General features: G+C 33.4%; 94 protein-coding genes and 1 pseudogene (2 of these 95 cut by a window edge). 33 read left to right on the forward strand and 62 right to left on the reverse strand.

Annotated features, from left to right (window positions below; translation table 11 throughout):
* From CELAL_RS18545 to CELAL_RS21670, 24 genes and pseudogenes are all read right to left on the reverse strand, one after another.
* A protein-coding gene (locus CELAL_RS18545; protein WP_013552428.1) for a hypothetical protein crosses the window boundary here: on the reverse strand, window positions 1-47 show its 5' end (the start). Its footprint begins 583 nt before the window's first position; the window shows 47 of its 630 coding nt (coding positions 1-47); the start codon lies at window positions 45-47; its stop codon lies off the left edge, out of view.
* Window positions 48-139: 92 nt separating this feature from the next.
* Entirely contained in the window at window positions 140-919 is a 780-nt protein-coding gene (locus CELAL_RS18550) for a hypothetical protein (RefSeq protein WP_013552429.1), read from the reverse strand.
* A complete protein-coding gene (locus CELAL_RS18555) occupies window positions 919-1,461 on the reverse strand; it encodes an RHS repeat-associated core domain-containing protein (RefSeq protein ID WP_041557812.1) in 543 nt (180 codons plus the stop codon). Before CELAL_RS18555 ends, CELAL_RS18550 begins: the two co-directional genes overlap by 1 nt.
* Before the next feature lie 330 nt (window positions 1,462-1,791).
* Window positions 1,792-2,223, reverse strand: a complete 432-nt coding sequence (locus CELAL_RS18560) for a hypothetical protein (protein WP_013552430.1) — start codon at window positions 2,221-2,223, stop codon at window positions 1,792-1,794.
* Window positions 2,224-2,233: 10 nt separating this feature from the next.
* Window positions 2,234-2,653 (reverse strand): RHS repeat-associated core domain-containing protein, encoded by a 420-nt coding sequence (locus CELAL_RS18565; RefSeq protein ID WP_148229710.1) that lies wholly within the window; start codon window positions 2,651-2,653, stop codon window positions 2,234-2,236.
* A 264-nt stretch (window positions 2,654-2,917) separates the two neighbouring features.
* Entirely contained in the window at window positions 2,918-3,517 is a 600-nt protein-coding gene (locus tag CELAL_RS18570; protein ID WP_013552431.1) for a hypothetical protein, read from the reverse strand.
* Window positions 3,508-4,359, reverse strand: coding sequence for an RHS repeat domain-containing protein (locus CELAL_RS21665; RefSeq protein ID WP_013552432.1), 852 nt, complete (start codon window positions 4,357-4,359; stop codon window positions 3,508-3,510). The genes CELAL_RS18570 and CELAL_RS21665 overlap by 10 nt, the downstream gene beginning before the upstream one ends.
* Before the next feature lie 341 nt (window positions 4,360-4,700).
* Window positions 4,701-5,087: a hypothetical protein gene (locus CELAL_RS18580; RefSeq protein WP_013552433.1), complete on the reverse strand. Its 387-nt coding sequence runs from the start codon at window positions 5,085-5,087 to the stop codon at window positions 4,701-4,703.
* Window positions 5,059-5,484, reverse strand: a pseudogene (locus CELAL_RS21995) (RHS repeat-associated core domain-containing protein); the annotation flags it as partial. The pseudogene CELAL_RS21995 and the gene CELAL_RS18580, both read right to left, overlap by 29 nt.
* 385 nt (window positions 5,485-5,869) lie before the next feature.
* Window positions 5,870-6,418 carry a DUF4303 domain-containing protein gene (locus CELAL_RS18585; protein WP_169311413.1) on the reverse strand — a complete coding sequence of 183 codons (549 nt, stop codon included), beginning with the start codon at window positions 6,416-6,418 and terminating at the stop codon, window positions 5,870-5,872.
* A 25-nt stretch (window positions 6,419-6,443) separates the two neighbouring features.
* A complete protein-coding gene (locus CELAL_RS18590; protein ID WP_041557814.1) occupies window positions 6,444-6,773 on the reverse strand; it encodes a hypothetical protein in 330 nt (109 codons plus the stop codon).
* A gap of 211 nt (window positions 6,774-6,984) precedes the next feature.
* Entirely contained in the window at window positions 6,985-7,113 is a 129-nt protein-coding gene (locus CELAL_RS22750; protein WP_262481816.1) for a hypothetical protein, read from the reverse strand.
* Window positions 7,114-7,188: 75 nt separating this feature from the next.
* Complete coding sequence (locus CELAL_RS18595) at window positions 7,189-7,449, reverse strand: hypothetical protein (RefSeq protein WP_013552435.1); 261 nt, start codon at window positions 7,447-7,449, stop codon at window positions 7,189-7,191.
* Window positions 7,440-11,528, reverse strand: coding sequence for a DUF6531 domain-containing protein (locus CELAL_RS18600; RefSeq protein WP_013552436.1), 4,089 nt, complete (start codon window positions 11,526-11,528; stop codon window positions 7,440-7,442). Before CELAL_RS18600 ends, CELAL_RS18595 begins: the two co-directional genes overlap by 10 nt.
* Window positions 11,529-11,572: 44 nt before the next feature.
* A complete protein-coding gene (locus tag CELAL_RS18605; protein WP_013552437.1) occupies window positions 11,573-12,907 on the reverse strand; it encodes a hypothetical protein in 1,335 nt (444 codons plus the stop codon).
* A 6-nt stretch (window positions 12,908-12,913) separates the two neighbouring features.
* The gene (locus tag CELAL_RS18610; RefSeq protein ID WP_013552438.1) at window positions 12,914-14,695 is read right to left on the reverse strand and encodes a type VI secretion system Vgr family protein; all 1,782 of its coding nucleotides are present in this window, start codon (window positions 14,693-14,695) and stop codon (window positions 12,914-12,916) included.
* A gap of 97 nt (window positions 14,696-14,792) precedes the next feature.
* Complete coding sequence (locus CELAL_RS18615; RefSeq protein ID WP_013552439.1) at window positions 14,793-16,655, reverse strand: type VI secretion system baseplate subunit TssF; 1,863 nt, start codon at window positions 16,653-16,655, stop codon at window positions 14,793-14,795.
* A gap of 14 nt (window positions 16,656-16,669) precedes the next feature.
* Window positions 16,670-17,101 carry a GPW/gp25 family protein gene (locus CELAL_RS18620; protein ID WP_013552440.1) on the reverse strand — a complete coding sequence of 144 codons (432 nt, stop codon included), beginning with the start codon at window positions 17,099-17,101 and terminating at the stop codon, window positions 16,670-16,672.
* Between the two features lie 11 nt (window positions 17,102-17,112).
* Window positions 17,113-19,578 (reverse strand): AAA family ATPase, encoded by a 2,466-nt coding sequence (locus CELAL_RS18625; RefSeq protein ID WP_013552441.1) that lies wholly within the window; start codon window positions 19,576-19,578, stop codon window positions 17,113-17,115.
* Between the two features lie 2 nt (window positions 19,579-19,580).
* Entirely contained in the window at window positions 19,581-20,093 is a 513-nt protein-coding gene (gene tssO / locus CELAL_RS18630; RefSeq protein WP_013552442.1) for a type VI secretion system TssO, read from the reverse strand.
* Between the two features lie 11 nt (window positions 20,094-20,104).
* Window positions 20,105-21,247: a hypothetical protein gene (locus CELAL_RS18635; RefSeq protein ID WP_013552443.1), complete on the reverse strand. Its 1,143-nt coding sequence runs from the start codon at window positions 21,245-21,247 to the stop codon at window positions 20,105-20,107.
* Window positions 21,248-21,255: 8 nt separating this feature from the next.
* The gene (locus tag CELAL_RS18640; RefSeq protein ID WP_041557815.1) at window positions 21,256-22,122 is read right to left on the reverse strand and encodes a TssN family type VI secretion system protein; all 867 of its coding nucleotides are present in this window, start codon (window positions 22,120-22,122) and stop codon (window positions 21,256-21,258) included.
* A gap of 5 nt (window positions 22,123-22,127) precedes the next feature.
* Window positions 22,128-23,036, reverse strand: coding sequence for a hypothetical protein (locus CELAL_RS18645; RefSeq protein WP_013552445.1), 909 nt, complete (start codon window positions 23,034-23,036; stop codon window positions 22,128-22,130).
* Between the two features lie 4 nt (window positions 23,037-23,040).
* Entirely contained in the window at window positions 23,041-23,664 is a 624-nt protein-coding gene (locus CELAL_RS21670) for a C40 family peptidase (RefSeq protein ID WP_013552446.1), read from the reverse strand.
* 64 nt (window positions 23,665-23,728) lie between these two features.
* On the opposite strand from CELAL_RS21670, the gene CELAL_RS18655 reads away from it, so the two are divergent.
* The 14 genes from CELAL_RS18655 to CELAL_RS18740 all read left to right on the forward strand — a co-directional run bounded on the left by CELAL_RS18655 (window position 23,729) and on the right by CELAL_RS18740 (window position 47,263).
* Entirely contained in the window at window positions 23,729-24,754 is a 1,026-nt protein-coding gene (locus tag CELAL_RS18655) for a PKD domain-containing protein (RefSeq protein ID WP_013552447.1), read from the forward strand.
* A 156-nt stretch (window positions 24,755-24,910) separates the two neighbouring features.
* Window positions 24,911-25,297, forward strand: coding sequence for a type VI secretion system tube protein TssD (gene tssD / locus CELAL_RS18660; RefSeq protein ID WP_013552448.1), 387 nt, complete (start codon window positions 24,911-24,913; stop codon window positions 25,295-25,297).
* 128 nt (window positions 25,298-25,425) lie between these two features.
* Window positions 25,426-25,875 carry a hypothetical protein gene (locus tag CELAL_RS18665; RefSeq protein WP_013552449.1) on the forward strand — a complete coding sequence of 150 codons (450 nt, stop codon included), beginning with the start codon at window positions 25,426-25,428 and terminating at the stop codon, window positions 25,873-25,875.
* A 15-nt stretch (window positions 25,876-25,890) separates the two neighbouring features.
* Window positions 25,891-27,249, forward strand: a complete 1,359-nt coding sequence (locus CELAL_RS18670) for a DUF5458 family protein (protein WP_013552450.1) — start codon at window positions 25,891-25,893, stop codon at window positions 27,247-27,249.
* 158 nt (window positions 27,250-27,407) lie between these two features.
* Entirely contained in the window at window positions 27,408-27,797 is a 390-nt protein-coding gene (tssD, locus tag CELAL_RS18675; RefSeq protein ID WP_013552451.1) for a type VI secretion system tube protein TssD, read from the forward strand.
* 50 nt (window positions 27,798-27,847) lie between these two features.
* Entirely contained in the window at window positions 27,848-28,726 is an 879-nt protein-coding gene (locus tag CELAL_RS18680) for a hypothetical protein (RefSeq protein ID WP_013552452.1), read from the forward strand.
* The gene (locus tag CELAL_RS18685) at window positions 28,726-29,109 is read left to right on the forward strand and encodes a hypothetical protein (RefSeq protein ID WP_013552453.1); all 384 of its coding nucleotides are present in this window, start codon (window positions 28,726-28,728) and stop codon (window positions 29,107-29,109) included. The genes CELAL_RS18680 and CELAL_RS18685 overlap by 1 nt, the downstream gene beginning before the upstream one ends.
* Window positions 29,110-30,270: 1,161 nt before the next feature.
* Entirely contained in the window at window positions 30,271-31,263 is a 993-nt protein-coding gene (locus CELAL_RS18690; RefSeq protein WP_013552455.1) for a DUF4138 domain-containing protein, read from the forward strand.
* Window positions 31,260-31,796, forward strand: a complete 537-nt coding sequence (locus tag CELAL_RS18695; protein ID WP_013552456.1) for a conjugal transfer protein TraO — start codon at window positions 31,260-31,262, stop codon at window positions 31,794-31,796. Before CELAL_RS18690 ends, CELAL_RS18695 begins: the two co-directional genes overlap by 4 nt.
* A gap of 9 nt (window positions 31,797-31,805) precedes the next feature.
* Window positions 31,806-34,148, forward strand: coding sequence for a DUF5011 domain-containing protein (locus CELAL_RS21675; protein WP_013552457.1), 2,343 nt, complete (start codon window positions 31,806-31,808; stop codon window positions 34,146-34,148).
* A gap of 8 nt (window positions 34,149-34,156) precedes the next feature.
* A complete protein-coding gene (locus tag CELAL_RS18705; RefSeq protein WP_013552458.1) occupies window positions 34,157-36,820 on the forward strand; it encodes a DUF5018 domain-containing protein in 2,664 nt (887 codons plus the stop codon).
* A gap of 75 nt (window positions 36,821-36,895) precedes the next feature.
* Complete coding sequence (locus CELAL_RS21680) at window positions 36,896-39,832, forward strand: Ig-like domain-containing protein (RefSeq protein ID WP_013552459.1); 2,937 nt, start codon at window positions 36,896-36,898, stop codon at window positions 39,830-39,832.
* Between the two features lie 35 nt (window positions 39,833-39,867).
* Complete coding sequence (locus CELAL_RS21685) at window positions 39,868-44,355, forward strand: beta strand repeat-containing protein (protein WP_013552460.1); 4,488 nt, start codon at window positions 39,868-39,870, stop codon at window positions 44,353-44,355.
* A 229-nt stretch (window positions 44,356-44,584) separates the two neighbouring features.
* The gene (locus CELAL_RS18740) at window positions 44,585-47,263 is read left to right on the forward strand and encodes a PKD domain-containing protein (protein WP_013552461.1); all 2,679 of its coding nucleotides are present in this window, start codon (window positions 44,585-44,587) and stop codon (window positions 47,261-47,263) included.
* Here the strand turns inward: CELAL_RS18740 and recG are convergent.
* Window positions 47,256-49,361 (reverse strand): ATP-dependent DNA helicase RecG, encoded by a 2,106-nt coding sequence (gene recG / locus CELAL_RS18745; RefSeq protein WP_013552462.1) that lies wholly within the window; start codon window positions 49,359-49,361, stop codon window positions 47,256-47,258. The two genes, CELAL_RS18740 and recG, sit on opposite strands and share 8 nt — an antisense overlap.
* 80 nt (window positions 49,362-49,441) lie before the next feature.
* Between recG and CELAL_RS18750 the strand changes: the two genes are divergently transcribed.
* Genes CELAL_RS18750 through CELAL_RS18760 form a run of 3 tightly spaced genes read left to right on the forward strand, consistent with a single transcriptional unit; the run spans window position 49,442 to window position 53,350 of the window.
* Complete coding sequence (locus CELAL_RS18750) at window positions 49,442-51,532, forward strand: M1 family metallopeptidase (RefSeq protein ID WP_013552463.1); 2,091 nt, start codon at window positions 49,442-49,444, stop codon at window positions 51,530-51,532.
* 1 nt (window position 51,533) lies between these two features.
* Entirely contained in the window at window positions 51,534-52,448 is a 915-nt protein-coding gene (locus tag CELAL_RS18755; protein ID WP_013552464.1) for a patatin-like phospholipase family protein, read from the forward strand.
* Window positions 52,449-52,462: 14 nt separating this feature from the next.
* Complete coding sequence (locus tag CELAL_RS18760; RefSeq protein WP_013552465.1) at window positions 52,463-53,350, forward strand: patatin-like phospholipase family protein; 888 nt, start codon at window positions 52,463-52,465, stop codon at window positions 53,348-53,350.
* A 15-nt stretch (window positions 53,351-53,365) separates the two neighbouring features.
* Here the strand turns inward: CELAL_RS18760 and CELAL_RS18765 are convergent, their stop codons facing one another.
* From CELAL_RS18765 to CELAL_RS18795, 7 genes are all read right to left on the reverse strand, one after another.
* Window positions 53,366-53,881 carry a DUF7935 family protein gene (locus CELAL_RS18765; protein ID WP_013552466.1) on the reverse strand — a complete coding sequence of 172 codons (516 nt, stop codon included), beginning with the start codon at window positions 53,879-53,881 and terminating at the stop codon, window positions 53,366-53,368.
* A 70-nt stretch (window positions 53,882-53,951) separates the two neighbouring features.
* Window positions 53,952-54,278 (reverse strand): hypothetical protein, encoded by a 327-nt coding sequence (locus CELAL_RS18770; protein ID WP_013552467.1) that lies wholly within the window; start codon window positions 54,276-54,278, stop codon window positions 53,952-53,954.
* A gap of 100 nt (window positions 54,279-54,378) precedes the next feature.
* Window positions 54,379-55,158 (reverse strand): hypothetical protein, encoded by a 780-nt coding sequence (locus CELAL_RS18775; protein WP_013552468.1) that lies wholly within the window; start codon window positions 55,156-55,158, stop codon window positions 54,379-54,381.
* Between the two features lie 30 nt (window positions 55,159-55,188).
* On the reverse strand, window positions 55,189-56,907 hold the full coding sequence (locus tag CELAL_RS18780; RefSeq protein WP_013552469.1) for a hypothetical protein: 1,719 nt from the start codon (window positions 56,905-56,907) through the stop codon (window positions 55,189-55,191).
* A 10-nt stretch (window positions 56,908-56,917) separates the two neighbouring features.
* Entirely contained in the window at window positions 56,918-58,471 is a 1,554-nt protein-coding gene (locus CELAL_RS18785; RefSeq protein ID WP_013552470.1) for an FMN-binding glutamate synthase family protein, read from the reverse strand.
* Window positions 58,472-58,580: 109 nt separating this feature from the next.
* Entirely contained in the window at window positions 58,581-59,858 is a 1,278-nt protein-coding gene (locus tag CELAL_RS18790; protein WP_013552471.1) for an amidohydrolase, read from the reverse strand.
* Window positions 59,859-59,861: 3 nt separating this feature from the next.
* Window positions 59,862-60,401: a DsrE family protein gene (locus tag CELAL_RS18795; RefSeq protein ID WP_013552472.1), complete on the reverse strand. Its 540-nt coding sequence runs from the start codon at window positions 60,399-60,401 to the stop codon at window positions 59,862-59,864.
* Between the two features lie 131 nt (window positions 60,402-60,532).
* Here CELAL_RS18795 and CELAL_RS18800 point away from each other — a divergent pair, with 131 nt between their 5' ends.
* The 5 genes from CELAL_RS18800 to CELAL_RS18820 all read left to right on the forward strand — a co-directional run bounded on the left by CELAL_RS18800 (window position 60,533) and on the right by CELAL_RS18820 (window position 66,167).
* Window positions 60,533-62,905 carry an ATP-dependent helicase gene (locus tag CELAL_RS18800; protein ID WP_052304045.1) on the forward strand — a complete coding sequence of 791 codons (2,373 nt, stop codon included), beginning with the start codon at window positions 60,533-60,535 and terminating at the stop codon, window positions 62,903-62,905.
* Between the two features lie 20 nt (window positions 62,906-62,925).
* Window positions 62,926-63,213, forward strand: coding sequence for a putative quinol monooxygenase (locus CELAL_RS18805; RefSeq protein ID WP_013552474.1), 288 nt, complete (start codon window positions 62,926-62,928; stop codon window positions 63,211-63,213).
* A gap of 5 nt (window positions 63,214-63,218) precedes the next feature.
* On the forward strand, window positions 63,219-63,602 hold the full coding sequence (gloA2, locus tag CELAL_RS18810; protein WP_013552475.1) for an SMU1112c/YaeR family gloxylase I-like metalloprotein: 384 nt from the start codon (window positions 63,219-63,221) through the stop codon (window positions 63,600-63,602).
* Window positions 63,603-63,719: 117 nt separating this feature from the next.
* On the forward strand, window positions 63,720-65,417 hold the full coding sequence (locus CELAL_RS18815; protein ID WP_013552476.1) for an alkaline phosphatase D family protein: 1,698 nt from the start codon (window positions 63,720-63,722) through the stop codon (window positions 65,415-65,417).
* Between the two features lie 129 nt (window positions 65,418-65,546).
* Entirely contained in the window at window positions 65,547-66,167 is a 621-nt protein-coding gene (locus tag CELAL_RS18820) for an L-threonylcarbamoyladenylate synthase (protein ID WP_013552477.1), read from the forward strand.
* Between the two features lie 72 nt (window positions 66,168-66,239).
* On the opposite strand, the gene CELAL_RS18825 is transcribed toward CELAL_RS18820, so the two are convergent.
* The 3 genes from CELAL_RS18825 to CELAL_RS18835 all read right to left on the reverse strand — a co-directional run bounded on the left by CELAL_RS18825 (window position 66,240) and on the right by CELAL_RS18835 (window position 68,720).
* Complete coding sequence (locus CELAL_RS18825) at window positions 66,240-67,091, reverse strand: OmpA/MotB family protein (protein WP_013552478.1); 852 nt, start codon at window positions 67,089-67,091, stop codon at window positions 66,240-66,242.
* A gap of 77 nt (window positions 67,092-67,168) precedes the next feature.
* Window positions 67,169-68,173, reverse strand: a complete 1,005-nt coding sequence (locus CELAL_RS18830; RefSeq protein WP_013552479.1) for a glycosyltransferase family 2 protein — start codon at window positions 68,171-68,173, stop codon at window positions 67,169-67,171.
* A 100-nt stretch (window positions 68,174-68,273) separates the two neighbouring features.
* Entirely contained in the window at window positions 68,274-68,720 is a 447-nt protein-coding gene (locus CELAL_RS18835; RefSeq protein WP_013552480.1) for a type I restriction enzyme HsdR N-terminal domain-containing protein, read from the reverse strand.
* 26 nt (window positions 68,721-68,746) lie between these two features.
* Here CELAL_RS18835 and holA point away from each other — a divergent pair, with 26 nt between their 5' ends.
* On the forward strand, window positions 68,747-69,745 hold the full coding sequence (holA, locus tag CELAL_RS18840; protein WP_013552481.1) for a DNA polymerase III subunit delta: 999 nt from the start codon (window positions 68,747-68,749) through the stop codon (window positions 69,743-69,745).
* On the opposite strand, the gene CELAL_RS18845 is transcribed toward holA, so the two are convergent.
* The 5 genes from CELAL_RS18845 to uvrA all read right to left on the reverse strand — a co-directional run bounded on the left by CELAL_RS18845 (window position 69,746) and on the right by uvrA (window position 79,293).
* Window positions 69,746-70,123: a DoxX family protein gene (locus CELAL_RS18845; protein WP_013552482.1), complete on the reverse strand. Its 378-nt coding sequence runs from the start codon at window positions 70,121-70,123 to the stop codon at window positions 69,746-69,748.
* A gap of 164 nt (window positions 70,124-70,287) precedes the next feature.
* Window positions 70,288-72,699: an alpha-ketoacid dehydrogenase subunit alpha/beta gene (locus CELAL_RS18850; protein WP_013552483.1), complete on the reverse strand. Its 2,412-nt coding sequence runs from the start codon at window positions 72,697-72,699 to the stop codon at window positions 70,288-70,290.
* Between the two features lie 160 nt (window positions 72,700-72,859).
* Window positions 72,860-75,700, reverse strand: coding sequence for a gluzincin family metallopeptidase (locus CELAL_RS18855; protein ID WP_013552484.1), 2,841 nt, complete (start codon window positions 75,698-75,700; stop codon window positions 72,860-72,862).
* An 8-nt stretch (window positions 75,701-75,708) separates the two neighbouring features.
* Complete coding sequence (locus tag CELAL_RS18860; protein WP_013552485.1) at window positions 75,709-76,395, reverse strand: LOG family protein; 687 nt, start codon at window positions 76,393-76,395, stop codon at window positions 75,709-75,711.
* Between the two features lie 63 nt (window positions 76,396-76,458).
* The gene (uvrA, locus tag CELAL_RS18865) at window positions 76,459-79,293 is read right to left on the reverse strand and encodes an excinuclease ABC subunit UvrA (protein WP_013552486.1); all 2,835 of its coding nucleotides are present in this window, start codon (window positions 79,291-79,293) and stop codon (window positions 76,459-76,461) included.
* A 125-nt stretch (window positions 79,294-79,418) separates the two neighbouring features.
* Between uvrA and CELAL_RS18870 the strand changes: the two genes are divergently transcribed.
* A complete protein-coding gene (locus CELAL_RS18870) occupies window positions 79,419-79,946 on the forward strand; it encodes a hypothetical protein (RefSeq protein WP_013552488.1) in 528 nt (175 codons plus the stop codon).
* Window positions 79,947-80,128: 182 nt separating this feature from the next.
* Here the strand turns inward: CELAL_RS18870 and CELAL_RS18875 are convergent, their stop codons facing one another.
* Together CELAL_RS18875 and CELAL_RS18885 are read right to left on the reverse strand one after the other, a co-directional pair.
* Window positions 80,129-80,902, reverse strand: a complete 774-nt coding sequence (locus CELAL_RS18875; protein WP_013552489.1) for a TIGR03915 family putative DNA repair protein — start codon at window positions 80,900-80,902, stop codon at window positions 80,129-80,131.
* Between the two features lie 277 nt (window positions 80,903-81,179).
* Window positions 81,180-82,442 carry a putative DNA modification/repair radical SAM protein gene (locus CELAL_RS18885; protein ID WP_013552491.1) on the reverse strand — a complete coding sequence of 421 codons (1,263 nt, stop codon included), beginning with the start codon at window positions 82,440-82,442 and terminating at the stop codon, window positions 81,180-81,182.
* Between the two features lie 117 nt (window positions 82,443-82,559).
* Between CELAL_RS18885 and CELAL_RS18890 the strand changes: the two genes are divergently transcribed.
* Window positions 82,560-83,315 carry an XRE family transcriptional regulator gene (locus CELAL_RS18890; protein WP_013552492.1) on the forward strand — a complete coding sequence of 252 codons (756 nt, stop codon included), beginning with the start codon at window positions 82,560-82,562 and terminating at the stop codon, window positions 83,313-83,315.
* A 382-nt stretch (window positions 83,316-83,697) separates the two neighbouring features.
* Here the strand turns inward: CELAL_RS18890 and CELAL_RS18895 are convergent, their stop codons facing one another.
* The 6 genes from CELAL_RS18895 to CELAL_RS18915 all read right to left on the reverse strand — a co-directional run bounded on the left by CELAL_RS18895 (window position 83,698) and on the right by CELAL_RS18915 (window position 87,890).
* On the reverse strand, window positions 83,698-84,240 hold the full coding sequence (locus CELAL_RS18895; RefSeq protein WP_013552493.1) for an HD domain-containing protein: 543 nt from the start codon (window positions 84,238-84,240) through the stop codon (window positions 83,698-83,700).
* A gap of 28 nt (window positions 84,241-84,268) precedes the next feature.
* Window positions 84,269-84,550 carry a pyrimidine/purine nucleoside phosphorylase gene (gene ppnP / locus CELAL_RS18900; RefSeq protein ID WP_013552494.1) on the reverse strand — a complete coding sequence of 94 codons (282 nt, stop codon included), beginning with the start codon at window positions 84,548-84,550 and terminating at the stop codon, window positions 84,269-84,271.
* A 152-nt stretch (window positions 84,551-84,702) separates the two neighbouring features.
* Window positions 84,703-84,855 (reverse strand): hypothetical protein, encoded by a 153-nt coding sequence (locus tag CELAL_RS22425; RefSeq protein WP_013552495.1) that lies wholly within the window; start codon window positions 84,853-84,855, stop codon window positions 84,703-84,705.
* A gap of 6 nt (window positions 84,856-84,861) precedes the next feature.
* Window positions 84,862-85,575, reverse strand: a complete 714-nt coding sequence (locus CELAL_RS18905; RefSeq protein ID WP_013552496.1) for a hypothetical protein — start codon at window positions 85,573-85,575, stop codon at window positions 84,862-84,864.
* An 8-nt stretch (window positions 85,576-85,583) separates the two neighbouring features.
* Window positions 85,584-87,269 (reverse strand): gamma-glutamyltransferase, encoded by a 1,686-nt coding sequence (gene ggt, locus CELAL_RS18910; protein WP_013552497.1) that lies wholly within the window; start codon window positions 87,267-87,269, stop codon window positions 85,584-85,586.
* A 36-nt stretch (window positions 87,270-87,305) separates the two neighbouring features.
* Entirely contained in the window at window positions 87,306-87,890 is a 585-nt protein-coding gene (locus CELAL_RS18915; protein WP_041557817.1) for an acyl carrier protein phosphodiesterase, read from the reverse strand.
* Window positions 87,891-87,984: 94 nt separating this feature from the next.
* Here CELAL_RS18915 and glmM point away from each other — a divergent pair, with 94 nt between their 5' ends.
* Entirely contained in the window at window positions 87,985-89,373 is a 1,389-nt protein-coding gene (glmM, locus tag CELAL_RS18920; RefSeq protein ID WP_013552499.1) for a phosphoglucosamine mutase, read from the forward strand.
* Between the two features lie 57 nt (window positions 89,374-89,430).
* On the opposite strand, the gene CELAL_RS18925 is transcribed toward glmM, so the two are convergent.
* Complete coding sequence (locus tag CELAL_RS18925; protein ID WP_013552500.1) at window positions 89,431-90,312, reverse strand: lysophospholipid acyltransferase family protein; 882 nt, start codon at window positions 90,310-90,312, stop codon at window positions 89,431-89,433.
* Window positions 90,313-90,370: 58 nt separating this feature from the next.
* On the opposite strand from CELAL_RS18925, the gene CELAL_RS18930 reads away from it, so the two are divergent.
* A complete protein-coding gene (locus tag CELAL_RS18930; RefSeq protein WP_013552501.1) occupies window positions 90,371-91,021 on the forward strand; it encodes a rhomboid family intramembrane serine protease in 651 nt (216 codons plus the stop codon).
* A gap of 131 nt (window positions 91,022-91,152) precedes the next feature.
* On the forward strand, window positions 91,153-92,790 hold the full coding sequence (locus tag CELAL_RS18935; RefSeq protein ID WP_013552502.1) for an LVIVD repeat-containing protein: 1,638 nt from the start codon (window positions 91,153-91,155) through the stop codon (window positions 92,788-92,790).
* A 67-nt stretch (window positions 92,791-92,857) separates the two neighbouring features.
* Here CELAL_RS18935 and CELAL_RS18940 read toward each other — a convergent pair whose 3' ends face one another.
* The gene (locus CELAL_RS18940; protein ID WP_013552503.1) at window positions 92,858-93,970 is read right to left on the reverse strand and encodes a TlpA disulfide reductase family protein; all 1,113 of its coding nucleotides are present in this window, start codon (window positions 93,968-93,970) and stop codon (window positions 92,858-92,860) included.
* Between the two features lie 100 nt (window positions 93,971-94,070).
* Entirely contained in the window at window positions 94,071-94,583 is a 513-nt protein-coding gene (locus CELAL_RS18945) for a hypothetical protein (RefSeq protein WP_013552504.1), read from the reverse strand.
* A 93-nt stretch (window positions 94,584-94,676) separates the two neighbouring features.
* Here CELAL_RS18945 and CELAL_RS18950 point away from each other — a divergent pair, with 93 nt between their 5' ends.
* Window positions 94,677-97,586 (forward strand): FAD-binding and (Fe-S)-binding domain-containing protein, encoded by a 2,910-nt coding sequence (locus CELAL_RS18950; protein WP_013552505.1) that lies wholly within the window; start codon window positions 94,677-94,679, stop codon window positions 97,584-97,586.
* On the opposite strand, the gene CELAL_RS18955 is transcribed toward CELAL_RS18950, so the two are convergent.
* Complete coding sequence (locus tag CELAL_RS18955) at window positions 97,578-98,447, reverse strand: UDP-2,3-diacylglucosamine diphosphatase (RefSeq protein WP_013552506.1); 870 nt, start codon at window positions 98,445-98,447, stop codon at window positions 97,578-97,580. The genes CELAL_RS18950 and CELAL_RS18955 overlap by 9 nt on opposite strands.
* Window positions 98,448-98,639: 192 nt before the next feature.
* Between CELAL_RS18955 and aroC the strand changes: the two genes are divergently transcribed.
* Window positions 98,640-99,704: a chorismate synthase gene (gene aroC / locus CELAL_RS18960; protein ID WP_013552507.1), complete on the forward strand. Its 1,065-nt coding sequence runs from the start codon at window positions 98,640-98,642 to the stop codon at window positions 99,702-99,704.
* Window positions 99,705-99,765: 61 nt separating this feature from the next.
* Entirely contained in the window at window positions 99,766-101,067 is a 1,302-nt protein-coding gene (locus tag CELAL_RS18965; RefSeq protein ID WP_013552508.1) for a dicarboxylate/amino acid:cation symporter, read from the forward strand.
* A 113-nt stretch (window positions 101,068-101,180) separates the two neighbouring features.
* Here the strand turns inward: CELAL_RS18965 and CELAL_RS18970 are convergent, their stop codons facing one another.
* Genes CELAL_RS18970 through CELAL_RS19000 form a run of 7 tightly spaced genes read right to left on the reverse strand, consistent with a single transcriptional unit; the run spans window position 101,181 to window position 107,952 of the window.
* Window positions 101,181-101,645, reverse strand: a complete 465-nt coding sequence (locus CELAL_RS18970) for a hypothetical protein (protein ID WP_013552509.1) — start codon at window positions 101,643-101,645, stop codon at window positions 101,181-101,183.
* Window positions 101,646-101,692: 47 nt separating this feature from the next.
* Window positions 101,693-103,396, reverse strand: coding sequence for a bifunctional alpha/beta hydrolase/class I SAM-dependent methyltransferase (locus CELAL_RS18975; protein WP_013552510.1), 1,704 nt, complete (start codon window positions 103,394-103,396; stop codon window positions 101,693-101,695).
* Window positions 103,393-104,703, reverse strand: coding sequence for a phosphatase PAP2 family protein (locus CELAL_RS18980; protein WP_013552511.1), 1,311 nt, complete (start codon window positions 104,701-104,703; stop codon window positions 103,393-103,395). The genes CELAL_RS18975 and CELAL_RS18980 overlap by 4 nt, the downstream gene beginning before the upstream one ends.
* Window positions 104,685-105,440 carry an SDR family NAD(P)-dependent oxidoreductase gene (locus CELAL_RS18985; protein ID WP_013552512.1) on the reverse strand — a complete coding sequence of 252 codons (756 nt, stop codon included), beginning with the start codon at window positions 105,438-105,440 and terminating at the stop codon, window positions 104,685-104,687. Before CELAL_RS18985 ends, CELAL_RS18980 begins: the two co-directional genes overlap by 19 nt.
* A gap of 49 nt (window positions 105,441-105,489) precedes the next feature.
* Window positions 105,490-106,542 (reverse strand): patatin-like phospholipase family protein, encoded by a 1,053-nt coding sequence (locus CELAL_RS18990; protein ID WP_013552513.1) that lies wholly within the window; start codon window positions 106,540-106,542, stop codon window positions 105,490-105,492.
* A complete protein-coding gene (locus CELAL_RS18995) occupies window positions 106,539-107,360 on the reverse strand; it encodes a phosphatidate cytidylyltransferase (RefSeq protein WP_013552514.1) in 822 nt (273 codons plus the stop codon). Before CELAL_RS18995 ends, CELAL_RS18990 begins: the two co-directional genes overlap by 4 nt.
* Window positions 107,350-107,952, reverse strand: a complete 603-nt coding sequence (locus tag CELAL_RS19000) for a CDP-alcohol phosphatidyltransferase family protein (protein ID WP_013552515.1) — start codon at window positions 107,950-107,952, stop codon at window positions 107,350-107,352. Before CELAL_RS19000 ends, CELAL_RS18995 begins: the two co-directional genes overlap by 11 nt.
* 452 nt (window positions 107,953-108,404) lie before the next feature.
* Here CELAL_RS19000 and CELAL_RS19005 point away from each other — a divergent pair, with 452 nt between their 5' ends.
* Entirely contained in the window at window positions 108,405-109,574 is a 1,170-nt protein-coding gene (locus tag CELAL_RS19005) for a flavohemoglobin expression-modulating QEGLA motif protein (protein WP_041557818.1), read from the forward strand.
* Window positions 109,575-109,584: 10 nt separating this feature from the next.
* Here the strand turns inward: CELAL_RS19005 and CELAL_RS19010 are convergent, their stop codons facing one another.
* The 3 genes from CELAL_RS19010 to CELAL_RS19020 form a co-directional block, all read right to left on the reverse strand.
* Entirely contained in the window at window positions 109,585-111,621 is a 2,037-nt protein-coding gene (locus CELAL_RS19010; protein ID WP_013552517.1) for a DUF4139 domain-containing protein, read from the reverse strand.
* A gap of 117 nt (window positions 111,622-111,738) precedes the next feature.
* Window positions 111,739-112,152, reverse strand: coding sequence for a thiol-disulfide oxidoreductase DCC family protein (locus CELAL_RS19015; protein WP_013552518.1), 414 nt, complete (start codon window positions 112,150-112,152; stop codon window positions 111,739-111,741).
* Window positions 112,153-112,304: 152 nt separating this feature from the next.
* Window positions 112,305-114,179 (reverse strand): tetratricopeptide repeat protein, encoded by a 1,875-nt coding sequence (locus tag CELAL_RS19020; RefSeq protein ID WP_013552519.1) that lies wholly within the window; start codon window positions 114,177-114,179, stop codon window positions 112,305-112,307.
* A 361-nt stretch (window positions 114,180-114,540) separates the two neighbouring features.
* Here CELAL_RS19020 and CELAL_RS19025 point away from each other — a divergent pair, with 361 nt between their 5' ends.
* A protein-coding gene (locus tag CELAL_RS19025) for a thiol-activated cytolysin family protein (RefSeq protein ID WP_013552520.1) crosses the window boundary here: on the forward strand, window positions 114,541-115,343 show its start. 1,174 nt of this gene lie beyond the right edge of the window; 803 of the gene's 1,977 nt are visible here — the first part of the coding sequence; its start codon is at window positions 114,541-114,543; the stop codon falls past the right edge of the window.

Consider the following 115,343-nt stretch of genomic DNA (forward strand, 5'->3'; position numbering starts at 1 on the left):
CATAGATCATCATTTATTGCGTCTTTGTAACCATAATGCTTTATCAATTAATTTCTGCATGATTTATTTACACTTTAATTTAATGGAGCTTTTATCCATATTGATTTGAAGGAGTCTATTATTAAGTTTCCCTTTTGCTTTATTTCCAAAACTTTTCTAATTGAGAATATTCCCCAAACCAAAATTTAAAAGCTTCTTTGTTTATTCCGTCTTTTCCTAGCCAAAAATCTACTGGATAATTCCAATCGGAACTGTGTGTTTTTTTAGGAGCAGATGCAAAATTGGTATAATACTCAAGAAAGCCTTTATGCTCGTCCGTTTCTAAAATACTTGAATAACCTAAAGTTTCTAATAAAGCTTGTCTTTGCTCTGCATTTGACTTAAAACCTTTGATTTTGTCTATTTTTGATTGAAGCGTTTTTTTTACTGTATCTTTTTCATCTGCTTCTAAGAGAATAGTAAGAATTTCAGAAAAAATTCTAAAATCAGATTCAGTCGGTTGAGTTACTTTTAATTTATTTGCTTCTGATAAATAACAATAATAGTTTTGAATATCAGTGCCTATTAACCCTCCTATTTCCAAAAAACAACCTAGAATAAAATCTTTTCTGTAGTTTACTTGTTTAAGTGAAGCACAATATTTACAAGGCATTCGACTTATTACAAATTCCTTATCTTCATCGCTCATTTTATCAAATAATTGCTTATTTGGAGTTGAGTCTTCGCTTATAGTAAAAGAATGTTTGGGAAAACTTTGCATTATCGAAAATACTGCTAAACCACTTCTATGACTTAATTTATTATTACTAAAGCTGGATAGAAATAGTGAAGTATATTTTGCTTTATCACTTTCTCTATATTCTATAAAAATTCGCTCAATTAGTTCATTGTGCGTTAGATTTTCTTTTTCCAAATTCATCATCCTTTACAACCTCCTTTAAATTTTAATTCATCTAAAGTTGGTAACTCACTAACTTTTTTGCCATTTAAAATATCATCTGCTGAGTTTAATCGAAGTTGACCTTTTGCTTTTCCTTGTTTAGCTTCAGATATACCATTAATTTTATTGCCTCTTGCTTTATCACTTCCTCTGCCTAGTAAATCATTTTCAGCAATACCTCTTTGCTCAATACCTCTTACTGCATTTGGGTCAGTTCCAACGCCTGTCTTTCTTTGCATAGTATCTCCTTCTCCAAATCTTGCACCATCCGTTCCTGTTGTTTTAGAATGTCTATTAGCAACATCTTGCATAGAAGCATTGTCAGAAGCTCTACCGTGATAATAAGGAGTTCCATTATTTGATAAAACATAATTCCAATCTAAACCAAATGGGTCAATGATTGAATTAGTATCAGAGACGTAGGCGTATAAGTTATATTCTCTACTATTTAGCCCGATTGGGTCTTTTGATAGGTAGGTTCCCGTATCAGGCGAATAATACCTAAACCTATTATAATACAACCCCGTCTTTCCAGCGCTCCATCTCGCTCCTCACTAAAATTGTCTACTAGACAAGTTTTTAATGTTGGCCGCATATTGTCCTTGATATCTAAATGGGCAATCTGCCAAAGAACCTGTTACAAGTTTACGAACTTTTCCGTAAATATGTTATTTTGCTTAGCAAGTTTTTTACCTCTTTAGCTCGCGCCAGTTGGTGTATAAAAATACAAAAGCTATCTAAGTTTAGATAGCTTTCATTGTTGTTCTTAAAAGATACTAACGCTAGCGTGTGCTATTACCTTTCATTTCTAACCATTACAAATTTTCAAAACTCAAATAATTATAACTTTTTTATTCAGGATAATCTAAATCTTTTGAATAATCGACTTCTTCTTCTAACCAACCAATTTCATTACACCAATTTTTTATATCTGATAATAATTCCTTGGTGTTAATTTCTTTGAACTTGTATTTTTTTAAAGATTCTTCTAAATAATTATAAAAAGTATAACCTAAATCGTGACGTATTTCTGTCTTATACATCTTTTTATATTTTTCATAACTTGTGGCTATGTCTAAAGTCAAATAGGCATCATCTTTATCAAATCTTCTAAATGTTTTACGCCCAATTTCATCGGGTAAACATCTAAAAGCAAAACCGATTGTATTTGGTTCTTTAATATTTTTATATTTCTCATTTATTTTATCCCAAACAACTTCAAGTTCATCTCTTAATTCAATAATATAATCAAGGTATGTATCGCAAACTATGGATATTCTCATAATAATTCTTTTAATGACAAGCTTTATTTCCTGGTGGTAAAAATCCTTTCCAAGCGAGGTAGCCCTTTAACTTCATTCTTTCAAGAGCTTGTAATGCTTTTTTAGCACCTTTATCTAGGCCCATTTTATCTAGCCATTTTCCTGAATATCTTGTTAATGAATTTTTTGTTTCTCCTATTTTCCATAAATCCCCTTTTTTCAAAAACATTTCTCCAATTGGCTGTTTCTTACCCCATTCCATAACTGGATACCAACCATCTTTTTTTGCCAATAAAGCGTATAGTTCTTTTAATTCAAAAGGGTCAATAAATGAGTTAGAATCGTGTACGTATGCGTATATATTTGGATTGGTACTTTCTAGACCTAAAGGGTCTTGGGAAATATACATCCCACTATCAGGTGAATAATACCTAAATCTATTGTAGTACAACCCCGTCTTTCCAGCGCTCCATCTCGCTCCTCACTAAAATTGTCTATTAGACAATTTTTTAACGTTTGGCCGCATACTGCCCATGATAACGGAAAGGGCAATCTGCCAAAGAACTCGTTACAAGTTTACGTACTTTTCCGTAAATATTTTATTTTGTTTGGCTAGTTTTTGACCTCTTTACCTTGTGCTAGTTGGTGTTTGAACAGAAAAAGCAACCAAAATGGTTGCTTTTAAGAATATTATTAAAACCCATTTCATACCGCATTACATTTGAGCAATATTAAAACTATATTTTTCATCTTCTCTTGGATCTTTAAAACCATCAAAATTTTCAACTTCATTTAATTCAAATAAAAAACCAAAATTAGCTTCAGGATATTCCAGTTTTTCTTTACGCTTATATCCTTTTATATTTACTAAGTATTTTCCTTTGGGAATGTTAAATCTAAATGAAGAATAAAGTGTCTCATCATCTAACGTCTCATAAGAATTAAAATCTTTAGAACTATCATAATCTTCCATACACCAAGTATGTAAGTTACTTAAAGAGCCTATCCATAAATTATTATCATCTTCTATTTCAATATTAAAATTATTAATTTCAAATAATTCAATCCAATCATCATTAAACTTTTCATTCAGTTTAATAAGATACTCTATTGAGTCAATTGGCAATATGGGTAACCAAACGCCCTCTTTAAGAGATTCTATATAATTTTTTTGATTCTTTTGAAAATAATTGAGAAATTTTTTACTTTTATTTTTATTCTTTTTAAAAAAAGAAACTACTTTTTGGGGTGATAATAGATAAATCCCATAATCACTTACTTCCAGTTTTCTCTCTTTTATATCATCTATTTGCATGGTATTTTTCCTTTTTTATGTAAATCCTGTAACTTTTCTATTCCTTCAAGTGGAGTTACGTTTTTAAGTAACTTGTTGTCAGTCCCTGGTATTTTCATAAACCCTTTAGTATCTATATCTTTATATGCTTTTTTAGCTGCTTCAAAAAACTCATCAGATGTTCCTTTAAATTTTGAACCATGAAAAGGGATTCCTTCATTTATTAAATTCCTATGCATTTGTTTATGTAAATCTGCTGTTCCAGCTCCATTATTTGGATACCAAGCTAAAGCATTATTAGGAGAAAGTTCACCAATCCCAAGGCTTTTCGCGATACTTCTTGGCATTAAATGATGCCCCATTCCAGAACCTAATAAATCTGAATATAATCCAAATTTATCTATATAAGCGTTAGAATCACTAACATAGCTATACATATTCGGCATTCCACCTGCCAATCCAATTGGGTCTTGACTTATATAAGTACCGCTATCAGGAGAATAGTATCTAAAACGGTTATAGCACAACCCAGTTTCTATATCCTCGTACTGTCCTTGATACCTAAAAGGGCAATCAGCCAATGAACCTGTTACAAGTTTACGTACTTTTCCGTAAATATCATATTCAACTTGCCAAGTTTTTTCACCTTTACTATCATACATTTCTACAGGTGTCCCTAAGTAATCTGTAATAATAGAGTAGGTGTTTTCTTGTGTAATTTTAGCTAAAGGTTTAAAGGTGTTTTCTTCAAAAAACCATGTAATTAAATTTTCAATGGGTTCTGGCTTGCTTGTGCTCAGTAACCCAAATTCATCAACAACTAATTCAGGTCTGTTTTTTAGTTGGTAGTTCCATTCATGCAAGGGTACATTGCCATCCCAAATAAAACGGGTAATTGTACCTTGACTGCCAAATTTAGGTTGATCAATTTTTGCGGTTCGCCTGCCTAGTTTTTTAGGACTTACTACATAAGGTACTAGTTACAAACGAGCGCTAGAAGGAGAAAATATCGATCAAGAATAAAAACTAGAATAACTAAAAATCAGAAAGATACAATTTGAAAACTCCTTAACTTAATGACATTGAATGAGCGTTAGCGGGGCTCTAAAAACGAAGTTATTGAGCAGAAAAAAAAGTATTTTTTAAAACCGTGCCTCATTATTTTTAAATGTAATTATAAAGTTACAAATTTCGTAGAGCTGGATTACCATATGATTTCACTTGATATTTGTCTTATTTTCTGATAAATATTTGTTAAATCCTCTATGTCAGATATGTTGGATATTTTATAATTATCACTGTCATTGTAGTGACAATAAAATAAAAAGAGAATATGCTGAAAAAAGAGAGTTACTTTTTTCAATAACTCTATATAGAACTCGGTTTTTCCATTTTCTTTATATTTAAGATTTAGTAAATATAAATCATTTATAATTTTGTCAAAATCAACCGTATCAAAAGTGTTCAACTTATCTAACTTGAAGATAAATGATTCTTTTCCTCTTGTAGAAACTTTCTTATTAATATCAATTTCTAATTGTTCGAAATTTGTTTTCATTATTTTATTTACAAGTTCTTCCTTTAATTGCATCTCCAATTTTATTTCCATCTAAATCAAAAACTCCTTTGTGTTTTTTAGATTTATTGTAGACTTCTATCTCATCTAAATGTAATGTGTCTAAATGGAATAAATCACCTTTCTTTAGCCAATCAAGTTTAGGCTTTCCTTTAATTTCAAAAACATCAGCTCCTTTAACTCGAAGTTTAGTTTTGCTAGATATTTCTCCAACAGATTTCCAAAATTCGCTACCAAAAAGGATTGGATTTCCTGCTAATCCAAATGGATCAGTAAATACATTATTATCATGTGTATACCCATAAAAATTAGGATTGTTACCATTTAAACCAATCGGGTCTTGACTTATATAAGTTCCACTATCAGGTGAATAATACCTAAACCTATTATAATAGAGCCCAATTTCTACATCCTCGTATTGTCCTTAAAACCTTTGTACAGCAAAACTTTTGGAATAGGACCTATTTTTATACTTACGCCTTGTTTTATAATTTTATCCTCTTTAGGGTTTACTTTATCTATTTTAAATGGTGACAAAATTAATATAGCAATAGCTAAAGTTTTAATACTTTGTTTATGTGCTGCGGGGTTTTTGTATTGTAACTATAAATTATATTATCCTACTAAAACTAAATAGGAATTTATCCAATAAAAAAACCACAACGTTTTAATTGTGGCTCTTTACTTTTTATCTTGTTTGCTTACTCGAAATCGGTACTAGTTACAAACTAGCACTAGCGGCGATTTTTCTTATCTGCTCATATAAGTTTTTAGCATTTGGAACTTATAATGAAAAATCATAAAGTATTCATCCAATTTAAATACTCTTCTGCATATTTATTATCATTTAGAGTTTTGACAATCTCTCTTTGTTTTGAACTTTCAAATTCATACTCAGTAACACCGAACGTAATAAAAATTTCTTTTCCAAGCTTTTCTTTGAAAAAACCTTCACTCTTCAATTTACTCAATACTTCAACACAAACATCATAAAAAGAAGTTTGAAATTTCAAGAATATTTTTTCCTCTTTTTTATTTTCAAATGAAATTAAATTAAAATGTTCTTTTAGTAACTTATTAATATCAGAAAATGTGTTTATATCTTTAGTAATAGAATAATCCCATTCTTCTAGAGAATATTTTGAATAATGATCTGAATCTTCTTCTTCATTATCTATTTTAGCTTTTTTCAAATACTCTAAAGTATTAGATTCAACAGATAAGGTTTCACAATTTTCATCACTATAAAGAGCGAAAGAATAAATATCTTTTTCTTTTTCAATAATTATTAAAAATGCATTTTTCACTGCAACTTCAATTTGTTCTCTAAGCTTTTCTAAATCCAATTTCATATTTTTTTTTATAGTTTTATCAAAAGAATATACCTTTATTCATTTTTTCTGCAAGTTCTCCCATAGTCTTTACAACATCTTTACTATTTGAAAGTTGATCATAAACATACTTTGCTGCTTTTTTTGTATGAGCTCCATCTCCATTAGCCGCTCTAGTAAAGTTTCGTATATCAGTATTTAAATCGACACCTGCTTTCTTAATAATATCTTGAGAATCAAGAATATATTTCCTGAATTTAGGAGCCCATGTAGAAGGAGCCATTTCTCTAACAATATGATGAAAATGGGGGTTTTTTATACCAACATCACTGAACATATCCATTAGTTTGTCTTTATCACCTTTTGACAATTTACATTCTGTTAGTCCAAAAGGATCAACCCAACTATTAGAATCATGTGTATATGCGTAAAAATTCGGGTTACTTCCAGCCAGACCAATCGGGTCTTGACTTATATAAGTTCCAGTATCAGGTGAATAATACCTAAACCTGTTATAATAGAGTCCCGTCTTTCCAGCGCTCCATCTCGCTCCTCACTAAAATTGTCTACTAGAAAATTTTTTAACGTTTGGCCGCATACTGCCCATGATAACGGAAAGGGCAATCTGCCAAAGAACCCGTTACAAGTTTACGAACTTTTCCGTAAATATCATATTCTACCTGCCACGTTTTTTCGCCTTTATTTGCCATGCGCCAGCTGGCAAAAAAAGCCACAATATTTACATTATGGCTTTTTTATGCTTTGTATTTTTAATATCAACTATTCTAATCGATTACACTTGAAATATTTATATTTAATTTCTCTTTTACCAAAGTGATTAGTTCTTTTTCGGTTAATATAAATTCGGGTCCTGAATCAATTATCATAATATCTTCAACCACTTCATATAATATTTTATCTGTTATTTTATTTTTTAAATAAAAATCAAAAGCATATTTGGTAGCTATTTCTGGATTATACCCTTGTTTAACTATTAATTTCAATCCTTTTATAAACTCTTCTTTAATTTCTTTTTCTAATGACATCCTTTTATTGCTTTTCCTGAAGGTGTTGCTTTTCCTGCATCTATATCAGCTTTCGTTGGTGGATAATGTGGTAAGTCGACTTGAACTCCATTAACCATTTTTGGGTGAACTCTATTGACTTTTCCTGAATGGTCATAACTTTCCATCCAAGAACGAACATTTCCTGTTTTTGGATCATATTCAGTAACATAAGACGCTCCTCTTGTAGGTCCAGGAGTACGAGATGCTCTTTCTGCTCCATAATAACGTGTTCTTCCGTCAGGTAATACTCGCGTATTAGCTGCGTTTGATGAAGCTTTTTCTAACGCACTTAATTTGCTGTTAAGTTTGCCTAAATCTCCATAACTTAATCCAAAAACATCAATCATTGAATTTACATCGGGTACATAAGCGTAGAAGTTAGGTTCTCCCGAAGCCAACCCAATCGGGTCTTGAGAGATATAAGTTCCCGTATCTGGTGAGTAGTATCTAAACCTATTATAATACAACTCAGTCTCTACATCTTCATACTGCCCCTGATACCTAAAAGGGCAATCGGCCAATGAACCCGTTACAAGTTTACGAACTTTTCCGTAAATATCATATTCTACCTGCCACGTTTTTTCACCTTTACTATCATACATTTCTACAGGTGTACCTAAGTAATCTGTAATAATAGAGTAGGTATCTTCTGCTGTAATTTTAGCAGAGGGTTTAAAGGTGTTTTCATCAAAGACCCATGTAATTAAATTATCAATGGGTTCAGGGGTACTTTGGGTTAACAACCCAAATTCATCAACAACTAATTCAGGTCTGTTTTTTAGCTCATAGTTCCATTCATGCAAGGGTACACTGCCATCCCAAATAAAACGGGTAATTGTCCCTTGACTGCCAAATTTAGGTTGGTCAATTTTTGCGGTTCGCCTGCCTAAGGCATCATACTCAAAACTAATGGTTCTTTGGTCTGGGCGTTCTACTGCTTTTAGCATTCCGTTGCCATACCACTCGTAATTCCAATCTCCTTTTGCAGTAATTTTACGGGTTAAATTCCCTTCTTCATCATAGGTATATTTTACACCATTGGCTTCTGCTAATTGCCCTCCTGCATTGTATTTACGGTCATTCTGCCCTTTGATACGGTACAAATTACCTACTTCATCAGGTAATTTGTAATCAATATCATGATTTTCATATTTGCAAGCAGCTAAACTTCCAAAATTATCATAACTATAGGTAACAATTCCTTCCGTAAGTTCATTCACCATTTTGGTTAGCCTATCATTAGCATTCCATTTATAGGTTCGGTAGCGCATTTCATTACGCCCACGGGTCACCGTATGTTGTATAGGTCTGCCGGCTTCATCATACTTTTTTGAAGCAACGATTCCACCAGGTAATACCCGTTCTACCTCCATACCAATAGAGTTGTAAGCAAAATTAGCAGTCCAAGGATTAGCTTTTATAGCCTTCTGCTCTACAGCACTAGTTTCATCTGATTGCACTTGTGCATTCATTGTTTCTATCTGCCCCGTTCTATCTCTTAATAAGTCTATTTCTGCACCAAGGCTACTGGTTATTTTAGTACGGTTTCCTAATTTATCATAGCTGCTTTTTAACAAATGCCCATCTTGGTATTCAGCAATGACTGCGCCGCTGGCATTGCGTATAAATTGTACTTTTGTGTGCAGGTTTACCGCTTCAATTAATTGACCGTTTTGGTTGTAGCTATAGGTTTCCCAGGTACCATCACTATGTTCGGCACGGGTAATTCGTCCGTTATTGTCATATTCATAATCGGTAAACCTGCCTTGAGGCCTGTTTACACGTTGCACTTTACCTGCACGGTCTCGTTGATAATACCTAGTTAAGCCATCAAAACCAATTTCTTGTACAATAGCACCATTGCTATTACGCTTAAAACGGTAACGTTCACCATGTTCATTATCTATATACCGTAATTGCTCTTCGGTATCATAATTAAAAAATACTTTTCTGCCCCGTTCTTCCCGCATTTTTAAACTCCCCATAGGAGTGTACTCAAACTTTATCTTGCCATTGCGTTGGTGCATTTCTGTAACTTCATCATAGGCATTGTATTTGAATAAAATCTGATTTTGATCTGGCTCTACCACTTGCCGTACGCGGTCTAACTCATCATAAATAAAACTTTCTTCATGGCCTGCGGCATTTTTTGTTTTTATACAGCGTCCCCATACATCATATTCCCACTCGGCAACTGCTTCATTGGGCAGATACATTTGTGCTAAATTATAATCATCGTCATAGACTAACTCTGAAATATTTCCGGCATTATCTCGCACTTCTTTAATTAATCCTTTGTCATTATAATCAAATGAGGTGACCCCACCATCAGTACCAATTACAGCATGTAATTTATCTTTTTTATAGGAGCGGACTACGGCGCCGCCTACAGGATATTTGGTAAGTACTAATCTATCTTTTTCATCATAAACAAAAGTAACTACAGCCCCATCTGGCTGATGAATACTGGTAAGATTTCCTTGAGCATCGTAACTATAGCCGGTACTATTCCCTTCTTCATCAATATCGCGATAAGGCTCCATAAATGCAGTATATTCATGAAAAATATTGCCTCCCAAAGGGTCTGTAACTTGGGTACATAAATTTAGCTCATTAAAATAGTAGAGGGTTTTATGACCTAAAGAATTGGTTATAATATTATGCCCTTTTTTATATTCCAAAGTCCCAGAAAGAATAGCACCATCTCCCCAAGTTTCGATACATTTTGCACCTGTTTTGTTACCATCGTATTTCCAATAAAATGCTTGTCCATTTCTATCGGTTTTTTTGAGCATTAGATGGTTTTCATACTCCATAAGCGTATGTTGGTCCAAAGCATCAGTAATTCTAATTAAATCACCTTCTTTATTGTAACCATAGGAGATTAATTGTCTTACTTTTTGGTTATGGGTAACTTGTATATTGGTTACACGGTTGTATTGGTCTAATTTTAAGGCTACAACTCTGCCTATACCATCAATTATAGTAGTAAGTGCGTTGGCACTATTATACTCTAATTGCAACTTAAAACCATCTGTATTACTAATTTCCGTTGGCTTAAATAGGGCAGGAGTATGCTTTTTATAAGTGTAGGTTAAACCGCTGTTCTTATCTACTATCTCATAAGTGTATGTATCAATATAACGCAGTGTAAGTTTTTCTTCCCGGTGGTAATATTCTTCTTCAGGAATATGCAACATTGGTAAGGCGGTAATGCGCCCATCTGGAAGTCTTAAAACCAAAGTTTGTTCTTCTTGAACTACATGCAGAGAAAGATCATAATTGCTATGAAAACCATGTCCCATAAGTCCTTTATAATCAGAGTCTGAATACCAATTACGTTCCCATTGTATAGGTATTGGGCCAGGAATAATAAAATCTTCCCCATCATATACCATACGCCCTGTTACCAAATCTACAGGCTCAAAGCCCATTTTACAGAATTTTTTGCTTAAGCCTTCTGTGGCATCAAACTTTTTTAAAACGGAATGATTGAATTTTTTTAAGGCTTTACCGCCTAATTTCATAATTGAACCAAAGCCATAACTCATAACTAGTCCCATTAATAACCCCATAAGATCTGGTGCATAGGGACCGCCAAGCATTACCGTTTTCCCCATAGGTAAGGGTATGGTCATTGAGGTAGGTAAATACATGCTAGGTATTGGTCTCATCTTTTTTCCAGGTGTTAGCGATAGTGGCATACCAATATCACTACAGGTCATCAACATATGACCAGAAGGAGAGAAATAATTATCTTCAGCATTCACCGTTGTACTCCCAAAAAAGTTCATAGAATCATGCCCAATCATTGGTGCCATTAAAAAAGGACCTCCCATAGGAATATGAAAATAAGTACCCAGCATTCCTGCTGTTTGGCTATTTCCTTTGGGTACGCTATTTACATTTACTGTAGAACCAATGAAAGGAATATAATCCATAGGATCCATCACCATACCTATAAATGGGTGTGGTAGCGGTGTAGGTATCCCTAAAAGAATTACTATATGTATGTCTATTCCTAATACAGGTGTAAAATGCTTGTTGGCTAATAACATACGATTCTAGTTTATTATATTTCTGGTCTTCTTAATGTTTACGATTAGGCTATACTACCTGTTTTAAAAGCTTCCTGTTCTGCTTCTAATTTTTCTTTCCAATGATTATCTTCTAAGCGACTCATAAATTCATCTATTTTAAATCGATTTTTTTTATCTGAAAAATTATAATATTCCAATGCGATAACATTTATGGAACTTGTTTTTAAATCTTCTGCAGTTAGGGTGATACCAAACTCATAGGCTATTTGAACAATTTCTTTATACCGTTTTTTTAGTTTCTTCTTAGCAAGCGTATAAGCTGTTATATATGCAGCCAATGCCTGTTGTGGCATTTGAAATGTTATGGCTACTTCTGCCTGTTTGCAGAACAAATCTGCAGCTTCCTCTAATTTTTTTTGTAATTGCTGGCTAGAAGCCATAAAACCATAAGTTTGCAATACAATTGCTTTTGCAGTTTGATCCCCAGAAGCAAGTGCTTGTTTGCCTATGGTTAGCGCTTGTACTAATAGCTTATCTATGGTGTCAAATTCTTTAAAATTAAAAAGCATACCCGCATAAACTGTATGTGCGGTAGCAAACGATGTTTTATTTCCTGTTTTTTGAGTAACTTCTATTCCTTTTTGCCCCCATTGATGCAGCCTGCTTCTATTGTTTTTAGAAACACTGCTTCCCATTTCAAGCATGCACTGTCTAAATTGAATTTCAGGATCATTAGGATCTCCAGTCATCGCAATTTTTTTCATAGCCCCTTCTAAGTCTAATGATACCAACAATGATTTACAAACATCGTTATACTTTAGTTGAAGTGCTTCAAGATAGTTTTCAGGAGTATAATCAAAAACCATTAATCTGGTTTTGACAGGGAATCCAATTTTTAATAAAGTATCCATCCAGACCTTATAATCTACCGGCGATTGTACCGTATAAGGAAAAAGTGCTAATACTAAATGATTTTCTGGGTTAGGTAATGCTTCTTGGAACGATTTTAAAAGAGCCATAAGCAAGACATCATAATTAACATCTTCTTGCGCTAGTTCTTTCTTAAAATATTGAGCATCCCAAGTAAATTGCAACTGACCTTTTGTAATTTTGTCTTGTGTATTTTTATCTTTTTCAAAGTTTTCAATCCAATCCTTTAGTAGACTTTTACTATGGATTTTACTATTCTCAAAAGGGGTCAATAAAACTACTGGAATATCAGGAATTGCACCATGTGGTGTTGATTCTAATTTTAAGAAACCTTCATACAAACGGGCTTGGTCAGATTTTATAATCCACCGTACCCATTGTAAGTGCGGATAAGGACCAACTTCTTTAAGCCACTTTTGTTGTAGATCTGTAACTAATTGTGCAACAGGGTTGTGTTCGTTATTCATGGTTTACTAGCTACAGTTAAGGTTAAGCAGACCGCCTTTTACATTGGTCATCGCTGCTCCATCAACATCAAGAATACCGCCACTGGTTAATTTTAATTCTGCAGCACCTTCAATATTGGTACTAGGTGCAGTAGCTTCTATTTTTGCATCACTAATCATAGTAATTTTTGCACTGCCTTCCGTATACACTTCCTTAGAAGTTGTGTTTACATTATTTATGCCTTCTATATTAACTGTTTTAGAAGCCATTATATTAATTTCTTCTGAATTTAAAGTCAGTTTTTTATTAGCACTGATTGTAATTTCTCCTTTCCCATTCATTACTACGGTATTTCCGTCTGCATCAGAAATGGTAACACTACCATCCTTATCATTCATCAATACTTTATTACCACTTTTAGTCTGTATCACCTTCATATTATTATCCGGATCTGCAAAACCACTTTTAGCATTGCTATTAAAGCCAGCACTTAAAACATACGGTTTCTCTGGGTTGTTATTTTCAAAACCTACGAGTACTTCTTCGTCTAATTCAGGAATAAAATAGAAGCCTTTACCGCTACCACCATACGGCGTATTCATTTTTATCCATGGGGTAGAGGTACCCATTCTGCGCTGCCAACCAAACTGTACTTTTATACGTCCTAATCCATTAGGATCATTATTATCTAGAACAATACCACGCTGTTCTTCTGCAGTTGGTGTTGCAAATATGGCACTGTAATGTGGGTGTTCTGTGCCTTCGGGTACGCCCTCAAAATGATTTTCATAATTACCACTATGATCAAAACGATGCGCTACTTTGGTAACCATATAGGAACCAAAAGCATCTTTTCGGGTTTTATCAGAAAAACTAGTACCTTCAATAGTTAAATTATCTCCTACGCGCAGACCCACAATTTCTGAAGATCCGTTGGCAATAATCATATTCGCCGCTTTAGACAGGGTATCTACTTTTGCTACATGATCTAAACCTTGTTGTCCGCTATATTCGTTTTGGTTATGATTCCAGGTATAGCTCTCTTTTTTAGCAAAAAGTCCGTCTGATTCTTTCTTAATTTTTGCAGCATACATATGTCCACTTTGTGAATTAAAAGAAGAAGAAACAGATTCTAAGTCACTATCATTGACCCAATCTTTAGAGGTAAAACCACTATTTTGTGATTGTAATGTAGTCGCTATGCCAAAAGTTTGAATGTCCTTACCGTATATGCCATTTAATTGCTTGTCTCCTGTGCGACCTACACAAAAGGTTCTCCCATTATCATACATCCACAACCCATAGCGGGCACACATGCGTTGCAAGAATGAAAAATCTGACTCGTTGTATTGTACGGTGTACGGTAGTTTTAAATTGGTACCCATTCCTAGTTCCAATTTTAATAAATCTGTTGCATGGCCCTTAACAGTATCACTTACCACTTGGCTAAAAGAAGAACCCTCCTCATAGCTAAAACACTGTATAGAACGAGACAATAATATGCTAGTTCCCTGTCCAGAAATAACAATAGCACCCGAAGCGCCAATCCCTTTTTGTAAGGTCACCGAAGTAATGATCCCCACATATTCTAATTCGCCATCATTAACGCCTATAGAAATCTTTTTTCCGGAATAGTTAATGGAATTATTCATTAGGGTTCCGCTATAACCCTCCGTAGCATTGGTTTGAAAAACCACACTAAAAGAACTATGCGTACCCATAGCTTGTTCTATAGAAACCTTATAACCAGATTTAGGAAGAAAACGTTCTCCATCGATAATAAGCACTGGGGTAATCATTTTAGGCATGGCAGTAGAATTTTAAAACGTTAATGTAAACACAATCGACGAGCTTAACAAAAAATAGCCTCGCATTTCGATGAAATACCATATATATTATAGATTATTAGCTATAAAAAATACGAAATGGAAGCACATTTGCAGATCGCGATTGGAGTCCGATAAGTACTTCTTTTTTTAGGTGTTCCCAGCTTTCTTCATCGTAAACAGCATCTTCATGTTTTGTAATGTAAACATCTGTAGTAGGAGTATAGCCAATGCCTTCTTCAAGCGCAACGACAACACCTTTTTCTATAGTTACTTTTTTAATGCTATCTTTAAAAATACCAAAGCAATGCTGAATGATATCCTGTCTTGTAATAATTTTACCTTTAGAAAGAATGTGCTCTCTATAGGCATAAATTTTTTCACTAGCACTAGGTTCATCTTTACCACCGATAGTACCGGTAATAAAAGTTAGTGAATTTGGTAAAAATGCAGTACCCGAATATTGAACCAATTGTACATATGGGTTTATTTTATTAGCTTTATCTCCTGCTGTGCTCCAATAATTGGTAAAAACAAATTGATCTTTATTTTTGTTAATGCTATTCTTATTGATAACTAGATATGGAATTTTATTTTTGGTAAAATCTCTCAATTCTATTTGCTGATCAATTCTAGAAATTATCTGTTTTAGATCTTTTAAGTTGGTATTGATAAAATCATCATTCATTGCATTAAATGCAATGCTATCTTCTTTAAGTAAATCTATCGTGTAATTTAATAGCTCGGAAGCATCGCGCTCATCAAAACGAGAAACACCGCCAAAACGTAAATAAGCTTGTGTACTTGTAGATGTATCTTCTTTCTTTCTGTCTTGAATAAAATATGTATTACCACTGTCTCCTATAATATCTTGCACATCAAAGAAGTAATCCCCGTCTATCTCTAAAGGTAAAATATTAAAATAAGATTTTAAACGTCTGTTGGTTTCATGTCGCTTTTTATTAAGTACAGGAAAACAGTTAATATGGCAATGAAGGTTGTCTAGCATTTTGCTAGAAACAATAGAAGAAAAAGAAATTTTGATCCATAGCAATGGCGTATTAAATTCTTTTAAATCTTTCTCACTAAGAAAATTTTCAAAATCTTCGGGATAATCTTTTAAATTATCTTTTACTGAAATGGTATCTGTGATTGTATAGAAGTGCTCTTGGTAAAACTCCTTCACATAGTTTTCGTAAAATTTAATCTTACTCTGTATAGATTCGTTTATATAGGTATTTAAATCTTGACCAGCAAATTCTAACTCGTTATAGCCATTAACAACCTCTAGGGGTGTACCGTTTAATGACCATTTAGAAAGTCCTAATTGGTGGGTTAATACATTTTTTTGCGAAAAATTAAGCAAATCAAAATAACAAAGAAGGTCTTGAATAGAACTGGTTTCTTCATCTGGTTTAATTCCTAAGTAGATGCTAGAACCGTCTGGAGTACCTACAAAATTATCTTTCGAGATAAAAGGTATATTCCGGTGTGCCTTATGTGACGCTATTTTTTCTGGATAAGCAATGTAATCTAAAGAGCAATTACTCAGTTTAAAAGCTCCTGCAGGAGCGAAGAAAAAATCTTCAAAATCGTTTTTACCATTCTCCCTAAAAATTGGCATTCTTTTACGGTGGTAAAACTCTGAACGTTCATTAATATTTAAATTACTATCTATAGGTAAGGCATGCATCACAGCATGTGCTGGTCTTGCAGTTACCGATACTTGCGGTGTTAGCAAATCTACTAAACGCTCCGTAATTCTGGTTCTACTAGATTTTATAGTATCAGAAATACGTTCAAACTCATGTGAGCAAGCGTCAAAAAGAATACTAATAATAGGGTCTAAGGAATATTCAATTTCCATTTCATCCATTCCCCAGGTATCCGCAGCCCTTCTAATTAACCGTTCTTTTATTTCTTCTTTACTTAATGATTTCATTCTGGAGTATGTGTTTACTTATAAGATAATGGTGCTAGATAATAATCACCACTAAAATAATACGGTTCGTTAGTTTTTAAAAGGGTACCTGTAACTGTAATATTTAGATATTTTTTCAATCTAACTTTATTCGAATTTTCAGATACACTTTCTTGCAAATTAATAGTCAAAGTGGTATTCCCTAAGCGCTTTTCATAGGTTTCTATTTGATTGGTAAGCGATCTTTTAATTTGCTCTTTTAATACATTGGCATTCACCAACAGATCAAAATCTGTTTCCCATATTTCACTACCAAAACCTTCATCAAAAACATATTCTTCAAAATATGTTGTGATGATGATGCTTATAAATTGTGATATAGATTCTTGTAGCGATATTTTCCGAAGTTCTTTCTTCTCAAAAAACCGCTTAAAATCAAAAGGAGCTTCGTAGTATGGTTTTGCCATTTAGCCTAGTTTTAATCTGTTACCTCAAAAACAACAATAGTGTCTTTTAGTCGAATTCTTACCGTTTGTGGCGCTGTTATTTTACCTGAAATAATCATGCGAGACAAAGGTCTTTTTAATTTATTACGGATGACCGCTTTTAAAGGGCGTACACCATAGGTTGATGAAAAGCCATCTAGCGATAAAAAGTCTTTAGTTTCTTTATCTATATCTAAGGTAATTCCTAATTTGTTTGCTAAAACAAGCAGCTCTTTTTTAAGATGTAAATCGAAAATAAGGGGTGCATTTTCTTTCGAGATTGGTGCAAATGGAATAATTTCTGTGATTCTACCTAAGAATTCAGGCCTAAAATAAGGAGACATAATTTCTAGAATCTGATCTGATGATGGTGTGGTGCCATCAGAGATTTTTTCTGCAATAAACTCTGATCCAATATTTGAGGTAAAAAGAATTACAGCATTGGAAAAATCACCCATTTTACCCAAACGATCGCTAAGTTTACCTTCATCTAAAATTTGAAGAAAAACATCAAAAACCGACTGGTGTGCTTTTTCAATTTCATCAAAAAGTACAATAGAATAGGGTTTTTGTCTAATTTTATTTACTAACATTCCGCCTTCTTCATATCCTATGTATCCCGGAGGTGCTCCGTATAAAAGTGCTGCTGAATGTTCCTCTTTAAACTCAGACATATCAAAACGAATAATAGCACTTTCATCATTAAATAAAAACTCTGCTAATGATTTTGCTAATTCTGTTTTACCTGTTCCTGTTGGTCCAGAGAAAAAGAAAGACCCAATAGGTTGCCCTGCTTTAGAAAGTCCAGATCTAGATTCAATAATTGCCTCCGTAATAGTTTTTACAGCATGGTCTTGCCCAATAACACGTTTCTTAAGCGTAGCTTCCATCTCCATAAGACGTTCGCGCTCTTGTGTCTGTACTTTTCCCGCAGGAATTCCTGTAATACTAGAGACCACTGCCGCTAAATCTTCATCAAAAATTTCTGTCAATTCTTTTGTAGAATGTTCTTCTATAGCCGTAAGAATAGCCGTTAAATAAGCTAATTTCTCTTTATAAGATGGAAAAGATAAGAGATCTTCGGTATCATATTTTCCAATAACAATAGGGCCTAGTTTATTTTTTAGTTCGATATAAATCCAATCTATCTCTTCTTTACGTTGTTCTTCTGATAAAGAGGCCGATTTTTTCTCTAAAAAGTCTAATTTGGTCGTTAACTCTTCAACATCCGCAGGTAAAGATTGTTGTGATACTTTTGCAGCAGCCATGGTTCTGTCCACTAAATCTAAAGCCGAATCTGGTAAATTTTTTTCTTTTAAATACCGTTTAGAAAATAAAATAGATTCTTTTAACGTAGCATCAGATATTTCTAATTGGTGGTGTTCTTTAAAAGTTTCCCCAACATTTTTTAATATTCTAAATGCGGTTTCTGTATCTGGTTCCTCTAAACTAACCGATTCAAAACGTCTATTTAAGGCATCATCCGAAGCAATATGCTTGCGGAAATATTCCGGAGACGTTACTCCAATTAAAACAATTTCGCCCTTATTTAATTCAGACTTAATCACATTTAAAATCCCTTGACTCATAGCACTATCTTGTAATAGCGCATGAAAATCATCCATCACCAAAATAGGTAAGCTATACGATTTTGCTTGTTCAAAAATTTGTTGCAATCTATCTTCTACTTCCCCTTTATAGGAAGCTCCAGATAGTAGGAGGGTAGTGTGTATTTCTAACAATGTAGCTTGTTGTAACACATCTACAATTTTTTTCTCTGCAATAAGTACAGCTAAATTTTTAATTAAAATAGATTTTCCAACACCAGATTCTCCTTGGATAATTACATTAGGTTTAGATTTTCTACTTAAAATTTCAGTAATACTTTTTAGCTCCTTATCTCTGTTTATGATATGTGAGAATTCTCCAGTACTAGCTAATTTTACTAGGTCTGAAGTATATTTAGTTAGTATACTCGTATCTTTTGTTTCTGTAGTTGCTGCAGCATAACTAATCTTAGGATTAATTTTACCTTCAGCATTTCCAGAACCTTTCTGAGTTTCTAAAAGTTGGTTATGATTTACTGGCAGCGATTTTAATTGATCAAAACTAAAGCCAACACCAGGTGTTATTGCAGCAATAAACAAAACCAATAGATCTACTTCATCTTTGCCTAATTTGTTTTTGATGTCTTCTGCTTCAATAAAAACTAATTGTACACCGGGATTTGCTTCAATTTCTGTATTTCTAGAAGATCTTTTAGGAGTTTGTTCCATATTTACTTCTGCCCATTCTTCTACAAAATAGACATCTACGCCTAAATTGTGAAGTTTGCGTAAAAGTGATAAATCTCTATTTAATGCTGCTTTGATAATGTGTGCAGGAGTATAGTTTTGATGCTGATTTTCTTCTGCAATTTGAGATGCTATATAAACAGCCTTTTCAACTTCGTTATTCATATTTAATGGGAGTTGTTTATGCGCCTTGCTAATTCTAATGCCGTTTCTAAATTTCGTATTTGATCCTCGTAATCATCTAACTGACTATCTAGTTCTTCTATTTCGGCTTTAGCATTAGAAACTTGTTTTAAATCTCTCTTGGCATCTAACAATTTTTTATAGGTAAGAATTAAATTCTCATACATATTTCTATTCTCCAGAGAATCTTTAGGAATATCATCCTTAATATGCACTAAGTCTGAATTTATAGATTGTTCTAAAAATATATTTCCTTGTTTTGTCTTATCTAAAGAATCTATCAAAACATCAACACGTTTTAATTCCTTGATAAACTGTTTCTGATACATAAATTCATATTGAATTTTCTTGTTCTCAGCTCTAAGCACTTCATTCTCTTTCCAAGGTAACTTGTAGCTAAAGAATACTGCCACAAAAAGCAATATAATTGTAACTAAAAACATGAGCAAAAAGAGTAGAAAAGCAGATATCCTTTCTTTTTTATTTAATATTTCCATAGTCTATTTTTTTATTCAGCTAAAAATGAAGGTCCTCCAGATTTTCCAAATTTATCTTGTACGATATTTTCATTAACAAATATGCCCATATCTCTACGTTTACCAATATAATCTACCTGAGTAAGTATCGTAAACAAACGTTCGATAACATTCATGAAAGAATTTATGATAAATAAGTTTTGATTGACATCATTATGGTTGTAATCAATATTGATAATATTTGTAAATATTTTTTCATAATCACCACCTTTTAAATCAGTCCACTCCCCAAAATAGTTGAATAACTGTTCTTTATTTTCAGGAGATGATACATCTACAGCGCTTTTGAAAAGTCTTGAAAAGCTAACAATAATTTCAATTAGTTTTTTAGGGTGCATTTCATATTCTTCCCATTTTACATAGGTAATCTGTTGTGATAAATAGGCATATAATTTATCTACCACAGTATGCATAGAATCTGCAATAGGATTATCGCTCTGTTTTGTATTTATTTTTTGCACAATTAAGATAGAACTACGTTCTGCCATCTTTAAGAAAGCTTCTGCTACATTATAAAAATCTATTAAAGCCTCACTAGTACCTAAAGTAATAGAAGGAGCAATATAATCTGTAGCTGCTGCTAAAGCATTATTTTCTCTAATAATTTTAGCAATAGGAAGTTGGTTTCCTGCAAGACCCGACTTTTCTAAATCATTTGCGGTTACAAAAGTGAAAAAATACCTATTGGTAGTATATGGATATCTTGGCGGCATTTCTTTTGGGTTTTGTTCTCCAAAAGCAACCGTATCTTCTTGATCTACATTTAATAAAACAAAACCTTCCTCTAACTTATTATCTGCAAATTGTTCTACAACAACATCTTCTTTAACGGCAGGCGTAAGGTTGGTAATTTCTACGCGAGTACCATTTGGGGTAATAGCGCGTAATTTTTTAATTGATATTTTTAAACTTTTATGTACATCAATGGTAACGGTATATTCATTATGATCACTCAAATGTGATGCTAATAAACCAAAACCATCTTTTCCTACCCTAATGCTAGTAAGATCTTTTACAGTGTTTTCTGCATAGTCTTGGAGGTTTTGAAAATGCTCTTTTGAGATTTTCATACCATCGATCCAATTTGTTTTAAAATGTTTTATGTCCTCTATCATAATAAATATTATATACGTTGGCACACTACGGTGTCGCCATCATTTAGATTGTTTTGTTCTACGGTTAGTGATGAATTTATATGTTTTGATGCTCCAAACCATTTAGGTTTTGTCTGAAAATACCATCCAAATGGATCACCAGAATCTTCTAAAAGTTCTATTTTAGTAGTTGTTTTTTTACTGTTGTAATCATTAATAAAGAAGAAAAATAACCTCCCAAAATCCATATCTTTTGGAGCTTTAGCTTTAAAACTTGTTAAGTGTGTTTCCTTGGTATTTTTATAAAACATAAAGTTTAAAACAATCATATTGTTTAACTCGTAATGTTTAGGCGATTCATATTTATTTCCTAATGGATAATACCATTTAGAGTACAGTTTTACAGGAACGCTAATGGAGTAGTTAAACAACGCATAAAAAGCAGAAGGAACTACAAAAGTTGTTATGATTAAAAAATAATACCCTAAATATTTTAGATCCTGAAAATAAGAAGCAATCATAATAATAGGTACGACCATGACCAAGCCTGTAACAACTGCAACGAGTAATTCTTTAAATTTGTTTTCAATTTCAAATTTATCAAAGAAATAACGAATAAAATAGACATGTAAGCCTCCTAGAAAGAAAGAGAAACTAAGCATGGAGAAAAATCGCAATAATACCCCTGTTTGTTTTAAGTTATAAACAATACAGGTGAAAATACCCATAACGACAATCCCTGATAACAAATAGAGGTAAAACTTCTTCCGTTGTTTTTTAAATCCAGGTGTTTTTGAAGCAAATAAGGTAAGTATGAGTACTGTGATGACCACAATAATCATAAAAGGCATCAATGCCTCAAAGCTTATTAATGTTTTTAAATAACGTTTTATCATGAAAATTATATTGTAGAAGATATTCCGAGACGTCCCGCAAAGATGGAATCACTCAGTGTAAAATTTTGTTTTTTCTGAGGCAAAGTAAAATCAATTTCAAAATCACTTTCAAAAGGCATGGTGTGATCTAAAAAATAATTCATTACTAAAATAATTTTTCCTTGTGGTAAATAGTCATATATATTTTCGGGTTTTTTAATATTATTAATCGTAAAAGTATACTTAGGTAAATAAGACGCACCACTAGTTGCAGTGGCCAAATTTACACCTAATTGTAGGGTGTCATTATGTTCATGAGTGTTCGGGATGGTGGTATATGTTTTAGTTATGGTTAAATTCTCTTGTGTAATGGTTTCTAGTACTTGCTGTATTAACGTTAAATTTCCTGCAATCTTATGCATGAAAGGAATTGATTTTAAAATTTTTCCTGCCATCTCATGCGGAATATTAGCATTTATTTCCCATAAGTCTGACAAGAAATAAACTAACTCAGAATTTCCTAACGATTCAAAAATACGATCTTCTTCTCGTTCTACTTCTACTCTGTGTAGAAAAAATTCTTCCTCTAGCGGACTAAAAAAGGATTGTGCCTTTTCTTGTTCTACTTTTCTGTTTTTATAGGCATTCACCATTTCATTCACAAACCCAGTACTACCAACGGTTTTATGGAAAAAACGCTCCGGAAAAATATTATAAAAGCCACGACGACTTAGGTGAACAACTACATTCTCCTTATAAACATCGTCTTCTCTGATGCCAGAAACATCTGGACTATATCTCCTTTGAAAATAGTCGGAATAGCTATAGGTAACTTCTGAAAATTCTGTAATGCCTGCCGCAAAAGTTTCCGCTTTAATGTCAAAGTTTAAATCATTAAAATGATCTTGAACTTCTTTTAGTATATTTTTTTCCATCAAATTATTTTAATAAAGCTCTAGCTGAAGAAACATACTTATCTTGCCAATACGCATCTTTTAAATTAGCAATTTCTACTCCTCGAGGGGAGTTAGAACCTAAAAACATTCCGTTTTGCAAATAAATACCTACATGAGATATTACTTTTTCTTTATGACGAAGTCTAAAAAAGATTAGATCTCCATTTTTTAAAATCCCCTGACTTTTAAAGGCAACATCTAAATTAGCATCAAATTGTTGTTGAGAAGTTCTAGGCAATTCTTTATCATAAACAACTTCATACACATGTTGTACAAAAGCAGAACAATCTACACCTCTTTTTGTAGTACCACCCCATAAATAAGGAACTCCAAACCAATCTTTTATTTTTCCATATAATTTTTCATTTTCTAGTTCTTCTACAGGAATCTTTAAAGCTTTAGCAAATTCTTCTTTTTCTTCATAAGTAAGGTATTGTGTAGTAGCAACTTTTTCAGGAACTTTAACAACAAGAGCTTCTTTTTCTTTTAACCTTCGTGCTTCATCTATTTGATTTTTATAGTACATTTGATCAACACCTTTGTAGGTGTTTTTGCAACCATTTGTATATTGCACAATAAGAATTAAAAACATCAGTTTTAGTTTCATAGTAAAAAAATGTTATTTTAAAGGATAAATATAAGCGTTTAATAATTTCTATACCCTATTCAAAATGAAAAGTAATAATATAAAAACCCACTTTGACCGAAACGTATTTCTAACTTTTTTAGTATTATTTCTTGTAGGATTAATAATGGTATCTTTTAAAATCAACAGTAAAGTAGACTGTGGGAATCCAGATTTTAAGATTATATCTAACTCATTTACTACAGAAGATTTGATTGAATTTAATAGCATTGACGATTCTGGTGTTGAATGGGAGTGGGATTTTGGCGACAAAACTAGTACTAAATATCAATCTAATGTTGCACATCAATTTAAAATTCCAGGTACTTATAAAATTGCACTTAAAGTAAATGGCCAATGTAATGTGGTTAAGGAAATTAAAATCTCCAAGAAAAAAGAATTAATTTCTCCGGAATTAATTCCGAATATAAATTTACCTATCAATGTAAAAGTAGGTGAGGAGGTTGTTTTTTCAAGTGATGCAACATTTGCAGAATCATGGCAATGGAGTTTTGGAGAATCGTTATATATTGATGGAACAGATAAAGAAGTTAAATATACTTTTAAATCTCCGGGAGAAAAAACAATTTTATTGGTCGTAAATGGAGATAGGTTACATGAATCTAGAAGAAAAATAACGGTTTTAGATAAAAGAGGGCAGCGTACTGTTATAAAGTCGCATATAAAGGAAGATCCTATACAAAAAACTATAGATGCTCTTATTCCAGATTCATTAAAAACAAATTCAAAAATTACAGTACCAGCCGTAGAAGCTCCTCCTGCAGTTAAAAAAATAAATGTTTCTTCAGATGAAATTCTACAAATGTTAGTTGGGTATTCTGAACGAAGAATTGATGATAGAGCAATTCGTGAATATTTTACGTACAACAGTATTCCGGTTTTTAACGAATCAGGAAAAAGACGCGAAGTTAGTGAGCTATTTAAATTTATTAGAGATCAGAAAATGGATGTTAAATCTTTGAAACTTAAAAAAGATCAGAAAACTGGAAAAATAAACAGTATGACTATTGAAATGAAAATTAAAAAAGGACTGTTTTCTAAGAATTTTTAAGATGTATCTATATAATAAGGTAAGAAGTTATTTTTTAAGCCATTGCAGTGCAGTTCATCGAGTTTATTTTCTACTTTGAGAAATAGTTTTTATATTTACGATGTCCTTATGTGACGTTATATAAACTAGGCAGTATTTGCCACAAAACAAATTATTATGGCTTTCAAAGCAAGATTAAAAGTAGCAGGAAAAGAATTTAACATCTTACATTGTTCTTACGATTTAAATCAAGAAGTAGATCCAACAGGAAGACCTTCTTCTGTAACAAGAGGTGGTCGTATCAACTTAACAGTTGAGTCTAACGGAGAAACAGGTTTTTTCGAATGGATGACAAATAATTTCGAGAGAAAAGATGGAACTATTGTTTTCGTAAAAAGAGACAATGATGCTACCTTAAAAGAAGTAAACTTCAAAGAAGGTTACTTAATCAAGTACAGAGAGAACTTCGAGTCTTCTGGTCAAAATCCTTTAACAGAAACTTTTACTATTTCTGCAAAAGAATTATCAGCTGGTGGCGGTGAGCACATCAACGAGTGGGTATAATCTCATAAAAATTACATAATTTCTAAAAGGAGGCATACTTAAATGCCTCCTTTTTACGTTTATCTTCTATATAACTATTGTAAATAACTTTTTTTGATTAAATTTAACCAACTTAAAAAATATATAATATGGCTAGTAATTTTGGAATAGGTGCTAATGATGTTAAAGGCGATGCAAGTGAAGCTCTAAATGAAATTCCACAAAACAGAACTTTAATTGCAGGTAAATTAACTCCGAACACACCAATTAAGCCAGAAGTAATAGAAGGTTTGAGAACTGTAGAAGATATTTTTGAACATTTTAGACCAGAATTAAAAGTTCCTTTTGAAGATAAAAATGGTGGAACGATTAACGAGACTATAAAATTCAAAAATTTAGGCGATTTCGGAAAAAAAGGAATTACCAATAATAGTGTTTTCTTAAAAGAATTAGAAATTGAAAGTGATCAATATAAAAAAATCATTAAGCAATTAAAGACTAATAAAATTCTAAAATCTGCATTACAAGATCCTGAAGCTAAAGGAGCGTTAATAGATACTATTGATGCATTGATTAATGAAATTAAAAACACTAAATAATTACGAAAAGCAATTATGGCGAATACTTCACAAAACAATCAAGAGTCACACTTAAGTGATAAACCTTTTATAGATCAAATTAAAGAAAAATCAGACGGGTTAGCCAAGTTTGGTGGATTTGATTTATTAGAATCAGCTATAGATGATGTACAGAATCTAAACCCTGAACGTAAGGCTAGAAGAAAAATGTTCTTAACAGAAAATGGGAAGAAAACAGAGCGATTAGCATTACAAAAAATTCTTGAGCTTTGGTCTGAAACATTAAAATCTGGTGATGATATCTTAGATCAAGTACAATCTGCAGATGATAAGTCTAAACAATCTTTAGAACTTTTAAATAAAAATATTAAACAAGCACTTCATGAGTCTGAAGAATTAGAATCTTCTTACCGTTCAGTAGCGCTTTTCTATAAAAATACAGACTTACCTTCGTTAAAAAATGTCTCTATAGTTAATGCAGAATTAGATCAGTTAACAGATTTAGACAACACGCGTTTCTTTGATCATATTAGAGAAGAATTAGTTTCTAAATACGATAGATTAGATTTAAGAGAAAATTATTCTTTAATGGTGCTTCCAGGGTATTTAGGGTCAAAATCTGTAGTTGATAAATGGGCAAAATTAGCACATGAAAACAAAGTTACCTTGGTAACAGATTTTGCACATTTAGATGAGCCAGATGATGTTATGGAAATGTTTGAAAGTGCCAACCTAGCTAGTGGTGATATGTATTTGTCTAATACAATAATGACTTGTAATTGGTTAGTAGGTAGAGGTAAACATGCTGAAGTAGGAGAGGAAGAAGATCTACACGTAGCCCCTTCAGGAGCATTAGCCGGTAAAATATACAGAACATTAATGTCTCAAGTAACCGCTGGTAAAAAACACGGTGGACTTAGCGAGGTAGATGGGGTAGCTTTTGATCTTAGGAAAGGTGAAATTGCCAATTTAGAAAACCTTGGACTTGTTCCTATGGTAAATGAATATGGTAAAGTAATGGCTTTCTCTGCTAAGACATTATTTAATGGTGATAACTTAGGATTACAAACTTATTCTGTAGTACGTGTTTTTGATTATGTAACAAAAGTATTGATGGATTTTCTTAACCGTAGAGCTTTTGAAAATTTCAATGCTAAAACTAGAAATGAAATTCACAAACAAATAGTACAATTCTTAGACGGAATTACGGGTCCTGATAAATTGATCGAGAATTTTGAAATTAAAAAATTCGAACAAGATCCAAATCAATTAGACCGTATATTACTAGATGTACGTCTTAAGCCTTATTTTCCTGCTAAAAACTTTTTGATTAAAATGGATGGTCAAAAAGGAGATGAAGGATCTGAATGGGATACAGATTACGAACAACAATAAAATGCAATTTTAGTACGTATACCAACACCTCTAAGGCATTCTTGTTTTAGAGGTGTTGTCTTTTGAGAAATAAATCGATGTAATTTATCGACTTTTTTTTGATACTACTATATTAGAACGTACATTAACCTTTGATAATTATATTAATAACATAACCTATGTCTTTTTTAGCAAAATTAATTGTAGATGGTCAAGAATACAATGTATTACATTGTAACTATAATTTTGAACAACCCATGGATCATACCGGTAAACCTTCGGGAAAACCAAGAGGTGGTCAAATAATGATTACTATAGAATCTCAAGGAAAATCTGATCTTTTTCATTGGATGATGGAACCAGAACAAACCAAAGATGGGGCTATCATATTTTATAAGCGCGATGCATTATCACGTTTACAAGAAGTAACCTTTACCCAAGCATTTTGTGTAAGTCTTGAGGAAGAATTTGACGCTATAGATGATGTGCCTATGCAGAAAACGATTGTAATCTCTGCTACTACCATTACAATTGGTGACATGACATTTGAAAATAGTTGGGGAGAGTAAATAAATTACATGTTTTTTATAATTTAAAAAATTAATTTAATATTTTTTCCATGTCAAATTTGGAACAAGCAAAAAGACGTCTGAAGTTAAAAAGAATCTTAAGAAAGGATAATACAACTGCGACTTCTATTGATAATGACGAAGCCAAAGCGCTGAGAAATAAGGTTGCAAATGGATTGAATAAAAGTTTGAAAAAGCAAGAATTCAAGTTAAAGCAAAATTCAAATCCAAGTAATCCTTGGCGAACTGATCGTTATAATAGGTTAGATGGATACACTGGTCATGGCATTGATAAATCAAAGAAAAATAAGCTAAATTCAAATTTAGACAATACTGGGAGTTGGTGGACTAAACCTATCGATGTAAGCTTTAAAAACCCATGGCCTGAGGCGAGGTGGGATTGGTTTGATAGGATACAGAGTGGTGATTACGTTTATGGACCCAAGAGAAATGGTAACGAAGGACGGCATAGAGGAGTTAATGGAAAAATTTACACTTCTTATCAAGGAGATGAAGTAGCTGGTTGGTGGAATGGTGGTGGTACAAGTTTAAAGTCTTGGGCTCATGAACTCAATTTACTCAATCAAATAATAAAGGGAGTTCAAACAACTACTGGGACCATCGAAAGAGTTGATAAAATAACCAAAATGCATAAAAACAAAAACCACAACTCACGAATTATAAACAAAGAGATAGCTAGAGATAGTATTTTTAATTCAAGCACTGATAATGGTCAGTTATTAGAAACGCAAGATAGTATAATTAGAGATACAATATTTAGAGTGCAATATTGGAAAGATAACACACCTTATGGTGGTCCCGCTTATGATCCTCACGGAATGAATGCTGTAAAATTTGAAATTAATTTAGCAAAAGAACTTTATCCCGAATTAGATTCTGTATCCGTCAAATTAGTTAAAATTCAATAATGAAAAATTTAAATATTTATTCTCTATGTGTACTTACTATTTTAATTTTAGGTTGCAATAGAAGTTTAAAACAGCCGGCGGAAGTATATTCTTTTAATCAAAAAGACAAATCTGTAGAACTAAAACTTGAAAACGATAAGATGTACTTCATAGAAGGGGAAACTACTAAGGTTACTTTTATGATTAAAAATATAGAATTAGAAAATTTTAGTGTAATAGGCCTTGGTTTAGAAAAAATTGATGCCTTAAGTAATCAAGTAACCTACAAAATAACACCTATCAAAAAAAAAAAAGAAAATAATATTTCAATTACAGTAGTTGAACATAATGACACCAAAATTGTTTTAAAGAATAAATTTTTAATCCCAGTTCAAAGGAAATAGGGCTATTTAAAACAGAGCTTCGGCTTATGACACATTAAAGCAGTGCGATTATTAATTTAATACTAATAATATGAACATTAAGTTGTTCAGAAAAAAAAGAATAAAATAACGAAAACATTTGGCATACTAGATACTAAGACTTTTGAAGTGTTGGGCGAATCAAGTAATATGCATTATAAATTCCTGACAAGTTAAATCTAAAAGATACTCTAAAAGGATATTTGATTTATAAATCAAAATTTGATACTATTAATATAAATGAATCACATTTCATAAATTTCTATTTTCAAGAACGGATTCGATTTCACAAAATTATCAAGAATTTCTTAGATAACGTTTTGATACATTTGTACGAATATATGACAGTATAATTCAGGTATATGACATTACTTTTAATAAGAAAGGAAGTCAATTATTTGAAGAGTATGTAGTTGACTATTTTTATAAAGACCATACAAACGATAGCATTCAACTAAAAATTAGAAAGCAACATATTATGTATCGTGCTTTTATTAAATAGATTCATATAGGCCGATTATAATAAAAATTTTATTCCCACGACATAAACTCATCCGCTAATGACCGAAGATAATTTTTATGTGACATTTGTTCTTATTGCTGTGTTATTCTTAATTCTATTGACTAAAGAGTGTAATCGAAAATTCTGTATTATAAATTTTATTTTATTAATTGTATATAGTAGCATCATACTAATTTTGAGAAACTATAATTCTGAGTATGGAAAAGGCTTGGCATGGTTATTTTTTTTATTTTCAATTATTCTGTCATCAATCTTAATCTGTTATATTTTTTTAAAATTTAAAAACAAGAGTGCAAAATTTTAAGCATTCTAAATGTAAATGGTAGTTTACTATTTACAGAAAAGCCTTACTAAAATTAATAAGGTATTTTTGCTATTCTTAAAAAACTGTCTTTTGCAAGAGTTTGCCCATCTTAATCACAGCAGTTAATGCAGGGTTTTTGACATATTATTTGTATTTGGGCTAATATATTTCGACCATTATATTCATTTAATTATCTTTACGTTTTTGATTTTTGAGAAAATAGCCAATATTTTTAATCAAAACTGTACTTTTGTATATTAAATCTTGTAATAAACCGTTAGTTAGAAGGCATTGTTGTTTTACGAAAATCCTACTTATGAAGAAAAACTACTTTTTTTTAATAGTATTTTTAATTATGTGCAGCATTTCTGCTCAGGATACTGCTAAGACATTAACTATAGAAGCTAATGAGTTTACCACAGTTACGCTATTTTTTCCTTTAAGTATTGACAAAGTTATTCCTCCTGCAAGTAATTATAAATTTGAGATGGATCAAGGCAAAATGCTAGGTACCTTAAAAGCTAGAAAAGGACCAGCTAGTAACATGACTGTTATTACTACCGACGGAAAAATATTTTCAATACTCGTTAATTATTCAGAAAAACTAGATAAGTATAACTATATTATAAATGAAAATCAAGCGCTTGGTAGTAAAATACCTAAAGCTGTTGAAAATCCTATAACACAAACACCTTCTGGTGACAAAATTATGCCACCGAAAGTAACTACAACACCAGGTCCTATAGAATCACCTATTACAACTTTAGTAAATACTGCCCCAGATAAGATTGATCCAATTCCAGATGTTTCAAATAGCCTTTTAAATAAACCAAAAGAAGATCCTATTGAATACGCTAATTCTGAAAGTGATTTGTATAATTCTGATAGAGAAGAATATTACCGCATTTTTTGTGAAAACAATTACCTTCAAAAAAGTATTTTAAAAAGAAGTTTTCGTCAGAATAAAAAAATTATCGTTCGATTGAATAATATTCTAGTAGATCGTGATGAAATATATTTTATGCTTTCTTTAGAGAATACTTCTAAGAAAGATTACAATGTTAACGATCTTAGTTTTTTCATAAAAGAAAGTCAGCGGGATAACAATCCTCTAATTTTGGAACCCGTTCATACCTTTAATTTGCAAAAAATTATTGATAGAGAAAGTGACAATGAAATTGTATACGTTTTTAAAAAATTCTCTTTAGAAACAAATCAAATTTTAGAAATTGTTCTAGACGAAATTGATAGTTCTAGATTCGTACTTCTTCCCTTAGATTACAAATATTTAAACTTATTATCTAAATGAAATATTTTTTATTGCTAGTTATATTATTAGTATCAAATTTTATTCACGCACAGGCTTTTTCTAATTCCGTAATGGGTACAATCGGGAAGTTTGGAGAAGGATATGGAGGCGAAATGACCTTTAATACAAATTTAGATGAATACTCCTTTACGCAGATAGCATTAGATGTTTCGTTATCAAGTTATACGTCAGGAGAGGTCTCTATTCCGTATTCAAGTTATACCGTTTCCTATTCGTATTTTACAACACTTTATGCTACTGCAAGAAGATATAAAGTACTAAGCATTGGTGCGGGATTATTAACTGGTTATGAATTAGTTAATGGAGGAAATAATGCGTTTTCAAATATTGTTTTTTTAGATGGACAAAGTAAGTTAATCTACGGAGCAACAGTAGGAGCAGAAATAGATGTTATTATTAGCAACCGATTGTCTGTGGTAGCTAAAACTTCAGAGTTCTACCATATGAATAGTGATTTTGGTCAGTTTACAAACTTTACCGGAATAGGAATCCGTTACTACTTTTTTAGGTAAATCCAATTTATGAAGTTAAACTACAGGTATATTTTTACATTTTTAGTATCATTAGCAGTCATCATTGCATGTACAAAAGAAGTGGGACTCTATACAGAAGTAGAATTTGAAATTAGCGAAACGCACGAAGCAGACGGATTCATAAATACACCTTTAGCGACTTCAATAACCGTTACGCCAGAAGAACTGGTAGAAGGATATTCCTATTCGTATTCCTATAAAATTAATTCAGGCGAAGGATATTTTCAAGATGAAGCGGGAACTACTATTCCCGAAGGAGATAAGATTGGTTTGAGTCCATTATCAACGGCATTAAACTATATAGCCACAAAAATAGGAGATCACTCCATCACTTTTACGGCTGAAGATACTTTTGGTTTTCAGGAGCAGGTTACTGCATCTTACACTATCAGTGATGTTCCTGTAACTTGGACGGCCACAGGACCTTCAGGACAAGTACTTTTAGGTAGCTCACAAGATATTACAGTTATTTTAGGTGAAACTACAGCTACAGGAGTTACCTATGAACGTAATTATTCCTTTACACGGGGAACAGGTACTATAACTTCTTCTCCAAGTGAACCAAGTGAGACTTTAAATGAATTTGTTAGCATTACTCCAGGTACGTTTACACTAACCTATGTAGCTACCGAAATAGGACAAACAACTTTAGAATTTTTGTTAAGAGATTCAAACGGACAAGAAATTGTCCAAACGGTAAGCTTTGAGGTGGTTGATGAACTTGATACTACTGCTCCAGTAATTACTTTAATTGGAGGTGATATTTCTTTAGCGGTAGGTGAAACATATACCGATCAAGGAGCTACAGCTACGGACAATTTGGATGGTGATATTACCAATAATATTGTTATTGTTAACCCTGTAGATACAAGTGTTCCTGACACCTATATCCTAACGTATAATGTAACAGATGCAGCTGGGAACGATGCCGTACCAGTGACTAGAACAGTGACAATTACTAGTCAAGAAGAAGATAGTACTAAACCTGTAATTATTTTAATAGGCGATGATATTACCATAACAGTTGGAGATACGTATACCGATCAAGGAGCTACCGCAAATGATGATGTTGATGGAGATATCACAAGTGATATTTCAATTGTTGATCTAGTAGATACTAATGTAGCTGGCACTTATACAGTTACTTATAATGTAACGGATGCAGCAGGTAATGAAGCTACGGAAGTTACGAGAACAGTTATAGTTTCTGATGCTCCAGACACAACCGCTCCAATAATTACCAGAAACGGACCTGCGTCTATTTCCTTGACAGTCGGAGATACATACAGTGATGCAGGTGCTACTGCTTTAGATGATATAGATGGCGATATCACAGGTGACATCTCAAGTGTTGATCTTGTAGATCCTAATATAGCAGGCACTTATACAGTAACTTATAATGTTTCTGATGCAGCAGGTAATGATGCTACAGAAGTGACAAGAACAGTTATTGTTTCTCCTGCTCCAGACACAACCGCTCCTGTAATTACCAGAAACGGACCTGCGTCTATTTCCTTGACAGTCGGAGATACATACAGTGATGCAGGTGCTACTGCTTTAGATGATATAGATGGCGATATTACCAGTGGAATCAATGTTATTGATCCTGTCGACCCTAATGTTGCAGGTACTTATACAGTTACTTACAATGTTACAGATGCGGCAGGTAATGATGCTACGGAAGTAACAAGAACAGTTATTGTTTCTCCTCAGTCAATAATTTTACCAACAGTTAATGCTGGTGCTAATCAAATAATTACGTTACCAGCAAACTCAGTGATATTGGCAGGATCTGCTACTGATGCAGACGGAATATCAAATTATTCTTGGACTAAAACAAGTGGAGGTGCAGCTACAATTGTTACACCAACTGCAGCGACAACTTCTGTAAACGATTTATTGGAAGGCACTTACACCTTTAGGCTTACGGCAACTGATAATTTAGGTAGCGAAAACTTCGCTGAAGTGGAAGTGATTGTCAATCCACAACCCATAACTTCAGTCACGTTTGATCTTGCCACAGGAGAATATACTGCTCCTGCAGGTTCTATAGTTACTGTTATTTTATATTCGGAAGGTTCGGAAAAGGGTAACGCTAGTGTAGACGTACATACTTTATCTCTTAATACAGCTTGGAACGAAAACGAAGGTGAGGCTTTTGTTGAAATTGAGGAAGGAGATTTTATTATGCCCTTATCGGGTGTTGTTTTTTTTACTGGTAATCATTTAGAGATATTAGGTAGTTCAGAATCATATGTAACTATTAATAATAATGAAGGACCTACGATGTATTTCTCTCTGGCAATGGGCCTTTCGATGCCACAAGATTAAAAAAAAAAATGAAAATCACAACTAAATATATATTAGGTTTAATTGCTATTTTAGCAGTCATCATTGCGTGTACCAAAGAAGTGGGACTATACACTGAAGTAGAATTTGAAATTTCAGAAACTCATGTGGCAAATGGTTTTATCAATACACCGCTAGCGACTTCTATTACCGTTACACCAGAAGAACTAGTGGAAGGATATTCGTATTCCTTTTCGTATAAGATTAATACAGGCGAGGGATATTTTCAAGATGAAACGGGAAATACTATTCCCGAAGGAGATAAGATTGGTTTGAATCCATTATCAGCGACATTAAATTATATTGCTACAAAAATAGGAGATCACTCCATCACTTTTACCGCAGAAGATACTTTTGGTTTTCAGGAGCAGGTTACTGCATCTTACACTATCAGTGATGTTCCTGTTTCTTGGACTGCTACAGGACCTACGGGACAAGTTTTATTAGGTACATCACAAGATATCTCTGTTACTTTAGGGAATGAAACTACTGCAACAGGAGTTACGTATGAACGGAATTATTCCTTTACAGAAGGAACAGGTACAATAACTTCTTCTCCAAGAGGAACAAGCGAAACTTTAAATGAATTTGTTAGTATTACACCAGGGGCATATGCTTTAGAATATGTATCTACCGAATTAGGGCAGACCACGCTAGAGTTTTTATTGAAAGATTCAAACGGACAAGAAATAGTCCAAACCGTAAGTTTTGAAGTTGTAGATGAACTTTCTACAGAAAAAGAAATTACTTCCTTTATAGTAAACGGAGTAGTAGGTACTATTAGTGGAACTACCATCGATGTTGTTCTTCCAGAAGGAACAGATGTAACAGCCTTAGCACCAGTAATTACACACACAGGAGCAAGTATTTCGCCAGAATCAGAAACAAGTCAAGATTTTTCGAATCCTGTAATCTATACCGTTGCTGCTCAAGATCAAACGATACAAGAATATACCGTTACTTTAACTGTCGAAGGAAATGAAGCCAAAGATATCACTGATTTTGCAATTGATGGTGTTGATGGAATTATTACAGGAACCAATATTTCCGTAACCTTACCAGCAGGAACAGATGTTACCTCATTAAGTTCTACGGTAACTCATACTGGTGCTTCTGTAAACCCTACTTCTGGAGTAGCGCAAGACTTTACAAGCCCTGTGGAGTATACCGTTACCGCAGCAGATGGAACTACTAAAGTGTATACTGTTACGGTGAGTTTAGCCCCAGCTCTTAGTAGTGATAATAACATTACATCATTTAGTATTGATGGAGTTGCTGGCGTCATTTCAGGAACAACAATTACCGTAACACTTCCTGCAGGAACAGATGTAAGTAGTCTAACGCCTGCTATAATTCATACTGGTAATACGGTAAATCCAGATACTGGAATAGCTCAAGATTTTACAAACCCGATTACTTATACGGTGACAGCTGCTAACTTAGATACTCAAGAATACTCGGTAACGGTTATTATGCCTACCCTTAGTGATACGAAGGATATTACATCATTTAGTATTGATGGAGTTGCTGGTGTTATTTCCGGAACAACAATTACGGTGACACTTCCTGCAGGAACAGATGTAAGCAGTTTAACGCCTGCTATAAATGATAATGGAAATACAGTAAATCCAAATACAGGAGTAGCTCAAGATTTTACAAATCCTGTAGAATACACTGTTACCGCAGCAGATACTACGACTAAAACATATACTGTTACGGCTATTATTTCAGCTGCTGTTAACATAGATCCTGTAGCTATTGATGACAACTTTACAGTAATAGAAAATTCTCCAAATAACACATTAGATGTTCTTGATAATGATAGTGATCCTGATGGAACTGTTTTAACTATTGTAGCTCTAGAAACACCTATAAATGGTAGCGCAACGATTGCACCTGGAGGACAATCAATATTATATACGGCTACCACAGGAAATGATAGATTTGACTATACCATTGAAGATGAAGATGGAGCTACTACTATGGGTACCATTGATGTTAATGTAGTTCCAAATGAAAATCCTACAGTAGAAATTGACGATTTAATTTTAATACCTAATGGGAATTTTCCTAAAACGATAAGTTTTGCGGTGGCTAATTCAAATGACACTGATGGAACCATTGAAAATTATGAATGGAATTTTGGTGATCCTAGTTCTACAGGAAATATAATAAACAATACAGATTCAAACGCTACCTCACATACTTTCAATAGTGCTGGCACCTATAATATCGTTTTAACAGTCACTGATAATCTCGGAGCTACAGGGTCTGATACTGTTCGAATTACTCTAGAAGAACCATTAGCGCCAGATTTTACTTTTACAGCTAACACTTACCAACCACAACCTATAGATGGTCATACAAAAGGAGGTCCAATTGAATTATATTTTAGTATAAATCCTAATGCTGCTTTAGATGGAGGAAATTATATTATGACCATGGAAACAGGAAAAGCAACCTTAAAGATAAATGGATCAACCTATAGAGAAGTTATTAATATTCCTATGACTACGACTCCTGTTATAGGACCCTTTACAGATTTATTATTTAACAATGAAGTTACTGTTACATTTAGGGTTATTGAAATGATTAGCGGAATTGAAAAAACTAGAACTTTATTTTTCACCTATTGTGATGGTTTGTGTCCATAATTATTTTACAGCGTATCAACCTAAATATAAACCATCCTTTTCAATAATTTAAATATTGAAATAATATAAACACCCATGAAAAAAACCTACAAATATACATTCGGATTTTTAGCAATACTAGCTTTAATCATAGCCTGTACCAAAGACGTTGGACTTTATACTGAAGTGGAATTTGAAATTTCAGAAACTCATGTGGCAGATGGCTTTATTAATACACCGCTAGCTACTTCTATTACGGTTACGCCAGAGGAACTCGTGGAAGGGTATTCTTATTCCTATTCTTATAAAATTAATACAGGTGAAGGGTATTTTCAAGATGAATCCGGGGCTACTATTGCACAAGGAGATAAAATAGGTTTGAATCCATTATCAGCCTCACTAAATTATATTGCCACAAAAATAGGCGATCACTCAATTACTTTTACCGCTGAAGATACTTTTGGCTTTCAGGAGCAGGTTACTGCATCTTATGTTATTAGTGATGTTCCTGTTTCTTGGACGGCCACAGGACCCACAGGCCAAGTACTTTTAGGTAGCTCACAAGATATTACGGTTACTTTAGGAAGTGAAACTACAGGCGCAGGAGTTACGTATGAACGAAATTATTCTTTTACTCAAGGAACAGGTACAATAACATCTTCTCCTAGTGGAACGAGTGAAATTTTGAATGAATTTGTTAGTATTACACCTGGAACGTATGCCTTAACCTATGTAGCTACAGAATTAGGACAAACAACTTTAGAGTTTTTATTGAAAGATTCAAACGGACAAGAAATAGTTCAAACCATAAGTTTTGAAGTGGTTAATGAGCTTTCTACCGTAAAAGAAATTACTTCATTTATAGTAAATGGAGTAGAAGGTACCATAGTTGGAACGGATATTACTATAGAACTTCCTGAAGGAACTGACTTAACTACATTGTCACCAGTTATTATTCATACAGGAGCAAGTATCTCACCAGAATCAGAAACAAGTCAAGACTTTACGAATCCAGTAAGTTATACTGTTACGGCTCAAGATCAAACGATACAAGAATATACTGTTACGTTAACTGTCGAAGGAAATGAAGCCAAAGATATCACTGATTTTGCAATTGATGGAGTTGATGGAATTATTACAGGAACCAATATTTCCGTAACCTTACCAGCAGGAACAGATGTTACCGCATTAAGTCCCACTATAGTGCATGAAGGGATCTCAATCAATCCTGCATCAGGTGTAGCCAAAGATTTTACAAGTCCTGTTGAGTATACGGTTACCGCTGCTGATGGAACTACTCAAGTGTATACCGTTACAGTAAGTTTAGCTCCAACTCTTAGTAGTGATAAAGATATCACCACATTTACTATTGACGGAGTAGTGGTGAACAATCCTGTAACAGCATTTACAATTACCCTCCCTGCAGGAACAGATGTTACCACATTAAGTCCTACTATAATGCATGAAGGAAGCTCAATCAATCCCGATTCGGGAGTAATCCAAAATTTTACAAGTCCTGTTGAGTATACGGTTACTGCTGCTGATGGCACTACACAAGTGTATACAGTTACAGTCAGTTTAGCCCTAGCCCTTAGTGATGAGAAAAACATTACTACTTTTACAATTGATGGAGAAGTCGTGAATAATCCTGTATCAGCATTTACGATTACGCTTCCCGCAGGAACGGATGTTACAGCATTAAGCCCTACTTTAACCCATACTGGTGCTTCTGTAAATCCTGCTTCGGCTGTAGCACAAAACTTTACAAGTCCTGTAGAATATACTGTTACCGCAGCAGATGGGACTACTAAAACGTATACCGTTACGGTGAGTTTAGCACCAGCTCTTAGCAGTGATAAAGACATTACCTCATTTACTATGGATGGAGAAACGGTGAACGATCCTGCAACAGCATTTACCATTACACTTCCTGCAGGAACAGATGTTACCGCATTAAGTCCTAATATAGTGCATGAAGGGAACACAATCGATCCTGCTTCTGGAGTAGCACAAGACTTTTCTAGTTCTGTGGGTTATACGGTTACTGCTGCTGATGGAAGTACTCAAGTCTATACGGTTACGGTGAATTTAGCAGCTCCTGTTAACGAAGCGCCAATAGCCCAGGCGGATATATTTACAGTAATTGAAAATTCCTCAAATAATACATTAGATGTTCTTAATAATGATAGTGATGCTGATGGAACCGTTTTAACTATTATAGCGGTAGATACACCTATAAATGGTAGCGCAACAATTGCTCCTGGAGGGCAATCTATACTTTATAACGCGACTACTGGGAATGATAGATTTGACTATACGATTGAAGATGAAGATGGAGCTACTACAATGGCTACCATAGATATTAATGTAGTGCCAAATCAAAACCCTACTGTAGAAATAACAGATAGAATTTTGATTCCAACAACAGATTACCCTAGAACGGTAACTTTTAATGTAGCAAGTTCTAATGATACTGACGGAACCATTGAAAATTATGAATGGAATTTTGGTGATATTGGATCGACAGGAAATATAATAAATAATACAAGTCCAACTGCTACATCACATACTTTTGATGATCCAGGGCCATATGATGTTGTATTAACTGTTACAGATGACCTAGGAGGTACTGGATTTGATACCGTAGAAATAGTTTTGGAACCGGTTCAAGAGCCTGGCTATACATTTAGTATTGACCCAATTCCTGATCCAGTAACGACTTTTACGCAAGATATAACTTTTAGAATAATACCAAATGCCGCGGCAATAGCACAGGGAATAGAATTTACTATGCGTTATGAAGATAGATCTGGTCTCGCTAATATTACTTTTATTGAGTATGATAATCAAGATCATATTGTCGGCAGTAGTTTTATTGTTAATTCGGGAACTACATCTGGTATACTTCAGGGACCTTTTACTGAATGTAACGATATAGAATTTGAATTTATAGTCTCTACAAACCTTGTATTACCAGATCAAACGAAAACAGTTAGTTTTTTAATTAATACTGGATTTGCAGCTTGTCCATAAATTTGAATATTACTATTCCACGATAAGTATATTATATGAAAATCACAACTAAATATATACTAGCCTCAATTGCTCTACTAGCTTTAATCATAGCCTGTACCAAAGAGGTAGGCTTATACACAGAAGTAGAATTTGAAATTACAGAGGAACATGAGGTTGATGGATTTATTAATAATCCATTAGCGACTTTCTTGACGGTGACTCCTGAGGAATTATTAGAAGATCTTAGTTATTCTTTTTCGTATAAAATAAATTCTGGAGCGGGGTATTTTGAAGCTGTTGACGGAACTATAATTCAAGAAGGAGAAAAAGTTTCTTTTAATCCACTTTCTGCTTCATTAGATTATATTCCAACTTCGATAGGAGATCATTCGGTAACTTTTACCGCATCAGATACTTTTGGTTTTACAGAAGAAATTACCCTTACCTATACCATTACGAATATTCCAGTTACGTGGACAGCCGAAGGACCTACGGGGCCAGTACTACTAGGAAGTTCTCAAAGTATTACAGTGACCTTAGGAAATGAAGCGGCAATAACAGGAGCAACCTACCAAAGAAATTATTCGTTCTCTGAAGGCTCAGGGAATTTATATACCGCGGCTCCTGAAAGCAATACTATTGCGGTGAATGATTTTGTAAGCATTGCACCAGGAACCTATCAATTAGAATATATCTCTAATGAATTAGGGGTTACAACGATTGAGTTCTTATTAAGAGATAGTAACGAACAAGAATTAATAGCTACCGTTAGTTTTGAAGTGGTTGATAAACTTTCTACTGAAAAAGAAATTACTTCATTTATAGTAAATGGAATAGCAGGGACTATCACAGGAACTACTATCGATGTGGTACTTCCTGAAGGAACTGATTTAACAGCCTTAGCTCCTATAATTATACATACTGGAGCAAGTATTTCGCCTGAATCAGAAATAAATCAAGATTTTTCGAATCCTGTAATTTATACCGTTACCGCTCAAGATGAAACCATACAAGCTTATACTGTGAATTGTAGTAGTAATATTTCTGTAGCTAGTGTAGCGATAGCTCCAAATCCTGTAACTATTAATATAGGGGAAACAGAAAATTTAAGTGCTGCAACTACTCCTACAAATGCTACCAATCAAAATGTAACATGGAGCTCTAGTGATGATGCTATCGCATCCGTAAGTGCTACGGGTATAGTAACAGGAAATGCAATAGGAACTGCAACTATTACAGTAACTACGGAAGATGGCGGATTTACAGCTACTTCGGCTATAACCGTTCAAGCGGCAACCTTTGCTGTTACGGGAATAACGGTTGATCCAACAGCGATAACCATCACGAATGGAAGTACCACAACATTAAATGAAACTATTGCTCCTGCTAATGCAACGAATCAAAATGTAACATGGAGCTCTAGTGATGATGCTATTGCATCCGTAAGTGCTACGGGTGTGGTAACAGGAAATGCCATAGGAACTGCAACTATTACAGTAACTTCGGAAGATGGCGACTTTACAGCAACCTCTACCATAACCGTTCAAGCGGCAACTTTTGCTGTAACAGGCATAACGGTTGATCCAACAGCGATAACCATTACGAATGGCAGTACCACAACATTAAATGAAACTATCGCTCCTGCTAATGCAACGAATCAAAATGTAACATGGTCTTCTAGTGATGATGCTATTGCATCCGTGAGTGCTACGGGTGTAGTAACAGGAAACGCCATAGGAACTGCAACAATCACAGTAGCTACGGAAGATGGAGGATTTACGGCAACCTCTACCATAACCGTTCAAGCGGCAACTTTTGCTGTTACGGGAATAACGGTTGATCCAACAGCGATAACCATTACGAATGGAAGTACCACAACATTAAATGAAACTATTGCTCCTGCTAATGCTACCAATCAAAATGTGACATGGAGCTCTAGTGATGATGCTATTGCATCCGTGAGTGCTACGGGTGTAGTAACAGGAAATGCAATAGGAACTGCAACAATCACAGTAACCACTGAAGATGGAGGATTTACGGCAACCTCTACCATAACCGTTCAAGCGGCAACTTTTGCTGTTACGGGAATAACGGTTGATCCAACAGCGATCACCATTACCAATGGAAGTACCACAACATTAAATGAAACTATTGCTCCTGCTAATGCAACGAATCAAAATGTAACTTGGAGTTCTGATAATACTAGTGTGGCTACTGTCAATACTAGTGGATTAGTAACTAGTGTAGGTGTTGGAGAAGCCAAAATTACAGTAACCACGGAAGATGGCGGATTTACAGCTACTTCGGCTATAACCGTTCAAACGGCAACCTTTGCTGTTACGGGAATAACGGTTGATCCAACAGCGATAACCATTACGAATGGAAGCACCACAACATTAACGGAAACTATTGCTCCTGCTAATGCAACGAATCAAAATGTAACATGGAGTTCGGATAATACTAGCGTGGCTACTGTCAATGCTAGTGGATTAGTAACTAGTGTAGGAGTAGGAGAAGCCAAAATTACAGTAACCACTGAAGATGGTGGATTTACAGCAACTTCTTTAGTAACTGTAGAAGCTGCTGCTATAGCTGTGACAAGTGTTTCTATTTCTCCAACATCAATCACCATTACAAATGGAAGTACCACAACATTAACAGGAACTATTGCTCCTGCTAATGCAACGAACCAAAATGTAACTTGGAGTTCTGATAATACTAGTGTGGCTACTGTGAATACTAGCGGAGTAGTTACTAGCGTAGGTGTTGGAGAAGCCAAAATTACGGTAACCACTCAAGATGGCGGATTTACAGCTACTTCTTTAGTAACTGTAGAAGATGATTCTATAGCTGTAACTAGTGTTTCTATTTCTCCAACAGCGATAACCATTACAAATGGAAGTACCACTACATTAACAGGAACTATTGCTCCTACTAATGCAACGAATCAAAATGTGACTTGGTCTTCTAGTAACACATCCTTAGCAACAGTGAATGCCACAGGCCTGGTGACAGGAGTAGGTGTGGGATCCGCTATTATTACAATTACTACTGAAGATGGTAATTTTTTCGCCAATTCTTTAATTACTGTAAATACTCCTCCTATTCCCGTAACAAGTGTTAGTGTTGATCCATTATCGATAATGATAACAGAAGGAAATACAACAATGTTAAACGAAATTATTTTACCTGCAAATGCTACTGATAAAGATGTAACTTGGAGTTCAGATGATATAACTGTAGCAATTGTTGATGCAAGCGGCGTAGTAACTGGAGTTGGAGTTGGAACAGCAATTATTACGGTAACTACAGATGATGGAAATAAAACAGCTACGTCAAACATAACCGTGGAGGCTATTACTGTAACATTACCAAATGTTACAGTTGGTATAAATCAGATAATTACATTACCTACAAACTCAGTCACGTTAACAGGATCTGCTACCGATTCGGATGGAATAGCTACTTACACATGGACTAAGATAAGTGGAGGCGGATCTACAATTGTTACGCCAACTGCAGCGTCAACTTTAGTTACAGGTTTGCTGGAAGGGACTTATATCTTTAGACTTACAGCAACCGATAATTTAGGAAGTGAAAACTTCGCAGAAGTAGAAGTTATTGTTAATCCTGCGCCTATAACTTTACCAACCGTTAATGCTGGTTCAAATCAAACAATTACATTACCAACAAACTCAGTGATGTTGGCAGGATCTGCTACTGATGCAGATGGAATATCAACTTACGCTTGGACTAAAATAAATGGAGGTATAGCTACAATTGTAACACCTTCTGATGCATCAACTTCAATAACGAGTTTGGTTGCAGGTGCTTATATCTTTAGACTTACAGCAACCGATAATTTAGGAAGTGAAAACTTCGCAGAAGTAGAAGTTATTGTTAATCCTGCACCAATAACTTTACCAACTGTTAATGCTGGTTCAAATCAAACAATTACACTACCAACAAATTCTGTGATGTTGGTAGGATCTGCTACTGATGCAGACGGAATATCAACTTACGCTTGGACTAAAATAAGTGGAGGTATAGCTACAATTGTAACACCTTCTGCTGAATCAACTTCAATAACGGGTTTGATTGCAGGCACCTATACATTTAGACTTACAGCAACTGATAATTTAGGTAGTCAAAATTTTGCTGAAGTGGATGTAATTGTTAAACCACAACCGGCACCCTCAGTTACATTTGATCCAACAACGGGTGTTTATACTGCACCTGCTGGATCGACGGTTACTGTAAATTTGACAACACAGGGTGTGGGCAAAGGCAATGCATGGGTTAATATAGTAGAGATTAGTTCAAATATTAATACAAGCTGGAATGGCTTAGAAGATGAAATGTTTCTAGAAAGTGATACAGATTCTTTCATTATGCCTGCTTCTGGTGTTGTAACTTTTGAAGGAAATCATTTTGATACATTTAATCTTTCATTTGGTTCTTCCTCTGTTGAAATTTTTAATAATCAAGGAGGACCAGCAATTGGTTTCAATATGGACCGCAATATTGCAATGCCTCAATAATAATAATAATAATAATAATAATACATTTTTAAAGCTACTATTGATGTTCTAATAAAGATATTAAACTCTTAGAATTTCAGTTAGAAACAATAAAATCATTAAGACTGATATTTAAAGTTTATCTGGGAATAATAAACTGGTTAGAATATGAGGTATTTTTTATATTTATAAAGTGTAAAGAAGAATAATTGAGATTTCGAGCATTAATCTCTAATTTGATAAATTAGGTATGAAAAATTTTAAAACTTTAGGGATATCTCTCATTTTAATACTGACTATAATAATAGCCTGTACCAAAGAAGTAGGCTTATACACTGAAGTAGAATTTGAAATTACAGAGGAACATGAGGTTGATGGATTTATTAATAATCCATTAGCGACTTTCTTGATAGTTACTCCTGAGGAACTATTAGAAGATCTTAGTTATTCTTTTTCGTATAAAATAAATTCTGGAGCGGGGTATTTTGAAGCTGTTGACGGAACTATAATTCAAGAAGGAGAAAAAGCTTCTTTTAATCCACTATCTGCTTCATTAGATTATATTCCAACTTCGATAGGAGATCATTCGGTAACTTTTACCGCATCAGATACTTTTGGTTTTACAGAAGAAATTACCCTTACCTATACCATTACGAATATTCCAGTTACGTGGACAGCCGAAGGACCTACGGGGCCAGTACTACTAGGAAGTTCTCAAAGTATTACGCTGACCTTAGGAAATGAAGCGGCAATAACAGGAGCAACCTATCAAAGAAATTATTCGTTCTCTGAAGGCTCAGGGAATTTATATACCGCGGCTCCTGAAAGCAATACTATTGCGGTGAATGATTTTGTAAGCATTGTACCAGGAACCTATCAATTAGAATATATCTCTAATGAATTAGGCATTACCACTATTGAGTTTTTACTTAGAGATAGTAATGAACAAGAATTAATAGCTACCGTTACTTTTGAAGTGGTTGATGAACTTTCTACTGAAAAAGAAATTACTTCATTTATAGTAAATGGAATAGCAGGGACTATTACAGGAACTACTATCGATGTGGTACTTCCTGAAGGAACTGATTTAACAGCTTTAGCACCCGTAATTATACATACAGGAGCAAGTATTTCGCCCGAATCAGAAATAAATCAAGATTTTTCGAATCCTGTAATTTATACGGTTACCGCTCAAGATGAAACTATACAAGCTTATACGGTAAATGTAACAGTTCCTTCCGCGAATCAAGCTCCAACAGCAATAGCAACTTCAGATGTAACTTCTGGCGTTCCTTCCTTAGACGTGCAATTTACAGGAGATACTTCTACTGATCCAGATGCTGGAGATGTATTAACGTATGCTTGGAATTTTGGAGATGGAAGCACAGCAACAACTGCTAATCCTTCTCACACTTTTACAACCGCAGGAACGTACACGGTAACACTTACTGTTACGGATGATAGAACTCCAGCTCTCAACAGTACGGATACGATCACGATAATAGTAACAGATGCCAATCAAGCACCAACGGCAATAGCGACTTCTGATGTCACTTCTGGAGAAGTTTCTTTAGACGTACAATTTACAGGAGATACTTCTACTGACCCAGATACAGGAGATACATTAACCTATGCTTGGAATTTTGGAGATGGAACCACAGCAACAACTGCTAATCCTTCTCATACCTTTACAACCGCAGGAACGTACACGGTAACACTTACCGTTACCGATGATGGAACACCGGCTTTGTCTAGTTCAGAGGTTACAATAACAATAACCGTAAATGCTCCTGCCAATCAAACACCAACCGCTATAGCCACTTCAGATGTAACTTCTGGCGTTCCTTCCTTAGACGTGCAATTTACAGGAGATACTTCTTCTGATCCAGACACTGGAGATACATTAACATATGCTTGGAATTTTGGAGACGGAACCACAGCAACAACTGCTAATCCTTCTCATACCTTTACTACAGTTGGAACGTATACTGTTACACTTACCGTTACCGATAATGGAACACCGGCTTTATCAAGTTCGGAGGTTACAATAACAATAACCGTAAATGCTCCTGCCAATCAAGCACCAACAGCCGTGGCAGATAATTATTCAGTCATAAAAGGAACTAATAACAATCTATTTAATGTTATTGCAAACGACTCTGACCCAGATGGGGATACGCTTACGGTTACTCTTGAACTCTTTCCTCTTAACGGTACAGCAACGATGTCAGGTAATCAGGTAAGTTATAGCCCAAATATAAATTTTGTTGGAACGGATCAAATTGGATACCAAATAAGTGATGGTAATGGTGGAATGGCTAGCGGATCAATTACTGTAACCGTAACAGGTCCTACTAACCAGGCACCAACAGCAGTTGCCACAGGGCCAACAGCCACAATTACAGGAGTTGTTGAAAATTTTTATGCAGATTCATCATCAGATCCTGACGGGGACAATTTAACTTATTTGTGGGATTTTGGAGATACAACCACTTCAAATTTAATAAATCCAACACATAGTTATACAACGGTAGGAACCTATACGGTTACCTTAACTGTTACCGATAATGGTTCTCCCGTTCTTAGTGATTCTGAAGTAATTTTGATTAATGTTACGGGAGCTACACCAACAGCCACATTTAGTAATTCACAAATAGTCACCGATGCAAATCCATCAACACAAGGAATACTAACTATTAATAATGGAAATATATCTTTTACTATTAATATTTTTGGTGGCACAGGATCGGGAGGAGTTAGTTTAATATTTACAATTCTGGGTGTTGATACATGGAATGTATATGCTGATCAAGGAGATGTAAATAATTCAATTACAGATTTGATACCACCAGGTACTTACAATTACTATATTGACATATTTACAGTAGCTGGAGGAAGTGATAGTTCTGGATCAGTAATAGCTAACTAATATACTTCCAAATATTCTTATGCCTAACTAATTGTGCATACGTATAATTAATTACTGCATTCTCATCTTTAGCAAGGGTAGGGTCGTCTTTTAGAAGTTGTAGCGCATAGTAACGGGCTGTTTTTAAAATATCATTGTCTCTAACGATATCTGCTATCTTTAAATTTAACATACCACTTTGTTGGGTTCCCATTAAATCTCCTGGGCCACGGAGTTTTAAATCGACCTCGGCGATTTCAAAACCATCATTGGTACGGACCATTGTTTCTAATCGTGTTTTTGCTTCTGTAGATAGTTTAAAACTCGTCATCAAAATACAAAAACTCTGATCTGCACCACGGCCAACACGACCGCGTAATTGGTGTAGTTGTGACAATCCAAAGCGTTCCGCACTTTCTATAATCATTACCGAAGCATTGGGTACATTAACGCCCACTTCTATAACCGTAGTGGCTACCATAATTTGTGTTTCCCCCTTCACAAAACGCTGCATTTCATATTCTTTATCTACAGGTTTCATTTGGCCGTGAACAATAGAAATCTGATATTCAGGCTGAGGAAAATCACGGACAATACTTTCATAACCATCCATTAAATCTTTATAATCTAATACCTCAGATTCTTGAATTAGTGGATATACCACATAAATTTGCCTTCCTTTTTTAATTTCCTCTCGGATAAACTGAAATACTTTTAAGCGGTTAGAATCATACCGATGTACCGTTTTTATAGGTTTTCGTCCTGGAGGTAATTCATCAATCACAGAGATATCTAAATCGCCATACAAACTCATCGCCAAAGTTCTCGGTATTGGGGTGGCTGTCATCACTAAAACATGTGGTGGTATCGTATTTTTATGCCATAATTTAGAACGCTGTGCAACACCGAATCGGTGCTGCTCATCTACAATGGCTAATCCTAAGTTTTTATACTGTACTTTATCCTCCAACAGGGCATGAGTGCCTATCAAAATTTGAAGCTCCCCACTTTCTAACTGTTCGTGTATGACTTTCCGAGCAGATTTTTTTACAGAACCTGTTAATAGTGATACCGTAATGCCAACACCTTCTAGTAGCTCTTGAATGCCTACAAAATGCTGATTCGCTAAAATCTCTGTAGGTGCCATCAAGCAGGCTTGAAATCCATTGTCAATCGCTAGCAACATCGCCATTAAAGCAACGATTGTTTTTCCAGAACCAACATCACCCTGCAATAAGCGATTCATTTGGGCATTGCTCCCTAGGTCTGATCTAATTTCTTTCAGTACCCGTTTTTGTGCGTTGGTAAGTTCAAAAGGTAAGTGATTGTTGTAAAAATCAGTAAATATGGTGCCTACTTTATCAAAAGGGAAGCCTTTGATACGCTTTTTATGCAACATATTCTTAGCGATGAGTTGCAGTTGAATATAAAAAAGCTCTTCAAATTTTAGTCTAAATTGTGCTTTGGCTAATAATTCTTGATTCTTAGGGAAGTGAATATTAAACATCGCTTCACTCTTAGAAATTAAATGTAGTTCTTCTATAATTTTAGGCGAAAGGGCTTCCGTAAATTTCCCATTCAGTTCTACAAAAATCTGCTGAATTAATTTACTTAGCACTCTATTCGTAATCCCCTTATTACTCAGTTTCTCCGTGGACGGATATACCGGCTGCATGTAAATTTTTAAGCCCTTTTCATGGTCCACAAGCAATTCCATTTCAGGATGCGGCATGGAGAAGGTACCGTTGTAAAAATTGGTTTTTCCAAAAACCACATAGGGTACATTGAGCTTTAAATTCTCACGAATCCATTTTTGCCCCCTAAACCATACCAATTCCATTTTACCGGTATCATCTAGAAAGGTAGCTACGAGTCGATTCCCTTTTTTTTGTGCTACCGATTTTATATGGGTGATTTTTCCAACTACCTGAACTTCAGAAGTATTTTGTTGTAAAAGATTAATCTTATAATACTGTGTCTTATCTATGTACCGGTGGGGAAACAGATTTATAAGATCTTGATAGGTTTGAATGCCAAGCTCAGATTGCAAGGTGCTAGCCCTATTAGGACCAACACCTTTTAAGTAAGCAATGGGAGTTTGTAAAAAATTTGCATTCATAGGACTAAAATACTTCTTAGAAACAAAGGAACAAAAACCAAATTGCTTATTTTGGTATTGATTTTGAATTTTATTAAAATATGCGGTATTTATTTTTAAGTTTTATCTGTTTATTCTCTATTTCTTTAAGTGCTCAAGAGCAGAAATCTGTCGATTTTATTTCTGGCACAGCCTCACTTTCTATTCTTCCTAAGGAGAAGAAAATCATAGGGACGGTAACCTATGCTTTTGAGGTTTTAAAAGATGTTGATAGTATTTTTTTAGACGCAAAAAATATCAAATTTACAACCATAAACCTTAATGGTAAAAAAGTAAAGTATGTTAATGACGAAAAACATGTTATTATCAAAAAGCGATTCAAAAAAGGAAAATCACAAATACTGAATCTTTCTTATGAAACGCAACCTAAGCAAACTGTTTATTTTATTGGATGGGAGGACGATACAAGTACAAATAATCAAGTTTGGACACAAGGTCAAGGGAAATATACGAGTCATTGGCTTCCAAGTTTTGATGATATGAATGAAAAGGTTGTCTTTGACTTAACTATCAGCTTTGATTCAGCATATGAAGTGGTGGCCAACGGAAAGTTAATTGATTCCAAAAAGGATAAAGATAATACGACCACTTGGTATTATGATATGGATAAGCCTATGAGTAGTTATCTTTTAGCTTTTTCTATAGCGAATTATGATAAAAACGTACTAAAAAGCGCTACGGGTATACCTCTAGAACTATATTACTATCCTGAAGATGAGGCTAAAGTAGAGCCTACCTACCGATATACAAAAGAAATTTTTGATTTTTTAGAAGGTGAGATTGGCGTAGATTTCCCTTGGCAAAATTACAAACAAGTACCGGTAAAAGATTTTCTATATGCAGGAATGGAAAATACCACGACTACTATTTTTTCTGATGCCTACATGATAGATTCTACTGCTTTTATAGATAAAAATTATGTAAATATAAACGCCCATGAATTAGCGCATCAATGGTTTGGAGATCTTGTTACGGAGGTTGATGGTCATCACCATTGGTTGCAGGAAGGCTTTGCAACCTACTACGCTTTATTATCTGAAAAAGAACTTTTTGGAGATGAGGAATTCTATTGGAAATTATTTGATACCGCTGAAATGTTACATAAAAGCACTATAGATGGCAAAGGAGAATCACTTAAAGATCCAAAAGCTAGTAGCTTAACGTTTTACGAAAAAGGGGCTTGGGCTTTAGTATTTCTTAGAAATGAAATAGGAGCAAAGGCTTTCAAAAAAGGGATTCAGAACTATTTAGAAAAATACAAATTTAAGAATGTAACGATTAAAGAATTCCTACAGGAAATGGAAACAGCAAGTGGTACATCTTTAGTCAGTTTTGAAACGGTATGGCTAGAAGAAAAAGAATTCTCTAATGAAGCTGCTTTAACCTATTTAAAAGAAAATTCTTCAAGTATTGCTGATTTTATAAAACTTCAATATGCAGTGAATGCTTTATTACCGCAAAAAGAACAATTAGCCTTAATTGAAAATGCGTATGCGACATCTACCTCTATTGCATTTAAGAAAAGAATTGTTTTAAACTATTCTGAATTATTTTCAGAAGATTTAATTGAGGAAATACTGGCTTCAAACGTATTAGAATTGCGACAAGCATTACTATTAAAAACTGTTCAAATTCCTTTAGGGTTGCAGGCAAATTTTGAATCATTGTTAGAAGACCAAAGCTATGTGACGGTTGAAAATGCTCTGTACCGCCTTTTTTTGAACTTTCCTGATAACAGAAAAGCGTATTTAGACCAAACAAAAGACATTGTAGGTTTCTCTGACAAGAATGTACGCTTGTTATGGTTAACATTGGCTTTGGTTACTGAAGATTATAACAGTTTAAAGACCAAAGAATATTTTGATGAATTAGGGAGTTATACAAATGCTAAATATGATCCTAAAACACGAGAGACAGCTTTTCAATACCTATTTCAGACGTTTGGATTAACAGATATCAATTTAGAAGATTTAGCAGATGCCAGTATGCACCATAGTTGGCAGTTTAAAAAATTTGCAAGAGCATTATGTGATGAGTTGCTAAAAGATGAAGCCTATAAAAATAGAATTATCGCATTATTGCCTAAATTAAATGAAAAAGAAAAACTGTATCTTACTAGTAAACTAGAGTAGTATGAGAGCATTAGTAATTTCTGGAGGTGGGAGTAAAGGGGCTTTTGCTGGTGGCGTTGCCCAATATCTTATTGAAGAAGCACACCAGGAGTATGATCTATTTTTGGGAACGTCTACTGGGAGTCTTTTAATTTCTCATTTAGGCCTAAAAAAAATAGAAAAAATCAAAGAAATTTATACGTCTGTAAGTCAACGTGATATCTTTAGCAATTGTCCTTTTTCAATACAAAAAAAACATGGTGTTGAAAGTATTGGTATACATCATTTTAATGTGCTGAAAAATTTTTACCGCGGAAGCAAAACCTTTGGAGAGAGTCATAATCTATTGCAACTTATAAAAAACACCATTACCCTAGAAGAGTTCAATATCCTTAAAAACGGTCCAAAAGATATTGTAGTAACCGTATCTAATTTATCACTTAATCAAGTGGAGTACAAATCTATTAATGATTTTTCATACGATGAGTTTTGTGAATGGGTATGGATTTCTTGTAACTATACGCCATTTATGAGCTTAGTAAAGAAAAATGGATGTGAATATGCTGATGGTGGGTTAGGAACCATGGTGCCTATTGAAGAAGCCATAAAAAGAGGGGCAACTACTGTAGATGCTATTATTTTGCAAACAGAAGTGACACATTTAAACCGGATGCCATCTAAAAATGTGTTCTCATTGTTGACCAATATGTTTGCTTTTATGTTAGATCGTATCGAGCATCAAAATATTAGAATCGGAAAGTATGTAGCTAAGCATAATAATGCAATCATCAACTTTTATTATACTCCCACTGTTTTAACTACAAATTCACTTATTTTTGACGAAACTAAAATGGCAGCTTGGTGGAAAAGCGGATTTAATTACGCGAAATTTAAAAGTTCAGAAAGTAGTCCGTTAAAACCAGAAGTAACCAACTAATAAAATATTAAAATTTGAAAGCATTAGTAATAAGTGGAGGTGGGAGTAAAGGTGCTTTTGCTGGTGGAGTTGCCCAATACCTAATGGAGATTAAAAAAAAGGAGTATGATCTATTTCTTGGCACCTCTACAGGGAGTCTATTAATTCCGCAATTATCGCTAAATAATGTTGGTAAACTTTATGATATTTATACCAATGTGAACCAACTTTCTATTTTTAGCTTAAATCCGTTTATTGTAAAGAAAAAAGATGGTCGTGAATTTGTAACAATTAACTATTTTACCACATTTTTACAGTTTTTAAAACGTAAAAGAACTTTTGGAGAAAGCGGTGCCTTACGTAGAACCATCAAAAAGAATTTTTCTCTAGAAGAATTTAATCAAATAAAAAATTCAAACAAAAAAGTAATTGTTACCGTTTCAAATTTATCTAAAAATAGAGTAGAGTATAAGGAGCTAAGTGAATTTAGCTACGAGGAGTTTTGTGATTGGATTTGGATTTCTTGTAATTACATCCCGTTTATGTCTTTAGTAAAACGCGATGGGTATGAATATGGCGATGGTGGTTTAGGATGTGTTGTTCCTATCCGAGAAGCCATCAGAAGAGGCGCTACAGAAGTAGACGCGATAATCTTAGAATCAGAAAACTTAAATCAGAATAAAGTATTGGGTAAGAATCCGTTCTCTCTTATGCTAAGTATTTATGGCTTTGTTTTAGATCAAATAGAATACCACGATGTTTCTGAAGGGGTGTTAGCTGCCAAACACAACGGCGTGAAATTAAATTTATATTACACGCCAACCAGGCTTACCGAAAACTCGCTTGTTTTTAATAAAAAACTAATGCGAGAATGGTGGTTGCAAGGATTTAGTTATGCCGAAGAAAAATTTAAAGAAAAATAAAAATAGATGTAAAGCTTACCAAAGATTGCTTATTTCTTTCTTTACAAAGGATAAGGCTGTTGCCGATGGCGATGCTTTGTCCATCGTATCACTCAATACATCTTCTCTAAATTTATCTGCATTTTCTGCACTCAAAGCTGCTTTTCTAATAGATTGAATGGTAGCACTTTTTGCAGCTTTTATAATATTCCAGCAATCATCAGTAAGATATATTTGTTGCGATAAATTATGATCAAATTCGGTTTCAATAGTACGTATCAAAAGCAATTCATAATCATTTTTATTAGATGTTAACGGAGCAACTCTCACTACTAAACTAGGTATAGAAATACGTTCTAAAAATAAGGACATACGCTCATACGCCTGTAAGCGAATAGGCAATGTATGTTTTTGAGTATCTTTTTGTAGCAAATATCTTCTACGGCCTTCTTCATTTTTTGTATGCATTTTAAAAAAGTAAAAAGCAACAACGCCGGTAACTATTGATGGCAATAAATAAGCGAATGCTTGTAGAATCTGTTCTCCGTTCATAATACTTGTGGTTTTAATTGGTTATAGATTTTAAAACGAAGTAATATTTAAAAAAGTATTTTAATGAAATTTATCTCACTAAAAGTTTATTAGAGACCTTATAAGTTGCAGTATATGCCATACCTGATTCTCCTTTTTTAAAGTTGAAAAATGTTTTTTTATACCATTTTGGATCTGTAGCTTTTTTGTTGTGTGTTTCATGACTAGAAATACCAAAAGATGCACCATTTAATTGCGCTTCTATCGTATAGATACCAATACCGAAATATTCACATTTTTGTAATACAGTTTCAAAATCAGCTTCTGAAAAATAATGAATCCCATCTGCTTCAAAATTTTCATTTACATTTTTTAAATCGATGAAAACATTTTTCTCTAAAAATTCTTGTTGTTGCATAATTGTAAAAACAGTTTATGTATTTCGCGCGAAAGTAATTAAAAATTTATCTTGAATGATACGTAACGCATTTTATTAATTTGTCTTATCAAATTAATTTTTAATTATTCTCTTTAATTTGTTCACGCACTAAAAAATAAAATGCATCAAATTTTGGTGAGATGCGAATATTTAGACCCTCTGTAAACCCACCATCTTTTGTTGTTGCTACCAAGCGAGCATTACTAATACTATATTGTTTTTGTAGCTTATTTGCTAGTACTGTTGCTAGATTTAAAGCCACATCAAACTCCCCCGTATTGGTTACCCCTTCTACTGTAATAGTAGCATCTTTATATCGTTTTAACACATTAGTGATTTGAGTTAACATACTTTCTGTAGCAGATTTTTCTACTGCACTTTTAGAGGTTAATCCATTTCTTGTTGCTTCGTTTAAAGAAATGGTAACAGCTCCATTAGCCACATTAATAGTACTGTTTTCTCCTAAACTCTTTTTTAAGTCTGTTAAAATAGCTAATGCTATAGAATCATGACTACTAAATTTATCATTAATTACTTTAAGTTTAGCTTCTTTATCTTGTAGACTTTCTAATGTTTTACCAATATTTTCAGATTTTTCAATAGAAGCTTTGGTAAAATTATTTATATTTTCCATTAATGAATTATTAGTAACTAATAACTCATCTACTTGCGTCTTATAAGAATCTGCTTCTGTTTTACTAACAGTTTCTCTTTTTTTAGAGACTACATACAAATTATTAATAGAATCTTTAGCTGCTTTTAAATTCTGAATTTCAATTAATAGATCAGATTTTTTTTGAGCCTGCAATGTAGTAACGCTAATAAAAAGGATACTTAAAAGTGTAAAATATTTAATCATATTGTAAAAAGATTTAAGGGCTAAATTAAATTATTCTTCGAGTTTTTCCGGGTTATTATTTTTTAATTCTCCAATAGTATCAGAATTAGGTGCTCTAGTAATTTCATTAAATTTATTTAAATTAGATATATTCTCAATATCGCTGTTGGAATTGATTCCCGCAAGTACTTTATTATCATCAATATGTACGCTAATACAACGAACAATATCATTTAAGAAATTATCATCTTTATTCATTTCTAAAATATAACGAAGACCTTCTAAGTTATTGGTAGAAACATCCGCAAGGGTAGTGGTTACTATTTCACTGACAAAAATCCACGAGGTAGATTTTGTATGCATAATGGTATTCTCACTTCGAGTACTATCGTACACAGACATTCCCGTTGCTATTTTTGATTCATTAAAAGTACCGTTAGACGTAAATTGCACCAAATGTGATGTAAATTGCATTTCTCCCCAAAATATGTGAGCAATTCTTACCCAATAGTATTGGAAAACGAACAAAATAGAAGCAAAGAAAAAAGTAGTAAAATAGTTTCTAAAAGAAAAATCGTTAGCAAAACTATTCAGGTTAAAAAAAATGACAACACATCCTAAAACTGCCATTAATCGGCCAACAACTGCGATAATAAAGCGTACTTGCTCCATTTTTTTACTTACTGTAACCTCACGGTATATAGGTTGTGTCTCTTGAATAGAATCTCCTTTAAAATTTCCTTTATTTTGTGCTCCTTCAAATTCTAAAATAGGATTCATTTCTCTATAAATTCTATTTGGCAATTCTTTGTACCTTTTGTTTGCCATTTCTAAATCGAAAAAGCGAAACAAATCTCTTGGGTGGTGCTGTAGTTGTAACTCGTTTAAATATTCACTAACTGCTGTATTAGGAACCGTTTCATTTACTCTCGTCTTTGCTAAAAAATAAGCCGCAAAAGTGGTCAATAATCCTAAAAATAGTATGGTAAATATACTTCCAAAAATAGGGATATTAAGGGGTATAAAATCAACACTCCTTTCTGATAATTTTGCCATAACCACGGGCAAAATAATTGTTAATACTATGGGGATAATAATTGCCTTTACACTAATCCTACGAGGATTTTTTGTACTTAATCTAGCATTTGTAGGTCTATTTCTATACCAAACCACTAAAAGATATAGCGATAATAGTAAGGCATACCATTCCAAAATGGTACTTGCATTATGTACATCCAACATCCCTGTTTTAATAGTAAAAAGGCCTAATAAAAATAGGAGAACAGACACGATTGATTTAATAACCGCTACGGAAACACCATCTACCATAGCTCTATACGCTGGTGGTAAAAATAAAAAGTTAGGAATAAGTGTAATCACAAATCTAGAGAAAAAGTTATCTTTCTCTTGAAAAGTAAAATTCAATCGTTTTTTAAGCATTTCAGCAAGTCCACTTGGCTTGTAAGCCATATTTCTCCGATCATCTTTTTCATTGCTTAAATTACCTGGTACATTTCTACCGACCAGAAAACGAAACACATAAAAACTACCACGTATTAAGGAATAAACACCCCATGATAAAAAAGACAAAGCAACCCCAAGTTTTAACCATGCGGTAGATTTTAATCCAGAATTTAAATCTGATGAGATATTAAAAACTAATATAATTCCAATTATTAGGATAAGGAGTCCTCGTGCTAATTCTAAAAAACCTTCTAATTTAAAAGGGTTTTTTATGCCTAATGTGTCTTTACCGTAATCAAATGCCATAGAAAAATTATTACTTTATTTTTTTTCCTCCTAGATGAATGCAATCATATAATTCTTGTACACCATTAAAAGGAACAGGATTTTTCTGATATTTATAGGTAGATCTTAAATCTCTATTCAAATCAATGTCATCTACATTCACTTGAATATCTTCCATATGAAACTGACATGGATGTTCATACCCAGCAGCATGGGTAATTTCTAAAAATTCTTTTCTAAAAGATTTAAAATACTGAGCCAAACGTTCTGATTTTAACGGAATATCTATACCGTTTTGCAACCATTTATTTTGTGTTGCTATACCTGTAGGGCAACGATTGGTATGGCATACCTGCGCTTGAATACACCCAATGCTCATCATGGCTTCACGGGCAACATTAATACAATCTGCTCCCATAGCAAAAGCCATAGCGGCCTTAGCAGGAAAACCTAATTTACCGCTTCCTATAAATACAATCCTATCTGTTAATTCTCTATTTAAAAATACTTTATAGACACTAGAAAATCCATATACCCATGGTAAGGAAACATGATCTGCAAAACTAGGAGGAGCAGCACCAGTACCACCTTCACCACCATCAACCGTAATAAAATCTGGGCCTTTACCCGTTTTTTTCATGATATCTGCCAATTGTTCCCATTGGTCTAATTTTCCAATAGCTCCTTTTATACCTACAGGTAAACCTGTTTCTTCTGCAATTTTTTCAATTAATTGTAATAACTCAGGTACATTTTTAAAGGCTTTGTGTGTCGCAGGAGACAATACATCTTTACCCACTTCTACACCTCTAATTTCTGCTAATTCAGGGGTTATTTTAGCACCTGGTAAAACACCTCCTTTTCCTGGTTTAGCTCCTTGAGATAATTTAATTTCAATAGCTTTTATACATGGATTGTCCTCAACTAATTTTTTTAGCTTTTCTATAGATAAGCTTCCTTCATCACTGCGGACACCAAAATATCCTGTTCCAAAATGAAAAACTACATCTCCTCCTTGTTTGTGGTAAGGAGAAAGTCCACCTTCACCCGTATTGTGATAAGCATCTGCTAAACCAACACCTTTATTCATTGCTGATACAGCTGCAGCAGAAAGTGAGCCAAAACTCATCGCTGATACATTAATAACAGAAGCGGGTCTGTATGGTTTTCTACGTTTATTATAAGCACCAATTACTTTAGCACAAGGAACAAAACTTGAATCTTCTAAATTAGGATGGTTTTTTGGAACTTCATATGCCATCATCTGATTTTTCACAAAGATATATTGGTGTGCATAAATATCTCTATCGGTACCAAAACCTTCGTAATTATTTTCTTTTTTTGCAGAGGCATAAATCCACCCACGTTCAATACGATTAAAGGGTAATTCTTCTCTATTATTTGAAACAAAATATTGACGCATTTCTGGTCCAATACTTTCTAACCAATATCTAATATGACCAACTAAAGGAAAGTTATGCGAAATAGTATGCGCTTTTTGGAAAAAAACGTCTCGAATAGCTATAATTAAAATAACTAATAGAACCCAACCATACCAAGGAATCTTTACAATAAAATCAATCATAAACGGAAATTTTCAAATAAAATTATTAAGAATAGCAAACCTATAAAAAAAATCGAGTTCAAAATTAATTTTTATCAAAAGAGAACTCGAAAAATTTACAGTAGGGTTCCTATTTTTTATTTAGATAATCTAAACTCAATGTTGTAAGTGCTTTAACCCCTAAAAACATACCACTATCATCTATTTTAAAATCTGGAGTATGATGAGGAAATGCTTCTGTATTTCCTGGAGTCATACCTCCTAAAAAGAAATAAAATCCAGGTACTTTTTCTTGAAAAAAGCTAAAATCCTCACCACCAGTAGTTGCTTTTATTAAACGTACTTGTGCTACACCTGCTACTTTTTGTAATGTAGGTACCATTGCTTCAGTTAGTTGTTCATCATTGTAAGTAATGGCCGTATTGTTTTGAAATTCTATAGTTGCAGATCCGCCATAGGCTTTAGCAAGGCCCTCAGTCATTTCTGTCATGCGACGAACAATTAGAGTTTTCATATCGGGATCTAACGTACGAACAGTTCCAATCATTTCTGCACTTTCTGGAATTATATTAAAGCGCACTCCCGAGGTTATTTTCCCAACAGTAATTACAGCAGGTTCTACAAGCAAATTAGATTCTCTACTGATGATTGATTGATACCCATCAATAATTTTTGCTGAAATGTAAATTGGATCTACACCTCCCCAAGGTTGTGACCCATGTGTTTGTTTTCCTTTTACATGAACAACAAAACGCTCTACAGCTGCCATAGTACCTCCGGGTTTATAACCAATTACTCCTACCGGGGTAGCACTATTAATATGCAGACCAAAAATGGCATCTACATCAGGATTAGTTAACACTCCTTCTTTAATCATTAATGCAGCTCCTCCTTCTTCTCCTGGAGGCGGACCTTCTTCTGCTGGTTGAAAAATAAATTTTATGGTACCGTTAATCTTGTCTTTATTTTTTGATAAAACTTCTGCCACGCCCATTAGTATTGCAATATGCGTATCATGACCACAAGCATGCATCACTCCAATTTCGGCTCCTAGAAACTCACCAGTTTCTTTAGATTTAAAAGGTAAATCACCACGTTCTGTAACAGGTAAACCATCAATATCTGCTCTTAAAGCAACAACTTTTCCTGGCTTATTTCCTTTTAAAACACCAACAACACCAGTTTTTGCTACTCCTGTTTGCACTTCTATCCCTAGGGAAATTAAGTGTTTAGCAATTTTTTCTGCAGTTTTAAACTCCCGATTAGAGAGCTCTGGATATTGATGAAAATCTCTACGCCAATCTATTACTTTCTGTTCTACTGATTTAAAATCTTTCTCCGATACTGCGTTTTGAGCAAATGCACAAAACCCAAAAAGCAGAAAACCTTTGAGTACAAGTTTGTTCATATATTAAAATTTAATTAATCTATAATCATCATTTTGCAATAACACAAGAGCAGTCATTGCTGATAGAGAAAGTTGAACTCCATTTATCATTTCAGTCTTTTCTATTTTCCATGAATTTGCAGACTGTCCGCATAAAATAACTTGCACATCTGCAGTAAGTAAGGCTTTGATTAATTCTAGATTGGGATTTTTAGTCCCATATTTTTTTTTATAAGCAGCATCTGTTAATACATCCTTTGTAGCAGCACCATGAATAACTAAGGCCGCTTTGAGCTGATTTACAGGAACTCCCGCTTGAGCATGCATATTTAAAAATCGAGCTCCAGTTTCTATATAGGGGTTAATCTTAGTATGTTCTTTAGGGCTATTACCCACATCAAAAACAGCCTTAAATTCTTGAGTAGTTGCTACTTTAAAGTCAGGCTTTTCTACTTTAAAAACTTCTCCAAAATCTTTAATAATTGGTCCTGAAGCTTTTTCTTGTCCAAAACTTAAGTTTAATAGAATAATAGATAGAATTAAAGAATTACGTATAGATTTCATTGTAAATTAAATAAAGTGTTGCATATTATGAGAATAATACCCCTTTCTTTTCAAATATATTCAAAATGATTTTATCGTTTACGTTTTTTGTTTATAATTATTAGAAGCATCATTTTAGTATGCTGGCAATTATGGTTAAATTCACGGTTCCAAAAAATTCAAATAAAAAACAGTTGGAAAAATATATAAATCAATTAAATGATGCTCAACGAGCACCAGTTTTACATAAAGATGGACCGTTAATTGTTATTGCTGGTGCAGGATCGGGAAAAACACGTGTATTAACGTACCGAATTGCTTATTTAATGAGTTTAGGAATAGACTCATTCAATATTCTGGCATTGACATTCACCAACAAGGCTGCTCGAGAAATGAAAGCTAGGATTGCTGCTATTGTAGGTAATGCTGAAGCAAAGAACTTAATGATGGGAACTTTCCACTCGGTTTTTGCTAGAATATTACGTTATGATGGTGATAAATTAGGGTATCCCAGCAATTTTACAATTTATGATACGCAAGATTCTCAACGTTTAATAGCTTCTATCATCAAAGAAATGGGACTTGATAAGGATGTATACAAATACAAACAAGTTCAAAATAGAATATCCTCCTATAAGAATAGCCTTATTACGGTAAGAGCCTATTTTAATGATGCTGAATTACAAGAGGCAGATGCAATGGCTAAACGCCCAAGAATGGGAGATATCTATCAAAATTACGTAGATAGATGTTTTAAAGCAGGAGCAATGGATTTTGATGATTTATTGTTGAGAACTAATGAGTTACTAAACAAATTTCCAGAAGTTCTAGCCAAATATCAAGACCGTTTTAGGTATATTTTGGTAGATGAGTACCAAGATACAAATCATTCTCAGTATCTAATTATTAAAGCATTATCAGATAAGTTTCAGAATATTTGTGTGGTAGGAGATGATGCTCAAAGTATTTATTCATTTCGTGGCGCCAACATTAGTAATATTTTAAATTTTCAGAAAGATTATGATAATGTAGTTATGTACCGTTTGGAACAAAATTATCGTTCTACACGAAATATTGTAAATGCGGCCAATTCTATCATTGCAAAAAATACAAATCAGCTAGAAAAAGTTGTTTGGACAGATAATGATGATGGTCCTGCTATAAAAGTTCACAGAAGTACTACAGATGCCGAAGAAGGTAGGTTTGTTGCAGGTTCTATTTTTGAAAACCGCATGCAACACCAAATGTCTAACGGAAGTTTTGCGGTACTTTATCGTACCAATTCACAATCAAGAGCCATAGAAGATGCTTTGCGTAAACGCGATATTCCTTACCGTATCTATGGCGGATTATCATTCTATCAAAGAAAAGAAATTAAAGATGTACTTTATTATTTGCGATTAGTAATTAATCCTAAAGATGAAGAAGCATTAAAACGGGTCATAAATTTTCCTGCACGCGGAATAGGTATGAGCACCTTAGATAAACTGACTGTAGCGGCTAATCATTATGGACGATCTATTTTTGAAGTAATTGAAAATTTAGACCGAATAAACTTAAAAATAAATGCCGGTACCAAAAGAAAGTTAGTAGATTTCACCAACATGATTAAGGGTTTTCAAATCATGAATGAAACTGTTAATGCTTTTGAAATATCGGAACACGTTACTAAAAAAACTGGAATTCTCTTAGAGTTTAAAAAAGATGGTACCCCCGAAGGTATTGCCCGAATGGACAATATAGAGGAGCTTTTAAATGGTATAAAAGATTTTGTTGAAGGACAAAAAGAAGTAGTAGATGCTACCGGAAATATTAGTGAATTCCTTGAGGATGTAGCCCTAGCTACAGATTTAGATAATGATACTGGTGATGATGACCGGGTGGCATTAATGACAATTCACTTGGCAAAAGGACTAGAATTTCCCCATGTATATATTGTTGGGATGGAAGAAGATTTATTCCCTTCTGGTATGAGTATGAGCACTCGTAGTGAGTTAGAAGAGGAGCGAAGGTTGTTCTATGTTGCCATTACCAGAGCAGAAAAACAAGCTTATTTAACGTATACACAGAATAGGTACCGTTGGGGTAAATTAATTGATGCTGAACCTAGTCGCTTTTTAGAAGAAATTGATGAGAAATATATTGAAAATTTAACCCCTATAGATAATCCTGGATACCGTTATAAATCTATGATTGATACGGATATATTTGGAGAGGTAGATAAAAGTAGACTTCGTCAAATTAAACCTACCAGTGGTATTCCACCAAGTACGGCTAAACCAAATGAAAATCAGCTTAGAAAATTAAGAAAATTAAAACCAGAATTAGCACAACCTATTGGTAATACAAATACTGTAGATCCTAATTTAGCAGAGGGGAGCTTAATTAATCATACTCGTTTTGGTCGTGGTACCGTTGTAAAAATAGAAGGTGTTGGTAATGACCGTAAAGCAGAAATTCAATTTGATGGTGCAGGGATTAAAAAACTGCTTCTCCGTTTTGCTAAACTAGAAATAATTGGTTAAAAGTACGCTAATAAACTGTTATGGAAATATACTTAAGTGTTCATATTAAAAGTAAACCTGAACATCAGGAAAATGTAAAAGCTATTCTACAAAATTTAGTGGTGCAAACCTTGAAGGAAGATGGTTGTATAAGGTATGATTTACATCAAGGTATTGATGATGAAAGTACCTTTGTTTTTTATGAAATCTGGAAAGATCAAAAAGCATTGGATTTCCATAATCAAACATCCTATATAAAAGCACTAGGTAACTCATTGGAAAATAAGTTAGTATCTGAAGCTGTATTGGTAAAAACAACCAAACTCTAAATAAGATGTTTAAAGGAATTCATCATATTGCTATTATCTGTTCTGATTATCAAAAATCTAAACACTTCTACTCCGAAATTCTAGGGTTACAAATTCTTCAGGAAGTGTACCGAGAAGAAAGAGATTCTTATAAATTAGATCTTGCTATTAATGGAAATTATTGTGTTGAGTTGTTTTCTTTTCCTAAAGCGCCATCTAGGCCTTCTTATCCTGAGGCCTCTGGTTTGCGGCATTTAGCCTTTGAAGTTTACGATATTGAAGGTACCGTAAAAGAACTAAATATAAAAGGTGTACCAACAGAAGCAATAAAAATAGATGAACATACTGGAAAGAAATTTACCTTCTTTGCAGACCCAGATAATTTGCCCTTAGAACTGTACCAAAATTAGCTTCAACAAATCTCTTTTTTCTATTTTTTCTTTAAACAGTACGATAACAATTACGTAAAGTTTAACTAACCATAGAGTGAGATAATAGTATCATTTTTGATGAAAATTTTACTATTTATGTCAACCAAGAACACTACGAGAAGAAAATTTATCGAAAGGACCTTATTAGCTTCGGGAGCTATTATTTTAGCTCCTAATTTTATAAGCTGTAAAAAAGATGAAGACCTTACGGTATCAGAATTAGATACCACACAACTTACAATCAAAAATTTTAATGAAGGAGTCGCTAGTTTTGATCCAAGTAGTTCTTCTGTATTGTTATGGACCCGCTATGCTTCCGCCGATGCAGAAATTATTTGGGAAGTAGCTATAGACCCAAGTTTTTCTTCAATTTTACGGAGCGGAAAAATTACAACAGAAACCTCAAGAGACCATACAATTGCTATTGAATTAACAGCGTTAAATGAAAATTTAAAGCTTTACTACAGGTTTGCTAATATCGCAGACAATGCACTATCTGCTACTGGAGAAACAATCACACTTCCTGAAGAAGCTTCTTCTGTAAAACTGGCCGTATGTTCTTGTTCTAATTACCAAGCTGGTCTATTTAATACTTATGATGCTATGGCCAATTCAAATGCTGATATCATTGTGCATTTAGGTGATTATTTTTATGAATACGGTGCGGGTGGTTATGGTTCAACAGCAGAAAATGCATCTTTAAACCGCCAACATAAACCTGCAAATGAAATTATTACATTAGAGGATTATAGAACCAGGTATAAACAATATCGTTCTGATACCGATCTACAATTAGCCCATCAGAAAAAACCTTTTATATGTGTTTGGGATGATCATGAAATAGCCAATGACACCTATAAAAATGGTGCTAAAAACCATGATGAAACAACAGAGGGAAGTTTTGAAATTAGAAAACAAAATGCCTTACAATCATATAGTGAATACTTACCTTTTTCAAGACAAGATAAAGACAATAACAGTATAATTTACAGAACTATAAATATTGGGAATCTTGTAAATATGATTATGTTAGATACCCGTCTTATAGGTCGAGATAAACAGTTAAGTCTAGCTAATTACTTTGATGCTACTGGCTTAAATACAGTAGCTTTAGAGAACGATTTAAATGATCCTTCAAGAAGTATTTTAGGTACTACACAAAAAGAGTGGTTGCTTAGTGAGTTAACGAGTAACACCAACCAATGGCAAGTATTAGGCCAACAAGTTTTAATGGGGCAAATGGATATTCCTATTGCGATGCTTACCGCTTTTGGTTCTGAAAATTTTGCTGAAATACTCACTGAACTTGTAACTATAAAAGTAAGAATGCAAAACAATGATCCTACCCTAACAGATGCAGAAAAAACAAAGGTTTTAACAACTGTTCCTTATAATTTAGATGCTTGGGATGGATACCCAGTAGACAGAGAACAAATATATCAGGCATTAAATGGCAAAAAGATAGTTACTTTAGCGGGGGATACCCATAATGCTTGGAACAACACATTATACGCAGCAGATGGAACAGAAGTAGGCATAGAGCTTGCTACTTCTAGTATTAGTTCTCCTGGTTTTGAAACTTATTTAGGCACAACAGATGCCGCTTTCATTACTGGGTTTCAACAAGCATTAACTACATTAATAGATGGTTTGCGCTATTTTGACGCTTCTAAAAGAGGGTATATGATGACTACTTTTACAAAAACTGAAATTACCTCAGAGTGGATTTATGTAGATACTATTTTATCGTCTTCCTATGAAACAAGTATTGGTCATACCATAACATATTCATAATATATTTTAGAATTTAAAAAACCCATTAGTAGTAACTAATGGGTTTTCTCTTTGTTTCATAATTACAGAAGCCTTAATTATACACCACTTGAATAAAAAATAGTACCTTTAAAAGATCATTTTAAAACTATGTCTGAGTTCATTAAAATATATCCGGAAAATCCGAATCCGAAAGAAATAAAAAAGGTAATAAACGTTCTTAAAAAAGGCGGACTAATAATTTACCCGACGGATACTGTATACGGTTTAGGTTGTGATATTACCAATACAAAAGCGCTAGAAAAAATTGCTAGAATTAAAGGTATAAAACTAGATAAGGCAAATTGGTCTTTTATATGTGCCGATTTAAGTAATTTATCTGATTATGTACGCCAGATAGATACACCAACCTTTAAAATTTTAAAACGAGCTTTACCAGGTCCTTATACATTTATCTTACCAGGGAACAATAACCTTCCTAAAGAGTTTAAAAAGAAAAAGACCGTAGGTATTCGTGTGCCAGACAATTCTATAGCTAAGGCAATTGTAGAGGCCCTAGGGAATCCTATTGTATCTACGTCTATACGTGATGAAGATGAAGTTTTAGAGTATACCACAGATCCTGAGTTAATTTTTGAAAAATGGCAAAATCTTGTAGATATTGTTATTGATGGTGGTTATGGTGATAATAAAGCATCTACAGTAATTGATCTATCGGAGGGAGAACCTATCGTAATTAGAGAAGGTAAAGGTCCTATTGATATTTTCTAACAAATAAGAATTAAAATGTAAGTATAAAAAAAGGCGACCAATTGGTCGCCTTTTATATGATATATCAATTTATTATTTATTGATAGCAGGATCTTTCATTCCTTCTTCAATCATTTCATAGAATTGATCAATTTTTGGAAGTACAACAATACGAGTTCTTCTGTTTTTAGCTTTATCTGTAGTAGATACAGGAACATAAGAAGATCTTGCCGCAGCAGTCATACGCTTTGGGTCTACATTGTAATCGTTTTGTAAAATACGAACAATAGCAGTAGCTCTTTTAGCACTTAAATCCCAGTTGTCTAATAAAATTCCACCATTGTAAGGTACATCATCAGTATGACCTTCTACCATGAAATCAAAATCAGGTTTGTTATTTACAACTTTTGCAACTTTTCCTAAAACTTCTTTAGCTCTATTCGTTACATTGTAACTTCCACTACTAAATAATAATTTATCAGAAATAGAAACAAAAACAACTCCTTTTTCAACGCTAATTTGAATATCCTCATCATCAAGATTTCCTAGAACACCTTTTAAGCTTTGCACTAAAGATAAGTTTACAGAATCTCTACGCGTAATTGCATCGTTTAATTTTCTGATCGTTAAATCTTTTTCTTGTAAGCTTTCTAAAGACTTCTCAAGGTTTTGAGCTCCTTTAGAAGATAGGGTAGTTAAATTACCCATGTTGTTGATTAATTCTTGATTATTGCTTTTCAAAAATGCATTTTGATCTTCTAAAGTTTTTAACCTTGATGAAGCAGATGCTTTTTCTTCTAAGCAAGTGTTTAATTTTACAGTCGCAGAGTTTAATAAATCTTGAGTCTCTTTACTTTTTGCCTCTAAATCGGCATATTTTTTTTGTGACACACAAGAGGATAATAATAAAGTAACCCCTAAACAGCCTAAAATGATTTTGTTCATAATTATTAATGCTTAAATTAATTTGTTAATTCCTAGCAAAATTATACAAAAAGCGATACGTTAACATTTCGCTTTCGTTAATGTTTTACTAAATTCTTAAACTTTCTATTATGATATACGAAATGAGACCAGACTATAGACTTTACAGTATAATAATTTGGCATATATTTAGTCTTTTCACGCTTTTTAAATATTTTGAAAAAGTTGATGTAAAAGCTTAAATGTGCTTTTAAAATAGCAAAACAGTGACTAAACTTGCCTTGTAAAATAAATCGGAGTCCTGCTACACCATCTAAAAGTAAGCGAAAAAATATAATTGGAAATGCTTTTTTTCTAGGTAAATTTTTAGTGATAGAATAGAGCGAATTTCTAAAATTCAAAAAAGTTTTTTTAGGATTCATATTACTTAAAGTAGACCCTCCTAAATGATAAATTTTAGAAGTTCCTACATAAAATATTTTATACCCATGATTATGAGCACGCCAACATAAATCTACTTCTTCCTGGTGCGCAAAATAATCCTCATCAAACCCTTTTAATTCTCTAAAAACATTACTCTTTATAAATAAGCAAGCTCCTGTAGCCCAAAATATTTCTTTAACATCATCATATTGACCTTTATCTTTCTCTAAGGCTTGAAATATTCTTCCTCTACAAAAAGGATAGCCCAATTGATCTATAAAACCACCTGCTGCTCCCGCATATTCAAAATATTCCTTACGCTTATAATCTAAAATTTTAGGTTGGATTATAGCGACTTCCGGATGTTCATTAAAGTGATTTTGAATTGGCATTAACCAATTTTCTGTTACTTCTACGTCAGAATTTAAAAGGCAAAAAATATCAGCATCCACATATTGAAGTGCATCATTATACCCTTTTGCATACCCACCATTACTTGTGTTTTGTATAATTTTTATTTCAGGATAATTTGTCCTAATAAATGAAATAGAATTATCGGTAGAAGCATTATCAGCAACATATATCGCTGCTCCTTTAGAAAAATTCTGAACAGAAGGTAAAAATTGTTCGAGTAATTCTTCTCCATTCCAATTAAGTATAACAACTGCAATTTTCGACATTAACTAAGGTCCAAACTAATTTGCTGGATATTTTTCATTTAATAACAGCTACAACTAAAAAAAGTATACTAGTGTTAAGATTATTTTTGAAGTTCACAAATTAACGGCTAAATTCAGGAATATCAACCAAAAAAGAATACTTTTCTTCCTGAAAATCCATTTCGCAGTAAAAATGAGACAACCCATTGCTCACCATTAAATACTCCGCTTTAAGTTGCATGTTATATCTGGCAATTTGATCAAAAACAGTTTGTGTAATGTTAATTTCTGGAGCTTTACATTCTATTAAAACCTTTATAGTACCATCAGAATTAAAAATAACAACATCGTATCGTTTTACTAAACCATTAACTTTCAGTTGTTTTTCAACATTAACAAGGCTTAAAGGGTATTTTTTTTCTGATATTATATAATGTACAATGTGTTGTCTAACCCATTCTTCGGGCTGAAGAACCACAAATTTTTTACGGACAACATCAAAAATATAGACTTTATTTTCGCTATTTTTGAACCGGAAGTCATAAGCAGGAAAATTTAATACTTGCATGGCACAAATTTGATGATTATTTCTGAATGGATGAAGTAAAAAAGATTGTTAGCGATATAAAAGCAAGGAATATAAAACCTATTTATTTTTTAATGGGTGAAGAAGCTTACTATATTGATAAGCTTTCTGAATACATTGAGAATAATGTTCTTGCTGAGGAAGAACGTGGGTTTAATCAAATGACCTTATATGGTAAAGATGTAACGATTGATGATATTATAAGCAATGCTAAGCGCTATCCAATGATGGCAGAACATCAAGTTATTATTGTTAAAGAAGCACAACATTTATCTAGATCTATAGATAATCTAGCCGCTTATGCAGAAAACCCACAGCCAACCACAGTTTTAGTTATTTGCTATAAATACGCAAAACTTGATAAACGAAAAAAAGTATATAAAGCGGTTCAAAAAGCAGGGGTACTTTTTGAAAGTAAGAAATTATATGAAAATCAAGTAGCTGACTGGATACGTAAAGTTTTAGCAGGTAGTGGCTATGGAATAACCCCTAAAGCGGCAATTCTTTTAGTAGAATTTTTAGGTACAGATTTAAGTAAAATCAATAATGAATTAGAAAAACTTAAATTAGTTATTCCTAAAACGGAAGAAATTACACCCCAGGCAATAGAAGAAAATATAGGAATTAGTAAAGATTATAATAATTTTGAACTTAAAAAGGCATTAGGAGAACGTAATGTAATGAAAGCGACACGCATTTTAAATTATTTTGCTCAAAACCCTAAAGACAACCCTTTTATTTTAACTATTACTTTATTGAATAGTTTCTTTACTCAGTTATTACAATATCATGGTCTGAAAGACCATAATCCAAAAACAGTGGCTAGTGTTTTAGGCGTAAGTCCTTATTTTGTAGGAGAATATAAGATTGCAGCTAAGAACTACCCAATGAAAAAAGTAAGTATGATCATTTCGCATTTGCGAGAATTAGATGTAAAAGGTAAAGGGGTAGGCGCAAATTTATCACAAGAAGATCTACTGAAAGAACTTCTTGTGAAAATCATGTAATTATTTTTTATCGATACTGTATTTTCCTGGACCAACTAGCATAATAACCACAAAGAACGTAAGGTAGAGTAGTGCTAATTCTTTTTCTTTTAGTGCATCTGAACCGTGGGATATAAAAGCAGCAACGCCCATAGTAATTGCTGTTGGTAGTGCTGCCCATCTTGTTTTAAAACCTATAATTATGAGTATAGGACAAACTAGCTCTGCAATTACAGCCAAGAATAAAGATGGTGCTTCTCCTATGCCAATAGGATCTTGAAATTTTAGATTCCCTGAAATTAATTTTTGGAATTTGGGAATACCGTGTGTTATCATTATAACCGAAGGAACTATGCGAAGTAGCGCAAGTCCTATTTCATTAAATAGTTTTTTTTGCATTGTAATATTGGGGATAATTTGAATTAAAAGTAATACTAATTTATCATTATTATAAAGAGTTGTTTGTGTATTTCACTAAAAAGACACTATAATTTTGAATTTATTTACAATTGTAAATAAATTCAAAATCTATGTAAGAGAATACCAATAAAATCAATAAAACTCTATTTTAATTTTAGAAATTTCCTAGGTTGAGCTTCATGCATAATGCCATATATTTTTTCAAATATGTCTTCTGCATTTGGTTTAGAAAAATAATCCCCATCTGTTGAGTATGCTGGTCTATGTGCTTTTGCCGTTATTGTCTGTGGAGCACTATCTAAATACTCATAAGCTCCTTGATTCTCAACAATTTCTTGAATTAAATATGCAGAACAACCTCCTGGCATATCTTCATCTACTACCAGTAATCTATTTGTTTTTTTAACACTTTCTACAACGTCTTTTCTAATATCAAAAGGAAGCAGCGTTTGCGCATCAATCACTTCAATATCAATACCTACTTCTTTAAGCTCTTGAGCAACTTGTAGTACAATTCTAAGGGTAGAACCATAAGAAACTACGGTAAGATCATTACCTTCCTTTACTGTTTCTACAACACCTATAGGGGTGCAAATTTCACCTAGGTTATTAGGTAAGTCTTCTTTTAAGCGATACCCATTTAAACTTTCAATAACAATTGCAGGCTCATCACTCTTCAATAAAGTATTATAAAAACCTGCTGCTTTCACCATGTTACGAGGTACAAGAATATACATTCCTCTTAAAAGATTAATAATACCTCCCATCTGTGAGCCGGAATGCCAAATACCTTCCAAACGGTGTCCACGAGTTCTGATGATTAATGGTGCTTTTTGCTTTCCAACAGTTCTGTAAAGCAGGGTTGCTAAATCATCACTTAACGTTTGTAAACCATACAATAAATAATCTAAATATTGTATTTCAGCAATAGGACGTAAACCTCTTAATGCCAACCCGATACCTTGCCCTACAATTGTTGCTTCACGAATTCCTGTGTCTGCAATTCTTAATTCACCAAATTTCTTTTGGAGTCCTTCTAATCCTTGATTTACATCACCAATAGCTCCCGTATCTTCCCCAAAGATTAATGCTTCAGGGTAATTCGTAAACAGCTTATCAAAATTTTCTTTTAATATAATTCTACCATCTACTTTTTCGGCTTCCGAATCATAAACAGCTTTAACCTCTTCAATACTTAAGGCATTGTTAGGTAATTCACTATATAAATGTGAACTAAATTTTGGTTGAACCTCTTTATAATAGGTGTCAATAAAAGCAATTAGTTCATTTTTAGCACTCGTATCTTCCCCAATAAGGTAGCGCAGTGCTCTTCGAGCTTTAGAAGCTATATCCTTTTTAATTGGTTCGTCTATAGCAATTAAATCATTTTTTATTCGCGTGATAAATACTTTATTAGGACTACCTGCAGAAACATTATCTAACAGTACCAATAAATCTAACTTAGCTTGTCTGTGAGAATCTAAAAACTCATTCCAAGCTTCTTTCTTTGCGACTCTAACATTTTTACGAATCTCCTTTTCTATTACTTTTAACTCGTCGTCTGTAGCAATACCTATCTCAAGAATCCATTCTCTAAAACGTTTGTTGCAATCATTTTGGCGTTCCCACTCTAAACGTTCTTCGCTCTTATATCTTTCATGAGAACCTGAAGTAGAGTGCCCTTGAGGCTGTGTTAATTCTTTTACATGGATTAAAACAGGAACATGTTCTTCTCTTGCAATATCTGCGGCATTCTCATAAGCATGAATTAATGCGGTATAATCCCAACCATTAACCTTAAATATCTCGTAACCTTTATCTTTTTCTGTTCTTTGAAAACCTTTTAAAATTTCAGAAATATCTTCTTTGGTTGTTTGATGTCTAGCATGAACAGATATCCCGTAATTATCATCCCAAACACTAATCACCATTGGTACTTGTAGTACCCCCGCTGCATTAATAGTTTCAAAGAAATGTCCTTCACTAGTACTGGCATTCCCTATTGTTCCCCAAGCTACTTCATTTCCGTTTTTGGAAAACTTAGTAGCATCAATACCTTTTACGTGTCTATATATTTTTGATGCTTGCGCTAATCCTAATAATCTAGGCATTTGACCAGCTGTGGGTGAAATATCTGCACTACTATTTGTTTGTGCCGTTAAATCTTTCCAAGTACCATCTTCATTTAAACTTGGCGTAACAAAATGCCCTCCCATTTGGCGACCAGCGCTCATAGGTTCTTTCTTTATATCTGTAGTAGCATATAAAGCATGGAAAAATTGTTTTGCATTTAAATGACCAAGAGCCATCATAAATGTTTGATCCCTATAATAGCCACTTCTAAAATCGCCATTCTTAAAGGAACGAGCCATTGCTAATTGTGGTAATTCTTTTCCATCTCCGAAAATTCCAAATTTGGCTTTCCCCGTTAGTACTTCTCGGCGTCCTAATAAACTACACTCCCTGCTTAATACAGCGATTTCATAATCATTAAGAATTTGTTCCTTAAAGTCTTCAAAAGAAATGTCGTTATTGTCTTGCAGATTTACTTTCATCGTTAGGATTTCATTTTCGCAAAAATATCAAAACAGATTGAATTTTGCAATCAATAATTCATTACAAATACTAAAGAATTTTTAAATTTTAGTACTATTTGAATATTTGATTTATCAAATTCGTAATTTAAATATCTTATTTTAAGAATTTAATAAAGAATTAGAACCATTTTCTAGTAATAAGTCGTGTAAGTGTTCTCGGACTTAACGTTACTATAAATCGTATTTTCTGACTATAATCTGGTTGAGCAACTTCCCATCCATTATTGGAATATAATGGGAAATAAAGTTCAAAATAGTCTGTAACTAAATTTAAACGTACACCAGAATCATATACAAAGCGGGTATTTTCGTTTTTATTTTTAGTGAAACCTAGATCTCCATACAGTTCTATCCAACGCCATACACTAATACTTGTATTGGTGGTAACTAGAAAATCATTTGCGAAAGGGTTGTCTATTTTAGACTTAAAACCTCCTTCTGCAATTACAATTTGCTGACTATACAATCCAGAAGATTCTGATCTCCCTAAATAATTATAATCAAATAAATAATCTGTAGGTCGGTCTAATGCAAAACTATAAAAGTCTGTATCACTAGTGTTTGAAATAAATTTACCTGCAAAAAAACGCGTATTTAACTGCATATTATTGGCAAAAAGCTTTCTGTACTCAAAATTGAAGGCTATTTTACTAAAATTACCTGCATATTGTGCGTCAGCAAACCAGGAATAATAATCAATAATTCCGCTTTTAGAACTCCCATATCGTGCATTTAAAACACTATAATCTGGCGGGGTTTCTAGTTCTTCTAACCCTTCAGCTATAGATCTATATATATTTATATATCTAATATTTAAGTAATCTCTTTTATTAGACCTGAAGTCATCCGGACGCCAACCAAAACTAATGGAAGGTGTTACGGATATATAGCGAGAATTCTCTTGAAAATGATAGGTAGATCCATTCAATGAATAATTAGAAAGATAGAATCCTGTTTTGTTATGGTATTTTCTATATTTAAAACCCGCTGAACCTACTAGTGATTTTTCTTTAAAAGCATATGCAGGAGATATATCGAATAAGAAAGGGCGTTCTAAAAAGGTTTTATTATAAATACGCATGGCCGGAGTAATACCATCATAAATATTAAAACTTACCGTAGGAACATAGAAAATCTGATTATAGAATGGATCCTCAGTATCTTTAAAAAATTGGAATTTTAATTTTTTATTACTTGATAAAAACCCACCTAAAGATTTCCAGTTATCTCTTTGATTAAATTCCGGAATTTTTTGATCGTAATTGAGGACCAACTTATCCTCACCGTTTTGCGGTATATGAAATGTTTTTGTACTATCTATTCCTGTGAACCAATATTTAGATACTATAGAATCTTTTTGCAGCCCAAACATTGAAATTGGCACATTAGTGCCACTCTTATTTTTTAAGGTTACACTCAGAGAGTCTCCAACTTTGAGTACTTTTTTAATTTTAAAATCAATACGTTCATTTGTTGTTACATATTCATCTAAAAACCAAGAAATATCTTTATCTACATTATTAGCGAGAATACGCTCAAAATCTTGAGAAGAAACCGGTCTAAGCTTGTAGTTTGCATAGAAATCTTTAATGCTTTCATCTACTTTTTCTTTTCCTACATAGTTAGCAAGAAATGATAAACCGGCTCCAGCTTTATACCTGTTACCAATTTTCTGATTGTATTTTAATAAAGAATCATTAGAGGTTATTAAAGGTTGATCAATATTTTTTCTTGCAGCATACATATACAAAATCGGATACTGTTCCGCAAATTCCATCTTAGCAAGATTGAAATTTTTAAAACCCCATATATTGGATAACTTTCCTAATAAAGTTTGATTTGGATAATTCTCTTCAACATAAGAAATCATCATATAATTTATCAAAGCATCTGTAACCCAACGCTCTTTTCTAGGATCTAAAAATAATGTTTCATTAAAGAAATTACTTAATGCCGTCTTTAGATATTTCAATTCAAATTGAAATTGGTTATCGTAAGGCCTAATAAATGATGGAAGCTGATTTAAGCCGTATAATGGATCTTTATTATAATCTATAGTGCTAACAACCAATTCTGTATGCGGATAACTCCCCAGATGTTTGTATATATATTCTGAAACTTTATCAATGGCGATCGTTCTCGATATTTCGTCAAACTTAGATACATTGATATCTGTAACAACAGTTGCGTAATCTGTAATATGCTTAGTAAAATAGGAGATAGGAGATAGAATTAAACTACAGCTTTTTCTATAATCGCCCCTTAAATTAACCTCCTTTAAACTATCTTTTCTAATTTCGTTCTCTTTTTCAAAATTAGAAATCACAAGTAGGTTACTAGGAAGCGTAAGCATTATATCTGTATTTGTAATCCCAGTATATAAATCTTCTAAATCTTTATTAGAGTATAAATGCCAAGAACCATCATAAACCGCAGGTGTTAAATACCAATCCTTAAGATAATATTCACCTTTATTATTATAACCAAATAATGTAAACTTATTTTGAGGAAGTTTTACTTGATAAGTCAATGAAAAAGTAGCATAATCATCTGGTGCAATTGGCTTATTTAATTCAAGTTTTAAAATATCATGCTCTGGAGTGCGTTCCCAGTTGACTATTGAAAATTTTTCGTCTATAATACTATAAATCTTAGTATGACCTCGTTCTTCATCCTTAGCTAGATGAAAATTTTTCTTAAACTCTTCTTCAAAACGTTTTGCCAGCGGAGTATCTTTATTGCTATAGGCATTGGCCCAATCATTGAAATATAAGACACTCAAAGTGTCTTTAGAGCTGTTGTGGAATTTAAATTCTTGAATGATGTTTAGCGTTTTATGCGCTTCATTTAGTTTTGCGGTAATTTTATTATAATGCTGACATGAAACTTTACTGCATGCTAAAAAGCACACAGTAAAATTTAACATCGCAATTAAGAAATTAGATTTCTTCACCCGCATATATTCAATTAAAAATTTGGACTGTGAAGATGTCCTTTGTAGAAAGAGTCGATAATATCAACCACTTCTTCTTTAGTATCTACAATTTTAATTAAATCTAAATCTTTCGCACTTATCGTACCCATGGTAAGCATAGTACCTTTTATCCAATCCATTAAACCGGTCCAAAATTCGGTACCGACTAATATAATTGGAAATTTTTCAATTTTGTTAGTCTGAATCAATGTTATTGCTTCAAAAAGTTCATCTAATGTTCCAAAACCTCCTGGCATAACCACGAAACCTTGACTGTACTTTACGAACATTACCTTACGTACAAAGAAATAATCAAAATCTAAGCTTTTATCACTATCGATATAGGGATTATCATGTTGCTCGAAAGGCAAATCAATATTTAAACCTACTGATATTCCTCCTGCTAAATTTGCTCCGCGGTTACCGGCTTCCATAATTCCAGGACCACCACCCGTGATAACACCATAGCCAGCTTCTGCTATACTTTTAGCTACTTCGATAGCTAATTGGTAATATTTATCTTCTTCTTTAGTCCTTGCCGATCCAAAAATTGAAACACAAGGTCCGATTTGACTCATTTTTTCGAATCCGTTTACGAATTCACCCATGATTTTAAATAAGGCCCATGAGTCATTTGTTTTTATCTCATTCCAACCTTTATGATGTTGTTCTTTTCTCATTTTATATTTATAATCTTTAATATTATCTTTAAACTAGAATCTTTTTGTTAACTATTTTACTATTCACAAACCTAATTCTTTTCTTAGAAACTTAGCAGTATAACTCTTTTTATCTTTACAAACCTCTTCAGGAGTACCTTTTGCAACTAATTTTCCGCCACCTTTACCACCTTCGTAACCAATATCTATAATGTAATCTGCCATTTTAATCACATCCATATTGTGTTCTATAACAACAATAGTATTCCCTTTATCTACCAAACGTTCTAAAACTTCCATAAGCACTCTTATGTCTTCAAAATGAAGTCCTGTTGTAGGTTCATCAAGAATATAGAACGTATTACCAGTATCTCTTTTAGATAATTCTGTAGCTAATTTAATACGTTGCGCTTCTCCGCCTGAGAGTGTTGTAGACTGTTGTCCCAAAGAAATATACCCTAAACCAACCTCCTTGATGGTGTTAAGTTTTCTATATATTTTAGGAATTAACTCAAAGAAGTCTACAGCTTCATTAATGGTCATGTCTAGAACATCTGCAATAGATTTTCCTTTATACCTAATCTCTAAGGTTTCTCTGTTAAATCGTTTTCCATTACAGGTTTCGCATTCTACGTAAACATCAGGCAAAAAATTCATTTCAATAACACGTAAACCTCCTCCTTGGCAGGTTTCACAACGGCCACCCTTTACATTAAAACTAAATCTACCTGGTTTATATCCGCGGATAGCCGCTTCAGGAGTTTTAGTAAATAAGGTTCTAATTTCACTAAATACACCTGTATATGTCGCTGGATTGGATCGTGGCGTTCTACCTATTGGCGATTGATTAATGTCTATCACTTTATCAATATGCTCTAAGCCTGTAATTTTCTTATACGGCATTGGTTTCTTAACACCATTAAAGTAATGTGCATTCATGATAGGGTAGAGGGTCTCATTAATTAAGGTAGACTTACCACTACCTGAAACACCGGTAACACCAATTAACTCTCCTAACGGAAATGTTACGGTAACATTTTTTAAATTATTTCCTGTACATCCTGTTAAGGTTATTTTTTTACCATTCCCTTTTCTACGCTCTTTTGGAATTTCAATTTTTCTTTTGCCAGAGATATAATCTGCGGTAAGGGTATCAAAATTCTTTAAATCTTCAGGTTTCCCTTCTGATATAATTTCCCCACCGTATTTACCTGCTTTCGGACCAATATCAATGACATGATCTGCTCGTTCTATCATATCTTTATCGTGTTCTACCACAATAACAGAATTCCCTAAATCACGAAGGGCTTCCAATGATTTTATCAAGCGCTCATTATCACGTTGATGTAAACCAATACTAGGTTCATCTAAAATATAAAGTACACCTACCAATTGTGATCCTATCTGGGTAGCCAAACGAATACGTTGTGCTTCTCCTCCAGAAAGTGATTTAGAACTTCTATTTAAGGACAAATAATCTAGCCCCACATCCAATAAAAATTGAACCCGGGTACTAATCTCTTTTATAATTTCTTCGGCTATTATTAGCTGATTTCCTTCAATCTTAGTTGGGAGTTTTTTAAAAAATTCAGCCAGTTCAAAAATATCTAAATGCGCCAATTGTGCAATATTTTTGTCATCAACCTTAAAGTTCAATGATTCTTTTCGCAAACGAGAACCATCACATGTTGGACAGGTAATTTTGTCCATATACTCTTTTGCCCAACGTTTTATTGAGGTAGAATCTGCTTCATTAAACTGATTCGTAATAAAATTTGAAATTCCCTCATAATCAATTTTATACGTACGTTTAACACCTAGCGTTTTAGAATCTAAATCAAAACTCTCTACCGTACCGTTTAAAAGTACGTTTATGGCTTCGTCAGAAATTTTCTCTATTGGCGTATTGATATCAAATTTATAACGTTGGCCAATGGTATCTATTTGCTTAAAAGCCCAGGAACTTTTATACTCTCCGAGTGGTGCTATACCGCCCGCTTTAATGCTTAACTTTTTATTTGGAAATATCTTCTTTTCATTTACTTGGTACACATGCCCCAATCCACTACAGTGTGAACACATTCCTTTTGGAGAGTTGAATGAAAATGTATTTGGTTCTGGATTTGGATATGAAATGCCCGTAGTAGGGCACATTAAATCTCTACTAAAATAACGCGCAACTTTTTCACCTTCTTCTAAAACCATCAACACATTCTCACCGCTATACATTGCCGTATTTATGGTTTCTGAAAGTCGTTTATCAAAATCTTCCGTATCGATAACTTTAAGACGGTCTATAACAATTTCAATATCATGAACCTTGTAACGATCCACTTTCATGCCTTTGGTAATATCAACTATAACACCATCTACCCGAACTTTTACAAACCCTTGCTTTGCAATTTGCTCAAACAATTCTCTATAATGCCCTTTTCTTGATCTAATAACAGGCGCCAGAATATTAATTTTCTTCTGATCATAATCCTTCTTTATCAAACCTCGAATTTGGTCGTCATTATAACTCACCATTTTTTCACCCGTGTTATAACTATAAGCATCACCCGCTCGAGCATATAACAAACGTAAAAAATCGTAAATTTCTGTAATGGTCCCTACCGTAGAACGGGGAGATTTAGAAGTCGTTTTTTGTTCAATCGCAATAACTGGAGATAGGCCGTCAATTTTATCAACATCAGGACGCTCTAAGCCGCCTAAAAACTGTCGTGCATAGGCAGAGAAAGTTTCTATATACCTTCTTTGGCCTTCTGCGTAAATAGTATCAAAAGCTAAGGATGATTTTCCACTACCAGAAAGTCCAGTAATTACCACTAACTTTTCTCGAGGAATTGTAATGTCTATATTTTTAAGATTATGCACGCGTGCGCCCTTAACCTCTATATTCTCTTCGTAATTTATCATTTTCTTTTTCTGCAACTACAAAAATACAATTTTGATAGCTAATTTTATAGTCGACTTTATTTAGTTTTTTGTGATTCGAAAAGCTTAACATAAATTAGCATTTCAAAACTTCAATTTTTAGAAATATGCAATTATTAGGAATCGGTTCAAGAATAAAACATGCAGAATATGGGTCTGGTGTAGTTACCAACGTAACCTCTAAACATTATTGGGTTACTTTTATAGAAAACGGATTAGAAACTATTGCTATTAATGCTGATTTTGAGGTAATTGAAGCCTTAGAGGATGAAGTAGATACCATTAGTTTTTCTGAGGTAGAGAACTCTTTAATTTCAATTTTAAGAAAATGGAGCGATACCAGTTCTATAACTCCTATAGCTGATAAATGGCGTGGAGGAACTCTTTTACTTCAACCAGGAGATGCTAGTTTGAGTGATAAAGAAGTCCCAATTGACACCTTTTTTCATAAAATAGTCATGGTTCGTGACCGAATTAGAGTAATGGAACAGAAAATAAATGCAAGCAAGAATTTGGATGATCAAGAAAAAATAGATTTACAACAATATGTTACACGTATTTATGGAAGTTTAACCACCTTTAATGTACTATTTAAAAACTCAAGTGATCATTTTGTAGGGGATAAGTCTAAATAGTGATCCGTTCTCAGATAATAGTAGGTAATGGTTAATTCTTAATAATCAATAATCGGCTGTCTTCTGAGCATGGTTAATTTATCACCATCAAGCAGTTTGGAACGAACATATCAATGCGCATAAAATGTGCTCAAAGAACAAGAATTATTTATAAGAGATAAGCATTGGTTTTTTAGGAATGACTAGACTGCTTTTTTCTCGCTTAAATATTTCCAGTACCGTTTTGGCACATGTTGCGTATGTAGTTTTAGATTTACTCTAGAAGCTATATTGGTGCTTTTAAAATAGTTGTTCCATAAATCTTGATATTCATATTCACCATCCGTAAATACATTACTTTTTTGAGTTTTATTACAGTGTATGTCATCCATATCAAGTGTAATAAACTCAACCGTTTTTAAATTATAAAAGATGCCGTATTTACGTTTTACATCATAAATTAACCATTGCTGATCAGCATACCTGCCTTTAAAATGTTTAGAAATTAAAGGCAATACATCAAAATCGGGTTCAATATAAGAAAAGTAAATAGCATCTTTTGTTAATTGAAAACGTACAAATGCTTCCATACGGTGTTTTTCTCTCCCCACAGATTTTGCAAGTTGACTCACTTTTAAAACAATATCATCAGAAAAATTAAGATGTAACAATTCAGTCTTAGAAAATAGTTTTTGAATATACCGATAGAGTAGGAGCTCTATACCTTTTGTTTCACTCAAAAAAGCAAAATATATATTTTTAATTGCGGTATTATTTTTCTTCTGAATACCATTCCAAACCCTTTTGGACTTGGGAACATCGGTATATATTATTTCTGCATCAGAGAACAAACCACTTTGCGCATTTTTTTCTTTCTGAATATCTGCAATACTTAGCTTTTGTTCAAATGCTTGAAATACAGCAGTTAAATAGCCATTAAAACTTCCATCGTAAATTAAAATTTTTGCTTCATTCATATTTTCTATTTTTAATATATTTCCTAAAGAGGATTGTATTAAGAACTAAGTTTATTATCCTCAAGTGCAGAGCTACTTACAACCCCTTGATTATTACTGTTTTTATGAAAAAACAAACTAGCTCTCTTTATTAGATAGTTTTTGCTTCTACTTTTCAATTCAATAAGACCATACCCAAGGTTCAAAATTGTATTCCGACCTTTTTCTAAGTACGTAAATAATGGTTTCATAATATATTGGTTTCTAGTGGTTGGTGCGGTAATGTTGTTTTTACCTCTTAATTAAATAAGGATAATTGCGCACTATAATTAGTTCTAAATTTTCCTTGAGAATTTTGAAGAATTAACCCTTTAATTTGAATGGCTTGTAAGTCTTTATGAGCATAATCATTTCCACTACAGACCATAAAATATTTAGCCCTATTCAAAGCAACTCCAATTTTTTTAAGGTGATCAAAAGTCAACTTTCTATACTTTCTTGCATTTATAATTTTATACACAGAATTCATCCCTAATCCCGGAATTCTAGCAAGCATTCGTGGTTCTGCTGTATTTATGTCTATAGGAAATTGAGCTAAATTTCGAAGCGCCCAGCTCAGTTTGGGATCCACATCAATATCTAAATTAGGATGCGTATCATTCAGTATTTCTTTTACATTAAAACCATAAAAACGCAACAACCAATCTGTTTGATACAACCTATTCTCACGTAACATAGGTACTTGCGACCCAATTGCGGGTAACCTACTGTCTTCTGCAACAGGAACATAACCAGAATAATACACCCGCTTCATATTATAATTCTTATAATAATGTGTAGCAGAATACATGATGTCTTTATCTGATTCTCCTGTGGCTCCAATAATCATTTGAGTACTTTGGCCAGCAGGCGCATATATTGGGGTGCTTTTTATAATCTTCTTTTCTGCTTTATACAAAAGAATTTCATTTTTTACCTTTAACATGGGCTTGGTAAAATCTTCATGCTTTTTGTCTGGAGCCAATAATTTTAATCCTGATATGGTAGGCACTTCTATGTTTACTGACAAGCGATCTGCATATAAACCCGCTTCATACATCAGCTCATCACTTGCACCAGGAATAGATTTTAAATGTATATACCCATTAAAATTCTCTTCCAAGCGTAATTTTTTAGCCACTGCAATTAATCGCTCCATCGTATAATCAGGGCTTTTGAAAATTCCTGAACTTAGAAAAAGTCCCTCGATGTAATTCCGTCTGTAAAAATTTATGGTAAGGTCTACGGCTTCCTGAATTTTAAAAGCAGCTCTTTTAATGTCATTACTTTTTCTTGTTACACAATAGGCACAATCAAAAATGCAGTGGTTGGTCAATAGTATTTTTAATAAAGATACACAGCGCCCATCTTCAGTGTAGGTATGACAAATGCCCATTCCTGTGCTATCTCCAAGGCCTTTGTTTTTATTAGTTCTATTGCTACCACTACTGGAGCAAGAGACATCGTATTTAGCGGCATCGGCTAAAATATTTAGTTTTTCTTTTATTCGTTCAAAGGACATAGTTCTTTTTTGTAATTACTCCAAAATTATGGAATTATTCCTAATTATGGAATTATTCCATAAAATATTTTGGAATATGTCCAAAAGGTGTATATTTGAGGGATTACGACTAGGACTATGGAAAATGAAATTATTTTAAAACGCTTTATTGAAATCCGAAGAGATTTAGGATTTACTCAAGCTGAATTTGCCGCTTTAATCGGCGTATCTAATACTACAGCAGATATTGAACGTGGTAGGACAAAACTTTCAGGTAAAGTTGTAACAGAGCTTTTAAAGCAGTTTAAGATTAATCCGCTTTGGTTGTTTAACGAAAGTGATTCTAAATATATAGAGACTTCTCATACCAGCGTAATTCCTAAAGTAGTGACTGTAGACTCTGCAGATCGTGAGAATATGGTTTTAGTAAATGCAAAAGCTGCTGCAGGATATCCTCAAAATATAGCAGATACTAGTTGGTACCAACAACTACCTGCGTTTGATTTGCCAATACCTGAGTTTAGAAATGCCACCTATAGAGGCTTTCAGGTAGAAGGAGATAGTATGTTGCCTAATTTAAGGCCAGGGGAATGGGTATTAGCAAAAGCCATTGAACATATTGATGATGTTACACCAAATAAAATTTACGTAGTGGTGCTACAAGATGCGGTTTTAGTGAAGAAAGTAATTAAAAAACCTAACTCTAATAACGTAACATTAGTTTCTTTAAATGAAAGCTACCCTCCGTATGAAATTAAACCTTTCCAAATTCAGGAAATCTGGCAAGTAAATAGTAAAATTACTTTTGGTGTAGATGCTACTACCGAAACAGGTCTTTTACGACAACTACAAGAATCTATGGATGAATTAAAAAGTCAGTTGAAGCGGGCGTAATGGTTAGAAGTTGATGATATATACTGGTTATCACACATTGCCTATAATTGGACTAAGCTACATGGAAAATTGAAAAGTAACTGGGTTACGGCCTAGATTATTATTCCCAGTGAATAGAGCGTCAAGAATCAAATGCTGTTTGAGCGATAACATAAATTTCTACTTCAAATTTTGCTCATTTTTGAGTAAATCTCAAATACTCTTACTGTTGGGTTTTTAAATTATAAATTAATATAGAAAGACGTATTTCTTTATTAATTTGTTTTAAGAATTAATATTATTTTAATTTTAAAAAATAATCGATCTATAAAGATTTGTGCTTATTAAAATAACATTAAAAATAGTATACATCAGTTAGCAAAACAGTAAAATCTTTGGTTGCTTACAAGGCTTCAATTCTAGCTTCGTAAGCAAGTATTTTAGAATCGAGACGATTGTGGAGATACGTATTTTTTCCTTTCAGCATCGTTGAAATTAACTTAGCTTCGATACAATAATTTTTAATTTTATCTTTATCCCAATAGTTTGGCGGACATTGTAAATTAGTGATTCTGTCTGCTATCTTAACCAATCCTACCTCTTTTTCTAGTTTATTGATTCGGTTTAAACTATCTACCATTCTGTCTCGTTTTTGTTGAATAGTTTCGTCCTTGGTTAACGCTAAAACAGCTTTTGCTACTGACGCTCCAAACTTGATTTTTATCTCTTCAAATTCAGCACTCGTATCTTCAAGGGTATCGTGTAATATAGCCACCTGAATTGCAAAATTGATGTCAAAGTTTTTATCAAAATTATAAGCCATTAGTACTTCCATAGCAACATTTGAAATGTGGACTATATAATTGGAGTTTGTTCCTGGAACTTTTTGTTCCCTATGTTTTTCATCAGCAAACTTAATTGCTTCTTGATATAATTCTTGTGTCATTAGTTACTTTCTATAGTGTAAAAAAAACTTACTTATAAACACATTTATAAGATGTATCCGATACAACTTTAACATCAAATGAACTATCTGCCGCAACTTTAAAGGTTTCATATGGGTTGTATGTTTTCCATTCAGATGCTCCTTTTAATTGCACTTCCATGCTTCCTGAGATTACGGTCATGAATTCTACCGTAGTTGTTCCAAACGTATAAGTTCCTGGAGCCATAACACCCACAGTAGCTTTTCCTTCTTCATTCTCAAAGGCAATAGAAATTACTTTATCCTCAAAATACGTATTCGTTTTAAACATAGTTTATATTTTATTTTCTTTTTAACTGCTCATAAATTACCTAAAACTTCTATTCCTATAGCTACAGTTAGATGGTTATTTTAACGCAAAAATAAATGCTCATTTTCGCTTATATCCTGCTTACAAAGACAGCTCGTTCTGTACTATTTAACTTATTCCTTTGGCTTTTTTCCTTGTTGCTGAATTTCTTTTAGGCGCTGTTTTCTAACTTCTTTCTCATCACGCTGTTTATTGATTTTGCGGTTCATCAGCTTGGTATGTTTTGCCTTATTTTTGGTATTCTTTTCTTTTCCTTTTTTTGACATAGCTATCTAATTATACGCTCGGACTTCTCCCATACTCAATGATATAGGACCTATTTTATGCGAAGCGGGTAAAGAAACACCATTTTCCATGGTTTTCCAACCTTCCCAAGTAGCTTCTAGACCACCAATAGGAATTATGCTTACCCACATTTTATAATTTACAGGAAATCCCTCTTCATTTAACTTCCATACATACGAATCTCCTGGAGTACTACCACCAGAATTATAAGAAATCATTAATCCCTGTGAACCGTCTTCTAAGGTGACCAAACTGCGTGTAGTTCCTTCATCAAAAACTTTAAAAGGAGCTACTAACCAAAACGAATCATTATTAAAATACTCCCAAGCAATATGGAAGGTATCTCTAGCCTCTTTAGCGGTAACTTCAGCATTGTTTTTAGTTACTTCACTCAAATAGGTATCATTTAAGTTAAGATTTACACTATAATTATCCCATTTTACAACTACAAGACCTTTCTGTTTATCCCATTTATACCTATGACCACCACCTGCAAAAGACCACTCTAAGTAGCGTGTATCTTCATATGCTTTTTGATTTATCGCATTAAGCATCTTATAAGCTAAAGCATCAGCCTCTTGAGGATTTTCACCTACCGGAACCTTTTCATTATACACAAAATATACTATAGCAAATACTGCTATCATTAACCCTAATAGTACTAGGATCGCCTTTAAAATTCCTTTCAATAATCTCTTCATATATAAATTTAAAACCCTACAGCGGTATCATCACCTCTTTTATCCGCTCCACCTTCCAAGCTACCATCTGCAAGTACTCTAATTGCATCTACCTTTCCTATAATGGGGGTGCGTTCTTCATTAATCAAATAGCCCTTTGCTTTAAGCGATGTTTTTAACTCTGTAGAAAATCCTTCTGGTTCAAAGGTTAAAATATCTGGCAGCCACTGGTGATGAAACCTTGGAGCGTTTACGGCATCTTGCATGCTCATGTCAAATTCATAGGCATTTAATATGGTTTCTGCCACAGCTGTGATAATTGTAGAACCTCCAGGCGTACCTAACACCATCCAAAGTTTACCGTCTTTTTCTACAATAGTAGGAGTCATACTACTTAACATTCTCTTTTCTGGTTGAATATTATTTGCTTCAGCTCCAATAAGACCAAACATATTGGGAATACCTGCTTTAGAGCTAAAATCGTCCATCTCATTATTCAAAAAGAAGCCGAGCTCATCACAGTATAATTTAGAGCCAAAATTTCCGTTTAAGGTCGTGGTTACAGAAACAGCATTTCCTTCCGCATCAATAATGGAGTAGTGGGTAGTTTCCATACTTTCTACAATAGCCACTTTACCATGTGATACAGCATCTGATTTGGTTGCTTTTTCAAATGAAAAATTAGACATGCGGTCTTCCAAATAACTATCTTTCAATAATACGTCTAGTGGAATTTTAACAAAATCAGGATCACCCAAATAATAATTTCTATCTGCATAAGCACGACGAGAAGCTTCTGTAAATAACTGAATGGTTTTCTCAGAATTATGTCCGAAGGATGCCATATCATAAGGCTCAATCATTTTAAAAATCTGATTCATAGTAACACCACCACTACTAGGCGGACTCATGGAAATAATTTTTAAGTCTTTGTACTTAAATACTACAGGTTGGCGCCATACAACTTCATAACTCGCTAAATCTTGCTCAGTTACAAAACCACCATTTGCTTGAATAAAACTTGCTAGTTTCTGTGCTATTTCCCCTTTATAGAATCCGTCTTTTCCTTTTGTAACAATCGTGCGTAACGTACTTGCTAGTTTTGGGTATTTTATAAGCTCTCCTTCTTTATATACAGTTGCAAATTTGGTGCTATCGCTATTTATTTTAATAAATGTTTCCCGATAATTATCTAGCATTTCTGCTTGTTTAGCCGTAACGACCACACCATTTTCTGCCATTGCAATTACGGGTTCAAAAATATCTTTTAAAGGTAGTTTTCCAAACTTTTGGTGGACTGCTAGAATACCTGCAACAGAGCCTGGTACTCCGATTGCTGTTGCGCCTAACGTACTCATATCTGGAATAACATCTCCTAAAGAATCTAAATACATATCTCTATGAGCAGATTTTGGTGCTTTCTCTCTAAAATCTAAAGAACCTATTCCTCCATCAGCTGTTCTATATACCATAAATCCGCCACCAGCAATATTTCCAGCTCTAGGATAAGCTACAGCAAGCGCTAATTGCGTACCAATCATAGCATCAAAAGCATTCCCCCCTTTTGCCATAATATCAGACCCTATTTTAGACGCTTCTTCTCGCGCAGAAACCACCATTGCTTTCTCTGTTACTACACCAGTGGGAGCTGCTTGATTTTTACAGTTAATACATAGTAATACCAGTAAAAACAAATAACTGAAATTCTTCATCATGGTTTGTGGTTTTTTGAAAAGCTTAATTTAGGGTTCTTAGAGCGAAATATATTTCTGCTTTGAAAAAGCAATTAATTCCTCAAAAAAAGTGGTAAATTCTTTTTCAAATTCATCATAATGCTCTTCTAAATCTAGAATAGCAAAATTCATTTTAGACTTGTTTTTTGTTCTTCTATTCATTCCTGTTAATACCCTACCAATGCCCTCTAGTTTTGAGTAATTAAAAATCCAATTATCAGCAATCATATACGGCATCATATGCTTGGTGGAGTCAGGAAGAATTTCATAATTATCTTCTAAAAGATCATAGAAATTATCTACAAAGACCTCTAATGGAACCTCAGAATAGGTACTCCAATTTTTAGCTAAAAAATGATCATAGAAAATATCAACGATAATACCACTATAATGACTATAGTTTTCGTGCAATCGCTTTGTACTTTGCCTAACAGTAGGGTGTGCATCTGTAAACGTATCAATAAACCGATGGAGTTTTATACCCTTTTGAACCCGTTCTGGCAAGTGTTTATATTTATTACCACGAATACTATCCGCAATAAAATTACCAAGAGTTATTTCTTTATCATCAAAAGAAAGATAAATATGTGCTAAAAAATTCATAGACCGAAGAAAAACTATTCCTATCGAATTTACAAATAAGAACTGTAGCATTTAACCTGAACCCTTTATATTTGTAAAAACTTTTAGAAAAACTATGACACTAATCAAATCTATTTCAGGAATACGTGGTACTATTGGAGGAAAACCAGGAGATAACTTAACACCCATTGACGCGGTAAAGTTTGCAGCAGCCTATGGTATTTGGTTGAAAGAATATTCTAAGAAAGATAAATTAAAAGTGGTTGTTGGGAGAGATGCGCGTATTTCTGGAGAAATGATCCAGAATATTGTGGTTTCTACATTGATAGGTTTAGGAATAGATGTTATTGATTTAGATTTATCTACTACACCGACTGTAGAAATTGCTGTTCCTTTAGAAGATGCAGATGGCGGTATTATTTTAACAGCAAGTCACAATCCAAAACAATGGAATGCTTTAAAATTACTCAATGAGAAAGGGGAATTTTTAGATGCGGCGCAAGGTGCTAAAATCTTAGAAATTGCAGAAAAAGAAGATTTTAATTTTTCTGAAGTAGATGACTTAGGTGAAATTACAAGGAATGATGCTTACATAGATATTCATATTGATGAAGTGCTAGACCTTCCTTTAGTAGATGCCGATGTTATTAGAGCGGCTAAATTTAAAGTAGTTGTAGATGGTGTAAATTCTACTGGTGGTATTGCTATTCCTAAACTATTAAAAGAATTAGGAGTAGAAGTGATAGAATTGTATTGTAATCCTACTGGTCATTTTCCTCATAACCCAGAACCTCTTAAAGAACATTTAGGAGATATTTGCGCTTTAGTACTTAAAGAAAAAGCCGATTTCGGAATTGTAGTTGATCCTGATGTAGATCGTTTGGCATTTATTAGTAATGATGGTGAAATGTTCGGAGAAGAATATACACTTGTTGCTTGTGCTGATTATGTTTTAGGAAAAACAAAAGGGAATACAGTATCTAACTTATCCTCGTCTAGAGCCCTGAGAGATATTACTCAAAAGCACGGTGGCACCTATGAAGCTGCAGCTGTTGGAGAAGTAAATGTAGTTACCAAAATGAAAGCCAATAACGCCGTGATTGGTGGTGAAGGTAATGGAGGAATCATTTATCCGGAAAGTCACTACGGGCGTGATTCCTTAGTAGGTACTGCATTATTTTTAATGTTGATGGCCGAAAAAGGAGGTACTGTTGCGGAATTAAGAGCTAGCTACCCGTCTTACTTTATGAGCAAGAAAAAAATACAATTGACACCAGGTTTAGATGTTGATGGTATTTTAGTGTCTATGGCCGATAAATACAAGAATGAAGATATAACGACTATTGATGGTGTAAAGATTGATTTTGCAGAAAATTGGGTTCATTTACGAAAATCGAATACAGAACCAATTATTAGAATCTATACGGAAGCAAAGTCACAATTAGAAGCAGATGCTTTAGCCGATAAAATTATCGGAGAAATAAAAGAAATAGCTAGATTGTAAAATGTATAACTGACCATATAAAAAGGAGCAATTTTCATTGAAAATTGCTCCTTTTTTTTAATGTTGATCCGCCTTGTTCCGGTGTTTCCAGCGACGGTGTGTCCATAAATAATACTCTGGTCGTTCTCTTATTTGTTCTTCTGTTAAGCGAAGAAATGTATCTGTAATTTCATGTTCCTTAGTAGATTTTCCTGCTGTGGTAATCGGAATAAATTCTGCTTTATAATAGCCTCTTTTTACCTTGGACACTTTTAGAAAAACTACCGCTAAATCCATTTTTCGCGCCATAGTTTCTGCACCGCTAAATACAGGAACTTTAATTCCCATAAACTCTGTCCAATATGGAGCTCGGTGTACTTGGGGAGATTGATCACTCACCATGCCGTATGCACTTCTGACATTATCACGAACATTTCTTACCACTGTTTTTACGGTTTCCTCCTGTGTAATTAAAGTAGTATTCCAACGTGCTCTTACTTTCCTAATCCATTGATCAAAGTATTTATTTGCTATTTTCTGATAAACAGCGTACCCTTCTGATTCCACGTAGTTATTAATACTCACATTCCACTCCCAATTAGCATAATGTGAACAGACGATTAATACGCTCTTATTTTTTTCAATATCTCTTAAGACCTCAAGGTTTACGACATCATATCTTTTCTTTACTTCTGCTTTAGATAGTTCCATAGTTTTAATCATTTCCATGAAAGTGTCTATCAAATGACTATAAAATTTACGTTGAATTTTTAAAAGCTCTTTTTCATCTTTTTCAGGAAAAACAAGTTTTAGATTTGAATACACTACTTTTTTCCGGTATCCAAAGATGGTATACACAAGAAAAAAAACAAAATCTGAAAGCCAATAAAAAGGTTTGTAAGGTAATTTTGAAATAAACCAAAGTATTGGGTAAACTATAATAAATACTAATAACTGCATGCCAATAATTATAGCGCAAATATAGTTATATTTGAAGGCAAACAGAACGTTTGATTATATGGATAATTTTGATTTAGTTACTGTAGGCATTGTTGCCATAAATTTACTAGTATCTATTAAAGGTTTTAATGATACTAATTTTTTTGATCGGTATAAGTTTAGTGTTGGAGCGATTAAATCGGGACAAAAAGACCGCATGTTTACTTCTGGCTTTTTACATGTAGATTTTTCGCATCTGTTTTTTAACATGTTTACCTTATATTTTTTTGCTCCTGTAGTTATTGAATGGCTAGGTACTGTAAAGTTTGTTATAATTTATAGTATTAGTTTATTAGCAGGAAGTTTACTTTCAATGGTTTTTCATAAAAATGAAGATTATTACACCGCTGTAGGTGCAAGTGGTGCGGTTACAGGTATTTTATATGCAGCTATTTTGTTACAACCAACCATGCAACTAGGCATTATGTTTATTCCTATACCCGTACCTGCATATGTTTTCGGAATAGGTTATCTCTTGTATTCAATTTATGGTATGAAAAGTAGGTTAGGGAACATTGGCCATACGGCACATTTTGGAGGTGCAATTGGAGGCTATGTTACCACCTTAATACTACTACCTAGTCTACTGGAAATAAACCCTTTAATGGTAGGATTATTAGCCATTCCTATTATCGCGTTATTTATACTTCAAAAATTAGGAAAGATTTAATTTAATCGGTATTTCTTAACCAATCACTTAACGAAAGCTTACCATTCATCGAAAATCATGTAGTTCAGAAACATATTTCCCTAATTTCGTCGTTAATAGAGAACCCAAACTCTTATTCAATCTACTTAATTATGAAAAAAGTTTCCCCAATACTAGCTTTTATGCTAGTTTTATTTGCATCATGTTCTGAAAAAACAACAGTTTATGAAGATGAACAAAGTAATGTAAGTGTACAAGACAATCAAGATTTTTTAAATAAAAGCATTAGTTATGAGAATGCTGGTGTTTTAGATATTTCAAGTGAAGAAGAACTATCTGGAAAAACGAGCAAAGACGCAGATCCTGTCGCTGGTGATTACCCACTTTCATTGATAGCACAAATTACACCACCTAGTTTTCCTGGTGGGGAAAACTTAACAGCAACACATGTAAATATTGTAGATGATATTGCTTATGTATCTTACAATACAGTAGCATCTGATTATGTTGGTGCTATAGACGCTATAGATGTTAGCAATCCTTATAGTCCACAAATTACATCTAGATTATATTACACCAATGCAGATATTAATGCAATAGCATACGATAATGGATACATTTATATTGTAGGTGGTGTAGATTCAGAAAAATCTGTAGCTGCAAGCACCAATTCCTTTGTGGCTAAAATACCCGCTACGAATGGAAAAATAGATGTGAATAGCGGAATTACCTATGGTTTTCAAGAAGGATTTATTGGTACCGATATTGCCATAGATGGAAACAGCATCTATGTAACTAGCGGTAAAGATGGCGTTTTAGCCGTTTACGATAAAAATAGTGTAACGCTAATGAATGAGACCCCATTAACAGATTTACGCTCTGTAACTACTGTAAATAATAACATTGCGGTTTTAGATGCTAGCAAAGGGGTTTCAATTTTTGATACGAACTTTTCTCTTATCAAAGAAATTGCCATTTCTTCTGATTTTGGAATTGCTGCAAAAAGAACTTTAGACTTCTCTCAAGACAAAATATATGTATCTGAAGGATCTAAAGGAGCAGGGATTTATAATGCAACTTCTGGAGCATTCATAGAATACATTTCAATTTTAATTAACCCTGAAGGTTCAGATGCTACAGACAACGTAACTAATGCTGTTGCAGTTAACGAAAATGCTATTTTAATGGCTAACGGTGGCGCAGGGCTTTCGTTATCAGAAGAATCATCTAATAGCACATCACCAGTGGGGATTATAGATTTAGAGGGTTCTATTAACTTCGTAGCATCTAAAGGTGATTATATTTTTGCAGCTTCAGGAACAGCTGGTTTGCAAATTATTAAAATGAACAAACCAAACCAAAGCTTAGAAACCAAATGTGAAGATTTAACATCTTACAGAGGTAGCTCTAATCTAGTAGTTGCTACTAATGAAATTATAGCTTACCAAGGCTCTAAACGATTGAATAAAATAAATGTAGCTGGAGAATTATTGTTATGTGGAACTTGGACTGTGAGTAATGATATTACATTAGATGCCAATAGTTTATTTGAAATGAAAGGGGCTATTTATGTTGGAAACAACAGAAATAAAAAAAATATTACTGTGGGTAGTAATGCCACCTTAAGAATTGAGGGTGATTTAGCTATTTATGGAGATTTAATTCTTGAAGATGGAGCTACTTTAGAATTCCTTGGCTCAAGTTCTAGAGTATATATTACGGGTAATGTAACTAAAGCCGAAACGGCAGAAGTAACTGGTGAATACAATGATCTCTTGAATAAATTTTAAAAAAAACATATAAAAAAAACCCAATTTGAATTTCAAATTGGGTTTTTTTAGATATAAATTTATAGCTTTAGATGTTCCCCATTAGCTCAGCAATCTTGCTCTCTAATTCTGGCCCTCTTAAATCTTTCGCAATAATTACACCGTTCTCGTCTAAAATAAACATTGCAGGAATAGCTCTTACATTGTATAATTTAGCAATTTCATCAAAATACTTTACATTAGAGACATGGTTCCAAGCTAAGCTATCTGCAGCTATAGCACCAGTCCATTCTTCTTTATTTTTATCTAAAGAAACCCCTAAGATACTAAGTCCGCTATCTTTATATTTATTGTAAACACGCACTAAATTAGGATTTTCTGCTCTACAAGGTCTACACCATCCAGCCCAGAAATCAACAATTGTAATTTTTCCTAAAGCATCTTTTAATGCTAATTGTTTCCCATCAGGAGTAGGAGCAGAGAAATCTGGAGCTTTAGATCCTATAGCCGTATTTTTAGTAAGATCTAATTGTTTCTTAACTCTTTTTGCAGGAGCAGTTGCTTTCATTTCTGGTGTTAAAGCTTCATAAATTTTAGATATTTCATCTTCCGCTAAACCTTTACTCATAAGGATACGCTCTAAAATTAGTACCGAAACAAATGCATTCGGGTTCTCTTTTATGTACGTAAGCTCAAAATCTTTAGCTTGTTCTTGCATTTCATTGCTTTCTGCCTGTAAAGCTTCTTGTGTAGCAACATCTCCAGAAGCTCTAGCTTTTTCAAAGTCATCACGCATAGACATAGCACGCTTAGAAAAAGATCTGCTATTATCTAAAAACTTACTAAACAATTCATTTTGCTCTGTTCCTTCTACTTTAGCAAAACCTAAACTATCTTTTTGGAATGCAACATCAATAGTTCCTTTTTCTATCATCACTGGAATGTTCCCTTGAAGCTTATCAATAAAAATATACTGTAAGTCTAAAGAATCTACTTTACCTGTAAAAATAAATTTACCATTCTCAACAGTAGTGGTATCCACATCTATTGGTTGGTTTACTTCGTTTATTCTCTTAAGGTAAACTTTGGTTCCGTTTTCTATAGCACCATCTACTTTTGCTTCAATAGAAAATCCGTCAGGATTACTATTACAAGATACTAACAGGGCTGTGGTAAATAATCCTAATATTATTTTTTTCATTATAAGTTTTAAATTTAATTATCGCAAATGTAATTATATATTGTTATTAAAAAAAAAGACTATCTAATACATTCATATTCTTAGCTTTATTATTTTTTTTTTAGAATTGATATCTTATCCCTAATCCTATATCAAAATCAAAATTATCAGAAAATTCACTATAGCCCAAAAGGCCTATTTCAGGGCGCATATCCAATGAAATTACTAGAGGGAAATCAAAATTATATTCCACTCCAATATTTCCCGCAGCGAAAACAAAAAGTCCGCCGTCTACTTCCTCTCCATTAGGATTATTTTCAGAAACTCTACGTTCAAAATTAACATTACCTAAACCACCTCCAACACCATAATACCAATTAAAATCACCATCTAACGGCAGTACCCATTCGTACAACCCAGATATTTTAAAAGCATCATAAGCGCGACTATCCCTAAATCCTAAATTAACTTCTAAACGGTTACTTGTGCTTAATGATTTTTGGTACGATATTTCTGCACCCAAACCATCACTATCGCCTAATCGTAAACCAATAGTATGGTCAGACATACTTTGAGCACTCATAAACATAGGGAAAACCAACAGGGCAATCAGGGTTATTTTTAACAATTTCATTCCTTTTTATTTAAAAATTAACACCAAAAATAGGACTTTACTTGCGTTCTGTAGTTAATAAAAACTTAATTTAGCATTCAAATTATTTTTAGATTGGAAACTGCAGCATTACACAAACTCAAAGAAAGTTTAGAAGGAGAATTAAGAATAGATAAACTTACAAAAGTATTATACTCCACAGACGCATCTGTATATAGGAAAACACCGTTAGCAGTAGCTTTTCCTAAAAGCATTGCTGATCTTAAAAAATTAATTCTTTTTGCCAAAGAAAATACTATTGGATTAATACCAAGAACTGCTGGTACGTCATTAGCAGGACAATGTGTTGGTGATGGTATTATAGTAGACGTTTCTGTACATTTTACTAAAATTATCTCTGTTGATAAAGAAAAAATGCAAGTCACTGTACAACCAGGAGTTATACGTGATGAACTAAACACTTACTTAGAGCCTTTTGGACTTTTTTTTGGTCCTAACACCTCTACAGCAAACCGTTGTATGATTGGCGGAATGGTTGGAAACAACTCCTCTGGAACCACCTCTATACGATATGGAGTTACAAGAGAATATACCGCTAGTTTAAAAACAATTTTATCTAATGGGGAAGAGGCAGAATTTAAAGCATTAACGACAGAAGAATTTCAAGCCAAAACTCAATTAAATACCTTTGAAGGAACGATCTATAAAAACCTTCATAAGGAACTTTCCAACAAAGAAACTCAAGAAGAAATTATAAGAGAATTTCCTAAACCACAAATTCATAGAAGAAATACAGGCTATGCCATAGATGAATTGCTCAAAAGCAACATATTTGGTGGAAAAAATGAACTCATTAATGTTTGTGAATTATTAAGCGGAAGTGAAGGAACTTTAGCTTTTACCACTGAAATAACTTTACAATTAACGCCATTACCCCCTAAACTATCTGCGATGGTCGTAACGCATTACCGCAGTCTTGAAGATTGTCTAAGTGATGTTGCTCCTGCAATGCAACACAATTTGCACACTTGTGAGATGATGGATAGGACCATTCTTGATTGCACTAAAAACAATAGAGAACACTCTAAAAATAGATTTTTTGTTGCTGGGGATCCTGCGGCGTTATTAACGTTAGAAGTAAAATCTGATACTGAAGAAGATTTAAAACACCAAATTGATGCCTTATTAGAAACAATTACTACATCCGGATTAAGCTATGCTAATCCTATTTTAAATGCAGCAGAAGGTAAGATGGCGTCAGAATTGCGTAAAGCCGGACTAGGTTTACTAGGAAATATCGTCGGTGATAAAAAAGCTGTGGCGTGTATTGAAGATACCGCGGTTGCCGTAGAAGATTTGAAAGATTTTATAGGAGAATTTACACAGATTATGGCAGGTTACAAGCAAAACGCTGTATACTACGCACATGCCGGAGCTGGAGAATTACATTTACGCCCTATTCTTAATTTAAAAAAATCTGATGATGTTCACCTTTTCAGAGCGATTACCACAGACGTTGCTAAGCTTACAAAAAAATACAAAGGTTCTTTTAGCGGTGAGCATGGAGACGGTATTGTTAGAGCCGAATTTATCCCACTAATGATTGGAGATAAAAACTACCAACTATTAAAGCGCATAAAAACATACTTTGACCCTACCAATATATTTAATCCAGGCAAAATAGTTGATGCATTCCCTATGGATGAATCCCTACGCTATGATATTGATAGAAAAGAGCCTGAGATTAAAACTCTTTTAGATTTTTCTGATAGTGAAGGGATTTTAAAAGCAGCTGAAAAATGTAACGGGAGTGGGGATTGTAGAAAAACACACCACAGTGCAGGAGGGATGTGCCCGAGTTATCACGCTACTAAAAACGAAAAAGATACCACTAGAGGTAGAGCTAATGCATTAAGAGAATTCTTAACTACCTCTGAAGCGCCAAATAAGTTTAATCAGAAAGAATTAAAAGAGGCATTTGATTTATGCTTAAGCTGTAAGGCATGCGCCAGCGAATGCCCGAGTAACGTTGATGTAGCCACTCTAAAAACGGAATTCTTATACCAATACCAAGAAGCAAACGGATACCCATTACGCGGCAAACTATTTGCATATAATACAAAATTAAATAAATTAGGAAGCAAAGTTTCAGGCTTGACAAATTTCATTTATGACTCCAGTTTCTTTGGCGGTTTATTAAAAAGTTCTGCAGGAGTTGCCAAAGAACGCAGTATGCCTAAAGTATATAATTTCAATTTCGATAAACACCTTCAACTATTTAAAAATCAAAACACTATAACTAAAAAAAGTGTTGTTTTATATATTGATGAATTTACGAATTATATGGATATAACCTTAGGTAAAGATGCTATTGAGGTACTTACTAAACTAGGCTATGACATTCAATTATTTTATGCGGAAAGCGGAAGAACTTATATTTCTAAAGGCTTTTTAAAACAAGCAAAAAAGCTTGCTTTAAAAAACATTCCGGCACTAAAAATATTTGCAGATAAAAATATTCCAGTGATAGGCTTAGAGCCTTCCGCTGTTTTGACCTTCCGAGATGAATATAAACGTTTTTCTTCTGATAAAGATACAACTGCCAAAATTGCAGCGAATTGTTATCTAATTGAAGAATTTTTAGCTAATGAAATAACAGCAGGAGCACTACGTGCTGATCTATTTACTACAGAAGCAAAAAAAGTTAAAATACACAGTCATTGCCATCAAAAATCATTATCGAATCAGAAAGTAACTTTTGATATTTTAAACCTTCCTAAAAACTATGAAGTTTCAATAATAACTTCTGGTTGTTGTGGTATGGCAGGATCTTTCGGTTATGAAAAAGGACATTATGAGGTAAGCATGCAGATTGGAGAATTAAAATTATTCCCTGCCGTACGCAAATCATCAGAAGACACTATCATATCTGCTAATGGCACAAGTTGTCGTCATCAAATACATGATGGTACAAAAAGACAAGCAAAGCACCCCATTACCATTTTAAAAGAAGCTTTACTCTAAGGAACTTTCTTCAAGTGAGGAAGAACCTTTTTCTCTATCCTCCTTAAAGGTAATAGAAGCTATTAGTTCATTGATATCTAATTGTTTTAATTCTTCATCCGCAAAAAAAGGGGAGAGTTTATCATTATTATAATGGTAGACTTTCCATCTTTTAAAAGAATATTCTAAAGCAGTAAGGTTTTCTACCCAATCTCCAGAATTAAGATAAATGCATTGTCCGTTTTTATTTTCGTATAGTTCTTTTTTGGGTTGATGAATATGCCCGCAAACCACATAGTCATATCCATTCTCAATAGCTAAATCTGCTGCTGTTTTTTCAAAATCGTTTATGTATTTAATAGCCCCCTTTACGCTATTTTTAATTCGTTTAGACAAGGAATATTTTTCTCTTCCCATTTTCGTCAAACACCAATTCATGATTCTGTTTATCAAAATTAGAAAGTCATAACCATAGCCTCCCAACTTGGCTAACCATTTTGCGTTCTGGATAGAAGCATCAAAGACATCGCCATGAAAAAACCAGGTCTTCTTGCCGTTTAAATCCAAGACAAGCTTATCTACAATACTCACATAGCCTATTGAAGTATCACTAAACTTACGAAGCATTTCATCATGATTTCCAGTTATATAGGTAACTTCAACACCGTTAGAAGCCATACCTATAATCTTTTTTAAAACTTTTAAATGAGAGGGAGGAAAATACCGCTTACTAAACTGCCAGATATCAATAATATCTCCATTTAATATAAGTTTCTTTGGCTGTATACTGCTTAAATATGAAATTAATTCATCGGCATGACAACCATATGTACCTAAATGTACATCTGAAATTACGACTACGTCAACTTTTCTCTTTTTCAAATCTTCTCGTTTTTACAAAATTAAAACAGAAACCTTAAAGTTATCATCAATTGAAAATCAACATTATATCAGCTAATCGTTAAATATTTATTATGTAATTTCCTACAAAGTAAATTTTGCATTAAGAGTACGCTAAGTTTGGGATTATATGAATTTAGAATTACCTTTGAGACTGTTAAATTTTAAGAAGAAATGGCAGGAAATACATACGGAACTATTTTTAAACTTTCCACCTTTGGAGAATCACATGGCGTTGCAATTGGTGGAGTTATAGATGGTTGCCCAGCAGGTATTACATTAGATTTAAATGAAATTCAGAATGAATTAAATCGACGTAAGCCGGGACAGTCTGCTATTGTTACCCAACGTAAAGAACCAGATACAGTAGAATTTTACTCTGGTATTTTTGAAGGAGTCACTACAGGAACTCCAATAGGTTTTGCCATACACAACACCAACCAGAAATCTCATGATTATACCCATATAAAAGATTCGTACCGACCATCACATGCTGATTATGTGTATGATCAAAAATATGGTTTTCGTGACTATCGCGGAGGTGGCCGCAGCTCTGCTCGTGAAACAGCAAGTAGAGTAGTAGCTGGTGCTATAGCAAAGCAGTTTGTAAGCTCCATTAAAATTAATGCTTTTGTATCTCAAGTGGGTACTTTAAAATTAGAAAAAAACTATAAAGACTTAGACTTTTCTTTAATTGAAAGCAATCCTGTTCGTTGCCCAGATCCTTCTACTGCAGCAAAAATGGAAGATTACATTAAAAAAATAAAAAAAGAAGGAGATACCATTGGAGGTATTATAACTTGTGTTATACAAAATGTACCCATTGGTCTTGGAGAACCAGTTTTTGACAAGCTTCATGCAGAACTTGGTAAAGCCATGCTTTCTATCAATGCTGTAAAAGGTTTTGAATACGGGAGTGGTTTTGAGGGAGTTACTCAAAAAGGGAGTGATCATAACGATCAGTACAACGCAGATGGGACAACAAAAACAAACAACAGCGGTGGTATCCAAGGAGGAATTTCTAATGGCATGGATATTTACTTTAATGTTGCGTTTAAACCTGTAGCAACCGTGATACAGCCCTACGAAACCATTGATAAAGAAGGGAATATGATTAAAACACAAGGTAAAGGGCGTCATGACCCTTGTGTAGTACCTAGAGCAGTACCAATTGTTGAAGCAATGGCCGCAATTGTGTTGGCTGATTTTACTTTATTGAACAGAACCATAAAATTATAGTTCAGTATTTGGAAGATTAAGGTTCAAAACAGTATCTTTCTATCCTAAAACTAATTATTTTATGAAGAAATTGGAATTGCATTGGCAAATTATAATAGGCATGTTGGCCGGAGTATTATTTGCATTTATAATGGTTCAATTTGAATGGGGAGCAAAATTTGTCTCAGATTGGATAAAACCTTTCGGGAATATTTTCATCAACTCATTAAAACTTATTGCAGTTCCTTTAATTCTTGCTTCATTAATTAAAGGAGTTTCAGATTTAAAAGACATTTCTAAACTCTCACAAATGGGAGGGAGGACTATCGGAATTTATATTATTACTACTATTATTGCGGTCTCTATAGGGTTGGCTGTAGTAAATATTATAAAACCTGGAAAATCTATTTCGGAAGAAACAAGAATTAGCTTAGTAGAAAACTACAAAGGAGATGCTGAATCCAGAATTGCCCAAGCACATAAACAAGAAGAATCTGGACCACTACAAGCTTTAGAAGATATTGTTCCTAGCAATATTTTTAAAGCCGCAAGTGATAACGGAAACATGCTTCAAGTAATTTTCTTTGCTATCTTCTTTGGAATAGGATTAATCCTTATTCCCGAAGAACAATCAACACCAGTAAAAAAATTCTTTGACGGCTTTAATGAAGTAATTTTAAAATTAATTGATTTAATCATGCTTGCTGCTCCTTTTGGCGTTTTTGCATTATTAGCCGCATTAGTAGTAGAATCACCAAGTTTAGATCTCTTTAAAGCACTAGGCTGGTACGCATTATGTGTCATTATCGGTTTATTCCTAATGATTTGCGTATACCTTGGATTTGTTTGGATTTTTACTAAAAAATCACCTTCATTTTTCTTAAAAGGAATTTCGCCTGCACAGCTATTAGCATTTTCTACAAGTTCTAGTGCCGCAACACTACCTGTAACTATGGAGCGTGTAGAAGAGCATTTAGGTGTAGATGAAGAGGTTACTAGCTTTGTTCTCCCTATTGGAGCTACTATTAATATGGATGGCACAAGTTTATACCAAGCTGTAGCCGCTATTTTTATAGCACAGGCCTTTGGTATGGATTTAGATTTATGGGCACAATTAGGGATTATCGTTACAGCGACTTTAGCTTCTATAGGAAGTGCTGCTGTTCCCGGTGCAGGAATGGTAATGCTTGTTATTGTACTTTCTCAAGCAGGAATCCCAGAAGCAGGTCTTGCATTGATTTTTGCGGTAGATAGACCTTTAGATATGTGTAGGACTGTTGTAAACGTTACTGGTGATGCTGCAGTTTCTATGATGGTTGCCAAGTCTGTTGGAAAACTAAATGATCCAGAAGAAAAAAATTGGAACGATAATTACAAAGCGTAAAAGCTAATTTGTTCTTGAACATATAAAAATAGAGTCCAAATTTGGACTCTATTTTTTTTGCTTAAAACTGAAAATTATATAATGAATCTCAGCGATAGTATTCGCTATTGCTGTTATTTTGTTCTTAAACCCGTTTTATATTCGAGCCATATTGTTAATATATTTCTTGCGGCTACAATTGTGATATCTTCGGTTGTAGTTATTATTAGGGATAGATTTTTGGTTAATCTTTTTTCCACACATCTTGTATTAGACCAAATAGATCCAGAAGATTCCTTTTCTAATTCTTTCCCGTTTACAAAGAGTTTTCCGATTACATAATATGGCACGACATACAAATGATAACCATCATAATCGTGTGGCATTAATTCGTCCATTCCTTGCCCTACAGCTTTATACAAATCGATTCCGAGTTCTTTATCAATTCCGTTTAGTTCTAATTGAACATTAGAAATCTTACTCACATAATCCAAACAGTCAGGACAGTTGCAAACAAATCCGTTTTGAGTTTCGTAGAATTTTCGAGTTTCTATGCTGTCAACTACTAATTTTATATTTCCTAATTCTACGCTTTTCATAAAATTATGCCTAGGCTATGCTATAACTTTTACATCAATATCCTTACCTATTTTATTTTAGTATTAATTTTTGCTGATGAGACTGTGAAAATTCCAAAATCATCAATAAGCATTGTCTCTTTATAGAGATGATTAAAAGCCATCATACGATCTAATTCCTTTTGAGAACGACGTCTCATTACCCAACTTTTCTTTTGATGACTATTCAAAACATAGGCTATCATTTTTAGTTGTGGATGCCAAGGCTGACCTGTATACACTACACTTGAGTTTTTCTCTGCAATAGCGCTAATCCCCGCAAGTGCTTTGCTTGCCAATTCATTATCCCCAAAAAGCTCTAATATACCGGAAACAATGATAATATTTGGTTCAAAATCTAATTTAGCATATGTTTCAACATCAAAACAATCATAGTTTGTAAATCGTACATTTTGATATTTTTTTTCATCAATTACTTTTTGCCCAATTTCTATATTGTCTTTTATAAATTCATTAATCACAATTTCCGCATTAGGATATTTATCCTTTATATCAAAAAGGTAGTTTCCTGTACCACCAGCTATATCTAAAATTTTTATAGCGCGACCCTCTTTTTGTAAATTTTCAATATTTTTTTCTAGCAGCTGTAATAGATGTTGTTTACGAATTCTAATTCCGCGCCATCCTATTGCTTCAAGGTAATTTTTATCCATCATTGTTCCGAAACCCAATTTCCCTTTTGGTTGGTTATGATAAACATAATCTAAGGAAGCTCCAGAGTCAAAACCATGTTTTAGCCCAATTGCCATACCATTGCTAATTTTCCCTATTTTACTTAAAGACCATTTTTGGAATTTAAAGTTAAGGTTATTCCCCTCATTATTCTGTAGACTTTTATGTTCTGTTATTGAGAATTGATCGGGTACTAAGCTTACGCTTTTAGGTGTTTGATTAAAACATTTTTCTGCAAAAGCAATCATCTTATCATACACCATTTCTTTTTTCGTTTCAAATAAAATTCCATGAAAAAAGTCTGGTAGGACTTCAAGCTCTTTTAATGTAGTATCAAGTTTATCAAAAAATATTTTTTGATCTTTATTGAAAACTACTTTATCTTTTTCTGCAGATAAAATAAGTGTGGGAGTATCTATTGCCTCAGCATCTTCTACCAATCGTTTACCTGCATCTGCTAAATCTATTAATAATTTGGCATCAATAGATCTCGTAATTAACGAATCGTCATCATAAGCCTTCTGTTGCGCTACATCATGCGTAAGCATGGTAGATTTTACATAACTTTTAATAATTAACCCTTTATTTAGTTTAGTCCCTAGAGTAATCATTTCATTAGCCAAAGGAACAATAAGATTAATTCTAAAAGCAGGTGCAAGTAAGGCCATCCCAGCAATATTTGGAGCAAAATCATGCGCCCAAGCAGAAGCAACTACACCGCCAATACTATTTGCTATTACAAAAACATCTGTACTATTTACCTTATAGTTGGTTTCTAAATAATGAGAAAAAGCATCTAAATCTCTCACATAGTCCATAAAAACAGAAGACGTTTCTGTCTTGGTATGCCCATGTCCTCGTAAATCAAACGCAAAAATATTATATGCTGAAAATTGAGAAGAAGTAGCAATATCATTTAAACGCTCAGAATGCTCATGTCCACGGTGAATGATGATAACACTCTTTTGAGATGGTTTGAAATTCCATTTGCGATAAAAAATTTCACTTCCATCAAAACTATTAAAATGTCCATTGCTCATATATTGATTGTCTTTAAAAAATCCTGTAGATAGCCATGTATTACAGCATCTTTGTGGGTGGTTTTTATTTTTAGTAGTGCTTCCTCTAAAGGTAAAGATAGAATATTTTTTATTACAAGAATCCCTATAAAAGTACTTCTTGTAAAGCCCATTGTACAATGAATTAATATTTTTCCGTCTTTAGGTAATTCCTTGTAATGGGTTGTTATTTCTAATACGATTCTTTTAATTTCAATAGTATCGAATGCTCCAATATCTAATAAGGGAACGGCATGATATTGACAATTTTGTATGATTGCTTTATTTTCTTCTAACTCAGCAGAAAGGTCATACACCAATGTATTCCTGTTGCCTTTAAAATTTTGAAATTCCGAATGATCAAGCCTTGAAGAAATATAAAGGTTTGGAATAAGCATAATGGGCTTTTTATTTTTCCTTAAAAATTTCCAGAACAACCAATACACTCCAATGTAAGGGAAATACACTATTTTTTTATACCAAGGAATAGTTCCTAAATTGTTTTTAAGAAAGTGTACTTTGTTTTTTTGATAAGTATACCCCATTAAAAATAACACCAATGCAGGCCAAAGTAAAATGAAACCACTTGCATGATAAAATTCAAAAACCAACAAACTTAATAGAACTATTAGCCAACCACCTAAAAAATAATAATTGGCAAGGTGAAAATTTCTTACTTGAAAGTTATTTCGCTGTGCGGGAAAAATAATAAAACTCAATTGTCCTAAAATAGCCCCGGTAACCACATCTAACAAATGATGTTGATAGGTAGATAATGTAGAAAGACCTAGTAGCACTAACCATACAGCCGATACATGACGCCAAGTAGGCGTAAAATTTCTAAAGACCGACCAAAATACAAAAGCAAAAGCTATATGTAATGAAGGAGCTTCATTGAAAGGAGAATCTACTATTTCAATAAATTGAAAGATAAAATTGAATAAAGTGTTAGTAGAATCTGGCTTTATAAATGAAAATTTTAAGGGAAATATTAGAAAGAATAGACCGGCTACAACACTCACAAACAAGACACGTTTGGTTAATGTCCGTAGTTCTTGCATTGTATTACAAAGAAAAAATACGGCAACAAACAATGCGCCACTGGTCATATAAGGCACCACTGTCCAAGCCATAAATGGCATATACTTCTCAAAACTAAAAATAAATGAGGGCACATAATCTAAGGTAGACGCATACCAAGCATTCACATTATAAAATACACTAAATACGGTAGCGCAGAGCACCGCTAACTTTATTCTTGTGCCTATGGCTATTCTTGTTTCATCCATTTGGCTTTTTTAAACATAATAAGATTAAGAATAGGAGCAGGGAGTGCGGATAAGAAGGTCATCATCCATTTCATTTTTAGAGGAAAAACAACTAACTTTTTTTTAGCGTCAATAGCTTCCATAATTTTTTTTGTAGCCACATCAAGCGGTACTAAAAAAGGTTTTTTACTTAAATCATTGTTGTTTAATGCTCTTAATTTTAAGGTATCAATATAGCCCGGAGCAACAGTAGTCACCGAAATACCAAAAGGTTTCAAGGCTCTATGATAAGCATCTGAAATTTGAATTATTGCACGTTTTGTTTTGGTATACAAACTAGAATTTTCATAATCCAAAATACCAGAAACGGAAGCAATAACTGCAATACGACCCAGTTTTTGATGCACCATAAGTTCCCTTGCAATTTCAAAACAATTGATGGTCCCTAAAATATTAGTTTTAAGCATTTGAGTGGCTTCTTCATAAGAAATTTCTCCTGCTACATCTTCCGCATAACTTCCTGCACAATTAATAAAAATATCAAGATTTTCATTTTTATCCAGAAAAGTAAGTACTGCTTTTTCTACTGAAGACTTTACACAAACATCTGCTTCATAACGAATTAAATCATGGGAGTTACTTTTAGAAATTTTGTTCAAATCTCTTCCACAAACCCCTACACGGTATCCTTTTGACAGGTAATATTCAGCTAAAGAATAACCAATTCCGGAAGTACCGCCAGCAATAAAAATATTCATGGTTTAAACGTAATTTTTATTAATAGGTAAATATAGCAGTTACGAGTCATTATTCAGTTTGTTTTTTTCCTTGAATACTTTTCATCGTCTGTTCAAATCCATAGTTCCATTGCATATCCATATCATCTCTAAATTGCGCATAGGTTTTAGGGTAATCGAAACAAATTTCAAGTTTTTTCCAATTTATCGTTTTCTTTAGATAATGTCCTTTTAGTTCCTTTTTTATGTTTCTGGTATCAATTTGGTAATTAGGAGCATGTTTCTGAATTTCTTCCAATCTCTTATTCCCACTATACCCAAGCACCGCACGGACTAAAGATTCTTCTACAGGGCTATAAGACTGTTTTTCTTCAATAATTACTGAATTAGCAATATATTTTGCCAATTCAATCGGGATTAGATCGATAGCGCCACCTGCAAAATATTTACCGTCCAAACAAACAGGGGCTACATAAAACATATCTGAAATAGAAACTCTTGTACTGACTAACATTGAAATGCCAGTTTTAAGCTTCGCTAACTTCTCTACCGCACTATTTCTATAATTTTCAGATGAAATCGATGTATTTTCAAGATTAATTCTACTCGCCGTATCAGCATCAGTAAAAATAACTTTCTGATATAATTTCTGTTGTTTTCTTTCTTTACCAATTGCCTTAGGATCAAAAAGAATTTCGGATCCTATAATAAGTGTTGGTATTTGTTTTGAGAACTCTGTAGCTGCTAATAAAGGAAAATCTTTAGGAAAATCTTGAGAAATTTCTGCTAAGTATGTATTGAACACATCTTCAATAAAGGGTGCGTTTCTTTTATCACATATTTTCTTTAAGGATAAAAGCCCTATTCGTGAAAGTTTTTTATCTTTAGTAAGTCGATTTTTAATTGCAAATTGAAAATATTCTTGAGATTTTAAATATGCTTTACGGGATTCATTATCAGGAAATGTGTTAATAACCGTTGCCGCAAAAGCACCACCACAGGTGCCAATAAGTACATCGGGCTTTATACCTAATTGTTCTAAAGCAGCAAACATCCCAAGGTAAATCATTATCCTTGTTCCACCTCCCGAAAGTATAAAAGCAGTATTGAATTTGTTATTCATAGGTTAGTTTTTAACCATACAGTAAATACCCAAAAGAAAATTGGTAAATTAAAAATGAGACTATCCATTCTATCCAATAATCCTCCATGCCCCGGAAGAAGCTGCCCTGTATCTTTTACGTTTGTTCTTCTTTTAAGTAAAGACATAAAAATATCACCAAAAAAACCAGAAATTCCTAAAATTAGGCCTAAAACTATATTAACAACAAGCGGTGATGGCAATAAAAAATAGCCTAAAATAGCACTCAAAATTAGGGTAAGGAATACACCTCCAACAACCCCTGCCCATGTTTTATTCGGACTAATTTTTGGCATTATTTTACGTTTACCAAAAGATTTACCCATTACATACTGGAATACATCATTCAACTCAGTAACTACAACCAAAAAAACCAGCGCTTTTACCCCCAAGATTCCTTCTCTAAGAAACACCAAATGAGGAAAAACAAAAAGGGCTATGACCAACCCCAGAACAATTCCAGATAGTTGTTTCAACGAACTATTTCTAATCAAGAAAAGCATAATAACAAGGAGGGAAATCCCCAAAGCATACAGAAAGTAGTTCTCGAAATTTAGAAAAAATAATAAAAGAAATTGAGTAATACCAATACCTAGGGAAGCAATAATTAAATTGATCTTAATTTGAAACATTCTTAAGAATTCTAAAAAAACTTGAAATCCAATATATGAAATAAAAATTTTCATAGCTAGGGGATGAGAGATGGCAAGTACAAATACAAGAATAATATAAACCCAAGTTTTTACCCTAAGCGGAACGTCTGCGTATTTATGTTCTAAATTATCAGTTTTAAGCTTCATTTAATGCTTTCTTAAGACGTATAAAAGTGCTAAGAACGAGTAATAAAATAACTGCTCCAAAAATGAAATTAGAAAAACCAGAAATGTTTACTCCAAAAAATTGAATAAGGCCATAAACGGCAAGTAGAAAAGCACGATCACTTTTTCCCATTGGACCATCATAGCGGCGTTCTTTTCCAATTGCTTTTCCTAATAGTCCTGCAAACTCATTAATTACACTAAAGACTATAAACACAATTACTACATACAAGCTCTCTGGTTGAAATTTTAATAACGGAAAAAAAATAATGACGTCAGAAATTATATCTCCCAATTCGTTTAAAACCTCACCCAAAGCACTCATTTGGTCAAATTTTCTTGCCATCATGCCATCTAAGGCATTAAAGGCCATTCTCAATAAAAGTCCAATTGGTAAGCTTAAAAAAAACCAATTATTAGCGTCAGAATTCCAAAACAGCACTGCAATAAGAACAGATAATAGAATGGAGCCTACCGTAATTTGATTTGCCGTTACCTTATGTTTGTGCAAAAAAAGCAAAATCGGATTTAGAATTTGCTGAAATTTGGGTTTCAATTTATAGATCGAAATCATTAAAACAGTCTTTTTTTCTTTATGTTAAACTCAAATCTAAGTCTTTTAACAGTAAATGCCTAAAATCTCTGATCAACTTCTTAACAGCGATCGTTTCCGCTGCTTGTTTTAACTATCCTACGTTCTTCTAAGCTTCTCAGCCTAATTAAGACACTTCATATACTAGAATTACAGTACTTTCTAATTCTCATACCCATCAAATGGGTCTTTATAGCTTTAACAAAGCATTCAATTATAAGTATCATCATCTGTTTTAGTTACTTCACTAGAAATCCAAGAATTTTAAATTAAATAAATCAACTATCATAAAATAGATTTACTTGAAAAATAATTACTTTTACCCTTCGTTTTATATATTTTAAAAAACAAAATTAATAGTCATTAGTAAAGACCAATTTTAGGGTTTTCTTTTTATCGAACAACAAATAAAATAGTTGTTCTCTTTAGGTTCTATGGATACAAAACAACAAAAACAAGTAATAAAAGATAATCAAGAGTTATTTGATATTGACAACAATCTTGATCGGCTTGCGAAAAAAATTGAATTGTTAAGCTATTTAAACCCTTTAAATAGTGAGAAAGAAAAGCAACGTTTTTTTGCTTCAAAATATACTGAAGATCCAATTCTAAAATATCCTAAAGTAAAATTCCATCCTTATAAATTACACCGAATGTTCTTTTCGCAACGTTTGGAGCGTATTGAAGATCAAAGGGTCCAAAAACTTTATCAGGATATTATTTACTATTACTCTAACATGGTGCAATGCATACAGACCATAGGGGAGCCAAAGAAATTTTACTATAATTCATTACGACTTTACGGAACGCCTACAGAGAAAGATGTGCAAAATGCGCAATTTATTTTACACCACTCTAATGAAGCAGAAAGAGCTGATATGGAAAAAATATATTCTCCTGATGATGCTAAATCCTATTTTGAAGAATTTTCTAAGCTTTATGATTTCCCTTTAAATATAAAATTATCTACAGCCATAGCTGCAGATGCTATGGTAAGTAATAGCACACAAACATTATTGATAAAGAAGAATACAAAGTTCAGTAAAAATCAATTACTAACACTGGCCAACCATGAAATTGGAGTGCATTTAGTCACCACATATAACGGAATTGAACAACCATTAAAAATTTTTTCTAACGGATTTCCTCGTAATGTAGAAACCCAAGAGGGCCTTGCTGTTTTTAGTGAGTACATGAGCGGAGCTCTAACTTTAAACCGACTTAAAACATTAGCATACAGAGTTTTAGCTAGCGAAAGTTTAATTAAAGGTTATAGCTTTTCTGATACCTTTGATTTGATACATGGCACTTATAAACTAAATAGAAACGATGCTTTCAGCATTACCATGCGGGTGCACCGAGGTGGCGGTTTCACCAAAGACAGGCTATACTTAAGCGGCTTAAAAAAAATTTACAAACGCTACCAAAAGGGAGAGGCAATGGATAATTTATTAACCGGAAAAGTGACTATGGACTATGAAGCTGATATTGTAAATCTTCAAGAGTTAGGACTTGCTAACCCTATTACTCATAAGAATATAGCTTTTATGGAAAACAAAAATGAGAATAAAACACTAGATTTTATTCTCAATAATTTGAAGTAAGCTGTGCAGCTTACAAACTTATACTACGCCCTTTTGGGTATTTTACTTGAAACGAAAAATGGTGCTTGCTTTCTTGCTTAGGTGCTACCTCTAATTCCCAAGTAAGCAAGCCTTTTTCTTCATCATAAGCCGCAGTATTAACGATAATATCTTCTATTTTGATTTCTTTATTTTCAGAGATTGGAATACGATCCATTAAAACTAATTTTATAGTTTCGGATTTATTATTTTTCACTTCTAAATTATAAGTTCTATCTACAATTCTATTACTACCTGTAAATGATTTGCTCTTAAAATTTTTATCTTGTTTTCGCGTCACAACAATACCCGCATCTACCCCTAATGATACCGTCATCTCTTTGTTTACCGCATACGGATCTATTGTAGTTTTACCCGCATAACCCCCATTAAAGTAAATATTAGCTTCTCCTGGTAATAAATTAAGTTTTTCCCAATCCTTAAACTTAGCCGTTAAAAAAACATTTTCATTTACTATAGGAGCAGCATAAAACTCATATACTGCCTCTAACAGAAATGTGTTAATTTCTATAGCAGTTACATCGCCATCACTCGCAATAGAATAGGGGCTTTTGATGACAAATTTGGTACTGGTTACATTATCTTCAGTATTGCTTTTTTTGGTAGTGATACGTATAACTCCATTTGTGGCTCTGGCACCATAAACTGAAGCTGCAGAGGCATCTTTTAAAACTTCTATGTTTTGTATTTCATTTGCGTCTAAGTCTCCTTCTTCAAAAGTATCCATAGGCACCCCATCTATGATATATAAGGGTTGCGATGCTTCTGTAACACTAGAAACCCCTCTAATGCTAACTCCCGCAACGCGACCACTAAGAGCGCTACCCAGCTCCTTATTCTGAGAGCCATACCCAACAACAACTATTTCTTCTAACGCTGAGGAATCTTCTTGTAGACGTGCATTCATCACTGAAGAATAAATAGGGATTTCAATGGTCTGGAAGCCTAGATACGAAAACACCAATTCTTGCCCTGCTTCTATAGCAAGTATATAGTGTCCATCAAAATCTGTTTGCGTTCCAATGTTTGTTCCTTTAATCATAACGTTACAACCTGGTAATGCTTGCCCTGAAGCATCTGTCACTATACCTATGACCTTTTTTACCGTTGGATTAAAGGAATATTTATGCTTTTTAAATTGTGAATCATAACTTTTACGAGAGCCAAAATTTAAATAATCCGTAGTCAATTCAGGCTTTACTGAAAAGCTATTAGGGTTTCCTGTAGAAAGAGTCACAAGTACATTTTCCCAATTTTCTCCGGTCTTTTGGTATACATGTGCTTTATAAGTTAAGTGTATAGGATCATTAATTTTGTTTGATTTAAGATCATAATTTGGTATCCATCCTGCATCAGAGACCTTATATTTTAATTCTAAATTTAACTGTGTTGCTATTGGGCTCTCTAATTTTATAACAATTTCTCCTTTAGGCTCATCGGGAACATTATTTAACTCAATATACTGTTTTTCAATACTTTGTAAGTCCTCACTTAACACATTAATCTTAACATTAGTTATATAAATTTCATTCTTAATCTCTGTAATACGCTTTCTATAGTATGTACTTATCTGCTTTACGGCTTCTAAGTCTAAGGATTGCTGATTAGCATTTATAGCTCGATTACTATTTATTACTTTCTCTTCTTCTTCCAATCCAATGATAAGATTTTTCAGTAAGGCAATCTCTAATGTAATAGTTTTTTTTGAAGCTATTAAAGAAGTGGTTGCTTCACTCGAAATCATTTTATCTAAATAATTTATATCATACGAAATAGATAAAATAGAAGCTCCTTTTAGTCCCGAAATTTGAATACTGCTTTCATCTATTTTTGGAGATAGCCCATTAAAAATGAGTTCTGTGGTCCCTGCTGCTAATTGAAAATTTGAAGTTCTAGAGATTTCTGCACTGTTTAAATAAACAGTAACCGATTTTATTTTAGAAGGTACTTTATCTGTTCCAAAAATGAGCATAGGACAGAAAATTAGAAATAATACTACATGTTTCATAAAGCGTTGGTTTTAGATTTACGACAAATCTAACCAACACACTATACCAATAAAACCACTAATGAGTACCTATCTATTTTCAATTAGTGAAATATACTTTCCTGTGAGGCAGCCTTACTAATCTAGAAATTTAGCTTTTAATTCGGCCGTGGGAATCATACAAGCCTCTTGTTTTCCATACCATTTATAGCGGTTTTTTGCAATGTAATCATAGACAAGATCTCTACTTTTCTCTGGAATCCATTCAAATATGGATAATAAAGTCCATAAACCTCCAAAAGATTTACCAATACATAAAGCCGCTGTAGATTTTGTATAATACGCTACTCCAGGTATTATTAAAATGATAGAGTCCACTATAGCGGTATCAATATGCCTTTCCTTTGCTAGCTTTTGACCCGCCTCACTTTGCAAAGAGGCAAACCTATATTCATCTTTTTTATCGTTCTTAATAATTAATTGTACCGAAGAGTTACATAAATTACAAACGCCATCAAAAAGAATAATTTTATGTAAATTATTTACCTGCATAAACCATTCTAAAAATCAAAATTTAAATCAAAGATAGTCTATGGAAATACATTATAATAGTAAAAAAACTAATTGAGTTCTTCTTAAATGGTATTTCTATGTAAAAAATAGCAACACCTTTCATTTCCTTAATTTGGCTTTCAAACAAGCGTTTATAAAGAGTTTAAAAAACTCCCTAAATCCATATCTTTATTTAAATTTAGCTTCTTTTTCAATCGGTATTTAGACTTCAGTATACTATCTGGAAGCACATTAAATATTGCTGCTATTTCTTTTGTAGACAAATTCATTCTTAAAAAAGCCGCTAGTCTTATTTCCTTTTCCGTAATATCAGCATAAATAGCCCTTAGTTTGTTATCAAAATCATTATGCACATCTGCAAAGTAAGCTTTAAATAACTCCCAATCCTTATCATCAGAATTCTGCTTTTTTAACAACAAAAGAATTCTTCTAAACTGCAATTTAAATTTTTCGGGATTATCTTTCAATTCCTTTAAATCTTCCATTAAATCTTGGGTGAATGTGTTTTTGTGTGCTAAATGTACCGTTAAGCTTGCCAATTCTTTTTGTTTATATTTAATCTCTTTTTTATAAAGTTCATCTAATTTCCTTTGATTAGACTTGTTCTTTTTTAGGCGTTGTCTGAAAATAAAAAATAGGAGTATAGACAATGACAAGCCAGAAAGCATACCTCCAGCATAAAGACTCTTGGTTAAGGTATCTACTTTAGATTTATGCTGTAAATTTTCAATTTCTTCCTTATTTAAAGCAAGTAATGTTTGTTTGTTTTCAGTCTCATAGATTGTTTTTAATTCTTCTATTTGCTGCATTTTTGTATGATTAAAAATACTGTCTTTAAATATTTGGTGTGCTTTTAAATCGCGTAATGCCATTTGCGGACTATTTAAAATATCGTAAGCGGCAGACCTCAATTTATATCCTTCCATTAAATAATCTAAACGCATGGAGGGTGTAGATCTGTCAATGGCCTCATCCAAAAAACTTAGAGCTTTTTCAGGATTATTTAAATCCATATATAACCGCCCTAATTCTAAAAGCACGGCAATATGATTATAAGCAAGTCCTTCTTTTTTATGAAAATGTAAACTCTCTTCTAAATAAGCTTCAGAAGCCTCCAAATTCTTCATTTCTCTGTAGGTTGAACCAATATTGGTATACACCATAGCTTCATTTGATATGAGCCCGAAATTCTTAGCTATTTCTAGGCTCTTAAAAAAATACTTTAAAGCCTTATCATAGTCCTGCAATGCCGCCAACGAGGTGCCGATTTGAAGGTACATATTAGATTGCCAGATATTATCACCTACCGCTATATATACTTCTAAAGCTTGATAGTAATACGGTATAGATGCTTCATAATTTTCTGTGTTGTATTGTATCTCTCCCAATCTTGCTACAATATCTGCCTTCGTAAGCGGATCTGTATGTAAGGAGTCTATGTTATTCAATGCTTGCATATACAATTGCTGAGATAATTTAAACTGCCCATTACTCAGATACACACTAGCTATATTACCCAAACAAACAGAAACCAACTCTTTTTCATCATTGTTTTCAAAAATAACTTTTGCCTCATTAAACATTTCTAAAGCTTCCTTTTTTTTAGCGTCTAAGCGTTTAATATCTGCCAATTCCAATAAGCTTTTTGCGTAAAAAACCTCTTCCTTCAGTTCTTTAGAAAGTTTCATGGCTGTTTTATGATACGATACAGCAGCACCCAATTGGTTTAATGCCCGATAACTAATAGCAGATTGATATACCGCATTAAGCTGCTTTTTTTTATCCTCCAGGGTACGCGCAATTTCATAGGCTTGCAAAGAATACCTCAAGGAGGTTTCAGGGTTATTGTAGCGTAAAACTACATACAACATTTCAAGTGTTTCTACTTTACCTGTAAGACTTTTTTTATCTTTCAAGGCTTTTTCTAAACTATCTACTTTTCGCTCTAATTGCCCATAAGAAAAAGCAAAGCAGAAAGTGACGAATACCATTATAAAAACTTTCATAATTAGAATTAAACTATTTATAGTTGGATTAATTTAAATAATTGGGGGGAAATATTTTTTATTCTGGAGTTCTAAGGTAGCGGTTTTATGCTTTATAGTAGCATAAGACTCCAGAAGGCTTCAGTAACAAATGTCCATCCTTTATCTACAAAATCGCCTAAAAGTTAGTTGGGTAAAATTCGTATAACACCTTATGTTAATAGGTGTTATGAGCGTATTGTACAATATCTAAATAACTATTATTTTGAGACATATCGTATAGAAGTATCTTTTCGTTGTCCATACTTTGTCTATAGCATTTATTAGGCATATGCCCTAATTGCGTCTAGTTTTGACTACACAAATCTTTAAATAAAATAAAATGATTGTATTAAAACAAGTTAAATTAAGGCACTATCTATTGCTTATTATAGCAGCCTTGCTAAGTATCGTTTCCTGTAATAAAGAAGAGGATCCAAAAGTAATTGATGAACTAGAAACTTTAGACAGTTTTAAAAGTGTCATCGCCATAGGCAATGAACCTGTCTCCCCGACAGAAGAAGAAACAGAAGTTGAATATATTGAAAATCAGGAACGAATTATCAACGCAGAGAGCGGGGAAGAAGAAATTTGGAAGTGCATCACTACTACTTATGATCTTAAAACAGGAACAGGTAACGGCAGTGGTGGGTTTCCTTTGTTTAATCCTAGTGCTTCTGTAATTTACCCCGGCAGCTTATTACAAGGAAAATCTTTAAAAAATGCGACACCAGATGTTATCCCTGTAAAACGCGCTGGAGGAACCGTATCTTACAATTTAAATAATGGCAATATCAATAGTGCTATTAATGTAGCTATTGTCTCTAAAAGTAGTATTCAAAATGCTATGAACGAAATTATAGCAGCATCTCCTAACGCAATACCAGCCAATTTTTCTTTTGAATACACCCAAGTACAAAGCAGAGAAGCGCTAGCGGTAAGTCTAGGCTTAGACATTAAAACTGCCTTTACAAAAATTGGTGGAAATTTAGATTTTAAAAATGAAGATAAAAAGAGTCGAGTTTTAGTGAAGCTGAAACAAAGTTTCTATACCATGTCTATTGACTTACCTACAAGTTTAGATGCGTTGTTTGACCCTTCGGTAACTCCTGAAGGTTTAGCGAAATTTGTTCAAGAAGACAATCC

The organism is Cellulophaga algicola DSM 14237, from assembly GCF_000186265.1.
GTDB lineage: Bacteria > Bacteroidota > Bacteroidia > Flavobacteriales > Flavobacteriaceae > Cellulophaga > Cellulophaga algicola.

What these genes read in the sequence shown, in the direction of transcription:
- recG (WP_013552462.1), bottom strand. Translation starts at nt 49,361, where the DNA reads ATGAATGCAAATTTTTTACAAACTCCCATTGCTTACTTAAAAGGTGTT.
- CELAL_RS18705 (WP_013552458.1), top strand. Translation starts at nt 34,157, where the DNA reads ATGAAAATCACAACTAAATATATATTAGGTTTAATTGCTATTTTAGCA.
- tssD (WP_013552451.1), top strand. Translation starts at nt 27,408, where the DNA reads ATGTCTTTTTTAGCAAAATTAATTGTAGATGGTCAAGAATACAATGTA.
- CELAL_RS18600 (WP_013552436.1), bottom strand. Translation starts at nt 11,528, where the DNA reads ATGTTATTAGCCAACAAGCATTTTACACCTGTATTAGGAATAGACATA.
- ggt (WP_013552497.1), bottom strand. Translation starts at nt 87,269, where the DNA reads ATGATGAAGAATTTCAGTTATTTGTTTTTACTGGTATTACTATGTATT.
- CELAL_RS18895 (WP_013552493.1), bottom strand. Translation starts at nt 84,240, where the DNA reads ATGACACAAGAATTATATCAAGAAGCAATTAAGTTTGCTGATGAAAAA.
- CELAL_RS18655 (WP_013552447.1), top strand. Translation starts at nt 23,729, where the DNA reads ATGAAAAGTAATAATATAAAAACCCACTTTGACCGAAACGTATTTCTA.
- CELAL_RS18770 (WP_013552467.1), bottom strand. Translation starts at nt 54,278, where the DNA reads ATGCAACAACAAGAATTTTTAGAGAAAAATGTTTTCATCGATTTAAAA.
- gloA2 (WP_013552475.1), top strand. Translation starts at nt 63,219, where the DNA reads ATGTTTAAAGGAATTCATCATATTGCTATTATCTGTTCTGATTATCAA.
- CELAL_RS18595 (WP_013552435.1), bottom strand. Translation starts at nt 7,449, where the DNA reads ATGTCATTAGAAAAAGAAATTAAAGAAGAGTTTATAAAAGGATTGAAA.
- CELAL_RS18800 (WP_052304045.1), top strand. Translation starts at nt 60,533, where the DNA reads ATGGTTAAATTCACGGTTCCAAAAAATTCAAATAAAAAACAGTTGGAA.
- CELAL_RS18870 (WP_013552488.1), top strand. Translation starts at nt 79,419, where the DNA reads ATGCAATTATTAGGAATCGGTTCAAGAATAAAACATGCAGAATATGGG.
- CELAL_RS18940 (WP_013552503.1), bottom strand. Translation starts at nt 93,970, where the DNA reads ATGAAAAAAATAATATTAGGATTATTTACCACAGCCCTGTTAGTATCT.
- CELAL_RS18570 (WP_013552431.1), bottom strand. Translation starts at nt 3,517, where the DNA reads ATGCAAATAGATGATATAAAAGAGAGAAAACTGGAAGTAAGTGATTAT.
- CELAL_RS18835 (WP_013552480.1), bottom strand. Translation starts at nt 68,720, where the DNA reads ATGCAAGTATTAAATTTTCCTGCTTATGACTTCCGGTTCAAAAATAGC.
- CELAL_RS18790 (WP_013552471.1), bottom strand. Translation starts at nt 59,858, where the DNA reads ATGAACAAACTTGTACTCAAAGGTTTTCTGCTTTTTGGGTTTTGTGCA.
- CELAL_RS19010 (WP_013552517.1), bottom strand. Translation starts at nt 111,621, where the DNA reads ATGAAACATGTAGTATTATTTCTAATTTTCTGTCCTATGCTCATTTTT.
- uvrA (WP_013552486.1), bottom strand. Translation starts at nt 79,293, where the DNA reads ATGATAAATTACGAAGAGAATATAGAGGTTAAGGGCGCACGCGTGCAT.
- CELAL_RS18990 (WP_013552513.1), bottom strand. Translation starts at nt 106,542, where the DNA reads ATGAATAACAAATTCAATACTGCTTTTATACTTTCGGGAGGTGGAACA.
- CELAL_RS18750 (WP_013552463.1), top strand. Translation starts at nt 49,442, where the DNA reads ATGCGGTATTTATTTTTAAGTTTTATCTGTTTATTCTCTATTTCTTTA.
- CELAL_RS18970 (WP_013552509.1), bottom strand. Translation starts at nt 101,645, where the DNA reads ATGAAAAGCGTAGAATTAGGAAATATAAAATTAGTAGTTGACAGCATA.
- CELAL_RS18780 (WP_013552469.1), bottom strand. Translation starts at nt 56,907, where the DNA reads ATGGCATTTGATTACGGTAAAGACACATTAGGCATAAAAAACCCTTTT.
- tssO (WP_013552442.1), bottom strand. Translation starts at nt 20,093, where the DNA reads ATGGAAATATTAAATAAAAAAGAAAGGATATCTGCTTTTCTACTCTTT.
- CELAL_RS18765 (WP_013552466.1), bottom strand. Translation starts at nt 53,881, where the DNA reads ATGAACGGAGAACAGATTCTACAAGCATTCGCTTATTTATTGCCATCA.
- CELAL_RS18965 (WP_013552508.1), top strand. Translation starts at nt 99,766, where the DNA reads ATGAAGAAATTGGAATTGCATTGGCAAATTATAATAGGCATGTTGGCC.
- CELAL_RS18690 (WP_013552455.1), top strand. Translation starts at nt 30,271, where the DNA reads ATGAAGAAAAACTACTTTTTTTTAATAGTATTTTTAATTATGTGCAGC.
- CELAL_RS18905 (WP_013552496.1), bottom strand. Translation starts at nt 85,575, where the DNA reads ATGAAGAGATTATTGAAAGGAATTTTAAAGGCGATCCTAGTACTATTA.
- CELAL_RS19015 (WP_013552518.1), bottom strand. Translation starts at nt 112,152, where the DNA reads ATGCAGGTAAATAATTTACATAAAATTATTCTTTTTGATGGCGTTTGT.
- CELAL_RS18620 (WP_013552440.1), bottom strand. Translation starts at nt 17,101, where the DNA reads ATGGCAAAACCATACTACGAAGCTCCTTTTGATTTTAAGCGGTTTTTT.
- CELAL_RS18980 (WP_013552511.1), bottom strand. Translation starts at nt 104,703, where the DNA reads ATGGATGAAACAAGAATAGCCATAGGCACAAGAATAAAGTTAGCGGTG.
- CELAL_RS18625 (WP_013552441.1), bottom strand. Translation starts at nt 19,578, where the DNA reads ATGAATAACGAAGTTGAAAAGGCTGTTTATATAGCATCTCAAATTGCA.
- CELAL_RS18645 (WP_013552445.1), bottom strand. Translation starts at nt 23,036, where the DNA reads ATGGAAAAAAATATACTAAAAGAAGTTCAAGATCATTTTAATGATTTA.
- CELAL_RS19020 (WP_013552519.1), bottom strand. Translation starts at nt 114,179, where the DNA reads ATGAAAGTTTTTATAATGGTATTCGTCACTTTCTGCTTTGCTTTTTCT.
- CELAL_RS18945 (WP_013552504.1), bottom strand. Translation starts at nt 94,583, where the DNA reads ATGAAATTGTTAAAAATAACCCTGATTGCCCTGTTGGTTTTCCCTATG.
- CELAL_RS18610 (WP_013552438.1), bottom strand. Translation starts at nt 14,695, where the DNA reads ATGCCTAAAATGATTACCCCAGTGCTTATTATCGATGGAGAACGTTTT.
- CELAL_RS22425 (WP_013552495.1), bottom strand. Translation starts at nt 84,855, where the DNA reads ATGTCAAAAAAAGGAAAAGAAAAGAATACCAAAAATAAGGCAAAACAT.
- CELAL_RS18860 (WP_013552485.1), bottom strand. Translation starts at nt 76,395, where the DNA reads ATGAGAAAAGAACAACATCATAAAGGTTGGAATGAGATAAAAACAAAT.
- CELAL_RS21670 (WP_013552446.1), bottom strand. Translation starts at nt 23,664, where the DNA reads ATGAAACTAAAACTGATGTTTTTAATTCTTATTGTGCAATATACAAAT.
- CELAL_RS18755 (WP_013552464.1), top strand. Translation starts at nt 51,534, where the DNA reads ATGAGAGCATTAGTAATTTCTGGAGGTGGGAGTAAAGGGGCTTTTGCT.
- CELAL_RS18975 (WP_013552510.1), bottom strand. Translation starts at nt 103,396, where the DNA reads ATGAGCAATGGACATTTTAATAGTTTTGATGGAAGTGAAATTTTTTAT.
- CELAL_RS18850 (WP_013552483.1), bottom strand. Translation starts at nt 72,699, where the DNA reads ATGAAAGTAAATCTGCAAGACAATAACGACATTTCTTTTGAAGACTTT.
- CELAL_RS18560 (WP_013552430.1), bottom strand. Translation starts at nt 2,223, where the DNA reads ATGAGAATATCCATAGTTTGCGATACATACCTTGATTATATTATTGAA.
- CELAL_RS18995 (WP_013552514.1), bottom strand. Translation starts at nt 107,360, where the DNA reads ATGAAGCTTAAAACTGATAATTTAGAACATAAATACGCAGACGTTCCG.
- CELAL_RS18680 (WP_013552452.1), top strand. Translation starts at nt 27,848, where the DNA reads ATGTCAAATTTGGAACAAGCAAAAAGACGTCTGAAGTTAAAAAGAATC.
- CELAL_RS18985 (WP_013552512.1), bottom strand. Translation starts at nt 105,440, where the DNA reads ATGAATATTTTTATTGCTGGCGGTACTTCCGGAATTGGTTATTCTTTA.
- CELAL_RS21685 (WP_013552460.1), top strand. Translation starts at nt 39,868, where the DNA reads ATGAAAATCACAACTAAATATATACTAGCCTCAATTGCTCTACTAGCT.
- CELAL_RS18605 (WP_013552437.1), bottom strand. Translation starts at nt 12,907, where the DNA reads ATGAATAACGAACACAACCCTGTTGCACAATTAGTTACAGATCTACAA.
- CELAL_RS18695 (WP_013552456.1), top strand. Translation starts at nt 31,260, where the DNA reads ATGAAATATTTTTTATTGCTAGTTATATTATTAGTATCAAATTTTATT.
- CELAL_RS22750 (WP_262481816.1), bottom strand. Translation starts at nt 7,113, where the DNA reads ATGGCAAATAAAGGCGAAAAAACGTGGCAGGTAGAATATGATATTTAC.
- CELAL_RS18550 (WP_013552429.1), bottom strand. Translation starts at nt 919, where the DNA reads ATGAATTTGGAAAAAGAAAATCTAACGCACAATGAACTAATTGAGCGA.
- CELAL_RS18825 (WP_013552478.1), bottom strand. Translation starts at nt 67,091, where the DNA reads ATGAACAAAATCATTTTAGGCTGTTTAGGGGTTACTTTATTATTATCC.
- glmM (WP_013552499.1), top strand. Translation starts at nt 87,985, where the DNA reads ATGACACTAATCAAATCTATTTCAGGAATACGTGGTACTATTGGAGGA.
- ppnP (WP_013552494.1), bottom strand. Translation starts at nt 84,550, where the DNA reads ATGTTTAAAACGAATACGTATTTTGAGGATAAAGTAATTTCTATTGCC.
- tssD (WP_013552448.1), top strand. Translation starts at nt 24,911, where the DNA reads ATGGCTTTCAAAGCAAGATTAAAAGTAGCAGGAAAAGAATTTAACATC.
- CELAL_RS19000 (WP_013552515.1), bottom strand. Translation starts at nt 107,952, where the DNA reads ATGATTTCGATCTATAAATTGAAACCCAAATTTCAGCAAATTCTAAAT.
- CELAL_RS18580 (WP_013552433.1), bottom strand. Translation starts at nt 5,087, where the DNA reads ATGCAATTAAAGGAAGAACTTGTAAATAAAATAATGAAAACAAATTTC.
- CELAL_RS18820 (WP_013552477.1), top strand. Translation starts at nt 65,547, where the DNA reads ATGTCTGAGTTCATTAAAATATATCCGGAAAATCCGAATCCGAAAGAA.
- CELAL_RS18615 (WP_013552439.1), bottom strand. Translation starts at nt 16,655, where the DNA reads ATGAAATCATTAAGTAAAGAAGAAATAAAAGAACGGTTAATTAGAAGG.
- holA (WP_013552481.1), top strand. Translation starts at nt 68,747, where the DNA reads ATGGATGAAGTAAAAAAGATTGTTAGCGATATAAAAGCAAGGAATATA.
- CELAL_RS18685 (WP_013552453.1), top strand. Translation starts at nt 28,726, where the DNA reads ATGAAAAATTTAAATATTTATTCTCTATGTGTACTTACTATTTTAATT.
- CELAL_RS21680 (WP_013552459.1), top strand. Translation starts at nt 36,896, where the DNA reads ATGAAAAAAACCTACAAATATACATTCGGATTTTTAGCAATACTAGCT.
- CELAL_RS18665 (WP_013552449.1), top strand. Translation starts at nt 25,426, where the DNA reads ATGGCTAGTAATTTTGGAATAGGTGCTAATGATGTTAAAGGCGATGCA.
- CELAL_RS18635 (WP_013552443.1), bottom strand. Translation starts at nt 21,247, where the DNA reads ATGATAGAGGACATAAAACATTTTAAAACAAATTGGATCGATGGTATG.
- CELAL_RS18915 (WP_041557817.1), bottom strand. Translation starts at nt 87,890, where the DNA reads ATGAATTTTTTAGCACATATTTATCTTTCTTTTGATGATAAAGAAATA.
- CELAL_RS18885 (WP_013552491.1), bottom strand. Translation starts at nt 82,442, where the DNA reads ATGTCCTTTGAACGAATAAAAGAAAAACTAAATATTTTAGCCGATGCC.
- CELAL_RS18890 (WP_013552492.1), top strand. Translation starts at nt 82,560, where the DNA reads ATGGAAAATGAAATTATTTTAAAACGCTTTATTGAAATCCGAAGAGAT.
- CELAL_RS18670 (WP_013552450.1), top strand. Translation starts at nt 25,891, where the DNA reads ATGGCGAATACTTCACAAAACAATCAAGAGTCACACTTAAGTGATAAA.
- CELAL_RS18930 (WP_013552501.1), top strand. Translation starts at nt 90,371, where the DNA reads ATGGATAATTTTGATTTAGTTACTGTAGGCATTGTTGCCATAAATTTA.
- CELAL_RS18925 (WP_013552500.1), bottom strand. Translation starts at nt 90,312, where the DNA reads ATGCAGTTATTAGTATTTATTATAGTTTACCCAATACTTTGGTTTATT.
- CELAL_RS21675 (WP_013552457.1), top strand. Translation starts at nt 31,806, where the DNA reads ATGAAGTTAAACTACAGGTATATTTTTACATTTTTAGTATCATTAGCA.
- CELAL_RS18875 (WP_013552489.1), bottom strand. Translation starts at nt 80,902, where the DNA reads ATGAATGAAGCAAAAATTTTAATTTACGATGGAAGTTTTAATGGCTAT.
- CELAL_RS18855 (WP_013552484.1), bottom strand. Translation starts at nt 75,700, where the DNA reads ATGCGGGTGAAGAAATCTAATTTCTTAATTGCGATGTTAAATTTTACT.
- CELAL_RS18740 (WP_013552461.1), top strand. Translation starts at nt 44,585, where the DNA reads ATGAAAAATTTTAAAACTTTAGGGATATCTCTCATTTTAATACTGACT.
- CELAL_RS18795 (WP_013552472.1), bottom strand. Translation starts at nt 60,401, where the DNA reads ATGAAATCTATACGTAATTCTTTAATTCTATCTATTATTCTATTAAAC.
- CELAL_RS18785 (WP_013552470.1), bottom strand. Translation starts at nt 58,471, where the DNA reads ATGATTGATTTTATTGTAAAGATTCCTTGGTATGGTTGGGTTCTATTA.
- CELAL_RS18845 (WP_013552482.1), bottom strand. Translation starts at nt 70,123, where the DNA reads ATGCAAAAAAAACTATTTAATGAAATAGGACTTGCGCTACTTCGCATA.
- CELAL_RS18640 (WP_041557815.1), bottom strand. Translation starts at nt 22,122, where the DNA reads ATGATAAAACGTTATTTAAAAACATTAATAAGCTTTGAGGCATTGATG.
- CELAL_RS19005 (WP_041557818.1), top strand. Translation starts at nt 108,405, where the DNA reads ATGGATACAAAACAACAAAAACAAGTAATAAAAGATAATCAAGAGTTA.
- CELAL_RS18830 (WP_013552479.1), bottom strand. Translation starts at nt 68,173, where the DNA reads ATGTCGAAAATTGCAGTTGTTATACTTAATTGGAATGGAGAAGAATTA.
- CELAL_RS18815 (WP_013552476.1), top strand. Translation starts at nt 63,720, where the DNA reads ATGTCAACCAAGAACACTACGAGAAGAAAATTTATCGAAAGGACCTTA.
- CELAL_RS18935 (WP_013552502.1), top strand. Translation starts at nt 91,153, where the DNA reads ATGAAAAAAGTTTCCCCAATACTAGCTTTTATGCTAGTTTTATTTGCA.
- CELAL_RS18775 (WP_013552468.1), bottom strand. Translation starts at nt 55,158, where the DNA reads ATGATTAAATATTTTACACTTTTAAGTATCCTTTTTATTAGCGTTACT.
- aroC (WP_013552507.1), top strand. Translation starts at nt 98,640, where the DNA reads ATGGCAGGAAATACATACGGAACTATTTTTAAACTTTCCACCTTTGGA.
- CELAL_RS18805 (WP_013552474.1), top strand. Translation starts at nt 62,926, where the DNA reads ATGGAAATATACTTAAGTGTTCATATTAAAAGTAAACCTGAACATCAG.